The sequence below is a fragment of the Acinetobacter calcoaceticus genome (assembly GCF_016508255.1).
GTDB classification, from domain to species: Bacteria; Pseudomonadota; Gammaproteobacteria; order Pseudomonadales; family Moraxellaceae; genus Acinetobacter; species Acinetobacter calcoaceticus_E.
Genome location: NZ_JADVKT010000001.1, coordinates 749728 through 853778, shown reverse-complemented (window position 1 = coordinate 853778; position 104051 = coordinate 749728). Strand labels below are relative to the sequence as shown.

At 38.0% G+C, this 104051-nt stretch carries 82 protein-coding genes, 4 tRNA genes and 2 pseudogenes (1 of these 88 running past the window's edge); 52 read left to right on the top strand and 36 right to left on the bottom strand.

All coding sequences use genetic code 11. The features are described 5' to 3' along the window. From I5515_RS03960 to I5515_RS03950, 3 genes are all read left to right on the top strand, one after another. A partial coding sequence (locus I5515_RS03960) for a beta strand repeat-containing protein (protein WP_199964842.1) occupies window positions 1-4367 on the top strand: 4367 nt, incomplete at its 5' end. 146 nt (window positions 4368-4513) lie between these two features. Continuing rightward, window positions 4514-6169: a poly alpha-glucosyltransferase gene (locus I5515_RS03955; protein WP_199964841.1), complete on the top strand. Its 1656-nt coding sequence runs from the start codon at window positions 4514-4516 to the stop codon at window positions 6167-6169. Continuing rightward, window positions 6166-7896, top strand: a complete 1731-nt coding sequence (locus I5515_RS03950) for a CapA family protein (RefSeq protein ID WP_199964840.1) — start codon at window positions 6166-6168, stop codon at window positions 7894-7896. The genes I5515_RS03955 and I5515_RS03950 overlap by 4 nt, the downstream gene beginning before the upstream one ends. On the opposite strand, the gene I5515_RS03945 is transcribed toward I5515_RS03950, so the two are convergent. Then, window positions 7893-8609, bottom strand: a complete 717-nt coding sequence (locus I5515_RS03945; protein WP_199964839.1) for a metalloprotease — start codon at window positions 8607-8609, stop codon at window positions 7893-7895. The genes I5515_RS03950 and I5515_RS03945 overlap by 4 nt on opposite strands. Before the next feature lie 92 nt (window positions 8610-8701). On the opposite strand from I5515_RS03945, the gene I5515_RS03940 reads away from it, so the two are divergent. Beyond that, complete coding sequence (locus I5515_RS03940) at window positions 8702-9019, top strand: MGMT family protein (protein WP_199964838.1); 318 nt, start codon at window positions 8702-8704, stop codon at window positions 9017-9019. Between the two features lie 74 nt (window positions 9020-9093). On the opposite strand, the gene I5515_RS03935 is transcribed toward I5515_RS03940, so the two are convergent. The 5 genes from I5515_RS03935 to carA form a co-directional block, all read right to left on the bottom strand. Beyond that, complete coding sequence (locus I5515_RS03935) at window positions 9094-9531, bottom strand: universal stress protein (protein ID WP_199964837.1); 438 nt, start codon at window positions 9529-9531, stop codon at window positions 9094-9096. A 123-nt stretch (window positions 9532-9654) separates the two neighbouring features. After that, on the bottom strand, window positions 9655-10287 hold the full coding sequence (locus I5515_RS03930) for a CatB-related O-acetyltransferase (protein WP_199964836.1): 633 nt from the start codon (window positions 10285-10287) through the stop codon (window positions 9655-9657). A gap of 74 nt (window positions 10288-10361) precedes the next feature. Further along, window positions 10362-10838 (bottom strand): transcription elongation factor GreA, encoded by a 477-nt coding sequence (gene greA / locus I5515_RS03925; RefSeq protein ID WP_005307940.1) that lies wholly within the window; start codon window positions 10836-10838, stop codon window positions 10362-10364. A gap of 88 nt (window positions 10839-10926) precedes the next feature. Next, window positions 10927-14157: a carbamoyl-phosphate synthase large subunit gene (gene carB / locus I5515_RS03920; RefSeq protein WP_199964835.1), complete on the bottom strand. Its 3231-nt coding sequence runs from the start codon at window positions 14155-14157 to the stop codon at window positions 10927-10929. A 14-nt stretch (window positions 14158-14171) separates the two neighbouring features. Further along, window positions 14172-15311, bottom strand: a complete 1140-nt coding sequence (gene carA, locus I5515_RS03915; protein WP_199964834.1) for a glutamine-hydrolyzing carbamoyl-phosphate synthase small subunit — start codon at window positions 15309-15311, stop codon at window positions 14172-14174. Window positions 15312-15434: 123 nt separating this feature from the next. Here carA and I5515_RS03910 point away from each other — a divergent pair. Next, window positions 15435-15592 (top strand): annotated as a pseudogene (locus I5515_RS03910) (hypothetical protein). A 29-nt stretch (window positions 15593-15621) separates the two neighbouring features. Further along, window positions 15622-16209 (top strand): hypothetical protein, encoded by a 588-nt coding sequence (locus I5515_RS03905; RefSeq protein WP_199964833.1) that lies wholly within the window; start codon window positions 15622-15624, stop codon window positions 16207-16209. A gap of 60 nt (window positions 16210-16269) precedes the next feature. On the opposite strand, the gene I5515_RS03900 is transcribed toward I5515_RS03905, so the two are convergent. Beyond that, the gene (locus tag I5515_RS03900; RefSeq protein WP_199964832.1) at window positions 16270-16806 is read right to left on the bottom strand and encodes a DOMON-like domain-containing protein; all 537 of its coding nucleotides are present in this window, start codon (window positions 16804-16806) and stop codon (window positions 16270-16272) included. Window positions 16807-16822: 16 nt separating this feature from the next. After that, window positions 16823-17146, bottom strand: coding sequence for a ribosome assembly RNA-binding protein YhbY (gene yhbY, locus I5515_RS03895; protein ID WP_009392179.1), 324 nt, complete (start codon window positions 17144-17146; stop codon window positions 16823-16825). 199 nt (window positions 17147-17345) lie between these two features. Here yhbY and rlmE point away from each other — a divergent pair, with 199 nt between their 5' ends. The 4 genes from rlmE (at window position 17346) to I5515_RS03875 (ending at window position 21459) form a co-directional block, all read left to right on the top strand. Beyond that, the gene (rlmE, locus tag I5515_RS03890; RefSeq protein ID WP_016137261.1) at window positions 17346-17996 is read left to right on the top strand and encodes a 23S rRNA (uridine(2552)-2'-O)-methyltransferase RlmE; all 651 of its coding nucleotides are present in this window, start codon (window positions 17346-17348) and stop codon (window positions 17994-17996) included. 133 nt (window positions 17997-18129) lie between these two features. Further along, window positions 18130-20025 carry an ATP-dependent zinc metalloprotease FtsH gene (gene ftsH / locus I5515_RS03885; protein WP_199964862.1) on the top strand — a complete coding sequence of 632 codons (1896 nt, stop codon included), beginning with the start codon at window positions 18130-18132 and terminating at the stop codon, window positions 20023-20025. Window positions 20026-20158: 133 nt separating this feature from the next. After that, complete coding sequence (gene folP / locus I5515_RS03880; protein ID WP_199964831.1) at window positions 20159-21010, top strand: dihydropteroate synthase; 852 nt, start codon at window positions 20159-20161, stop codon at window positions 21008-21010. A 134-nt stretch (window positions 21011-21144) separates the two neighbouring features. Then, window positions 21145-21459 (top strand): DUF5713 family protein, encoded by a 315-nt coding sequence (locus tag I5515_RS03875; RefSeq protein WP_199964830.1) that lies wholly within the window; start codon window positions 21145-21147, stop codon window positions 21457-21459. 409 nt (window positions 21460-21868) lie between these two features. Here the strand turns inward: I5515_RS03875 and I5515_RS03870 are convergent. Then, window positions 21869-21954, bottom strand: a tRNA-Leu gene (locus I5515_RS03870). 195 nt (window positions 21955-22149) lie between these two features. Between I5515_RS03870 and I5515_RS03865 the strand changes: the two genes are divergently transcribed. Then, window positions 22150-23913, top strand: a complete 1764-nt coding sequence (locus I5515_RS03865; RefSeq protein ID WP_199964829.1) for an alkaline phosphatase D family protein — start codon at window positions 22150-22152, stop codon at window positions 23911-23913. Between the two features lie 101 nt (window positions 23914-24014). On the opposite strand, the gene I5515_RS03860 is transcribed toward I5515_RS03865, so the two are convergent. Then, a tRNA-Leu gene (locus I5515_RS03860) sits at window positions 24015-24100 on the bottom strand. 11 nt (window positions 24101-24111) lie between these two features. After that, window positions 24112-24185: transfer RNA gene (locus I5515_RS03855), tRNA-Cys, on the bottom strand. Window positions 24186-24337: 152 nt separating this feature from the next. Between I5515_RS03855 and folD the strand changes: the two genes are divergently transcribed. Both folD and I5515_RS03845 read left to right on the top strand, forming a co-directional pair. Beyond that, complete coding sequence (gene folD, locus I5515_RS03850; RefSeq protein WP_199964828.1) at window positions 24338-25186, top strand: bifunctional methylenetetrahydrofolate dehydrogenase/methenyltetrahydrofolate cyclohydrolase FolD; 849 nt, start codon at window positions 24338-24340, stop codon at window positions 25184-25186. 238 nt (window positions 25187-25424) lie between these two features. Then, the gene (locus tag I5515_RS03845) at window positions 25425-26093 is read left to right on the top strand and encodes a class I SAM-dependent methyltransferase (RefSeq protein ID WP_199964827.1); all 669 of its coding nucleotides are present in this window, start codon (window positions 25425-25427) and stop codon (window positions 26091-26093) included. 23 nt (window positions 26094-26116) lie between these two features. Here I5515_RS03845 and I5515_RS03840 read toward each other — a convergent pair whose 3' ends face one another. Together I5515_RS03840 and I5515_RS03835 are read right to left on the bottom strand one after the other, a co-directional pair. Next, window positions 26117-26539, bottom strand: coding sequence for a hypothetical protein (locus tag I5515_RS03840; RefSeq protein WP_199964826.1), 423 nt, complete (start codon window positions 26537-26539; stop codon window positions 26117-26119). A gap of 117 nt (window positions 26540-26656) precedes the next feature. Further along, the gene (locus tag I5515_RS03835) at window positions 26657-27988 is read right to left on the bottom strand and encodes an MFS transporter (RefSeq protein ID WP_199964825.1); all 1332 of its coding nucleotides are present in this window, start codon (window positions 27986-27988) and stop codon (window positions 26657-26659) included. A 370-nt stretch (window positions 27989-28358) separates the two neighbouring features. Here I5515_RS03835 and glpK point away from each other — a divergent pair, with 370 nt between their 5' ends. Continuing rightward, entirely contained in the window at window positions 28359-29867 is a 1509-nt protein-coding gene (gene glpK / locus I5515_RS03830; RefSeq protein WP_199964824.1) for a glycerol kinase GlpK, read from the top strand. A 149-nt stretch (window positions 29868-30016) separates the two neighbouring features. Further along, complete coding sequence (glpD, locus tag I5515_RS03825; RefSeq protein ID WP_199964823.1) at window positions 30017-31534, top strand: glycerol-3-phosphate dehydrogenase; 1518 nt, start codon at window positions 30017-30019, stop codon at window positions 31532-31534. Window positions 31535-31575: 41 nt separating this feature from the next. Here glpD and I5515_RS03820 read toward each other — a convergent pair whose 3' ends face one another. Continuing rightward, window positions 31576-33408, bottom strand: a complete 1833-nt coding sequence (locus I5515_RS03820; RefSeq protein ID WP_199964822.1) for a phosphoenolpyruvate carboxykinase (GTP) — start codon at window positions 33406-33408, stop codon at window positions 31576-31578. A gap of 391 nt (window positions 33409-33799) precedes the next feature. Here I5515_RS03820 and I5515_RS03815 point away from each other — a divergent pair, with 391 nt between their 5' ends. From I5515_RS03815 to groL, 4 genes are all read left to right on the top strand, one after another. Further along, entirely contained in the window at window positions 33800-34738 is a 939-nt protein-coding gene (locus tag I5515_RS03815) for a diacylglycerol/lipid kinase family protein (RefSeq protein WP_199964821.1), read from the top strand. Beyond that, complete coding sequence (locus I5515_RS03810) at window positions 34719-35477, top strand: metallophosphoesterase family protein (RefSeq protein ID WP_199964820.1); 759 nt, start codon at window positions 34719-34721, stop codon at window positions 35475-35477. The genes I5515_RS03815 and I5515_RS03810 overlap by 20 nt, the downstream gene beginning before the upstream one ends. Before the next feature lie 185 nt (window positions 35478-35662). After that, a complete protein-coding gene (groES, locus tag I5515_RS03805; RefSeq protein ID WP_002120604.1) occupies window positions 35663-35953 on the top strand; it encodes a co-chaperone GroES in 291 nt (96 codons plus the stop codon). 58 nt (window positions 35954-36011) lie between these two features. Continuing rightward, on the top strand, window positions 36012-37646 hold the full coding sequence (gene groL, locus I5515_RS03800) for a chaperonin GroEL (protein ID WP_199964819.1): 1635 nt from the start codon (window positions 36012-36014) through the stop codon (window positions 37644-37646). Window positions 37647-37817: 171 nt separating this feature from the next. Here groL and I5515_RS03795 read toward each other — a convergent pair whose 3' ends face one another. Continuing rightward, window positions 37818-38192 carry a diacylglycerol kinase gene (locus tag I5515_RS03795; protein ID WP_199964818.1) on the bottom strand — a complete coding sequence of 125 codons (375 nt, stop codon included), beginning with the start codon at window positions 38190-38192 and terminating at the stop codon, window positions 37818-37820. Between the two features lie 107 nt (window positions 38193-38299). Here I5515_RS03795 and I5515_RS03790 point away from each other — a divergent pair, with 107 nt between their 5' ends. Continuing rightward, a complete protein-coding gene (locus I5515_RS03790) occupies window positions 38300-39262 on the top strand; it encodes an MBL fold metallo-hydrolase (RefSeq protein WP_199964817.1) in 963 nt (320 codons plus the stop codon). A 48-nt stretch (window positions 39263-39310) separates the two neighbouring features. Here I5515_RS03790 and I5515_RS03785 read toward each other — a convergent pair whose 3' ends face one another. Further along, the gene (locus I5515_RS03785; RefSeq protein WP_199964816.1) at window positions 39311-40447 is read right to left on the bottom strand and encodes a glycerophosphodiester phosphodiesterase; all 1137 of its coding nucleotides are present in this window, start codon (window positions 40445-40447) and stop codon (window positions 39311-39313) included. A 263-nt stretch (window positions 40448-40710) separates the two neighbouring features. Here I5515_RS03785 and I5515_RS03780 point away from each other — a divergent pair, with 263 nt between their 5' ends. Together I5515_RS03780 and I5515_RS03775 are read left to right on the top strand one after the other, a co-directional pair. Beyond that, on the top strand, window positions 40711-43806 hold the full coding sequence (locus I5515_RS03780) for a multidrug efflux RND transporter permease subunit (protein ID WP_199964815.1): 3096 nt from the start codon (window positions 40711-40713) through the stop codon (window positions 43804-43806). Between the two features lie 72 nt (window positions 43807-43878). Continuing rightward, complete coding sequence (locus tag I5515_RS03775) at window positions 43879-44454, top strand: DUF4112 domain-containing protein (protein WP_199964814.1); 576 nt, start codon at window positions 43879-43881, stop codon at window positions 44452-44454. A 38-nt stretch (window positions 44455-44492) separates the two neighbouring features. On the opposite strand, the gene htpX is transcribed toward I5515_RS03775, so the two are convergent. Both htpX and I5515_RS03765 read right to left on the bottom strand, forming a co-directional pair. Next, window positions 44493-45398, bottom strand: a complete 906-nt coding sequence (gene htpX / locus I5515_RS03770) for a protease HtpX (protein ID WP_005307880.1) — start codon at window positions 45396-45398, stop codon at window positions 44493-44495. A 247-nt stretch (window positions 45399-45645) separates the two neighbouring features. Then, entirely contained in the window at window positions 45646-46515 is an 870-nt protein-coding gene (locus tag I5515_RS03765; RefSeq protein WP_199964813.1) for a lytic transglycosylase domain-containing protein, read from the bottom strand. A 504-nt stretch (window positions 46516-47019) separates the two neighbouring features. Between I5515_RS03765 and ttcA the strand changes: the two genes are divergently transcribed. Further along, a complete protein-coding gene (gene ttcA, locus I5515_RS03760; protein WP_003650120.1) occupies window positions 47020-47925 on the top strand; it encodes a tRNA 2-thiocytidine(32) synthetase TtcA in 906 nt (301 codons plus the stop codon). Between the two features lie 204 nt (window positions 47926-48129). Beyond that, window positions 48130-48513, top strand: a complete 384-nt coding sequence (locus I5515_RS03755; RefSeq protein ID WP_002118641.1) for an SCP2 sterol-binding domain-containing protein — start codon at window positions 48130-48132, stop codon at window positions 48511-48513. Between the two features lie 91 nt (window positions 48514-48604). On the opposite strand, the gene I5515_RS03750 is transcribed toward I5515_RS03755, so the two are convergent. The 3 genes from I5515_RS03750 to greB all read right to left on the bottom strand — a co-directional run bounded on the left by I5515_RS03750 (window position 48605) and on the right by greB (window position 51924). Beyond that, the gene (locus tag I5515_RS03750) at window positions 48605-49717 is read right to left on the bottom strand and encodes a transglycosylase SLT domain-containing protein (RefSeq protein WP_199964812.1); all 1113 of its coding nucleotides are present in this window, start codon (window positions 49715-49717) and stop codon (window positions 48605-48607) included. A 532-nt stretch (window positions 49718-50249) separates the two neighbouring features. After that, window positions 50250-51224, bottom strand: a complete 975-nt coding sequence (locus I5515_RS03745) for a 3-oxoacyl-[acyl-carrier-protein] synthase III C-terminal domain-containing protein (RefSeq protein ID WP_199964811.1) — start codon at window positions 51222-51224, stop codon at window positions 50250-50252. Window positions 51225-51453: 229 nt separating this feature from the next. Beyond that, entirely contained in the window at window positions 51454-51924 is a 471-nt protein-coding gene (gene greB, locus I5515_RS03740; RefSeq protein WP_199964810.1) for a transcription elongation factor GreB, read from the bottom strand. Window positions 51925-52271: 347 nt separating this feature from the next. On the opposite strand from greB, the gene I5515_RS03735 reads away from it, so the two are divergent. Continuing rightward, window positions 52272-52361, top strand: a tRNA-Ser gene (locus I5515_RS03735). A 78-nt stretch (window positions 52362-52439) separates the two neighbouring features. Here the strand turns inward: I5515_RS03735 and I5515_RS03730 are convergent. Further along, window positions 52440-52883: pseudogene (locus I5515_RS03730) on the bottom strand (SgcJ/EcaC family oxidoreductase); the annotation flags it as partial. Window positions 52884-53167: 284 nt separating this feature from the next. Between I5515_RS03730 and I5515_RS03725 the strand changes: the two are divergent. The 5 genes from I5515_RS03725 to posA all read left to right on the top strand — a co-directional run bounded on the left by I5515_RS03725 (window position 53168) and on the right by posA (window position 66958). Beyond that, window positions 53168-54580, top strand: a complete 1413-nt coding sequence (locus I5515_RS03725; RefSeq protein WP_199964808.1) for an MdtA/MuxA family multidrug efflux RND transporter periplasmic adaptor subunit — start codon at window positions 53168-53170, stop codon at window positions 54578-54580. A 9-nt stretch (window positions 54581-54589) separates the two neighbouring features. Beyond that, on the top strand, window positions 54590-57751 hold the full coding sequence (locus I5515_RS03720; protein WP_199964807.1) for an MdtB/MuxB family multidrug efflux RND transporter permease subunit: 3162 nt from the start codon (window positions 54590-54592) through the stop codon (window positions 57749-57751). Next, window positions 57748-60921 carry an efflux RND transporter permease subunit gene (locus I5515_RS03715; RefSeq protein ID WP_199964806.1) on the top strand — a complete coding sequence of 1058 codons (3174 nt, stop codon included), beginning with the start codon at window positions 57748-57750 and terminating at the stop codon, window positions 60919-60921. The genes I5515_RS03720 and I5515_RS03715 overlap by 4 nt, the downstream gene beginning before the upstream one ends. A gap of 13 nt (window positions 60922-60934) precedes the next feature. Beyond that, window positions 60935-62380 carry an efflux transporter outer membrane subunit gene (locus I5515_RS03710; RefSeq protein WP_199964805.1) on the top strand — a complete coding sequence of 482 codons (1446 nt, stop codon included), beginning with the start codon at window positions 60935-60937 and terminating at the stop codon, window positions 62378-62380. Window positions 62381-62959: 579 nt separating this feature from the next. After that, complete coding sequence (posA, locus tag I5515_RS03705) at window positions 62960-66958, top strand: delta-poly-L-ornithine synthetase PosA (protein WP_199964804.1); 3999 nt, start codon at window positions 62960-62962, stop codon at window positions 66956-66958. Window positions 66959-67018: 60 nt separating this feature from the next. On the opposite strand, the gene I5515_RS03700 is transcribed toward posA, so the two are convergent. Beyond that, window positions 67019-67714: a hypothetical protein gene (locus I5515_RS03700; protein ID WP_199964803.1), complete on the bottom strand. Its 696-nt coding sequence runs from the start codon at window positions 67712-67714 to the stop codon at window positions 67019-67021. A 65-nt stretch (window positions 67715-67779) separates the two neighbouring features. Between I5515_RS03700 and I5515_RS03695 the strand changes: the two genes are divergently transcribed. The 3 genes from I5515_RS03695 to I5515_RS17585 all read left to right on the top strand — a co-directional run bounded on the left by I5515_RS03695 (window position 67780) and on the right by I5515_RS17585 (window position 69917). Further along, complete coding sequence (locus I5515_RS03695; RefSeq protein WP_199964802.1) at window positions 67780-68418, top strand: hypothetical protein; 639 nt, start codon at window positions 67780-67782, stop codon at window positions 68416-68418. A 13-nt stretch (window positions 68419-68431) separates the two neighbouring features. Continuing rightward, on the top strand, window positions 68432-69232 hold the full coding sequence (locus tag I5515_RS03690) for a hypothetical protein (RefSeq protein WP_199964801.1): 801 nt from the start codon (window positions 68432-68434) through the stop codon (window positions 69230-69232). Between the two features lie 559 nt (window positions 69233-69791). Then, the gene (locus I5515_RS17585; protein WP_265092290.1) at window positions 69792-69917 is read left to right on the top strand and encodes a hypothetical protein; all 126 of its coding nucleotides are present in this window, start codon (window positions 69792-69794) and stop codon (window positions 69915-69917) included. A gap of 164 nt (window positions 69918-70081) precedes the next feature. On the opposite strand, the gene I5515_RS03685 is transcribed toward I5515_RS17585, so the two are convergent. Both I5515_RS03685 and I5515_RS03680 read right to left on the bottom strand, forming a co-directional pair. Continuing rightward, window positions 70082-70498, bottom strand: a complete 417-nt coding sequence (locus I5515_RS03685; RefSeq protein ID WP_199964800.1) for a MerR family transcriptional regulator — start codon at window positions 70496-70498, stop codon at window positions 70082-70084. Window positions 70499-70520: 22 nt separating this feature from the next. Beyond that, complete coding sequence (locus tag I5515_RS03680) at window positions 70521-71039, bottom strand: SRPBCC domain-containing protein (protein WP_199964799.1); 519 nt, start codon at window positions 71037-71039, stop codon at window positions 70521-70523. Window positions 71040-71331: 292 nt separating this feature from the next. Here I5515_RS03680 and I5515_RS03675 point away from each other — a divergent pair, with 292 nt between their 5' ends. From I5515_RS03675 to I5515_RS03665, 3 genes are all read left to right on the top strand, one after another. Further along, window positions 71332-71565 carry a hypothetical protein gene (locus tag I5515_RS03675; protein ID WP_199964798.1) on the top strand — a complete coding sequence of 78 codons (234 nt, stop codon included), beginning with the start codon at window positions 71332-71334 and terminating at the stop codon, window positions 71563-71565. Window positions 71566-71572: 7 nt separating this feature from the next. Then, window positions 71573-72049 (top strand): hypothetical protein, encoded by a 477-nt coding sequence (locus I5515_RS03670; protein WP_199964797.1) that lies wholly within the window; start codon window positions 71573-71575, stop codon window positions 72047-72049. A gap of 682 nt (window positions 72050-72731) precedes the next feature. Further along, complete coding sequence (locus I5515_RS03665; RefSeq protein ID WP_199964796.1) at window positions 72732-73286, top strand: TetR/AcrR family transcriptional regulator; 555 nt, start codon at window positions 72732-72734, stop codon at window positions 73284-73286. Window positions 73287-73385: 99 nt separating this feature from the next. Here the strand turns inward: I5515_RS03665 and I5515_RS03660 are convergent, their stop codons facing one another. Continuing rightward, window positions 73386-73991, bottom strand: coding sequence for a nitroreductase family protein (locus I5515_RS03660; protein WP_199964795.1), 606 nt, complete (start codon window positions 73989-73991; stop codon window positions 73386-73388). A 52-nt stretch (window positions 73992-74043) separates the two neighbouring features. After that, window positions 74044-75186 carry a glycerate kinase gene (locus I5515_RS03655; RefSeq protein ID WP_199964794.1) on the bottom strand — a complete coding sequence of 381 codons (1143 nt, stop codon included), beginning with the start codon at window positions 75184-75186 and terminating at the stop codon, window positions 74044-74046. A gap of 396 nt (window positions 75187-75582) precedes the next feature. On the opposite strand from I5515_RS03655, the gene I5515_RS03650 reads away from it, so the two are divergent. From I5515_RS03650 to epmA, 5 genes are all read left to right on the top strand, one after another. Beyond that, a complete protein-coding gene (locus tag I5515_RS03650; protein WP_199964793.1) occupies window positions 75583-77991 on the top strand; it encodes an FdhF/YdeP family oxidoreductase in 2409 nt (802 codons plus the stop codon). Between the two features lie 79 nt (window positions 77992-78070). Next, window positions 78071-78883, top strand: a complete 813-nt coding sequence (gene fdhD / locus I5515_RS03645; protein WP_199964792.1) for a formate dehydrogenase accessory sulfurtransferase FdhD — start codon at window positions 78071-78073, stop codon at window positions 78881-78883. Window positions 78884-79007: 124 nt separating this feature from the next. Then, window positions 79008-79400, top strand: a complete 393-nt coding sequence (locus I5515_RS03640) for a YkvA family protein (RefSeq protein WP_199964791.1) — start codon at window positions 79008-79010, stop codon at window positions 79398-79400. Window positions 79401-79504: 104 nt separating this feature from the next. Then, window positions 79505-80572, top strand: a complete 1068-nt coding sequence (locus I5515_RS03635; RefSeq protein WP_199964790.1) for a 4-phosphoerythronate dehydrogenase — start codon at window positions 79505-79507, stop codon at window positions 80570-80572. Continuing rightward, window positions 80569-81543: an EF-P lysine aminoacylase EpmA gene (epmA, locus tag I5515_RS03630; protein WP_199964789.1), complete on the top strand. Its 975-nt coding sequence runs from the start codon at window positions 80569-80571 to the stop codon at window positions 81541-81543. The genes I5515_RS03635 and epmA overlap by 4 nt, the downstream gene beginning before the upstream one ends. Before the next feature lie 58 nt (window positions 81544-81601). Here the strand turns inward: epmA and I5515_RS03625 are convergent, their stop codons facing one another. After that, window positions 81602-82603 (bottom strand): Tim44 domain-containing protein, encoded by a 1002-nt coding sequence (locus I5515_RS03625; protein ID WP_199964788.1) that lies wholly within the window; start codon window positions 82601-82603, stop codon window positions 81602-81604. Between the two features lie 82 nt (window positions 82604-82685). Next, on the bottom strand, window positions 82686-84074 hold the full coding sequence (radA, locus tag I5515_RS03620) for a DNA repair protein RadA (RefSeq protein WP_199964787.1): 1389 nt from the start codon (window positions 84072-84074) through the stop codon (window positions 82686-82688). Between the two features lie 484 nt (window positions 84075-84558). Between radA and I5515_RS03615 the strand changes: the two genes are divergently transcribed. From I5515_RS03615 to dapF, 4 genes are all read left to right on the top strand, one after another. Next, window positions 84559-85965 carry an amino acid permease gene (locus I5515_RS03615; RefSeq protein WP_199964786.1) on the top strand — a complete coding sequence of 469 codons (1407 nt, stop codon included), beginning with the start codon at window positions 84559-84561 and terminating at the stop codon, window positions 85963-85965. 140 nt (window positions 85966-86105) lie between these two features. Continuing rightward, the gene (gene lptM / locus I5515_RS03610; RefSeq protein WP_199964785.1) at window positions 86106-86330 is read left to right on the top strand and encodes an LPS translocon maturation chaperone LptM; all 225 of its coding nucleotides are present in this window, start codon (window positions 86106-86108) and stop codon (window positions 86328-86330) included. Window positions 86331-86352: 22 nt separating this feature from the next. Then, on the top strand, window positions 86353-87603 hold the full coding sequence (gene lysA, locus I5515_RS03605; RefSeq protein WP_199964784.1) for a diaminopimelate decarboxylase: 1251 nt from the start codon (window positions 86353-86355) through the stop codon (window positions 87601-87603). A 5-nt stretch (window positions 87604-87608) separates the two neighbouring features. After that, complete coding sequence (gene dapF, locus I5515_RS03600; protein WP_199964783.1) at window positions 87609-88454, top strand: diaminopimelate epimerase; 846 nt, start codon at window positions 87609-87611, stop codon at window positions 88452-88454. 83 nt (window positions 88455-88537) lie between these two features. On the opposite strand, the gene I5515_RS03595 is transcribed toward dapF, so the two are convergent. After that, window positions 88538-89161 (bottom strand): LysE family translocator, encoded by a 624-nt coding sequence (locus tag I5515_RS03595; protein ID WP_199964782.1) that lies wholly within the window; start codon window positions 89159-89161, stop codon window positions 88538-88540. A 174-nt stretch (window positions 89162-89335) separates the two neighbouring features. Between I5515_RS03595 and xerA the strand changes: the two genes are divergently transcribed. The 7 genes from xerA to gyrA all read left to right on the top strand — a co-directional run bounded on the left by xerA (window position 89336) and on the right by gyrA (window position 98037). After that, the gene (xerA, locus tag I5515_RS03590; RefSeq protein ID WP_080547634.1) at window positions 89336-90229 is read left to right on the top strand and encodes a site-specific tyrosine recombinase/integron integrase; all 894 of its coding nucleotides are present in this window, start codon (window positions 89336-89338) and stop codon (window positions 90227-90229) included. Beyond that, complete coding sequence (locus tag I5515_RS03585) at window positions 90219-90800, top strand: phosphohydrolase (protein WP_199964781.1); 582 nt, start codon at window positions 90219-90221, stop codon at window positions 90798-90800. Before xerA ends, I5515_RS03585 begins: the two co-directional genes overlap by 11 nt. Window positions 90801-91249: 449 nt before the next feature. Continuing rightward, on the top strand, window positions 91250-91999 hold the full coding sequence (locus I5515_RS03580) for an electron transfer flavoprotein subunit beta/FixA family protein (protein ID WP_199964780.1): 750 nt from the start codon (window positions 91250-91252) through the stop codon (window positions 91997-91999). A 17-nt stretch (window positions 92000-92016) separates the two neighbouring features. Continuing rightward, a complete protein-coding gene (locus I5515_RS03575; protein WP_199964779.1) occupies window positions 92017-92949 on the top strand; it encodes an electron transfer flavoprotein subunit alpha/FixB family protein in 933 nt (310 codons plus the stop codon). A gap of 76 nt (window positions 92950-93025) precedes the next feature. Further along, a complete protein-coding gene (locus I5515_RS03570; protein WP_199964778.1) occupies window positions 93026-93868 on the top strand; it encodes a helix-turn-helix domain-containing protein in 843 nt (280 codons plus the stop codon). Between the two features lie 90 nt (window positions 93869-93958). Beyond that, window positions 93959-94918 (top strand): MBL fold metallo-hydrolase, encoded by a 960-nt coding sequence (locus I5515_RS03565; protein WP_199964777.1) that lies wholly within the window; start codon window positions 93959-93961, stop codon window positions 94916-94918. 404 nt (window positions 94919-95322) lie between these two features. Then, entirely contained in the window at window positions 95323-98037 is a 2715-nt protein-coding gene (gene gyrA / locus I5515_RS03560) for a DNA gyrase subunit A (protein WP_199964776.1), read from the top strand. A 53-nt stretch (window positions 98038-98090) separates the two neighbouring features. Here the strand turns inward: gyrA and I5515_RS03555 are convergent, their stop codons facing one another. From I5515_RS03555 to I5515_RS03530, 6 genes are all read right to left on the bottom strand, one after another. After that, window positions 98091-99737: an ArnT family glycosyltransferase gene (locus I5515_RS03555; RefSeq protein ID WP_199964775.1), complete on the bottom strand. Its 1647-nt coding sequence runs from the start codon at window positions 99735-99737 to the stop codon at window positions 98091-98093. A gap of 9 nt (window positions 99738-99746) precedes the next feature. Further along, window positions 99747-100127, bottom strand: coding sequence for a GtrA family protein (locus I5515_RS03550; protein WP_199964774.1), 381 nt, complete (start codon window positions 100125-100127; stop codon window positions 99747-99749). Between the two features lies 1 nt (window position 100128). Then, window positions 100129-101109 carry a glycosyltransferase family 2 protein gene (locus tag I5515_RS03545; protein WP_199964773.1) on the bottom strand — a complete coding sequence of 327 codons (981 nt, stop codon included), beginning with the start codon at window positions 101107-101109 and terminating at the stop codon, window positions 100129-100131. Further along, window positions 101106-101900 (bottom strand): ChbG/HpnK family deacetylase, encoded by a 795-nt coding sequence (locus tag I5515_RS03540; protein ID WP_199964772.1) that lies wholly within the window; start codon window positions 101898-101900, stop codon window positions 101106-101108. Before I5515_RS03540 ends, I5515_RS03545 begins: the two co-directional genes overlap by 4 nt. A 258-nt stretch (window positions 101901-102158) precedes the next feature. Further along, window positions 102159-103250 (bottom strand): ABC transporter permease, encoded by a 1092-nt coding sequence (locus I5515_RS03535; RefSeq protein ID WP_199964771.1) that lies wholly within the window; start codon window positions 103248-103250, stop codon window positions 102159-102161. Next, a protein-coding gene (locus tag I5515_RS03530; RefSeq protein WP_199964770.1) for an ABC transporter permease crosses the window boundary here: on the bottom strand, window positions 103250-104051 show its 3' portion. 326 nt of this gene lie beyond the right edge of the window; only the last 802 of its 1128 coding nucleotides appear in the window; the start codon falls outside the window, past its right edge — the gene reads right to left on this strand; the stop codon is at window positions 103250-103252. The genes I5515_RS03535 and I5515_RS03530 overlap by 1 nt, the downstream gene beginning before the upstream one ends.

Genomic DNA, 104051 nt, shown 5'->3' with positions numbered 1-104051 from the left:
CGGTGAACCATGGTGATGGTACCTGGACCCTTGCAGACAATACGCTTCCAGTGTTGACAGATGGTCCACATACCGTGACGGTGACAGCGACAGACCCTGCGGGCAATGTCGGTACAGGCGCTGGCGTGTTGACGGTTGATACCACTGCACCATTAGTAGCTCTTAATAATGTATTGACGAATGACAATACACCGCCATTAGCGGGTACCGTGAACGATCCGACTGCGAAAGTGGTGGTGACTGTCGATGGTGTGAGCTATCCAGCGGTGAACCATGGTGATGGTACCTGGACCCTTGCAGACAATACGCTTCCAGTGTTGACAGATGGTCCACATACCGTGACGGTGACAGCGACAGACCCTGCGGGCAATGTCGGTACAGGCACTGGCGTGTTGACGGTCGATACCACTGCACCAGATATTACTACCGCTGCACTTGCGATTGATCCAATCACTGGTGATAACGTTATTAATCCAACGGAGGCTGCTGGAACAGTAAATATTACAGGTAAAGTAACTATTCCTGCGGATGCAGCTGTTACTACAGTTGTAGTTAATGTTAATGGTACGGACTACACCGCTGTAGTAAATCCAGTTACTGGAACATGGACAATAGGTGTGCCAGGTAGTCAACTCGTAGCAGATGTCGATTTAACAGTTGATGCAAAAGCAACCTTTACGGATGCTGCTGGAAATAGTAGTAGTTTACAAGCTACTCAAACTTATACGCTTACAACTTCTTCCATCATTGCATATGATAACTTTGATACGGCTGTGCTTGCTCCACAACCACTACTAATTGCGCATGATGCTGCTCTTGGTAGTAAAACTTACTTGGCGCTTGTATCACTCGCTGGTCTTAACTTACAGCTTGGTTCTGATGCAGTTACTTTCAATGTTGCTACAAACCAAGAAGGTAATGCAAAATTCACCTATAGTGCTTTAATTGGTGTTAATGCTCTATCTGATTACTCATTAGTTGTACAGAAATTTGATACAGCGACTGGGCAATGGACTTCTATATATGGTGGAGGTCAAGCAGATATTCTTCATCTCACTTTGTTGGGTTCTACACCAGGTGTGGTTATTGATGGACTTGAGCAAGGACAATATCGTGCATTCATGACCTATAACGGGTTAGCAGGTATTGGTTTACTCGGTACTTTAAACGCTACGATGGATGTTTATGACACAACTCAAATCGGTAGTTTCTATACAGAAAATGCTCATGGAAATGTGATCGTAGACCTTAACTCAAGTGGACAAGCTGATGTCGTAACTCCAAATACAGTTATAAATGCAGTTAATAATCAACCTGTTCTAGCCAATGGCACAGTCATTAATGGTACATACGGTACTTTGGTGATTAACCTTGATGGTTCATATACCTATACTCCAAATCAAAATGCTTCTGGAATTGGAAAGGTAGATCACTTTGTATATACCTTAAAAGATTCTGTTACAGGTGATATGGCTCAAGCAACTCTTAACATCCAGTTAAGTTCTGTTAAAGCCGCAGATAACTTGGCAGTTGCAGACATTAACCCACAATCTTTACTTGTTGCACATGATGTAGCACTTGGTAGTGCAAGTTATGTGGCAGCAGTATCGTTAGGTGGCTTAGATTTACAACTTCTCGGTAATTCAACAGTTGCATTTAATGTTGATACTGACCGTCAAGGCTCTGCTAAATTTACCTTTAGTGGTCTACTCAACGCGGGTGTGTTGAATGACTATTCGATTGTTGTCCAAAAATATGATACGGCAACAGGAAAATGGGTATCTATTGGCGGAAATAACCCACAAGCGACTTTGGTTAGCCTATCTCTAGTCGGAGGTACTCCAACAGCCGTCATTGATGGATTAGATCCAGGTCAATATCGTGCATTTGTAGGCTACAGTGGTCTATTAGGTGTGGGTATTGGTGGAACATTGACAGGTACAATGGATGTTTATAACCCATATGTTGTATCTGGTTATTCAGTTGATCCAGTCTCTGGTAACGTTATTAAAGATGCTGGTATTAATGGTGCAATAGATGCGGCAAGCAATAGTGCTGTGATCTCAGCAGTGAATGGCAACGTTGTTAATGCAACGGGTACAACTACAATTGTTGGTACTTACGGCACATTAGTCATTGATCAACATGGCAATTATACCTATACACCAAATGCAAACGGTCTCAACCTTGGTAAAGTTGATAAATTCTCATATACATTGTTAGACCCAGCGACAGGTAATACGTCTCAAGCTGTATTGTATGTCCACTTGGATAGTAACAAGGTTGCTATGACTTGGAATGCTGCTGATCCATCACAGCCAGCGGTTATTACAGGTCATGTTCCAGTTGATGCAATGGATAACGTTGCTTCAGCAGCCATTGATATGGTTTACCCAACGACACAACAAGTCTTCAATAATGCGATTAGCTATAACTGGTTACTCGGTGTTGGTGGAGTTGTTGTTGGTTCTAAACAAGGTACAGCAACCTTTAATGTTGCTGCAGGAAATGTGACTGAGGCAATTTTCTCAGTGCACTTTGGTTCAGTTGCAACGATTGTTGATGGCTTACATGTGGTATTAACACGAGTAAATCCAGATGGCACTCGTACAGTAATTGCAGATAGTGCGAATTCGGGTGTGCTTGACCTATTAGGTATCTTTGGCTCTGAAGTAAAATTCAAAGTTGATAATTTAGGTGCAGGTAGCTATGAGCTGTTTATGGAAAGCAATACGCTTCTTACAGCTCTAGGTAATGTGACTGCCGATATTACCTTGAATAACGGTAATATTACGCAAGTGCCTAATTTGGTTGTGAATCCGGTTATAGGCAATGTTCTTTCAGATGACAACTCGGCTATATATGGACCAAACTATACGCCAGACTATATTACAACGACGACAGTGGTGACTTCGGTAACTTCTGAACTTGGTAATACATCTGCTGTAAATGTGGGTACATCAACAGTTATTGTGGGTGCTTATGGTACGTTAACCATTAATGCTGATGGTACCTATAGTTATCAAGCTACAGCGAATACACAAAATATAGGAAAAGTTGATAGCTTTACTTATACCGTGACTGATCCTGTAACTGGTAGAACAGATACAGCAACATTGCATATCCAAATCGGTTCTCCAGATGTGAATGTCACTTGGAATAATGCTAACCCTGGTGCAGATGCGGTAATCCCGGTACCTGTAGCAAATGCAGATACTAATCATGCAACTGTTAGTATGAAACCTGTGACCGATGCAGCTGTTGATGTACCAGTAGCTAATCCATCAGTAACCTTGATCGGTAGTCAAACAGTGAACTCTAACTCATTCACTGTCGCAGCTAATACTGTGGATAATGTGAGTATTAAAGCACTACTTGCTGCTGGGGCAGGATTAGCGCCAACAGTAAGCTACGTTATTCAAAAATCTAATGATGGTGGTGCTACTTGGGTAAATACTGTTTATTCAGGTTCACAAACTGCATTAGCTTCTCTTGGGTTGGGGGGTACAATTGTTGACCAAACAGTATCTCATTTAGATGCAGGTCTGTATCGCGTGTCTTATACATTAACCACTATAGCGATCGGTACTGTAACTATTGATACGCAAGTATCAACTACGGTAACTCACCTAAATCAATACACACCTGACGGCTTAACAGATTGGATTCACGGTAATATCTTGTTAGGTGATACGACTGGTGGAGTTGCAGATACTTCAGCTGCTTCTCAATTGTATGTTGAAGTCACCCCTGGAAATTACCAAATTGCTGCTGGTCAGGCGATCAATACTGGTGAAGGTACTTTGTATCTCTATCATGATGGTTCGTACTACTATAAAGCTCTTGATAGCGCGGCAAATGCTACGATTGACACGATTAACTATAAACTCGTATCAGTGACTGGAGCAGAGTCAACTAGCACATTAACAATCAACTTAAGTCAAGAGTTGAACAGCCTAGCTGTAAGTACAGCGGCAAATGATACATTTACGCTTGGCAATGGCTCGGATACCTTGATTTACAATACGTTAACGGCTGCTGGTGTAAATAATGCAACAGGTGGTAACACAACAGTGGGTGGTGTAGATACATGGACTGATTTCCATGTAGGTAATACAGCAACCGATAGTCAGGCTGATAAGATCGATATTAGTAACTTACTAGTTACTCATCCGAACAGCTTAACTATTGGTCAGTATGTATCAGTAAGCTATGATGCTACGACACAAAATGCCACTATCAGTGTTGACCGTGATGGCTTGGGTTTAACTTATTCAAGTACACAATTGTTGACGATTCATTTAGATCAAGCTAGAACATCATTAACGCTTAATGATCTTCTTAACAATGGTCAAATTATCTATTAATAGATAGTTAACCCATCAAAAAGAGAACCTTAGGGTTCTCTTTTTTTATTTTTAAACAATATGTTAACCTTGCATTTAGAGTGTTCATGTTATGATGTATTGAAAATTTTATAGAACAAGAAATAACAGATAAGGACTTAATTCGAGTGACTGCATTTTTAAACTTCCAAAGACAACTTAACCTTTGGTTAAAAAATATCACTCCGCATGTTTTAGACTTTCAGGATGAGACGATTTTATTTATATCATTTGGCTTTAAAGACCAAAGATGTAGCGTATGGCATAGTGAAAAAACAAGCTTTTCACAAGCAAAAATACAATTATTAGATTTTATTAATGACCAGTTTACCCAAGTAGCACTTGCTGATTATATAAAAATCGATATCGCATATAATTTAGCGAAACAAGCTTGGAAGGAAGTAGAACAGCAGGTTCACCATCAATTTCACAACAACCACTACCGTAAAGGCATTGGATTTGATGAACACTGTTCAGTTGCTTTCCTTGAGCAAGAGATTTACGGAAAAGCAATCATTCGAGGCTTGAGCTACGACAAACCGAACTTTTTTGACGAAACAAACCTAAATTATGCAGTTAAGCAAAAATATAACGCTACAAAACCGCAGATTAAATTACAAGAGCTGCAAGATATTTGGACTTTTGATACCTACGCAGCATTTTATGAAAATGACCAGTTTATTAATTTAGCTAGTCGCTATGATGTGAATGGTATTAGAGGAATTTCAAACAATAGAAAACAGCATTTTCAGCAGTTAATAGAACAAAATTCGGCATTTCTGCACGACCAGATTCAAGAAAATGGCAAATTTATTTATGGTTATTTTTCTGCCTATGATCGTGACATTCGTAACTATAATACGGTACGCCACTGTACTTCGGTCTATGCCTTACTAGAAACATTTGAAGTGCAAAGTAAGCCAGAATATTGGCCTAAAATACATGCTGCTATTCACTATGCACTTAGCAATTTTTATAAAGAAAAAGATTCATCTAGTGCTTATATGATTGATGGTAAAGCAGGGGAGTTTGAAATTAAATTAGGTGCCAATGCGGCTGCTATTTTAATGTTGACAAAATATCAAGAGATCACCCAAAAAAATGATTATCAAAAATATGCAGAAAAACTCGCAAATGGTATTTTAAAACTAGTAGATTCAAATGGATCAACGACACATGTATTAAATTATCCAAATTATAATTTAAAAGAAAAATTCAGGATTATTTATTATGATGGTGAAGCTGCTTTAGCTTTATTAAGGTTATATCAAATTAACCAAGCTTCTAGATTGTTAGAAACTGTTAAATTAATGTTTGAATGTTTTATTGAAAAAAGATATGAAAAATATCATGACCATTGGTTAAGTTATTGTACAAATGAACTCACTAAAATATGTCCAGAAGAAAAATATTTTATTTTTGGTTTAAATAATTATTTAAAACATTTTATTTTTATTAGAAATCGAAAAACGACATATGCAACTTTATTAGAAATGTTAATGGCTGCTTATAAAATGGTGAGTCGCTTGAAAGAGCAGGGGCACACAGCACTTTTTGAACAAGCTTATATGCGAGAGCTTCAAAAGCTAATTGAGTTTAGAGCAGATTTTCAAACCACAGGATTTTTTTATCCGGAAATGGCCATGTATATGGCTCGGCCAGATAAAATTTTACATGCATTTTATATTCGCCATGATCGTTTTCGAGTACGGATTGATGATCAAGAACATAACCTATCGGGATATATCGCTTATGTTAAAGATTACAAGAGTGATGAAGCATGAAATATCAACCTGTTGAAATCAAGTTGTTAGCACATGTCGACACTACAAGTTTTGACGAGGCGTTATGGCAACTCGAATTTGATGAGGATGTTTCAACGCTCTTACTCATTGACTATGCATTAGAACAATTCCAACGAAAAAACATACAGGCTCAAGATGTTTATGTTGTGCCTGACCACCTATCTGAGCAAGTCGGGCAGCAAAATCTAGGCTTAAAGCCTTTTGAACATTACACCTTTACTGAACTATTGCAGTTCTTAATTTTTACTCAGACAGCAGATGTAAAAGATGCTTTAAGTAATATGCTTTTTGGCAAACTTGAACAAGCAAATTTAAATTTGTCTGAAAGGGCTGCCCACTATCATTTAAAGTTAAAAGAAAAAGGTACGCAAAACCAGTTCAAATATTTGTTTTTATTAGTCAAAAATATTTATACTTATCCAACTGAAATCAGAAAACTGTTTTTTGTTAAGGAGCTAAATTTTAAAGGTAAAGTTTATCTTCCTCCAACGCCTTTAATGGCTCAGTCCCTAGTAACAGTTTTATATCTTACTCATTCATTTAGAAAAATTTATCTCACTTACTTTGAAGAAAATCAAACTATTGGATTTTTCTCTTTTTTGGATGATATTCATCGTGCTGAACACTTGATTCCTTACTATCACTGCTTCCAAGAACAGAATGTAAAACCCGGAGTTTGTACTACTCAAAGTGGCATTATCAATATTTTGGGTGATACTTATTTCGGGGAAATTTATACTGAAAAGCGTAAGTCCAAAGGACAGACAGATGCTCTACAACAATATGGATACAGCTATTCATTTGAAAAAATAAAAGCTTTTTTAGGTGAAAATGACTTAAATATTGCTAACTTTGAAGCGGTCTTTGCTTTGGAAACTCAATCACCTTTAGCCTATAAAAAGCCATTTATTCTTAAAGCTGAAGCTGAAAAAACATTAATAGAATTTAAAAACCTTCATCTTAATCATGTCGTATTGGCAAATAATCATCTAAAAGATTATGGCGATAGCGGGTTAGCTTATACACTAGAGCAACTTGATCAGGCCAATATTGCTTATATTGGTGCGGGCTTAAATCAAAAAGATGCTCACAACTACTTTGAACTAACTTTTAATAACAAGCACTATGCTATTTTTAACGGTTATTGGCACAGAGACACTGCCTATTTAGATTATGATTTTTATGCTTTAGGCCACAAGAGTGGAGTTGCGTGTTTAAATGGAGTTTTGCTTGAACAAATTGGTCTCTATAAGCTGACTCACCCTGAGCATAAAGTTATTGTAATTTGTCATTGGGGCATGGATTTTAAAACAATTACAAAAGAGCAAATTAAGCTTGCTACTATTCTCACTCAAGCTGGTGCTGACCTTATTATTGGTCATGGTGCTCATACCATACAACCAATCCAGATCATCAACCAAAAACCAGTAGTCTTTGGTATTGGGAATGCCGTGTTTAATAGTGATGGGGAATATGAGCAGCAAAATGCTCTACCATTCGGCTGTATAGCTAGACTAGATTTAGCAAAGGATTTGCTTCGTCTTTATCCAATTTATACTAATAATCTAAAAACTTTTTGGCAGCCTTATCCGGTAGATACCGAAGACTTCTCAAAGGCTAGTACTTACATGACGTCTTTCCTGACCTCTGAGAATTACATTGCTACCCAAGATGACTTAGGGGCTTATGTTGAAATTAAATTTTAAGAGTATTGGTTATAAGTTGATAAAACCGTTTGAAGCTGTGATGGGGTAAAACCTAAGTTTCTTAAACCGCCACTCCCTAATTTACATTCAGCACTGGCCATAATATTGGTCGGGGTAGTTTTTTTTGCATTAGGTACACACACATGTTTTAAGCCGAAAGCATGCCCCATTTCATGAATACTCCCTGCTTGTATATTATAATTTAATCTATGCCAGTCTAATAAAATAAAGGGTTTTCCATTATTACGGAATGTTCGACTTGTCACGTCATCAAACTCTAAATTTTTTGAATACGCATCGTATATAAAAATAATTACTTCTTTACGTGCCGTACGTTTAGGAAAGCATGCATTGACGCTTGCCGGGATAGCACCTATGGAAATAGGACGAGGCTGGTTTATTTCATTGTCTAGTTCGCAATGCAATTTCGAAAAATCTTGATAAGAAATATAACGGTTTAATTTGAAATTAAATATTTTATTTCCTTGGTCATCTACATAATATTTATTTAAGATGCCGACTTCTTTTCGCATCTGTGTCAGGTTATCAAAGGGTGTAGCAGATGGATGGTTGGTTGTAAAAACAAAAGTTACCGGAACGATAGGTCTGTTATTAGCAGGTTCTTCTGATAACTTAGGTTTTTGTTGAGGAGGATTAGTTGTACAAGAAACACAAAGAAGGGTCCCTGTAATCATCAATAAGGTTTTTTTCATACTCATCGCATTGTCTCTGCATATTATTTTAAAGAGATTTAAAGTAAATTTTTATATGATATGAACGATGTCAATTTTTATGGAGTCCATTTTTGACAACTCAGTATGAACTACATCGACAAATTTTAGAAGTCATCGCTTTAATTCCATACGGAAAAGTGGCAACTTATGGACAAATAGCACGTATGGCGGGTTTACCTAAACATGCCAGATTAGTTGGATATGTGCTTAAACATCTTGAGGTAGATCATCAGGTGCCTTGGTATCGTGTTATTAATTCCCAAGGTAAAATTAGCTTAAGTAAATTTAATGAAAAGGGGGAAAATATTCAGCAGACAAAATTGGAAGCTGAAGGAGTCTATTTATTGAATGGCAAAGTGAACTTAAAACAATTTGCTTGGCAGCCTTAAAGGCACTGAAAAATGTATTTATTTAAAAGTTATTGCCTAAATTATTAAAATCAACAAGATAGGCAATATTGAAATTATCGAACAATTAAAACAGGAATATGACTTTCGCCTAAGACTTTTTGTGCAACGCTGCCAAGTACAAGTTTTCGGACTCCTGTACGGCCATGAGAACCCATGACAATCAGATCTGCATTTAAGTCTTGAGCCGCCTCAATAATTTCTTCATGTACGACAAAACCTTCAAGCAGTTTAGTTTCAACAGTAATGCCTTCATCAGCAAATTCTTGTTTTGCTTGTTTTAAAATATCGAGCAAATAGGTTCTTGTACGTTCAATCAACTCATTAGTCTGACCAATTTTTACATATGCATCAGCAATAAATGGGTCAAGTGCCATAACTTGTACAATCGTAATTTTACTTTTTAGCGCTTTTCCCAGTTTGATTGCCTCTTTCATGGCGATCATAGAAGTTTCTGAACCGTCAATTGGTACAAGAATATGTTGATATAACATGAGTGTTTTCCTTATTGTAATGATGCTTATTTATTCAATACTTTATACTTATTTTTTGACGATTTAAATTCAAGCACGTAATCATTTGTGATTTTATAACAATAAATTTCTCTAGATATATCTTTATAGACTCTGCATATTTTCAATATGCATAGATAAAGCATCTATATCTTCAGTTTGTAAATACTCACGTATTTTCAAAATTTGCTTCTCATCTAAATCATAAAGTTTTAAAGCAAGCAGTTTATCGATTTGTTTTTGAGTAAAGCGATATTTAATAATTTTTGCAGGCACGCCACCTACTATTGCATAGGGTGGAACATCTTTAGTTACTACTGCTCCCGTTGCAACTACTGCACCTTCACCAAGTTTGACTCCTTGCATAATCATTGCACGACTACCAATCCAACAGCCATCGGCAATTACAGTATCACCAGCTGCTAAAAAGCTACGGGTATCAAAAGGAAAAGTCGAAATCCAGTCGGGTCTATGAAGTTGGTTACCACCCATCATAATTACGCATTCAGCGCCAAAGCAAACAAAATTACCAATGTGAAGTTGATCAATTGGTTTGTCAGGTGTCGAGGCTTTGTCATGTAAATAACGTACAACATAACGTTCAAAACCTTGATCCCAATAAGCTGAATAATATGAGTAATTACCTTTAATATGGATATTCGGGTTTTTAACAGTTTTATGGATAAATTCAAATTCACACCAATGACGAACTGGAGTGTTAATTAAAGAGTTATCCATTTCTGATTTCCCGAAAATATATCAATGGTATTGAATAAAAACCCCTCATAAAGAGGGGCTAGTTGTGTATTATCTTAGAGATATTCTACACTTACGATTTCATATTCGACTTCGCCTTGAGGAGTCACGATTTTTACTTCGTCGCCTTCACTCTTACTCAAAAGCCCACGTGCGATTGGTGAGTTCACAGAGATTTTATTAATTTTAAAATCTGCTTCGTCATCGCCAACAATTTTATAAGTTTTGCGTTCTTCAGTATCAAGATTTTCGATTGTTACTGTCACACCAAAAACAACACGGCCATTTTGTTCAAGTGTTTTGACATCAATTTCTTGAGCAGCGCCTAATTTACCTTCGATATCCTGAATACGACCTTCACAGAAACCTTGCTGTTCACGCGCAGCATGATATTCAGCATTTTCCTTTAAGTCACCATGTTCACGTGCTTCTGCAATGGCTTGAATAATACGTGGACGTTCAACAGATTTTAAATGTTGTAATTCTTTCTCTAAGGCAATTTTACCTTCAGGGGTCATTGGATAGCGTTGCATTTTGGTCCCTCTTAAGTTGAGAAAACACAGTTAAAAAAAATGAAAAAATCCCGCCACCGATAAGGTGACGGGACTTATCGGTAACAAATTAACCTACAGTTAAATCTTGCAAGCGGTATACATCCATTGGCAATTTCACAGCAAAGGCTTGGCAAACAGCTTCTGCACCATTGATAGTCGTTGTGTAATACACTTTGCCTTGTAGGGCAGCACGACGAATCATTGCAGAGTCATATTGAGCCTGTTTACCTTCAGTGGTATTGACAATAAGGTGTATTTCACCATTTTTCAAGCGGTCAACAATATGTGGACGACCTTCAGTTACTTTATTCACAGATTCACATTCCAAACCTGCTTCTTTAAGTACTTTATACGTTCCACCTGTTGCCACTAGTTTGAAGCCATATGCCACAAACTTTTTAGCGATATCAGCTATATATTTCTTATCAGATTCACGAACAGATAAGAAAGCAATTTTTTCTTCGCCTTCGGTTGGTAAACCTGGTAAGCGGTCATTTGAGCCTAAGACAGCTTTATAGAATGCTTCACCAAATGTTTTACCTACACCCATTACTTCACCTGTAGATTTCATCTCAGGTCCAAGCATTGGGTCTACACCTTGGAATTTAGCGAATGGGAAAACAGCTTCTTTCACAGCAAAGTGTGTTGGAATGATTTCTTTAGTAAATCCTTGAGATTCAAGCGATTGACCAGCCATACAACGTGCAGCTACTTTTGCTAAAGAATCACCAATACATTTCGATACGAATGGAACTGTACGTGAAGCACGTGGGTTAACCTCAAGAACGTAAACATCATCGCCTTTAACTGCGAATTGAACGTTCATCAAACCAACCACACCAAGTTCTTTTGCCATCGCAACAGTTTGACGACGCATTTCATCCTGAATTTCTTTTGATAAAGAATAAGGAGGAATTGAACATGCAGAGTCACCTGAGTGAATACCAGCTTGTTCAATATGCTGCATGATACCGCCGATCACAACGTCTTTACCGTCAGATACACAGTCAACATCAACTTCGGTTGCATCATCTAGGAAACGGTCAAGAAGGACAGGAGCTTCGTTAGATGCTTGAACCGCTTCACGAAGGTAACGTTTAAGTTCTTCTTCGTTATATACGATTTCCATTGCACGACCACCAAGTACATAAGATGGGCGAACAACTAACGGATAACCTACTTTTGCAGCTTCAGAGATACCTTCTTCAGCAGATTTTACAATGCTGTTGTTTGGTTGACGAAGCTGTAAACGTTGAATCATTTGCTGGAAACGTTCACGGTCTTCTGCACGGTCAATTGCATCTGGTGATGTACCAATGATTGGTGTCCCAGCTTCTTCTAAAGCACGTGCCAATTTAAGAGGAGTTTGACCACCGTACTGTACGATTACACCTTTAGGTTTCTCTGTACGTACAATTTCAAGCACATCTTCAAGTGTTACAGGTTCGAAGTATAGACGGTCAGATGTGTCATAGTCGGTAGAAACAGTTTCAGGGTTACAGTTAACCATGATTGTTTCATAACCGTCTTCACGCATAGCTAATGCAGCGTGTACACAGCAATAGTCAAATTCAATACCTTGACCAATACGGTTTGGACCACCACCAATCACCATGATCTTGTCACGATTTGATGGATTTGCTTCACACTCTTCATCGTAAGTCGAATACATGTATGCAGTACCAGATTCAAACTCGGCAGCACATGTATCTACACGTTTGTAAACTGGGTAAACACCCAAATTCCAACGTTGCTTACGGAATTGCTTTTGTGAAATACCCATAAGATCAGCAATACGCAGGTCAGATAAACCTTTGCGTTTGAAAGCACGGATATTGTCAGCGTTTAAGTCACCAAAACCTAAAGCTTTTACTTCAGCTTCAGTTTTAACGATGTCTTGAATTTGAATGAGGAACCAACGGTCAATTTTAGTTGCTTCAAAAACGTCATCTAAAGAGAAACCATGACGGAAAGCATCTGCTACATACCAGATACGCTCAGGGCCTGGAACTTTAAGCTCTTTTAAAATGGTTTCTTTTGCATTTGTTGCACCAGCTTCGATCTTTTCATCAAAACCGCTTACACCAACTTCAAGACCACGTAATGCTTTTTGTACAGATTCCTGGAAGTTACGGCCAATTGCCATTACTTCACCCACAGATTTCATTTGAGTGGTTAATACAGGTTCTGCTTGTGGGAATTTCTCGAAGTTAAAACGAGGAATCTTTGTTACCACATAGTCAATCGATGGTTCGAAGCTTGCAGGAGTTACTCCACCAGTGATGTCATTTTTCAGTTCATCAAGAGTATAACCAACAGCAAGTTTTGCTGCGATTTTTGCGATTGGGAAACCTGTTGCTTTAGATGCAAGAGCAGATGAACGAGATACACGAGGGTTCATCTCAATAACAACCATACGTCCATCTTTCGGATTAATACCGAACTGAACGTTAGAACCACCTGTTTCAACACCAATTTCACGAAGAACTGCAACTGAAGCATTACGCATCAATTGATATTCTTTGTCTGTTAATGTCTGAGCGGGAGCAACGGTAATTGAGTCACCAGTATGAACGCCCATTGGATCGAAGTTTTCGATAGCACATACGATAATACAGTTGTCGTTTTTGTCACGAACAACTTCCATTTCGTATTCTTTCCAGCCAATTAAAGATTCATCAATCAATAACTGGTGAGTAGGAGAGAGGTCAAAACCACGTTCACAAATTTCTAGAAATTCTTCGCGGTTATATGCAATACCACCGCCCGAACCACCCATTGTAAATGATGGACGGATAATTACCGGAAAACCAAAGCGTGACTGGATTGTTAAAGCTTCTTCCATTGTTTCAGCAATGGCAGCTTTTGGACATTCCAAGCCAATTTTACGCATAGCGATATCGAAGAGTTTACGGTCTTCGGCTTTCTCAATCGCTTCTTTAGATGCACCAATAAGTTCTACGCCGTATTTTGCTAATACGCCATTTTCATCAAGTGCGAGCGCACAGTTCAATGCTGTTTGTCCACCCATGGTTGGCAATACTGCATCTGGACGCTCTTTTTCAATAATCTGAGCAACTGTTTGCCAAGTAATCGGCTCAATATAAGTTGCATCAGCCATTGAAGGATCTGTCATGATGGTTGCTGGATTAGAGTTAACCAAAATAACACGATAGCCTTCTTCACGAAGTGCTTTACACGCTTGAGCACCTGAGTAGTCAAACTCACATGCCTGTCCAATCACAATCGGGCCAGCACCAATAATTAAGATGCTTTTAATATCCGTACGTTTAGGCATTATTCGCTCCGTAATTACTGTTTAGATGCTTCGATAAGTTCGATGAAATAATCGAATAAAGGTGCACAATCATGTGGACCAGGGCTTGCTTCAGGGTGACCTTGGAAGCTGAAAGCCGGTTTGTCTGTACGGCGGATACCTTGTAAGGTGCCGTCGAACAATGATTTATGCGTTGCTTTTAAGTTAGCCGGTAATGTTTCTGCATCTACAGCAAAACCATGGTTTTGTGAAGTAATCATCACTGTACCATCTTCAAGATCTTGTACAGGATGATTCGCGCCGTGGTGACCATGATTCATTTTTACAGTTTTTGCACCAGAAGCGAGAGCCAAGATTTGGTGACCTAAGCAGATACCAAATACAGGTAATGTTGTGGTTTCAACAATAGTTTTTACAGCTTCGATCGCGTAATCACAAGCAGCTGGATCGCCAGGACCATTTGAGAGGAATACGCCATCCGGATTAAGTGCCAATACTTTTTCAGCCGGAGTTTCTGCAGGAACAACGGTTAGTTTGCAACCGCGGTCTGCAAGCATACGCAAGATGTTGGTTTTGACACCGTAATCGTATGCAACTACATGATATTTTAATTCAGGTTGAGAGAAGCCTTGGCCTAAAGTCCATGAACCTTCAGACCATTCAAAACCAGTTGGATCACAACATTCTTTTGCAAGGTCTAAGCCGTTTAAGCCACCAAAAGCACGAGCTTTTGCAATTGCTTCTTCTTCAGTAATATTTTCACCGGCAAGGATGCATCCGTTTTGTGCACCTGTCTGACGTAAAATACGTGTTAATTTACGCGTATCGATATCTGCGATTGCAACAACATTGTGTTCTTGCAGATATTCACTCAATGACTGCTCAGCACGGAAGTTACTGTGTAGTAGAGGAAGGTCACGAATAATTAAACCATTCGCCCATACTTTATGGATACGACCAGATTCAACGTCTTCCGCGTTGCAACCAGTGTTACCAATATGTGGGTAAGTTAATGTCACAATTTGTTGTGCATAACTTGGGTCAGTCAAAATTTCTTGATAGCCTGTCATGGCTGTGTTAAAAACGACTTCTCCAGTCGTACTTCCCGTTGCGCCGATTGACGTTCCTTTAAAGATCGTTCCATCTGCGAGGGCTAAAATGGCGGGGATGCTCAAACCAAAGCTCCTGAATTTCGGCTGTAAAAAAGCGAGTAGACCCAAAAAAGATCGGCGATGTTTGAATAAAACATGCCCTCCCTATCGGTCTGCCCGCTTGTAACTTAACAGCGCATTATACGCATGGAACCCTCCAAAGTCTATTTCTTTTCTGCTAAAAAATATAATTCATTGCTTGCTTTTTACAAAAAAATATCCGCTTATCTGAATTAGATACTTTTGATAAATTGTCTAACAATTTGTATGGGGAATTCTTGGAACTGGATTTATTGTATTGCTAGTTAAAAAATAAACAATACGAGGAAATAGTATGAGCAATAATGAAGTTTCAAAAGATGTGAGTGAAAAAACTCAAGCAGTAGTTGAGTCGGTAAAAGCGGAGGTGACTGAAGTGAAAGAAGCCATAGCTGCGACTACAACTAAGGCGAAAAAAACAGTAACTGCTAAAACTGCACAGGTAAAAGAAACTGTTGCTGAAAAAACTGAGCAAGTTAAAGTAGTTGCTACAGAAGCAAAATCTCAGGTAAAAGAGGCAATTACTGAAACTCAAGAACAAGTCAAAGAAGTTTTAAGCGAAACTCAAGAGAAAATTGAAGCTGAAACTCACGAATTAAATAAGAATATTCAAAATCAATTTGTTCAAATTAAACAAGATATTTTACAACGCCTTGATGTGATTAAAGCTCAGTTTAGCACTTCCCAAGATGGGTTATCTGATCTTAAAAATGCTTTGAAAGCTGAAATCAATGCACTCATTGAAGATTTAACGAAAGTGAGCAAAGAGCTTAAGGGTGATATTAGCCAGATTTCTTTGAAACACAAAGATTCTTTAAGTGAAAGTATTAAGCGTACAAAAAATAATGCAGTCGAAGCTTGGAATAAAGCAAGAGACAATTAATGATCTCTGGCTCGGCCCAGCTATAAAAAAGCGAGAATTAATTTCTCGCTTTTTTATTTTTTAGAACTGATGTAACCAGTCACGTTTATTGTGGAAATCTGCACTTTTTCCACTATGCTGCATTGCATAGTACTGCATACCATCTTTAGTCTTTAAAACTGTAGTTAAACCTAAATAAAGGTTTGACCATTTCAAGCGGTGCTGTTGCATAAATTGCCCGAAATCGAGACTAACATTTAAGCCATAGTGAGTGCGCTTGAGATGATTCAGTTCAATATCGTAAGCAGCAAGGGGAGGTATACTTTCCGGATAGCGATATTCTTCAAACTGATATAACTGCCATGCTTGAGAAGGGGAGAGATTAATTTCCCGGTAATAATCTTCGTCATGCACGCCAACAAAAATTTCGAAACAAGTTTCTTCCCACAAAAAATCTTGACGAGGATGAGCCGCGACTTCTTGGGGCCAAAGAATAAGTTGATTTGGATCACGAATCCAAAAACCGATATTTAAGGTATAGGGTGCTTGCTGTTCAATTGCGCCAACAACGGAAACAGCATGAAAACGATCAAAAGCTGATAGTTCGTAACTTGCCATAGTTTGTCAAATCAAATTAGTTTGCTAGATGAGCGTGACGAACAAGATTAGACAAATGTTGGTTTTGCTTAGCTGCTTTTTTGTAAAGCAAAACAATTTTACCAATTTTTTGCACAGCTTCTGCACCTGTCGCTTCTACAATTGCGTCAATTGTTGCAGTACGTGCTTCACGGTCTTCACCAGCAATCTTAACTTTAATAAGTTCATGATCATTTAAAGCACGAAGCGTTTCTTCGATTACCGCGTCTGTTAAGCCTTGTCCACCAATCATGACAACCGGATTAAGCACATGACCAATTTGACGTAAACGTTTACGTTCATGGATAGATAAAGCGGCCATTAAAAATACCTGATTTTAAAAACGGCTTAGTATAGCAAAAAACTTAAATCCAGATGTACGAAAAACTGTATAAATAATCGATCAACATTATTGGAAAAAAACTGTAAAACTTAGTGAGATTACGCTACATCCGTACTGTAATGAGAGTAATTTTCACGTACAATGAGCGATCAGAAGTTTTTTTGATATTTAGTGAGTTATGGCAACACGCATTACAAACCAGAAATTGTCGAAAAGTAGTCGTGTATGGATGAGGGAACATCTGGACGATCCTTTTGTAAAAAAAGCACAAAAGGAAGGATATCGCGCTCGAGCAGCCTATAAACTTCTTGAAATTCAAGAAAAATATAAGTTGATTAAGCCAGGCATGACTGTAGTAGATTTAGGCGCGGCTCCTGGTAGTTGGTCTCAAATCGCTGGGAAACTTGTTGGTAGCAAAGGTTTAGTCATTGCTTCCGATATTTTACCTATGGATGCTTTGCCTGATGTCACTTTCTTACAAGGAGACTTTAGAGAAGAAGATGTATTTGAAAATTTGTTAAATATTTTAAATGGGCGACAAGTAGACATTGTAATTTCTGATATGGCCCCCAATACATCTGGTAATAGGGCTGTTGATCAACCTAGACAGATTTACTTATGTGAACTGGCTTTAGATTTTGCTCAAAAGGTTCTTGGTCCGAATGGACAGCTTGTGGTTAAAGTGTTCCAAGGCACAGGATTCGATGAGTTTCGTAAACAAGTAGTTGATAGTTTTGATGTGTTAAAAACAGTAAAACCAGCAGCTTCTCGGGCACGATCTAAAGAAGTTTTTTTGGTTGGACAAGGGCGTAAGAAAGCATTGCGATAAAGTTTACTTGCCAAGCTCCTAAAAATTGTGCATTTTGTACTTTTAGGTTATCCGCAAGCAATACAGTTGCTGCTTTTATGACGATCGGCCAAGTTTGGGCATGATCAAATTAGATCGATATGGGAATAAAGCTTTGAGCGATTACTTCAAGAATGCCGTATTGTGGCTAATAATACTTGGTGTTCTGATTTTAATTTTCAGTAATATCAGTGACCGCAACAAGCCTACTGCGATGAAATATTCAGATTTCGTTGCAGCGGTGAATAGTGGCCAAATTAAGCAAGTCACAATTGACGGTTTAAATATTAATGGTGAAAAAACTAACGGATCACAGTTTGAAACTGTTCGTCCGCAAGTTGAAGACACTGAGCTTATGCCAAGCTTAAATAAGCAAAATGTTGTTGTTGAGGGAACTGCTCCACAACGTCAAGGCATTTTGATGCAACTTCTCATTGCTAGTTTCCCTGTACTGTTAATCATTTTGTTATTCATGTTCTTTATGCGTAACATGGGTGGTGGTGCAGGCGGAAAGAATGGACCGATGAGCTTTGGTAAATCGAAGGCAAAAATGCTTTCTGAAGACCAGATCAAAGTCAATTTTTCTGACGTCGCCGGCTGTGATGAGGCAAAACAAGAAGTTGTTGAAATTGTAGATTTCTTAAAAGACCCTGCAAAATTCAAACGTTTGGGCGCGACGATTCCTCGTGGCGTACTTATGGTTGGTCCTCCGGGTACTGGTAAAACGTTATTAGCTAAAGCAATTGCTGGTGAAGCGAAGGTTCCTTTCTTCAGCATTTCAGGTTCTGACTTTGTAGAAATGTTTGTGGGTGTGGGTGCGTCCCGTGTCCGTGATATGTTTGAGCAAGCGAAACGTCATGCGCCATGTATCATCTTTATTGATGAGATTGATGCAGTTGGTCGTCACCGTGGTTCAGGTACAGGTGGTGGTCATGATGAGCGTGAACAAACCTTAAACCAGATGCTTGTGGAAATGGATGGTTTTGAAGGCAATGAAGGCGTAATCGTTATTGCTGCAACTAACCGTTCTGATGTGCTTGATAAAGCATTATTGCGTCCAGGTCGTTTTGACCGTCAAGTAATGGTTGGTTTACCGGATATTCGTGGTCGTGAACAAATTCTGAATGTACATTTGAAAAAATTACCTTCAGTTACAGGTGTGGACATGAAAGTGTTAGCACGTGGTACACCGGGTTTCTCTGGTGCGCAGTTGGCAAACCTTGTTAACGAAGCTGCATTATTTGCCGCACGTCGTAATAAGAATACTGTCGATATGCATGACTTTGAAGATGCAAAAGACAAAATCTACATGGGTCCAGAACGTAAGTCGATGGTTCTACGTGAAGAAGAGCGTCGCGCAACTGCTTATCATGAAGCGGGTCATGCAATTGTTGCAGAGATTTTGCCGGGTACAGATCCTGTTCATAAAGTAACGATCATGCCACGTGGTTGGGCTTTGGGTGTAACTTGGCAGTTACCTGAGCAAGACCAGATTAGCCATTATAAAGACAAGATGCTAAACGAAATTGCGATTTTGTTTGGTGGCCGTATTGCTGAGGAAGTATTTATTCAACAGCAATCTACTGGTGCTTCAAATGACTTTGAGCGAGCTACTAAAATGGCGCGTGCAATGGTTACTAAGTACGGTATGTCTGACAAAATGGGTGTAATGGTTTACGAAGACGAAAACCAAAATGGTTTCTTTGGAAATGTAGGTAGTCGTACGATTTCTGAAGCAACTCAACAAATGGTTGACGAAGAAGTACGCCGTATTCTTGATGAGCAATATAAAGTTGCGCGTAATATCTTGGAAGGTAATAAAGATATTGCACATGCAATGGTAAAAGCTTTGATGGAATGGGAAACCGTTGATCGTGATCAAATTCGTGACATTATGGAAGGTCGTGAACCACAACCGCCTAAGGTATATATTGCTGAAAACCCAGTAGCTGCATTTGAACCACCAAAAGATGGTCCATCTACACCACCGCCATTACCAGCGATGAATTAAAAAACTATAGAAAAAAGCCACAGTCATGTGGCTTTTTTTATGGGAGTTATTTCTGTCAAGCTGAAAACAAATCAACAGCATATAAGGGGGATAATTGCTAAAATACCCGCCTCATTTTAAACCGGAGCTTTTTATGCAGTTAATGCCTTTACCCCAGCAAATTTTACAGTGTGGACAGCTTCAGTTGGATTTATCACAGCCACACGTTATGGGTATTTTAAATGTCACACCAGACTCTTTTAGTGATGGTGGAAAACATAATCAGTTAGACCAAGCTGTGGCGTATGCATTAAATATGATTGAACAAGGCGCCACAATTATAGATATTGGTGGTGAATCTACTCGGCCAGGTGCATCTGAGGTGAGTGTAAAAGAGGAAATTCGCAGAGTTGTGCCTGTGGTTGAAGCTTTGGCTAAATATGATGTGGTTTTATCGATTGATACAAGTCAGCCAGAAGTTATCCGGGCAGCGAAAGAAGTGGGTGCACATATTTGGAATGATGTACGTGCCCTTACTCGTCCAAATGCTTTAAAAACTGCAGTAGAGTTGGATATACCTGTGGTGATCATGCATATGCGTGGTGAGCCCACCACAATGAATCAGCTAGATCAATATAAGGATGTAACGTTAGATGTAATACAAGAGCTTCAGCAGCGCGTGGAAGAGGCTTTAACTGCAGGTGTAAAAAAACAGAATATTATTATTGATCCTGGGTTTGGTTTTGCAAAAAATGCGCAGCAAAATTTGAAGCTTTTAAATGAATTCTGGAAGCTAAGTGAAATGGGGTATCCAATTTTATCGGGTCTTTCTCGTAAACGTTTCATTGGCGAGGCTTTACAGGGGGTAGCTGCAGATCAGCGTGCGGTAGGAAGTGTTACGGGGCATTTGCTGAGTATTCAGCAAGGTGCATCCATTGTTCGTGCACATGACGTAAAAGCGATGCATGATGCAATTCTCGTTTGGAATGCGATGGAACAAGCTTGAAAAAAATAGGCTTTTATAAACAGATCATGATTAATTAATTTAATAGATTGGATAATTGAGTCAGGGAAAATTGTCGTTATTATTTTGAAAATATGTTATAAGCGGCAGGTTTCTGATGCTGTGTAAACTTTTGTATGTTCGAAGACTTACTTCTCCCAATGTTTGATGATGAGTATTATCCAGATATTTTAGTCGCTGAACTCAAGCAGCTAATTGAACAATTTGCTAAAAAAGTTCAAAAGTCTGCTTTAGTTGATCAGGATATCTATCGATATGCTCATCAAACTGTTATAGAAATTAATGAAATGAAACCACAATTCGAAGATCTTGATTCTTCACTGGATGATTGTGCGGCTGACTATATTGCTGAAGCAATGATGATGGTGGCGCAAGGTGCAGGATATTTAGATCTTGAGATGGAAGAGCTGGTTATGAGTCGAGAGTGGTGATTACTCTCGATTCTTAATATTTTTAAATGCATCTAATAAATGACAAGATGCTTTTGAGTGAGTTTTATTTGTTTCTTTAATTTTAAAAACTAGAACATCATATCTCTTGATAGTCGGCATTTGCTAATAAACTGATCCAATAAGTTTTTCCTTTTGTTGTAATGCTTTGAATTTATCTATTCGATTGCTTTAATTAAAAAATCATGTTTGGTTGAGAGCAACGTGAAAAGTACCAATTGTCATTTTTGAAAGAAATAGAGCCAGAAAAAAGACCTGTAGTGTAAACCTTAGTATAGAAGGGGTGTTACACAGAAATATTAATAGTCTTATCGTGAAATTCATTTTAATTAGGCATAAAAAAACCAGCTTACGCTGGATTCTTTGTTGCACCAAATTCAATATTTGAAAATGGTGCCCGGGGCCGGACTCGAACCGGCACGCTTTGTGGGCGGGGGATTTTAAATCCCCTGTGTCTACCTATTTCACCACCCGGGCATGTGCGCAATAATAGATGACAAGAAAGCGATTGGCAAGAGAAAATCGGATAGTTTGCTTTATTTTCAATCAGTTCGTACATCTATTTAAAAATAAGATCTACTTAAGTCATAATTTCTTCATCAAATTGATATCAGTTGTTCATCTTGTAGACCTAAGTTTAAAGCACTCATTGCTTAAAACTTAGGTAGTTGTATGTCAGAGAAAATTTCACGCCGAGAATTAATTCAAAAAAGTCTGTTCGGTTTTGGGGCGTTATCTTTACCTGTAGCTTTTACGGGTTGTAATGATGGTTCAGATGATGAAAGTACAGAAGCACAAGCAGATTTTTTACATGGAGTTGCCAGTGGTGACCCTTTGCAAGATAAAGTGATTTTATGGACGCGATTAACACCAGTAGACCTTAGTGGGCGTCTTAAGGTTACTTGGGAAATAGCTACAGATAATCAGTTTAAGCAGAATTTAAAGACAGGGATGGTTGAAACGAGTAAGACTGACGATTTTACAGTGAAGGTGGATGCAGCAGGACTACAGGCGAATACCATTTATTATTATCGTTTTCGTTTTGGTAATAAAATTTCATCTGTTGGTCAAACTAAAACATTACCAATAAGCACCAATAAAGTTAGTTTTGCAGTGTGTTCTTGCTCTAACTATCCGGCGGGTTACTTTTACGTATATCGTGAGATGGCAAAGCAGGATGTTGATGTCATCATTCATTTGGGTGATTATATTTATGAATATGGGGCAGATGGCTATGCGACGGAAGATGCAGCAAAACTTGGTCGAACCTTACCAGCAGATAATAATAAAGAAATTATTAAACTAGATGATTATCGCAAACGCTATGCACTTTATCGTCAAGATAAAGACTTACAAGCAGCACATCTGCGTCATCCGTTCATTGTAATTTGGGATGATCACGAGTTAGCAAACGATGCTTGGCGCGATGGGGCGGAAAATCACCAAGATAATGAAGGGTCTTTTTCTGATCGTAAATTAGCTGCTCTACAAGCTTATTTCGAGTGGATGCCTATTCGTCCAGTTTCTAGTACAGATCATCTAAATATTTATCGTCAGTTTAATTTTGGCTCATTGGTTGAGCTGACTATGTTGGATACACGTATTATTGCACGAGATAAACAGCTTGAATATGCTGATTATATGACAGCTGCTGGTTTGGATGCTCAAAAGTTTCAAACTGACTTAACGAATCCAAAGCGTACTTTAATGGGATATACACAAAGGGATTGGTTGGTTGATAAATTAAAGCAATCTAAGGCAACATGGAATGTGATTGGTCAGCAAGTTCTGATAAGTAAGATGTGGATTCCTGCTGAGTTATTATTGTCTTTAGGGCAAATTACTTCGGGTGGAGCTTCGGCGGAAACGTTGGCTAAAATGAATGCTCAGATTACAGAATTAGTTACCTTAAAAATGCGGTTAGTTCAAGGAGATCCAACTTTAACTGCTCAAGAAAAGGCGCGAGTCACAACAGTCGTGCCCTATAACCTTGATGCTTGGGATGGTTATTATGCTGAACGCGAAACTGTATATGAAAACTTAGCTAGTTTAAATAAAAAAGTTATTGTTCTGTCAGGTGATACTCATAATGCGTGGGCATCTTATTTGTATAGTCAAAAAGGCCAATATGTTGGGGTTGAGCTGGCGACAAGTTCTGTTTCTTCACCAGGCCTTGAAAAGTATTTAAGTATTCCAATGGCTCAACTACAACAATTTGAATTTGCCTTTACTACACTTATCGATGAGTTGGCTTATTGTAATCTAAATCAGCGTGGCTATTTATTGGTTACATTGGATCAGGCGCAGGTGCGTTCAGACTGGATTTTTGTAGATTCAATTAAAAGTGCAGAATATAAAGTAGATTTAAGCCGACAATATCAATTGGTGTTAGATGTGAACTTAACACCCGGAAAAGATAAGCAAAAAACTGCTTAAATATATGGCGGGAGAGGGGTGCTAATAAGTCCCCTTTTTATAGGCATAAAAAAACCAGCTTACGCTGGATTTTTTATTGCACCGCTTCCTATACTAGAAAGTGGTGCCCGGGGCCGGACTCGAACCGGCACGCTTTGTGGGCGGGGGATTTTAAATCCCCTGTGTCTACCTATTTCACCACCCGGGCTTTACCAAATTTGGAGGCGGAGGTCGGAATCGAACCGGCGTCCACGGAGTTGCAGTCCGCTGCATGACCACTCTGCCACCCCGCCTACATTTGGTGATGCACATATTAGCAACCTTTAGAAAAAAAACAATACTGTTTTGAGATAAGATGAACATAAAAGCAACATCTAGAATAAATTTGTCCAAATAATCATGTATTATTGGCACATTAAATTCATGTCTACCTTGGAGATGTGCTGTGGCATTGGTTTTAGACGGTCGTGCATTAGCAAAGCAAATTGAAGAAAATTTGTCAGTACGTGTTGAAGCTTTAAAAGCTAAAACAGGTCGTACCCCAATTTTAGCGACTATTTTGGTTGGGGATGATGGCGCATCTGCAACTTATGTACGCATGAAAGGAAATGCTTGCCGTCGAGTAGGCATGGATTCTTTAAAAATTGAATTATCACAAGAAACTACAACAGAACAATTATTAGCTGAAATCGACAAGCTTAATGCCAATCCGGATGTTCACGGTATTCTTCTACAACATCCAGTACCTGCACAGATTGATGAACGTGCTTGTTTTGATGCGATTTCTTTAGCTAAAGATGTTGATGGTGTAACTTGCCTTGGTTTTGGCCGTATGGCAATGGGTGAAGCTGCATATGGTTCAGCAACTCCAGCTGGTATTATGACTATTCTAAAAGAAAACAACATTGAAATTGCGGGCAAACATGCAGTTGTGGTTGGTCGTTCAGCAATTTTAGGTAAACCAATGGCAATGATGCTTTTACAAGCAAATGCAACAGTAACGATTTGCCATTCACGTACTCAAAATTTGGCTGAACTTGTTAAACAGGCTGATATTATTGTTGGTGCTGTGGGTAAAGCTGAACTTATTCAAAAAGATTGGATTAAACAAGGTGCAGTGGTTGTCGATGCTGGTTTCCATCCTCGTGATGGCGGTGGTGTAGGCGATATCCAATTACAAGGTATCGAAGAAATTGCATCTGCTTATACACCAGTACCAGGTGGTGTAGGTCCAATGACAATTACAACTTTGATTCGTCAAACTGTAGAAGCTGCTGAAAAAGCTTTAGGTTAATTTAATTTATTCACGACGGCATCCTACCGTTTAACGCAAATGTTAGGAGCTCGTATGTTACTTTTCTTTCGGGATGAGTAGCGAATGCTACGCAAGACCAAAACAGTTGCTGTAATTAAAGCAGTGGAATTGAACTATATTTTTTAGTAGCTAACCACTATCATGCTTTAAGCCACTGTTTTAGTCTTGCTCGCGATACGGATGATCAAATAGTAATTATAAATTGTTGAGCTTATTTATGAGCTGCACCTTTCAATTTACCAAAGCCCCTGAACATTTACTTCAAGCATTAAATGAAGTTATTCCCAATTGTGAGTTAATGGTACAACAGCTACCAGAAACGGCTATTTCTTTATGGTTGATTCCACCTGTTTTTTCAACTGATCGCTTGGATGATGAGGTTATTCGTCGCATTTGGAATGACACGCCATATTGGATTTTTTGCTGGGCATCTGGTTTAGCAATGGCACAATGGTTACTTACAGAGCCTCATCATGTCAAAGATAAAGTTGTTCTCGATTTTGGAGCAGGTTCTGGTGTTGTTGCCATTGCAGCAAAAATGGCTGGTGCTAAAAGAGTAATTTGTTGTGATATTGATCAAGTTAGTCTTGCAGCTTGCCGTGAAAATGCTTTATTGAATGATGTTGAGCTGGAATATCTAGACGATTTATATAAAGCAGAGCAAGTTGATGTTTTATTGGCTGCTGATGTTTTATATGACCAGTGCAACCGTTTCTTTTTAGATGAATTCTTGAAATTTGCGCCAGAGGTTTGGGTCGCAGATAGCCGTGTTAAAAACTTTAGTCACCCTAAATATCAAAAGATTGATGAAAGAAGCGCATCAACTTGGCCAGATCTTGATGAAGCTAAAGAATTTAGAAATGTAAGTTTTTATAAGACGCTGTAAAAGAACAGCGTCTTATATTTAAATTATGAGCAGGTATAACGAACTACTTTTAGCGTACTTGGACGTGCTTCAAGCGCTTGACGAGTCGCATAATCTTCACCATTGTTTAAACTCGGCGTATTAGATAAACCAAATGAGGCGCGAGTTTGACCCAATTGAACACCATAATTTTCTTGTTGGGCTGGGTTTGAAATCTCATTAATGCTTAGAACTGACAATTTATAAACTTTTTGAGCGCCTAATACATTTTGACAAGCACGTTGCAATTTACGTTCATCTAACTGCTGATTGGGGCGGCTAGCCAATGTATAAGCTAAAGTTGCGGAAGTTTTTGTTTGGTTTTCAATTTGATAGCCAGTTGAGCCATTATATTGTCGAGGGGTGGTCTGACAAGCAGTTAAAACAAACATACTGCTTAATGCCAAACATAAAATACTTCTATTCATCAGTATCATCCTTATATTCTTATCTCTAGTATCTCATAAAATACAACGATTGTTGGGGCTTAATCGCACGATTTAAGCTAACATCGGCTGGCGATATTAGCTCTTATTTCTAAAATATTAATGTTCTTTAATTTTTGAATGATGCTTAGTATCTTTCATAAAAATATAAATAATAAGTGAAATGAAGATCATAATACTTACGTAAATAAAGTACCAAGATTCATGTCCAGCCTCTTTAAAACTTAAAGCAAAAAACTCTGCTGTACCGCCAAATAATGTATTGGCAATCGCGTAGGGTAAAGCTACCCCTAAAGCCCGAATATGAGCAGGAAAGAGCTCAGCTTTAACCACGGCATTAATTGATGTATAACCTGTTACCATGACTAGACCCGCCAAGCATAACCAGAAAGCAGTCCAATAATTATGTGTGGTTGCAAGGGCATTAAATAAAATATAAGTAAATAAAACCCCCGTTACACCAAAGGCAATCATAAGTGGCTTACGTCCGATACGGTCTGACAAAGCACCAGCTACAGGTTGTAAACACATGAAAATAAATAGTGCTAAAGTGGTGATTTGAGTGGCTTCGGGTTTTGTAAATCCAGAAGTATTCACTAAATATTTTTGTAGGTAAGTGGTGTAAGTATAAAAAGCTAAAGTTCCGCCAGCTGTTAAAAATAATACTGTAAAAGCCTCTTTAGGATAGTGTTTGAATAAAGCAAACATGCCTGATTCTGGTTGGTCTTTTTCAGCTTGAGCATTTTTAAAAGATTGTGTTTCTAATAAGCCACGACGAATACGGAACACCACAATGGCAAGTAAAGCGCCAATAAAGAATGGAATACGCCATCCCCAATCATGTAACTGCTGTTCGGTTAATACCATTTGTAATATTAAAAGAACACATAGAGCAGTTAATTGTCCTGCAATTAAGGTTACATATTGGAAGCTTGAGAAAAAACCACGTCGGTTTTTTTCAGCCATTTCACTTAAATAAGTGGCACTTGCTCCATATTCACCACCTACGCTTAAACCTTGAATTAAACGAGCGACAACTAATAAAAGAGGGGCAAATACACCAATACTTTCATAGCTTGGTGTCACAGCAATAAGAAGTGAACCTACACACATTAAAGTGACGGAAAGTGTAAGACCTGCTTTACGTCCTTTACGGTCTGAATAAATTCCCATAATCCATGCACCGATTGGGCGCATTAAAAAACCGACAGCAAAAATAGCGGCAGCTTGTAGCAATTGTGCGGTTTGACTACCTTTTGGGAAAAAAGCATGTGCAAAATAGAGGGTAAATGCGGCATATACATACCAGTCGTACCATTCGACAAGGTTACCCGCAGAACCACCCAAAATTGATTTTAGGCGAGTTTTTGTATCTAAATGATGTTGCGGAGTTGTTGCTGTAGAAGGTTGATCAACCATGGGTCGCTCCATGTTTCGCTTGGGTTGAATGCTTAAAAAGAGAGAATTTATTCCGTTTTTACATATTATCCAGAGGAGTATTTCACTTTATTTTTTTTATGTCTGTAAAACAATGTTTATTATTTAAGCAAAGGAATAAGTTGAATATTTATGTGATTTCAAATTATACAACTTGCATGTTCTTATCGCTAAATTTTGACTTACTGCATATTATTTTCCCATAAAGCTAAAAATTTGATAAAGAATCACCAAAGTTTTGTTTAAGAGGCAATATATGCGTTAAAAACAATGATATATTCCAAAGAAAATTTTGAATAATACAGTTCAACATGATGTTTTATCGTCATGAGCTAGTTGTGGAAATAATGAAAGGGATATTCAGATGTCAAATTGCCCGAAAAAATATATTGTCGCTTTCGATCAGGGAACAACAAGCTCACGAGCAATTGTTTTAGATCATGATGCCAACGTTGTAAGTATTGCTCAAAGAGAATTTACCCAAATTTATCCTCAACCAGGCTGGGTTGAGCATGATCCTATGGAAATTTGGGCAACACAAAGTGCGGTGTGGGTAGAGGCATTAGCTCAAGCTAGCATCAAAAGTGAACAAGTGGCGGCGATTGGAATTACAAACCAGCGGGAAACCACAATTGTATGGGATAAGAAAACAGGAAAACCTATTTACAATGCAATTGTTTGGCAAAGCAGACAAACTACAGAGATATGTAATCAATTACAAAAGGCAGGTTGGCAAGATCATGTCCGTAAAGTGACAGGTTTGGTGATTGATCCGTATTTTTCTGCCACCAAAATAAAATGGATTTTGGATCATGTAGAAGGAAGTCGTGAACGAGCTGAGCGAGGGGAGTTATTATTTGGTACAGTTGATACATGGTTAATCTGGAAATTAACTAATGGCACAGCCCATGTCACTGATTTCACCAATGCTTCGCGAACGATGCTTTTTGATATTGAAAAGCTTGAATGGGATGAAGCACTTTTACAAGCTTTGGATATTCCTAAAGCAATGCTACCAGAGGTGCGCAGTTCATCTGAGGTATATGGCTATACACATACAATTAGTGGGCAAGAAGTTGGAATTCCAATTGCAGGTATAGCAGGGGATCAACAAGCTGCACTTTTTGGACAAATGTGTGTAGAGCCCGGACAAGCAAAAAATACTTATGGTACAGGCTGTTTTCTTTTAATGAATACGGGGAAAAAAGCGGTTAGATCTGAACATGGATTACTCACGACGATTGCTTGCGGTGCAAATGGTGAAGTAAATTATGCTTTAGAGGGTGCCGTGTTTAATGGTGGTTCTTGTGTGCAGTGGCTTCGTGATGAGTTAAAAGTAATTAATAATGCTCAAGATTCAGAATATTATGCAACACGCGTAAAGGATAGTAATGGCGTATATGTAGTACCTGCGTTTACAGGATTGGGCGCGCCATATTGGGATCCGACAGCTCGTGGAGCGATTTTTGGACTTACTCGTGGAGCGAGTATAGAGCATATTGTTCGTGCAACTTTAGAGTCAATTGCTTACCAGACAAGAGACGTACTTGATGCGATGCAGCAAGATGCAGAAGAAGAATTACGTACACTTCGAGTCGATGGTGGAGTAACTGCTAATAATTTCTTAATGCAATTTCAGGCTGATATTTTAGCCACTCCAGTTGAAAGACCCATTATGAAAGAAACAACCGCTTTAGGTGCTGCTTTTCTTGCTGGACTAGCAACAGGTTTTTGGCAAGATTTAAATGAATTAAGAAATAAGTCTGCAATAGAAAAAGTTTTCGTGCCACGCGCCAGCCTTGAAGAAACTGAAGTTATGTATAAAGGTTGGTTGAAAGCAGTTCAGCGTAGTCAAAATTGGGCAGAGGATTGATTTTTTCTTAAATTAATTAAATAGCAGAGTAATCAATGAATAGCTAACGTAGTACCTATTTAAAATTGATTATTCTGCTTTTTTGATTGTTGTTTCATCAATTTGATGTTTTAATTTTTAATAACATAAACAATAAAAAGAAATGAGAAATGACAGTACAAACTAATGATTATTCAAAAATATATGATATTGCCGTGATTGGTGGTGGTATTAATGGCGTTGGTATTGCGAATGATGCAGCAGGTCGTGGATTATCGGTATTTTTATGTGAAAAAGACGACTTGGCTAGTCACACGTCCTCTGCGAGCAGTAAATTAATTCACGGCGGTTTGCGCTATTTAGAACATAAAGAATTTCGGCTAGTCAGAGAAGCTTTAGTGGAGCGTGAAGTCTTGTTGGCTAAAGCTCCTCATATTATTAAACCAATGCGTTTTATTATGCCTCATCGACCACATTTACGACCTGCATGGCTAATTCGGGCAGGCTTGTTTTTTTATGATCATTTAGGAAAACGAGAAAAATTATTAGGGTCAAATCTCATTTATTTCAAAGAAGATAGTCCTTTAAAACCAGCCATCACTCGTGGTTTTGAGTATTCTGACTGTACTGTAGATGATGCACGTCTTGTCGTGTTAAATGCACTGCAAGCTAAAGAGAAGGGTGCCAAAGTTGTAACACGGACACAATGTATTAAGGCTTATAGACAACAAGAATTGTGGCATTTGGAACTACAAAGCGGGACTGACTTTTATCAAATACGTGCAAAAGCCTTAGTAAATGCAGCAGGCCCGTGGGTAGAGCAAATTATTAGTGAAAACCTACAATTAAAATCTCCATATCAAGTTCGGCTTATACAAGGAAGTCATATTGTTGTGCCTAAACTGTATGATTGCCACAAGGCCTTTATTATGCAAAATGAAGACCGGCGTATCGTGTTTGCAATTCCTTATTTAGAACAATACACATTAATAGGTACGACTGATCAGGAATATTTGGATGATCCACAAAAGGTAAAAATTACGGAAGTAGAAATTGATTACCTTCTAACGGTGACAAATTCGCATTTTAAAAAACAGCTTACCTGTGCAGATATTGTAAGTCAGTTCTCAGGAGTCCGGGCTTTATGTGATGATGAGTCAGATAATCCTTCGGCAGTTACACGTGACTATACAGTGGCATTGCAAGTGGAAGATAAAATGACTCCCTTATTGTCTGTATTTGGTGGAAAGATTACAACTTATCGGAAATTAGCGGAATCTGCTCTGGAGCAACTTAACCCGTTTTTCACAGAAATGGGAGAGGAGTGGACAGCAAATGAAGTATTACCTGGTGCAGAGAATTGGACCACACTTGAAGATTTAGTTATAAAGATTCAAAACCAAGTGGAAGGGGTAAATGAGCAACTTGCTGCGCGCTGGGCAAATGCGTATGGCTCTCGAGTTTGGGGTATGTTGCATGAACAAAAAGTTCTTGAGCAGTTAGGACAAGATTTTGGTCACGGTTTATTTGAATCTGAAGTTCAATATTTATGTGAAAATGAATGGGCAAATACAGCAGAAGATATATTGTGGCGTAGAACTAAGTTAGGTTTGGCATTTGATGAAAAACAAATAAAAATTTTGGAAAGCTATTTAGCTGGACGTCGACAAAAAGATGATGCCGCATAATAAAAAAGGTCGCACATGGCGACCTTTTTTATATTTAGCAATTAGAAGCCAGTTTTTACAGCTTCAAGTAAAGCTGCTTGACGTTCTTTTAATGCTTTTGGTAAGCGTTCACCAAGTTTATTGAATAACTCAGTATGGCTTTCAATTTCAGTAACCCACTGATCTTTATCTTGAGCTGTGATGAGGTCAAATTCTTCTTTAGAGAAATCAGTACCTTCCCAGTTCAAGTCATCGTAAGTTGGAACAAGGCCAATTGGTGTTTCAACAGCGTTTGCACGACCTTCACAACGGTCAATGATCCACTCAAGAACACGCATGTTTTGACCAAAACCAGGCCATACGAAGTTGCCTTCCGCATCACGACGGAACCAGTTTACATTGAAGATTTTTGGTAATTTATTACCAGCAGCTTCAGCTTTTGAACTTACGTCTTGACCAAGGCTTAACCAGTGATCGAAGTAGTCAGCCATGTTGTAACCCGCAAATGGAAGCATTGCGAATGGGTCACGACGGACAATACCTTGTTGACCAACAGCAGCAGCAGTAGTTTCAGAACCCATAGTTGCAGCTTTATAAACGCCATCAACCCAATCAAATGCTTCAGAAACTAAAGGAACCGTATCTGCACGGCGACCACCGAAGATAAATGCAGAAATCGGAACGCCTGCTGGATTTTCCCAGTCAGCATCGATAGAAGGGCATTGACCAGCAGCAACAGTGAAGCGCGCATTTGGATGAGCAGCTTTTTCACCATTTACGTGAGGTTGACCTTTCCAGTTGGTTAAGTTAGTTGGAATTTCTTTAGAAAGACCTTCCCACCATACTTGACCATCATTAGTTACCGCAACGTTTGTATAGATAACATCTTTGTGAAGAGTTGCCATACAGTTAGGGTTCGTTTTTGTGTTTGTACCAGGAGCAACACCAAAGAAGCCAGCTTCTGGATTGATTGCGTATAGACGACCATCTTCACCTGGTTTAATCCAAGCAATATCGTCACCTACAGTCTCAATTTTCCAGCCTTCATAGCCTGCTGGTGGAATTAACATTGCGAAGTTTGTTTTACCACACGCAGATGGGAATGCTGCAGCGATATAGTGTTTCTCACCTTGTGGGTTAGTCACACCAAGAATAAGCATGTGTTCAGCTAACCAACCTTGTTCGCGTCCCATCACAGAAGCGATACGAAGTGCTAAACATTTTTTACCAAGTAATGCGTTACCGCCATAACCAGAACCGTAAGACCAGATTTCACGAGTTTCTGGATAATGAACGATGTATTTTTCAGGGTTACAAGGCCATGCAACGTCTTTTTGCCCTTCAGCAAGTGGAGCACCTACGGTATGAATACAAGGAATGAATTCGCCGTCTGTACCTAACACGTCATAAACTGCTTTACCCATACGAGCCATTTTACGCATGCTAACAGCAACGTAAGGAGAGTCAGTTAACTCAATACCGATATGAGCAATATGGCTTCCAAGTGGACCCATAGAGAAAGGCACAACGTACATTGTACGGCCTTCCATTGATCCTTCAAACAAACCATTTAGCTTTTCACGCATAACAGCTGGTTCTTCCCAGTTGTTTGTCGCGCCAGCATCTTCTTTCTTTTGAGAACAGATGTAAGTACGATCTTCAACACGCGCAACGTCAGATGGGTCAGAATTTGCAAGATAAGAACCAGGATGTTTTTCTTGGTTTAACTTCTGCATGGTGCCGTTAGCGATCATCAAGTCGATTAGACGTTGATACTCTTCTTCGCTTCCGTCACACCATTCGATTTTTGCTGGTTTGGTTAAGTTTGCAATTTCTTCAACCCATGCGATAAGCTTAGGATGACGAACGAATTCTGGTGCGTTCACTGTGGTCATGGTGAGGCCTATTCAAAATATGTACAACAATGTACAAGTCATTCATTGAGGTACAATGAAAGATCAAATAAAAAAGTGGCTGTATTAAAGCATAAAATCATAAAAAAAATAAGACTAAAGAATAAGAAATAGATATTTTAATTTTTAGATTTTTTTGATTAAAATCATATATTTATTATTTTTTAACCTATTTTATTCTTTACATTTTTATGTTGTATGTGTGTTATTTATATTATTTATTTTTTTTAAAATCAATAACTTGATGTTTAATTTTTTCTTGAGAATTATTATTGATTAAACAAATGATCATCATTCAAAATTTACATAAAGAGACTTTTATTAGGTGATTTTCTATACAAAATACAGATAAATCCTCTTTAAGATAATAAAAATGCGGACTTTAAAACCTCTCTCTATCATCTATAACCAGAAATCGGGTTTTCATGCTTCAAAACATGAAGATATGTATGAACAATTAATGACTGTACTCACCGAATTTGGTTTTGAAATACAAGTTTTTGAATTAGCAGAGGATGTCACCTTTGATGATTTGATGAGCGAAGTAATCCATAGGCATAGTCAAAGTGAAAATTTAGGAGTTGTTGTTGCAGCTGGTGGGGATGGGACATTAAATGCAGTGGCTTCCAAACTTAGACATACCAATATTCCGATGGGAATATTGCCTTTAGGTACTTTTAATTATGTTGCCAAAGTTTTGGATATTCCTCTAGATTTGCTCGAGGCCGCTAAAGTGATCGCTACAGGTACACCTAGATCAGTACACGTGGCAGCAATTAATGATCATATTTATTTAAATAATGCGAGCTTGGGTTTATATCCACTTTTTATCAAAAAGCGCGAACTCTACAATAAATATTTAGGAAGACTACCTTTACATGCATACACCTCAGCTTTGGATGTTTTATTAAGGGACAATAAATCCATGAAACTGTCTGTGACTGTAGATGGAAATAAATATCCCGTTAAAACCCCTTTGATTTTTTTTGGCAATAATCAATTGCAACTATGTGATATGAAATTAAGAATTGCTGAATGTGCTGCACAAGGACGAGTAGCAGGGGTTGTAATTACAAAAAATGATAAGTTAAGTTTACTGCACATGCTATGGGAGTGGATTCAAGGTAAAGTGGAAGATGCACAAGATGTATATAGTTTTTGTGCAAACCATGTTGTTGTCGATTGTGCAAAAAAATCTAAACTTACGGTTGCGTTGGATGGTGAAATAATAGAGATGAAAACACCTTTAAATTTCACTGTAGAAAAAAATGCTTTAAATATTATGGTGCCGAATGTTATTACAGCTGTCTGATTTACACTTTGGGACAGAAAAAAAAGAGTGTTTAGATGCAATTCGGCTTTTTTGTACCCAACATAGGCCTGAAGTGATTGTGGTGAGTGGAGATATTACTCAACGTGCCCGATATGAACAATTTTTTAAATGTCGACAGTTTTTAGACAGCCTCAATATTCCTTATCTTGTTGTGCCAGGTAATCACGATATTCCTTTGTATCATGTCTGGAACCGTTTTTTTTCTCCATTTACCCGATATCGATATTTTTTTGGTGAACTAGAGCCGACTTTAGAAACTGAACATTTTTATATTGTTGGGGTAAACAGCATACGCCGTCGTTATCACACACGTGGACATATTTCGATTGAACAAATTCAAGATACTTATGAACGCTTACAGAAAGGGCCAGAGAATAAAATAAAACTTGTGGTTTTCCATCAACCTTTCTATACATCTCCAGATAATAAACATGGGACAAAGGATTGTCCTGTTTTGGCTAGAATTGCTTTAGAAAAGTGGAGTACAACAGGATTATTTGGAATGCTGCATGGGCATTTGCATAAAACGGCTGTCTATGATTTAACGCAGATTTATCAATTAGAAATAGATCATCCTATTTATGATATTCATGCAGGAACAGCGACTTCTACTCGTCTATATCATCATAATCCGAATAGCTTTAATACGGTTTCAAATACAGGAAAGATTCAGCATTACAGGTTCAATGAACAGTTGGCTGAGTTCACTTCATATTGATTTGGTTTAGATGGGATTAAACACTTGATTGTTTAAAAAATATTCAAAAAAGGTAAGTTTTTTTTCATTTTCCCCTTGAAGCCTTTTTTTTCATCCCCACAAAAGTGACATCTAAATATTTTGTTATTGCTCTAGATAAAAGCAATAACGATTAATCAAAAAGACTTAGTCTGGTGGAGTTAATTATGAGCAACATTCGTCCATTACATGATCGCGTTGTAATTCGTCGCGTAGAAGAAGAAACCAAAACTGCTGGCGGTATTTTACTTCCAGGTTCTGCTGCTGAAAAACCATCTCAAGGTGAAGTAATTGCAGTAGGTAATGGTCAAATCACTGAGAATGGCGTACGTGCTTTGGATGTTAAAGTTGGTGACAAAGTATTGTTTGGTACTTATGCAGGTACAACAGTGAAAGTAAGTGGTGAAGAACTCTTAATCATGAAAGAGTCAGACATTTTAGCTGTGTTGGAAGGCTAATCAATCCATAACTCAATTCATTATCAGATTTAGTATTTAAAAAGATTCGGAGTTTAATATGTCAGCTAAAGACGTAAAATTTGGTGATTCAGCTCGCTCAAAAATGATTGCAGGTGTGAACGTACTTGCAGATGCGGTTAAAGTGACTTTAGGCCCTAAAGGTCGTAACGTAGTTATTGACCGTTCTTTCGGTGCTCCGCACATCACTAAAGATGGTGTAACTGTTGCTAAAGAGATTTCATTAAAAGACAAGTTTGAAAACATGGGTGCTCAACTTGTTCGTGAAGTTTCTAGCAAAACTAACGACATCGCTGGTGACGGTACAACAACTGCAACTGTACTTGCTCAAGCAATTTTAAATGAAGGGATCAAATCTGTAACTGCAGGTATGAACCCAATGGATTTAAAACGTGGTATCGACATTGCAGTAAGAACTGTAGTTGAAAATATCCGTTCAAATGCAAAACCTGCTGATGATTTTAAAGCGATCGAACAAGTTGGTTCTATCTCTGCTAACTCTGATACTACTGTTGGTAAACTTATCGCTCAAGCGATGGAAAAAGTAGGTAAAGAAGGCGTAATTACTGTAGAAGAAGGTTCTGGCTTTGAAGACGCATTAGACGTTGTAGAAGGTATGCAGTTTGACCGTGGTTATATCTCTCCGTATTTTGCAAACAAGCAAGATACTTTAACTGCTGAACTTGAAAACCCGTTCATTCTTCTTGTTGACAAAAAAATCGGCAACATTCGTGAATTGATTTCTGTTTTAGAAGCAGTTGCTAAAACTGGTAAACCACTTCTTATTATCGCTGAAGATGTTGAAGGTGAAGCACTTGCTACACTTGTTGTAAACAACATGCGCGGTATTATCAAAGTATGTGCTGTTAAAGCTCCTGGTTTTGGTGACCGTCGTAAAGCAATGCTTCAAGATATCGCGATCTTGACTGGCGCAACTGTTATTTCTGAAGAAGTTGGTATGTCTTTAGAACAAGCGACTCTTCAAGATTTAGGTACTGCACACAAGATCACTGTTTCTAAAGAAAACACTGTAATTGTTGATGGTTCTGGCGATGCAGCTGCTATTGCTGAACGTGTTCAACAAATCCGTGCTCAAATTGAAGAATCTTCTTCAGAATATGACCGTGAAAAATTACAAGAACGTGTTGCTAAATTAGCAGGCGGTGTTGCTGTAATTAAAATCGGTGCGGCAACTGAAGTTGAAATGAAAGAGAAGAAAGACCGCGTAGACGACGCACTTCATGCAACTCGCGCTGCGGTTGAAGAAGGTGTGGTTGCTGGTGGTGGTGTTGCGCTAGTACGTGCTGTAAATGTATTAGACAACCTAAAAGGCGCTAACGAAGATCAAACAGCGGGTATCAACATTTTACGCCGTGCGATCGAAGCTCCACTTCGTCAAATCGTTGCAAATGCTGGTGATGAGCCATCTGTAGTGATTAATGCAGTTAAAGCTGGTGAAGGTAACTTCGGTTACAACGCTGCAACTGGCGAATATGGCGATATGTTAGAGATGGGTATTCTTGACCCTGCTAAAGTAACTCGTTCTGCACTTGAACACGCTGCTTCTGTAGCTGGTTTAATGTTAACTACAGAATGTATGATTACTGACATTCCAGAAGATAAACCAGCTGTTCCAGATATGGGCGGTATGGGTGGTATGGGCGGTATGATGTAATTAAACATCAACGTCTAAATAAAAAAATCCCTGCATTTGCAGGGATTTTTTTATTTCTTATATAAATTAAGAAAAAGTTAAGTTCATATTCTTAAACTTATAGTCAGGAAAAGTAGCTGTATTTCCTCTATTTTGTTACGCCATGCTTATCCTTTATAAGCATGGTTTTTTTTAGCCTAATAAAATGACAAGCCATGTAACTGCAATAATAGACAGTGCAACAAATTGAGCTGCACTTCCCATATCTTTTGCATTTTTAGAAAGCTGATGTTTTTCAAGAGAAACTCGGTCAACCACTGCTTCAATAGCTGAATTGAACAGTTCAACGATCATTGCAAATAAACATACAATAATCATAAGGGCATGTTCACCACGGGTTACATCAAGAAAAAAACTGACTGGAATTAAAATAAGATTAATCAAAACAATTTGACGGAAAGCTGCCTCATTCTTATAAGCTGCTTTAAATCCGGAAATAGAGTAGCCCGTTGCATTTAATATACGCTTAAGACCAGTTTTGCCCTTATAAGGAGAATAGCTATTCATTTACTTATATTTCTGACACATTTCATGCATTATATAACGCGGCCCTTAAAAAAAATATTAAATATTTTTTAAAGATTTTAACTTTATAACTTGATAGAGAAGAAGAGATGAAAAAACTATTTTTAGCATTAGGACTTGTCATGGGGGGCTTACATGTAAGCTATGCAGAACCAACCTCAGCTCAACAAGTGCCCGGATATTATAAGCATCAATTTGGTAATTATCGCATCACCTCTTTACTTGATGGCACCATTTATTTAGATCCTAAATTGTTCAAAAATTTGAGTCAGGCCGAGAAGACTAAAATTTTAACGAAGTATGCTGCGCTTAATGAAAAGGGAATTCAAACTTCGGTAAATGCCTTTTTAGTAGACGACGGTAAAAGTTTGACCCTTGTTGACAGTGGTGCTTCAAGTTGTTTTGGTCCACAGTTAGGTTCAATTGCTAAAAATCTTGAATTGGCAGGCTATCAACTTGCCAATGTGAAAACGGTTTTGTTGACACACTTACACCCAGATCATGTTTGTGGTATTGCTCAAAATGGAAAAGCTGTATTTCCTAATGCAACCATCTATGCACATGAACGTGAAGCTGATTATTGGTTAAATCCAGCTTCTGAAAAAACAGTACCAGCGAGTCAAAAAGAAAATTATTTAAGCACTGTTAAAAATGTAAAAGCTGCACTTGCACCGTATCAAGCGAAAAAAGCATTCAAAACCTTTAAAGATGGTGATGTTATTCAAGGCTTTGAAGTGATCAATACACAAGGGCATACACCGGGTCACCATAGCTTCCGTTTAAAAAGTAAAGGTCAACAAATTGTCTTTGTTGGAGACATTGTACACTCACACTCTTTACAGTTTGATGCTCCAAAAACCGGGGTGGATTTTGATGTAAATTCAGAGCAGGCAATTAATACTCGTTTAAAAATGTTTGCTGAAATTTCAAATAAGCAGCAATGGGTAGCTGCTCCACATTTACCATTCCCAGGAATCGGGCATGTGTATAAAGTGAATGCAGAGCAATATCAATGGATTCCTTTATATTTTGATAATGTCGTAGAAAAATAAATAAAAAAACAGGGCATTCAATGCCCTGTTTTTTTATTAAGTATTTAACTATTTTGCTGCTTTCTCAAAATTATTAACTGCTTCACGACCGAGAGCAGGGTCATCTGTAAAGACACCATCAACACCTGCTTTGAAATATACTTCAAACTCTTTTAAAGCGCCTGTTGGGCAACGCTCAGCAGGTTTATCGCTACATTTTAGAGGCTGTGGTAAAAAGTTATTCTCTGGGCGGAAAGTATACGGATGTACTTTTAAGCCAGCTGCATGTGCATCAGTAATAAATGAAGTGGTTTGTACTGAACCATCGTTATTGAAATTGAGAATGTAGTTTTTGCTTGGGCCTACACCATTTGCATATTTAGCAACATCTTTTAAGCTTTGTGCTGTGGCTAAATCACCATATGTTTTAGATACGCCAGATTCGACAAAGTCGGCTGGTCGAGATGTTTTTGCATCATATAACTGAATGATTTGTGCATGTTTAAGCGTCTTATGAAGGTCTAATTGATCTTTTAAATATTTTAAGTTGCTGACTTCAAAAGATTGTAAATAGATAGGTGCGATATCACGTGTATATTGATATTTGGCAAGAGTTTTAAGAAGCGTGTCCTCCATAGCCAAATCCTTATTTTTAAAGTAAGTCGGATGTTTGGTTTCGATATATAAACCAATAATTTTTCCGGTTTTCTTATAGTTTGCTTCGGCAAGTTCAATGACTTGTTCTAGGGTTGGAATTGAATAGAGGTCGTTATAAGCTGTATTTGCTGGTCGGAACTCTGGAATACGCTCACGTGCTTTAACTTGTTGTAATTCATTTAAAGTGAGGTCTTCTGTAAACCAACCTGTTAAATCTACACCATCAATATTTTTTGTGACTTTACGGTCCGCAAACTGGGTGAGGGTACTTATATTTGTTGTACCACCAATTTCGTTTTCATGACGGGTAACCAGTACACCATCTTTTGTTGATACCAGATCGGGTTCAATGAAGTCAGCGCCATCATCAATGGCTTTTTGATATGAAGCTAAGGTATGTTCAGGACGCAAAGCGCTAGCACCGCGGTGTCCTATTACTAAAATTTTAGGATATTGATATTCTGGTGTAGTTGTTGAGGTTTCAGTTTTATCATCATTACAACCAACTAGACTCATTAAACTTAAGCATAAAAGTGCTTTTTTAAACATAATTCTACCCATATTGTTTTAGTTAATACGCCTCAAGTCTGGTGTTTTAGTTTGACACGATCATGAAGAATTCATGAATTTTCAGTGACACTATTTAACTGGTTTTTTATCGGTTTGTTGGAAAAGGTATATCACCCTTTGTTTTTGTCTTAATTACATTTATTGTTCTAATTCTACTTGTCTTTTTTATACCGCTCGTTGATGATCACAAGGTCTCAAAGCGGCATTACTTCTGTTAATTAACGACATCATACCGAGCAGCCATGCTATCAAAATTTTTTATTCATCGCCCCATTTTTGCCAATGTATTGGCGATCATTGTTATGGCTTTTGGTATTTTTTCGGTCATGCATTTACCCGTAGAACGGTATCCTGACATTGCTCCTCCAAAAATTACAGTGTCGGCAAGTTATAGTGGGGCAGATGCGCAAACGGTTGAGCAAAGTGTTACTCAAATTTTAGAACAACAAATACAAGGTATTGATCACTTACTCTACTTTAGTTCATCAAGTGATTCATCTGGACGTAGCCGCATTACCATTAGTTTCGATAATGGAACAAACCCAGATACCGCGCAGGTACAAGTACAAAATAGCATTAGTGGGGTAATACGCCGTTTACCTGATGAAGTTCAGCGCCAAGGTGTTACCGTGAGTAAGTCTTTAGGCGATACTTTTATGGTGATTGGCTTATATGACTCGACTGGAAAAACAGGAAATATTGAGTTATCAGACTATTTAACTACACATGTGGTAGATAATTTGAATCGTATTGAAGGGGTCGGTGAAACTGATATATTCGGTTCACAATATGCGATGAGAATTTGGTTAAATCCAGAAAAATTAAAACAATATAACTTAATGCCAAGTGATGTTGCTAATGCAATCACTGCTCAAAATACACAAGTTGCTGCGGGTGCGATTGGTGATTTACCTGTTATCGATGGGCAATATTTAAATACTAAAGTTACAGCAGGTTCGCGACTAAAAACAGTCGAAGACTTTAAAAATATTGTCGTAAAGTCCAATAAAATGGCAGGTTATGTTTATTTAAAAGATATAGCCAGAGTTGAGCTAGGTGCAGAAAACTATCAATCTTTTAATACTATTAATGGTTATCCTGCCGCAGGTGTGAGTATTTCGTTATCTTCGGGTGCGAATGCCATTCAGACCTCTAAACTCATCCATCAGACTCTAGATCAGCTTACAAGCAAGCTACCTGTTGGTTATAAAATTGTTTATCCACGAGATAATACACCATTTGTTCAAGAGTCAATTAAAGAGGTGGTAAAGACTCTTGTGGAAGCCATTATTCTAGTAATTTTGGTGATGTTCCTATTTTTGCAAAGCTGGCGCGCAACTCTTATTCCGAGTATTACCGTTCCAGTCGTTATTTTGGGAACTTTTGGTGTTTTATATGTGCTCGGCTTTAGTATTAACACATTAACTTTGTTTGCACTGGTACTCGCTATTGGTTTGCTGGTTGATGATGCGATTGTGGTCGTGGAAAACGTTGAGCGGCTCATGCATGAACAGCACTTAACACCTAAAGAAGCCGCAATTGAGTCAATGAGTGAAATTAGTGGCGCCTTAATTGGGATTACATTGGTTTTAACTGCTGTTTTTATTCCAATGTCCTTTTTAGGTGGCTCAATTGGGGTGATTTACCGCCAGTTTTCCATTACTTTAGTGGCAGCTATGGCGTTGTCACTCATCGTTGCATTAGTTCTAACACCTGCTTTGTGTGCCTTAATTTTAAAGCCTAACCCTGAGCCTATGCGTTGGGCAGTTTGGTTTAACCAGAAAATTGATCAAGTTAAAAATCAATATATAAAGATCGTACAGACAAGTATTGATTACAGTAAATCGGTTGTTGTTATTTTTGTGGCTCTGATTGCTGTTTTTATGCTGTTCTATAGTGGTTTGAAAAGTGGGTTTATTCCTAAAGAAGATCAAGGCATTTTAAGTGTTCAAATTAAACTCGTCGATAGCGCTCCGATGTCTCAAAGTCAGAAAATCGGTGAGCAAGTCCGTCAATATTTCTTATCTCAAGAAGATAAAAATGTCGATTTGGTTTTAATTCGCTATGGTCGAAATAATTCTGGTACGGGACAGAACCTAGCGCAAGGCTTTGTTGCTTTAAAACCGTGGGATGTACGTACTGGAAAAAGTGATTCGGCAGATGCTATACAAAAGCGTGCGATGAAATATTTTAGCCATTTTAATAATGCTCAAATCAATGTGACTTTACCTCCTTCGGTAAATGGTTTAGGTCAAACAGATGGTTTAGATTTATGGATCCAAGATTTAAATGGACAGGGTCAAGATTTTCTAGATAGGACTTTCCGTCAGTTGCAAACTCAAAGTAAAAGCTACTCGACTTTTGAAAACTTTGATAAGCAGTCAACCAATAGTAAAGCAAACTTAAACATTAAAATTGACCAAAAACAAGCATTAGCAAATGGCTTAGAGTTACCTGCAATTAATAACACTCTCTCAAGTGCGTGGGGTGGAACTTACGTAAATGACTTTATTGACCGTGGCCGTATTAAGCGAGTCATGATTCAAGGTGATGCTGAGTTCAGATCGAAACCTGACGATTTATATAACTGGTCTGTACGTAATAACCAAAATGAAATGGTGCCTTTTAGTTCGTTTGCTAACTTTAGCTGGGGTGGGGCTCCTGAAATTGTAAAACGCTATATGGGTTATAGTGCTTTACAGTTACAAGCAGATGTTGCGAGTGGCAGTAGTTCAGGTCAGGCAATGAAAGATGTTGAGCAACTTGTCAATCAACAAAAGGATGTGGGTTTAGCGTGGACAGGTTTATCTTTTGAAGAGCAGAAGTCAACAAATCAGGCAGTCTGTTTATATCTAATCTCGGCAGGCTTTATTTTCTTATGTTTAGCAGCTTTATATGAAAGTTTGAGCATTCCAGCCGCTGTGATGACATCTATTCCATTAGGCGTAGGGGGAAGTGTTATTTTCTCTTATATTTTTGGACTACCAAATGATGTGTATTTCCAGATCGCACTGTTAACCACGATTGGGTTGTCATGTAAAAATGCAATTTTAATAGTTGAGTTTGCAGCCTTGGCTCAAGAAAAGGGCAAGAATGCCATTCAGGCGTCTTTAGAAGGCGCTAGCTTGCGTCTAAGACCGATTTTAATGACATCTTTAGCTTTTGGTGCTGGTGTTATTCCTCTTGTATTTGCACAGGGTGCTGGTGCTGTAAGTCGTCAAGAAATCGGGATTAGTATTTTGGGCGGCGTTATGTTTGGTACTGTGCTGGTTTTATTCTTTATTCCAGTCATGTATGTGTTATTGCGTTCGCTATTTAAATCGAAAGCTTCGAGTTAAAAGTTAACAATTTAAAAAGAGGCATCAAATCAAGTATATTAAGTTTAACTTTTCTCCATATATTTGATTGAGATGTCCCAACAAAAAAAATTAACAGAGCAACAGGTCATCGCATTAGAACGAGACCTTGCCAAGTTCGCAACCATGATGGATAGTGCGGTCCGTATTCCCTTTACAAAGCAGGGTATTGGAGCAGATGCTGCCTTAAGTACGATTCCAATTGCAGGTGATGTAGCAGGTTTTGTTCTGACTTGCTACGCCATATATAAAGCCAAGCAAATTGGGGTGCCCCAACATAAGTTAACCCCAGTAATAAAATTGGCTGTAGTGGATGCTGTCGTTGGATGTATTCCGATCGCAGGAACTATTTTCGATATTTTTATTCGCCCTAGCAGAAAAGCATTAGAGGTGGTTCATACTCACATACGTGAAGAATATGCAATTCAGAGCGATATCCATGTAATTCATCCCTATTTACACGAGAAACTGGAAAAGAAACAGCAGCATTCAGCCTTTTGGCGTAACCCTGTTGTGAGTTGGCTATGGCTACATATACCTGATTTACTCGGCTTATTTGTACTTATTCTTATTGGTTTTGCGATGTGGTGGGGGATAAGTTTTCTCTGGGGACTCTTCCATTCAATCTAATAAAAAAAGCCTCCCAATGGAGGCTTTTTTTAAGCATATTATGGGCAATCTAACTGATGTAGAGCCGCAACACGCTGTTCAATTGTAGGGTGAGTTTGGAACAAAGCAGCTAAACTAAAACCTTGTTCTTTACCTTCCGCAATTGCGAATGCTTTCATTTCTTTTGGCATTTGATCAGGTAACTCTGTTTCAGCTTGCAAACGTAATAAAGCAGAAATCATTGCTTGTTTACCAGCTAAACGTGCACCTGCTTCATCAGCACGGTATTCACGGTAACGAGAGAACCACATGACAATGGCAGAAGCGAGAATACCGAACACGATATCTAGAACCATCGTAATGAGGAAGTAACCCATACCAGGAGCTTGATCATCTTGACGACCAAAAACATTACGGTCGATAAAATCACCCACTACGCGAGCAAAGAACATAACGAAGGCGTTCACGACACCTTGGATGAGTGCTAGGGTAACCATATCACCATTCGCAACGTGACCAATCTCATGCGCAAGCACAGCACGTAGCTCATCTTTATTCATACGCTCAAGTAGACCAGATGAAACGGCAACTAAGGCATCATTTTTATTCCAGCCTGTTGCAAAGGCATTGGATTGATATGATGGAAAAATACCAACCTCTGGCATATTAATACCAGAACGTTGAGAAAGTTCAGCGACTGTTTGCAATAACCAGCTTTCAGCTTGGTTACGGGGAGCATTCGGGTCGATCAGTTCTGTACCGGTCGTTTTTTTAGCCATCCATTTTGACATGAATAATGAGATTAAAGATCCCACCATACCAAACACAAAACAGATCACTAAAAGGTTGCCTAGATTCAAGCCACCCGCGCCATGGTAACTACCGACACCGAAGAGTGACAAAATAATGCCAGCTACAACCAGTACCGCGAGGTTGGTAAGCAAAAACAAACCAATCCGCATCATTGAGAAAACCCTCTTATAAATAAAATGTTATCTGATTTACAAATTCTAAATCATGCAGCTAATATGCGGGGCTTAGGGGAAAAATTCAAGAAAAAAATAAGGAATTGATACATTCTTTAACATAGCAGAATGTACCTAAATTTAAAGAATTATTGGTTAAATTCGCCTAAATGGTAAAGATCAGGTAATAGATCATTACAATTTAAGGTACATGAACTTGACGGCATGAAACCGTCAGTAAACGTTTTTATTCTATCCGAATATGTGCAATTGCTGTGGCATTGTTCGTGACATAAGTACCCTTAGGCGCATCAGTAAATGTTCCATTCGATAAAGTCACAATTTGACGAGAAGAGGAATATTTAGGTGCTGGTACGGCTATTTGAGCAGTAGTGTTTTCCGCTAAATTTGAAGATTGAGAAGTGACTTGTGCTGAAGTATTAGAAGTCGGGGAAAAAGATGAAAACCCTTCACCAGATGCATATAAGTTTTGATATCGACTTGTTACACGGCGCACGTAATCTTGTGTTTCACGGAAAGGTGGAATACCACCGTATTTATCAACGTTACCTTCACCTGCATTGTAAGCTGCAAGGGCCATTTGTGTATTGCCACGAAAACGCTTGAGTAACCAGCTTAGATATTTTGCACCTGCAAAAATATTTTGCTGAGCGTCATAGGCATTGGTTACGTTAAATCGACGTGCAGTCGCAGGCATAAGTTGCATAAGACCTTGCGCACCCACAGGAGAGCGGGCATTTGCATTAAATCCTGACTCGGTATGCATAACAGCCTTAATTAAGCCTTCAGATACACCATGCTGTAGGGCAGCTTGTTTAATAATATGGTCAAAAGCATTTTTATTCTTGCTATAACTCGGCAGGACAGAGGCTTCTGATGCTCCCCAGTTTGTATAACTATGAATATTACTATCAGGGTAATATGTCACTTTTACTTTTTTAAGTGAGTGATCATAACTTTTTCGGTTAGTTAGTAATGTACTACCGTTTTTATCTTGGTAAATATACATTTGACCAGCTGAACTCGACGTTATGCCGACCGAAAAAGTGGTCATCCCCAATAAACAAGAAAAAAGCAATTGAACCGATTTTTTCATTTTATGTTATTCACATTTTTAAGATATTCAAAACTTGTCGAAGAGTTTATCAAAAAATACTACGGAAAGAAGTTTTGTGTAATTTTTTTTATTTCGACTCTTTCAAAAAATCAAGCTGTTTTGTTCGAATGCTCATCAAAAAAAATTAAAAATTATTTTTAAAATGATTCTATTGACTTGAATAACATGTTGATATTAAAAGGTAAAAAACATTGGTTAAAAAATGATCAATTTAAATAAAACCCTTAACAGAAGGTCAAAACAGTTTGTCAAGCACTAAGAAATCCACAATTTTATCCACAGGTTTTGTGGAAAACTGTGGAAAAGTCCAAAAAGTAAGCGCTTTGCACAAATTTTGAACGCTTCAGTCAAAATAGAGCATGTCTTTTGCATCATGTAGGAGCAATGTGACGGCTTCAAGAATTGAAACTATTCTTTTGATGCGATTTTCGTCCGAATCATATAAAATTGCGCGGTATTTTTATTTATGGGTATATCTCGTCTATGTACGCGCCAGTTGAGTCCAATCAGGGATTTAATTTTAAGCCTGAACTTCCAACAAGCTCGGCCTATTACCGTTTGCTCAAGAAGCTTCGCCGTCAAGTTGGACATGCTATTCGTGACTTCAATATGCTTGAAGAGGGCGATAAGGTCATGGTGTGTGTGTCTGGTGGTAAAGACAGTTATACCTTGCTCGATATCATGTTGCAGTTTAAACGTATTGCACCAATCAATTTTGATGTTGTTGCTGTTAACCTTGACCAAAAGCAACCAGGCTTTCCTGAAGATGTCTTACCTCGTTATATGGAAGAAAATAACATTCCATATTACATTCTAGAAAAAGACACCTATACGATTACCAAACGTTTAACACCGGAAGGTAAAACCTACTGTGCAGTATGTTCGCGTTTACGCCGTGGTTCTTTGTATGGCTTTGCACAAGAAATTGGTGCGACTAAAGTTGCTTTAGGGCATCACCGTGACGACATTCTTGCAACATTCTTCTTAAATCTGTTCCATGGTGGTAGTTTAAAGGCGATGCCTCCAAAGCTTTTATCATCAGATAAGAAGAATATTCTGATTCGTCCATTGGCATATGTTGAAGAAAAAGACATCATTAAATATGCTGAGTTGCGTCAGTTCCCAATCATTCCATGTAACCTTTGTGGTTCGCAGGAAAACTTACAGCGTGCCATGCTTAATGAAATGCTACGTGATTGGGATAAACAATATCCGAAACGCTTACATAGTATTTTTGGTGCGTTACAAAACGTATCTCCGTCTCAGTTAGCGGATCGTGAATTGTTTGATTTCGAAGCTCTAGATTCTCAGCGCGAGCTGGATTTTAAAGATCCGGAAGAGCTTAAAAACCGTTTAGATGTCGTGAACTTAAGTTTTGCTGCTGAGTAAAACTACTTGATAAGTCAATTAAAGGCACTTTATAAACAAGTGCCTTTAATGTATCAAAATACTAAAAAATGAATGTTCCGTACAAAAAGTCATAGCCCAAAATTTAAATTACATGCTATAACAACGCTCAAGCAGAATTGCTTCACATGATGTTGTCTGGATAGGCAACTAGAGAAATTGAACAAATAAATTTGAGGAAGAATCATGCCTGCATTTTTAACTGAAGATTGGTTTGCTACTGTCGAAAAATTAACTGCTGAAGCTGGGGATCTTAATTTGCCACCCGCTCTTGCGAATTTGGCAATTAATTTAGTAGTTACAGATGCTTCTGGAAATACCGAATTAGCTTTAGATGGGGGTAAAATCCAAAAAGGTTTGTCTTCAAATGCCAAAACAACTTTAAATATGGATGCTGAAACTTTACGTAAAGTATTCTTAGAGTTTGATATGGCTGCTGCTATGCAGGCATTCATGACTGGTAAAATTAAAGTTCAAGGTGATATGTCTCAATTAATGGCTTTACAAACAGCTAAGCCAAGCCAAGAACAAAAAGATTTGTTCAAAAAAGTATTAGAGCATACCGCTTAAATTTTAAAGAATTCATATAAAAAGCTTACCCATAGAGGTAAGCTTTTTATTCATACAAACAAAGAGTTTATCAACTTCTAAATAATAAAAATTAGATATTGATTCGTGTTTGCGCCGTTTTGATATGTTCAAGATAAGCACGAATACGAGTGACATATTGAACCGCTTGTTTATATCGACCATTTCGCATTTTATTACTTTGCAAATAATTGTAGAGATTAACCCATTGGTTTGGATCTTTCCCTTGTGCTTGCAAGCGCTTCTGAATCTGGTTTACTGCACCTGGTCCCATATTATAGGCCACAAGCGCATACCAGTTCCGATCAGGGAAAGGAATATCATCATATTCACTTAACATGAGATCGTAATACTTTGCTCCACCTTGGATGCTTTGAGCTGGATCACTACGATTGCTCACACCCATTGCTCGAGCAGTACTATTGGTGAGCATCATTAAGCCACGAACACCTGTGGGAGAAACAGATTCTGGCTTTAAGTATGATTCTTGATAACCAATTGCGGCAAGTAAATGCCAGTCGAGATCATATTTAGCTGCACTTTGTTTAAAGCTCGCTTTATAAATCGGTAAGCGCGTAGTTAAGTCACGTTGAATGGTTGACCAAGCTTCTGGTTTCACCACATTACGATCATAAAAAGAAGCAAGTTGTTGTGTCACACCATTTTGCTTACTTTGGCATACAAAGCCACTAGCCGTCTGGGTGAGGGGGTCATCAGCTTGTTTAAACACCCAGCTTAATTCAGGATTTAAACCATTTTTTTGCAAATTGACTGTGTCACCACAACTTGCATAAAAAGACATTAATCCTTTGTTTTCGATGGTACTTAAACCAGCGGTAGTCATCGCAAAGTTTGCTTTACCTTGCTGAACCCATTTAAGTGCAGTGGCATTGTCTGCCACGATTTTAAAGTCCAGCTTTACATTAAGGCTTTGTGCATAGTTACGAGCTAAGTCGTAACCAAAACCATGTAAAAACTGATCTTCTTTGAAAACGGTTGTCGGGCTTTCTACCGCAACAACAGTTAGAGTGTTTGTATTTACTACAGTATTGTACTGTAGGGTTTTTCCTGCATTAATACTATGAAATGGAACAAGCATAGTACTGAGTGCAAGTGCTTTTAACGGGAGAGAGGAAAATAAAGAGTTAAGGCAAAGCCTCGACCCTGAATTTGAATTACTGTGCATGTTGTCTCCGCTACAGATAATTTATGCCCAAAAAGTCAGACAATAAGCTGCCATAACTTCTAAAAGTTGATAAATTCAATAAGGGGTGGGCAGTCATGACGTCATTCAAAATGACATGAAATGAAAAAAATAAACTGTGTAGAAAATCTACATAGTTTTCAAATGAGTTAAAAAATGCTCAATATTTAATCTGCGCGCATCATAGTATTGAAAAAAAATAATGTCAAATTTTGTACAATTAAATATTCAATATATCATCATAAACACATGAATTTCTTAAGGAAGAAAATTTATACACTTTTGATATGAGAAAATAGGGGATGAAATGCTACATTTTGTAGCCCCCATGTTATTACAACGTGAAATTTGATTTAACTGTTTGGTGAATTGCTATAAGTTAAATAACTGAAAAAATAAAATAATTTAATGATTTTTTGATAGATTTATTTAACCTATATTTGAATTAAAGCTAAAAGATATTTGTGAAAAAGTATCTTTTAGCTAAGATAATATTTTTATAGTTTACGTTTCTTTAAATTTTCCATAACATTACTCCAGTCTGGTAACCCGCTCCTAAAGACCAGAAAACAATAATATCACCTTTATTTATAAGTGATTTTTCTAAGCGGTTTTTATAGGCAATAAAAAAACTACTAACACCTGTATATCCATATTGATCACCAATATATTCAATTTTTTCAGGTGGTATATTAATTTTATCTTGAAGAATATCAATATTTGATTTAGTAAATTGAGATAGTAAAAAACATGATATGTTCTCTATTTTTAAATTATTTTTTTTGAGTAACTTTTCTAGCGCATCCGCAGCAAATTCTACACTTTCTAGGCCAGTAAATGGCGCCCAATGAATTTTTTGATCCTTACCATAATAATTCGTAAATCCCTGAGGAGGAAAAACAATCGTTTTACAAAAACTACTATCTGTTTGATACATCCGATCAATCATGCCTGAATCATCGGTATCCTTCTCAAGTATGATGGCCGCAGCTGCGTCTCCTACAATTGTTGAAGGAATAGGTTGCTTCTCATCTCCAAGCATTGTTAGATGATCAGATCCAATCACTAGCGCGCGTTTATAATTGTCTTTTGATGCTAGTAAAACTGAGGCTTGTTCAAGAGCAACAAACATTCCTAAACAATTAGCATTGATATCAAAGCATATGCAATCGGTTTTAATATCTAGTTCTGAATGAATAAGTAAAGCATTAGTTGGAGAAAGATATTCTAATGTTGTAGAAGAAAATATAATAATATCAATGCTATCATGTGAAATATTATAATCTTTTAATAAGTTTTTTGAAGCATGAATTGCCATTGTGAGAGTATTTTCGTCATGGTCAACAATTACATGTCTTTTATTTCTGCCTACTTTTTCAAAAATTCTATTTAAACTATCTTTGTCTTCAAATTTATTTAAATAATATTCATTATTTCTAATTGTTCTTGGGTGATAAGTAGATATCGCAGCAATTTTTATACCTTTCATAATTAATAATCTCTTTTTTATAAAAATAAAATTTTGTTTTAATTTTGATCGGTAATCGATGGCATTTTATTTATTTTTTAAATTTAATATTTTCTATTTTTACATGAATAATGATAAGCCTGTATTTTTGTAGTTATTAAATATATTAAATTTAAATGATAATATTTTCAAATTCTAAGTTTAATATAATTACATTGTAATAAAAAATGAAGTTAATAGTATCAATGAATTACTGATAACTTATTTTTGTTATATACCAAATCATTTTACCTTTAGGCGTTTGAACTTGTATTTCATCATCTATAGCTTTACCTAAACAAGCTTTTACCATAGGTGATTGCAAAGAAATATAGTCCCTACGGCCGTAAATTTCTTCATCGCCAACGATACGGAATTTTGTAGTTTCGCCTTCATCATTTTCTAATTCGACCCATGCTCCAAAGTAGGCTCGGCCATCTTGCTCTGGTCGGTACTCTACTTTTTGGGCAACTTCAAAAAGTTTGGTGAGGTATCTAATCCTACGATCAATTTCACGTAGCTTTCTTTTGTTGTAATGATAATCTGCGTTTTCTGAGCGATCGCCAAGACTGGCTGCCCATGACACAATTTTAGTAATCTCTGGACGTTCTTTTCTTACAAGATCATTTAGTTCATCTTGTAATCGTTGATAACCTTCAGCAGTTAATAGTTTGCGATTCATCATATAGCTCAAACTTCTTTCATATAGATAGTTTCGCTAGAAACTACATCGGTCATTAAAACCGTATTAGTAATTGCAAAGGGGAGAATACCCTTATTAAAGATTAAAGCTTCTTATCTTTATAAGTATTTTATCAAAAAGATAGACTAGCATCATATAGTTATAGTGATGTGCTGTTAAAGACAACTAAGAACCTCACCATAAAGATATGTTTTAGAGAAAAAGTGGTGATAAGTAGACAAAAACTTAAAATTTAAGGTTTTTTGTTTTTATTTTGAGCATTTAGAAGGAAAGTTAAATAAAAAGATTTGCCAAGTTGTCTTTTTATTTATATTATAGCGCTCGTTGGAAGCGTGGCAGAGCGGTTTAATGCACCGGTCTTGAAAACCGACGAGGGTGTGAGTCCTCCGTGAGTTCGAATCTCACCGCTTCCGCCAAAATTCTTAAAAAGCCCTTGTTAATAGCAAGGGCTTTTTTTATGCCTATAAATTACTTAAAAATTATCTTGCTCTGTTTTATATATTTCTAAGGATAGTCTCTCCCGTTCGTGGGTTCGTTACAGTCACATTTTCTAGCGCCTGAATGTACCAAGAATTATTTTTCTTAATGAGTACAGTAAGAATGAGAGTATCAATCTGGTGAGGGCCTTGAGGATGAGCTACGCCCGCGGTTAGGCGACTCCAGAAATGTGAAATACAGATATCTTGGCTCATAGGTGTGATGTCTATCAGCTCATTCTCTAGTGTTGAATCGCTATAGATGGTTTCATGAATAGGTTGGTGAAGTGCAATTATTTCATCAACACCTTTAACGTAATGACCGAAACGATTAACGAAAGTTGCATCTTTAACAAAAAGAGCTGCAAAGGCCTTCATATCATGATTATTCCAAGCAATTTGAAATGCTAAAGGAATGTCTTGTGAATTTATTATGTGCTGACTCATATCATTTCTACTATTTGCATCTATTTTCTTAAATTTATTCTAGAAAAATTATAAAGCAAATCTTTTATCATAAATTTGCTTAGACTGATATTTTAGTTTATTTGCATTGATAGTTTATAAATACTTTATGTATGACAAGTCTAAAATAAGTTTAATTAAAATATTTAAATTGTTAATTAAATAAAGCTGAATAATTTACTTTAATCAAACAATTGTGTAGTGATTTGTTAACATTTAAGTCTAAATTAAACTTAAAAGCATATTTATATTGTATGAAAAAATAAGCCTATGACGATTCTATGAATGACATATCTGAACCAAACAAGGTCATAAAAAAACCTTCAAAAACCAAGTCATTTTTAAGCTATATAGTATTGTTTTTAATACTATTCCTTGTAGGGTTTGGAATTTGGCATCTAACACATCAACCGCTAAAGTCTTCACAAAGCGCGTCATCAGGTAAACGAGGAAAAAGTGGACATTTGGGAGGAGGGAACTCTTCTACTGTGGTTGGCACGAGTAAGGTAGTGCAACAAGATGTACAGCAAACTATTCAAGCGTTAGGTACAGTCACTTCTACAAATACCATCATTGTACATCCGTTAATTAACGGCACTTTAATGCAGATTTATTTTAAGGAAGGGAGTTTTGTTCACAAAGGACAGCTTCTAGCACTTATAGATGACCGTGCCCCTAAAGCAAGCTTATTACAAGCTCAAGGTCAGCTACTCAAAGATCAAGCATTGTTAAGGAATGCTAAACTTGATATGCAACGCTATGCTCAGCTCTGGAAGCAAGATTCAATCGCTAAGCAACAGTATGACACTCAAGCATCGTTGGTCAAACAATATGAAGGTGTTTTAAAGACGGATCAAGCCGCTGTAGAGAATGCAAAACTACAGTTAAGTTATACGCGTATTGTATCTCCAGTAGATGGGCGTATAGGTCTACGTCAGGTAGATGTTGGCAATATGGTGACAACATCTGATGCAAACGGCATTGCTAATATTACTCAGTTTAAAAATATTTCAGTGGTATTTGCGGTACCTGAGCAATATTTAACGCAATTAATGCAGATTATGGACAACTCTAACCAAAACATTAAGGTAGAGGCTTGGGATCGTCAAAATACTCAAAAACTGGCCGATGGTAAACTAGTTGCTCTAGATAATCAGGTTAATATAAATACTGGCACTATTAATATTAAAGCCAGCTTTGATAATCAGAACCAGCATTTATTTCCAAATCAGTTTGTTAATGTACGGATGAGTTTGGGCAATATTGCCAATGCGATGATTGTTCCAACTGTTGCATTACAACTCGGCGCCAATGGCTCTTTTGTTTATAAAGTTAATTCTGATCAGACTGTGAGTGCGGTGAATGTTCAAACTGGGGCTGTTGTAGGTGACAACACCGTAATTACCAGTGGAGCATTGACGGTCAATGATGCTGTGGTCACTGACGGTGTCGATAAACTTAAAGATGGCGCCAAAATTAGTGTGGGCACAGGTCACCATCAGGGTTCAGGACAGGCTGCTGATACACAAGGTGGTAGTGGTGGACACAGGTATCATCAAAATGCACAAGGCAGCACACCAGAAACAAATAGCAGTCAAAATACCGGACAGCATCAATGGCAACATCATCGTGAACAGGCTAGTGCATCGGGCGCTGTAGCCGCCAGTCAACCTTCTGCTCAAACCGCGCAGTAAGGAGTGCTGATGAATCCTTCCCGTTTATTTATCCAGCGTCCAGTGGCGACTACACTGGTCATGATTGCCATTTTTTTATGTGGGTTGGTGTCATGGAAGTTTTTGCCTGTGGCTTCATTGCCAGAGGTCGATTATCCGACTATGCAGGTTACAACTTTATATCCGGGTGCTAGTCCTGAGGTTATTGCCTCAACGATTACCGCTCCGCTTGAACGTCAGTTTGGGCAAATGCCGGGTTTGAGCCAAATGTCATCGACTAGCTCCAATGGGGCATCAGTCATTACCTTGCAATTTAATTTAAATTTAGGATTGGATGTTGCGGAGCAAGAGGTACAGGCTGCAATTAATGCTTCTAATAATTTGTTACCTAACGATTTGCTGACCCCACCGACTTATAGCAAAGTAAATCCAGCTGATAAGCCAATTATGACCATTGCGATCAGCTCTAAAGAGATGCCCATTACTAAACTGGAAGATCTGGTCGATACCCGTTTAGCACAGCAACTTTCTCAAGTGAGTGGAGTTGGCTTAATTAGTGTAAGTGGCGGGCAGCGTCCTGCGGTACGTTTACAAGTAAACTCGGCAGCTTTGGCCAATATGGGGTTGACTTTAGAAGATGTGCGTACGACTGTCACGGCTGCTAACGTTAATCAAGCAAAAGGTACGATTAGTGGTAGCGTACAGTCTTCTACAATTGATGGTAATGACCAGTTGCATACGGCTGATGATTATAAAAATCTAATCATTGCCTATAAGAATGGCGCACCGATTCGAATGTCGGATATTGCTGCAACCATTGATTCGGCAGAAAACGTGCGTTTAGCAGCATGGGTTGGACATACTAGCAATAATGCTGCAACCCAAACGCCAGCCATTATTATTAATGTGCAACGCCAACCCAATGCAAATGTGATTCAGGTTGCGGATCAAATTAAGCAAATCCTGCCTAAATTACAAAGTAGTTTTCCACAATCTGTGAATGTGGAAATTTTAAATGATAGTACCGCGACCATTCAGGCCTCACTAACAGATGTAGAGTTTGAGCTGGTTTTGGCAATGGTACTGGTCATCATTGTCGTATTTTTATTTTTACGTAGTGTACGAGCAACCTTTATTCCCGCAGTGGCGTTACCACTTTCTTTGGTCGGCACGTTTGCGGTGATGTATCTGATCGGTTTTTCGGTCGATAATTTAAGTTTGATGGCACTTACCATTGCCACGGGTTTTGTCATTGACGATGCCATTGTCATGATCGAAAACATTTCCCGTTATATTGAGCAAGGCGAATCGCCGATGCAGGCCGCCTTAAAAGGTTCAGAGCAAATCGGTTTTACCATTATTTCCCTGACCATTTCGCTGATTGCTGTACTCATTCCTCTGCTATTTATGGGAGATGTGGTTGGGCGATTATTCCGTGAATTTGCTGTAACCCTTGCTGTCTCTATTTTAATTTCAGCTTTCATTTCTTTGACGCTGACCCCGATGCTGTCTTCAAGATTGCTCAAGCATATTCCTGAAGCAGAGCAGGGACGTTTTTACCATGTAATGGGTAGCTTTTTTGATAAAACGATTGGTGTCTATTCCAAAGCATTACGTTGGGTGCTAGCAAGACAAGGGCTATTTTTAGTTGTTACGGTTGCAACTTTTGTCTTTACGGTCATGTTGTATGTTTTTATCCCGAAAGGTTTTTTCCCTGTTCAGGATACGGGACAGATTATTGCTACAACTGAAGCTGACCAAACAATTTCCTTTCAAGCAATGAGCGTTAAGCAGCAAGAAACCGCAAAAATTATTTTGCAAGATCCTGCTGTACAAAGTATTTCATCGTTTATTGGTGTGGATGGAACAAATAGCTCACTAAATACTGGCCGTATTTTAATTAATTTAAAGGATAAATCGGCTCGTCCCGATGTGCAGACGGTTATTAGTGATTTGCAACAACGCTTGAGTAAAGCTCAAGGTGTGACAACATATTTGCAGCCTGCTCAAGATTTAACAATCGACGCAAGACAAAGTAGAACCCAATATCAGTTTACCGTGCAATCTACGCGTTCTGAGGACTTGGCGACATGGATTCCAAAACTCGTTCAAGCTTTGTCTTTGCGCCCTGAAATTACAAATTTAGCAAGTGACTGGCAAGACAAAGGCTTACAGGTCTATGTTGATATTAACCGTGACGCGGCAGCTCAATATGGAGTGACGACAGCGAGTATTGATAACATTCTTTACAATGCATTTGGGCAAAGACTCATCAGTACGATTTTTACGCAGACAAATCAATATCACGTTGTTCTTGGCTTATCCGATCAAGATCAAAATGGTGTACAAGCCTTACAGGATTTATATGTTCCTTCAAGCAGTGGAAAGCCTGTTCGTTTAAGTTCAATCGCTACGATTCAACCTAGAAATACCTTGCTTGAGATTAACCATCTAGGCCAATTCCCAACGGCAACAATTTCATTTGATACCGCTCAAGGTGTGTCATTAGAACAAGCAGTTCAAGCAGTAAAAGAAACCGAGCAAGCGTTAAAGTTACCAAGCAGTTTGATGACTCAATTTCAGGGAGCTGCACTCGCATTTCAAGCTTCTTTAAGTAATACGGTCTGGCTCATTATTGCTGCAATTGTGGTGATGTATATTATTTTGGGTGTGCTGTATGAAAGCTTTATACATCCACTAACCATTTTATCGACATTACCATCGGCAGGGATTGGCGCACTTTTAGCGTTGTCCTTAACTCATAATGATTTAAACATTATTGCGATTATAGGCATTGTGCTTCTGATTGGTATCGTCAAGAAAAATGCAATCATGATGATTGATTTCGCCCTAGATGCTGAACGGCATCAAGGCCTGACACCGATGGAGTCAATTTATCAAGCTTGTTTATTAAGATTTAGACCAATTTTAATGACAACAATGGCGGCATTATTAGGTGCTGTACCTTTGGTTATTGGTAGTGGAATGGGATCGGAATTACGCCATCCACTTGGTATTACCATGATTGGTGGTTTAATTCTGAGTCAGCTTCTTACTTTATTTACCACACCAGTTGTTTATCTTGCTTTTGACCATTTGGCGCAGCGCATAAAAGGAAATCGCCGTCCAGATAAAGATGCCAGCGAGTTGCCACCTTATGAACATTTTAAATCTGGGGTGGATGAAGTATGAGTATTTCAACGCCTTTTATACGCCGTCCTGTAGCAACCACTTTACTGAGCATTGGGTTGGTATTACTGGGTTTATTAGCCTTTAATATTTTACCTGTCGCTTCATTGCCGCGAGTTGATTTCCCTACTATTTCTGTAACGGCAAAGCAGGCGGGGGCAAGTCCGGAGGTGATGGCAGCAACAGTTGCTACGCCGTTAGAGCGAAATTTAGGACGTATTGCTGGGGTAAATGAAATTACCTCTTCAAGTACATTAGGCTCTACTCGTATTACACTTCAGTTTGATTTAAATCGCGATATTAATGGTGCTGCCCGTGACGTGCAGGGTGCAATTAATGCATCGCTTTCTTCATTACCATCGGGACTTCAAAATAACCCAACTTATCGAAAAGCCAATCCTGCCGATGCGCCAGTCATGATTTTGGCGCTGACCTCTAAAACGTTATCTAGAGGACAGATGTATGATGCAGCCGATACGATTTTGGGACAAAAACTCCTCCAGATTGAGGGAGTTGGTGATGTCAGCATTGGTGGAGCAGCACAACCTGCGGTAAGGGTTGAACTTAACCCTAGCCAGTTGGCGCACTATGGTATTGGGCTCGATACTGTACGCTCTGCTATTACCTCAACAAATGCAAATCGACCTAAAGGCTTTATAGAAAAGAAACAAGAACTGTGGGAAGTCAAAGCGAATGACCAAGCCAAACAAGCTGCTGACTATATTCCCTTAATCCTAAGCTATAAAAATGGGGGAGCGGTTAGAATTTCTGATGTCGGAGAGGTAAAAGACTCTGTATTAGATATTCGTAATGCGGGTTATTATGCAGACCAACCTTCTGTTTTGATTATGGTATTTAAACAGCCCAATGCAAATGTAATTGAAACCATTCAACGCATTAATCAGATGTTGCCGACTTTACAACAGGCATTGCCATCACAAATTGAAATTCATACAGCGGTTGATCGTAGTAAGACCATTCAAGCCTCTTTAAGAGAAATTGAGCGGACTTTAATTATTGCGATCATATTGGTCATTATTGTTGTTTTCGTATTTTTGAAAAATGGCAGAGCCACTTTAATTCCTGCGATTACTGTACCTATTTCGCTTGTTGGTACTTTTGCTTTGATGTATGCCTCTGGTTTTTCGTTAAACAATATTAGCTTAATGGCTTTGACAATTGCGACAGGTTTTGTAGTAGACGACACCATTGTTGTACTTGAAACCATTTCAAGGCGAATGGAAGAGGGCTTTGCTCCCATGCAGGCGGCAATTACGGGAGCAAAAGAGGTTAGTTTTACGGTGATCTCAATGAGTATTTCATTGATTGCGGTATTTGTACCTATTTTACTTATGGGCGGAATTGTGGGACGTTTGTTCCATGAGTTTGCCATGACCTTAAGCTATGCCATTTTAATTTCAATGGTGGTTTCACTTACCACCACACCTATGCTGTGCGCATGGTGGTTGAAAAAGAATAAGAAAAATCAGCCAGGCACTGAAAACCTAATAGCTGAACAGACGTCGGAAAATGATGATTACACCGAAGCTCTTTTGGTTGCATCTGACGATGAATATTTGAAAAAACAGGGCTTATTTGGACGAATTACCCTGTTATATAAGCGTAGTTTGGCAGTCGCATTGCAGCATAAAGCCATGACGATGATTATTTTCATCTTCACGATTGGACTGAATGTTTACTTATATATTGCTGTGCCTAAAGGTTTCTTCCCTCAACAAGATACAGGGGTCATGATGGGGTCTTTGGTTGCAGACCAAAATATTTCCTTTGATGCAATGAATACCAAGCTTAAAAAATACATTGCCGTGATTGGAAAAGACCCAGCCGTTGACCATGTGATGGGTACACTTGGAGGTTCCCAACTCAATCGGGCCAATCTATTTTTAGCTTTAAAACCTTTGGGTGAAAGAACAGATACACCAGACCAGATTATGGCTCGTTTACGCAAAGTACTTGGGCATGAAGCGGGAATACGTTTTAGTCTCAGACCTGTGCAGGATATTAATGTGGGAGGCCGCTCAAGCGATGCCAGTTATCAATACACCCTGCAAGGCGATGACTTAACCGCACTAAGAAGCTGGACACCACAGATTCAAGCTGCTTTATCTAAACTACCCGCTTTAACCGATGTGTCTAGTGATCAGGATGTGAAAGGGTTAGAAACCAAGCTCACTTTTGACCATGACAAAATGAAAATGATGGGCATAACACAAGCTCAAGCCGATAGTGCGTTAAACGATGCCTTTGGTCAGCGGCAGGTGTCGACCATTTATAATCCGATGAATCAATATCATGTGGTGATGGAAGTTGCACCTGAGTATGCAAAAAGTGTGGAAGCCCTCAACAGTATTTATATACAAGATGCTCAAGGGCATTCTGTACCTTTATCTACATTTAGTTCATGGAAAGCTGCGAATACTTCATTGTCGGTCAATCATCAAGGGTTATTTGCTGCCAGTACCATTACATTCAATTTAAATGATGGTTATTCACTTTCAGATGCCACCCTTCAAATTAATAATGCAATGAATGAATTAAAAGTCCCAACTTCTATACGAGGGTCATTCCAAGGTTCAGCAAAAGCTTTTCAATCTTCCTTAAGTTCGGAACCATTACTTATTTTGGCCGCAATTGTGGTGATTTATATTGTGCTTGGAATTTTATATGAAAGTTTTGCCCATCCTTTAACTATTCTCTCTACATTGCCGTCTGCGGGATTAGGGGCACTCATTGCTCTCATACTTTTTAAAATGGAATTTACGGTGATTGCTCTCATCGGAATTTTATTGCTGATTGGTATTGTGAAAAAGAATGCCATCATGATGATTGACGTCGCTTTAACTTTGCAGCGAAAGCAAAATTTAAAACCTGAAACAGCGATTTTAGACGCGTCAGTGCTACGTTTTCGTCCCATCATGATGACAACATTTGCAGCTTTGTTTGGAGCCTTACCTTTAGCATTGGGCCGAGGTGACGGTGCCGAATTACATGTACCTTTGGGGGTTTCGATTGTAGGCGGTTTGATCATTAGCCAGATATTAACTTTATATAGTACACCTGTAATGTACTTATATATTGATCAATTGAGCCAATGGGGAAAACGTAAATTCAAAAGCTTATGGTCTATGAAACAAATGGGCTTAAAGAAATAAAGAGGGTATGTTAATGCATCAAAAAAATCATATACGGTTTAAACATATCTCGTTTAATGCCTTGAGTAGTTTAGTTTTAATATTGTCCGGTACATTGTCGGGTTGCCAGTTGGTCAAACCTGAACCGACACCTCATGTGAATATTGGTGCCAATTTTTCTCAGCCTGCACAATATGGTTTAGATATTAAAAAGTGGCAAACGGATGGTTGGAAAATTGCGCTACCAAGTGACCATTTACCAAAAGGTGAATGGTGGCAAATTTTTCAAGATGGACAATTAAATAAACTCGTTGACCAGCTTAACCAAGAAAATGCGTCGATTGCACAATATGAAGCACAGTACCGTCAAGCCACAGCACTGCTTAGTGAAGCGAAAGCAGGGACTAGACCAACAGTTACTGGAAATACGTCAGCTACTCGCTCAAAATCTGGTGAGGCATCAGCGACCACAAGTTATGGTTTGGGCGTAAATGCGAGTTGGGAACCCGACTTTTGGGGCAAAGTTCACCAGAATATTTTAGTGAACCAGAATAAAGCGCAATCGAGCGAAGCTGAGCTTAATTCTATTCGTCTAAGTATGCAGGCACAACTTGCTACGACTTACTTACAATGGGTGGTACAAGGATTTCAGCTACAATCACAGCAGGAAAGTCTGAATAACCTTAAAAAGTCTCTACAGCTAACCCAAAATCAATATAAAGCAGGCATTGTGGCATCGACTACGGTCGATCAGGCTCAAAGCCAGTATCAAACTGCACAAGCCAATTATACCGATATGCAGTTGTCGCAAGTAAAGTTACAGCACGCGATTGCGACGTTAATTGGTCAGCCTCAAGACCAATTTCAATTAACGATGCCGAAAGCTTTGCCTTCATTGCCACAAATACCAGTTGAACTCCCTTCAAGTATTTTAGAGCGCCGTCCAGATGTGGCTGTGGCTGAAAGGAATATGGCGGCAGCAAATGCTCAGGTCGGAGTCGCAAAACTCGCAATTTTCCCAGATTTTAGCTTGGGGGGAAGCTTAGGTTATAAGAGTAATAAATTAAGTGACTTATTTAATGCACCTAATTTTATTTGGTCGGTTGGTCCTACGCTCGCAGCGACATTGTTTGATGGTGGGCTTCGACATGCACAGACTAAGCAGGCGCTTGCAGCTTACGATGCGAGTGCGGCTTCATATAAGCAAACTGTACTTTCAGCTATTCAAGAAGTTGAAGACAACATTGCTTCTCAAGCTTTACTCTCAAAAGAAGTAAATGAGCAGAAACAAAGTCTACAGGCCGCCACGCGTGCTGAAAATACCACGATGAATCAATATAAAGCAGGAATGGTCGGATACTTAAACGTTTTGAGTGCTCAAAATACCCGTTTGTCAGCACAAAACAGTGTGTGGTCACTCATGAGTAAGCAATATCAGACAACTGTTAGCTTGATTAGCTCGATGGGCGGAAGTTTTTAGCAAGTTAAATTTATAAAGGTAGTTGCTTTAGCTTAGACCTCTTCGGAGGTCTAAGCTATGAGGTTATAAAAGTAGCTCCGTTTTTAGAAAAATACAGAATAAAAATATGAGATAAATAGAATTGACTCATCACGACTTTAATATGATGTTATTAATTCAGCATCTTCAAAAAAATTTAAATGAACATCTCCATTTTTTAAACTTTTAATTGGTCAGAGCAAAACAATTAAGTTTAAAATATGAAGAATCGTATATAGGAAGGTATTTGTTAGTTTAATTAAACTTAGAGTTATATAAATCTTGTGAATTTTAGTTTTTTATCGAGCTGGTTTTGTGTGTTTTTCATCCAAATTTCAATCTTAAGATTAAAATATTGAGGCTAATATCTTCATTTTTTTTAGAAAAAAGATAGTAAAGAATCAGGATTTATATATTATTTAACAGACTTTAAAACTAAAACTTTAATCTTGATTTAAGTTCAATTATTTAATTTATGATGCATCTCGATTTCTTTAATGAGTCAGAAAAAAAATCATGACTTCATTTGAGCCAAATCAGAAAATTAAAGAGAGTATAAAAATGAACCAGTTTGTAACGAACACGAACAATATTATTCGTGGAAAGTATCAACCAGAATTTTTGCAGCATGAAGTCTTGGCCGATATTTTTGTCCATACTGCACAAGCTCTTCCTGATAAAACGGCTTTAATTGAAGCAGATAAAACGTTGAGTTATGGTGAGTTATATCAGCAAGCCTTAGTCATGGCTCAACATTTGACAATAAGAGGGGTGAAACCAGGGCACATTGTTGGGCTATGGTTACCTCGTGGCATCGAGCTTTTAAAAGCTCAATTGGCGATTTGTTTAAGTGGTGCGGCTTGGCTTCCTTTTGATATGGATACGCCAGCTGACCGTATTGCGGTTTGTCTTGAAGATGCCGAAGCTGTAGGGATGATTACTACAGATGAATGGTATGCACATTTAGCAGAAGTGCCACAAACAAAATGGACAAATACTGAACTGCAAAAGCCACTCAGTGAAAATATTCCTTTAGCTAAAACCACCCCAGAACAACCTGCGTATATTATTTATACATCAGGTTCAACAGGTAAGCCAAAGGGTATTGTGATTACCCAAAAAAATATTTGTCACTTTTTACGTAGTGAAAATGATATTTTGGGTATTCAAGAGCAAGACAAAGTCTATCAAGGCTTTTCTGTCGCTTTTGACATGTCGTTTGAAGAGATCTGGCTTTCTTACTTAGTTGGTGCAACATTGTGGATTGCACCTAAGTCGCTTGTCAGTGACCCTGAACGTTTATGCCAAACATTAAAACAGGAACAAATTACAGTATTGCATGCTGTTCCGACATTACTTGCTTTATTTCCTGAAGATGTACCTAATTTAAGAATTATTAATTTAGGTGGGGAAATGTGCCCAGATTCACTGGTTGACCGTTGGGCATTACCTCACCATCAAATGTTTAACACTTATGGTCCAACTGAGACCACGGTTACTGCAAGCCTTGAGTTGTTAGAACGCGGCAAACTCGTCACGATTGGTAAGCCTTTGCCGAACTATGGCATGTTGGTGATTAATGCTGAAAGAGAATTACTCGCTCAAGGTGAAACAGGTGAGTTGTGTATTTTTGGTCCAAGTGTCGCAGAAGGATATTTGGGTCGACCTGATTTAACTGCTGATAAATTTATCCAAAACCCTTGGGCAGAAGGTCCGGATGAACAATCGCTCTATCGTACTGGCGATTTGGCTAAAATTGATGAGTTTGGTCAAGTACATTGCTTGGGACGTGCTGACGATCAGGTAAAAATCCGTGGTTTCCGTGTTGAACTCGGCGAAATTGAAGCTGCGCTTTGCGATATTGATGGCATTGGCACAGCGGCGGTAATTTTACGTCAAGAAGACGGAATTGATCAGCTCATTGCTTTTATCGCACCTGAACTTGAAGCGAAACAGCCTATAGAAATTAAGCAACTTCGACATAATCTTGGTCAACGTTTACCGCCTTATATGGTGCCAAACCGTTTTGAGATTATTGAAGAAGTACCGCGTTTACTGTCAGGAAAAATTGACCGTAAGGCTTTAAAAGCAAGACCGCTTACCAGTGTGATTGACCGCAGTGAATCTGACCAACCACAAAACCCAGCCGAAGAAATCTTATTTGGTATTTTGAATCGCTTGTTCCCAAACATGCCGATTAAACTTGATTCAGATTTCTTTGATGATTTAGGTGGACATTCACTTTTAGCAGCTGTTTTAGTTTCAAATCTGCGTGAACATCCAGAATATAGCCATCTTACGATTCAAAGCTTATATCAAGCGAGAAGGGTGGGAGCAATTGCGGCTTTAATGTTAGAGCAGCCTGAGCCAACTCAATTTGATAGCCAGATTGGACAAGACAACCCTCGTAATCAAACTTATAAATGGTTATGTGGTATTGCACAGCTTGCGACCATTCCAGTTTTAATTTCGATTAATATCTTGCAGTGGTTAGCACCATTCTTTACCTACCATTATTTTACTGGTGGAACACGAGATAGTATTCCGTATGCAATCGCGTTGTCTCTATTGGTTTATATCAGCGTTATTATTACCAGTTTTGTCGTTTCAATTACTGTCAAACGACTATTAATGTTAGGCATTGGTGCAGGGCAATATCCATTATGGGGATTAACCTATTTCCGTTGGTGGTTAGCAGATCGTATTAGCAATATTTCACCTGTTTACCTTTTGTCAGGCTCGACTTTACTTAACTTATATTTGAAAGCGCTTGGTGCGAAGATCGGCCATGACGTGACGATTAGTTCAGTCCATATTCGTATGCCATCTTTACTTACTGTTGAAGATGGGGTGAGCATTGGTTCTCAAGTAAACTTAGAGAATGCCAAAGTAGAACATGGTCACTTGGTATTAGGTTCAATTCACTTAAAAGAAGATAGTTATGTGGGTTCTTATGCTGTATTAGAAGAAAATACAGTGTTAGAGAAACAAGCTCACGTAAATGCATTAACTTCAATTGAATATGACACTGTCATTCCAGCCGGTGAAATTTGGGATGGTACACCTGCCAAGAAAATCGGGCATGTGGACGACCAAGATAAAATGCCAGAGCGTCCAAAATTATCGTTTATTCGTAAAATTGCAGAATATGCATATTATGGAATGAGTGCGTTAATTATTGCTTGTCTGTTCTTTATTCCAATTTTCCCAAGCTTCCTGTTGGTCGACTGGTTAGATGCAAACGTATTTAATATTAGTACCAATGACCATTTGCAAATCGCTATTTATTATTTCATTTTAGCGATTCCAGCTAGTGCAATGATGATGATGATTACTGCTGTGATTTCTTCAGCAATACGTAAAATCGCGTTGCCTCGTCTTGAAACCGGAACTTATTCGGTACATGGTAGCACCTATTATCGTAAATGGTTTGCGTCTCAAATTTTAGAAACAAGCTTACAAACGTTACATGGCTTGTTCGCTACGATTTATGCGCCAACATGGTTCCGTATGCTCGGTGCGAAAGTAGGTAAAAATACCGAAATTTCTACTGCAAACGGTGTTATTCCAGAAATGCTGACTTTGGGTGAAGAAAGCTTTATTGCCGATGCTGTAATGTTAGGCGATGAAGAAATCAGAGGCGGCTGGATGACTTTGAAATCGACGACTATCGGTAACCGTAGTTTTGTCGGAAACAGTGCTTATATTGCGGATGGTACTGTGTTACCAGACAACGTCTTGATTGGTGTGCAATCTAAAACACCTGACAACGTTGAAATGTACGATGGTCAAACTTGGTTTGGTTCACCGCCATTATTGTTACCTGCACGTGAAGCTGCTGAGAAATATCCAGATCATTTAACATTTTTGCCAAGTATCAAGCGCCGTTTAATGCGTGGTTTTATTGAAGGCCTTCGTGTTGTATTACCTGCCGCTCTTGCGATTGGTGTGGGTTATATGATCGTGCTTGAGATTATTGATGTTATTAACAAATACAACATTCCAACGGGTTTGTTGGCTTTAACGCTTGCTGGTTTGCTCTATGGTGTTGGCTGCTTCGTTATCGTGGCGTTATTGAAGTGGATTTTGATTGGTCGCTATAAACCATGTTCAGCGCCAATGTGGACTATGTTTGTATGGTTGAGCGAAGGGATCACAAGCTTATATGAATCAGTTGCGATTCCTAACTTCTTAAACTACTTAAGAGGAACGCCAATGTTGCCATTCTTCTTGCGTATTTTAGGTGTTCGTATTGGTAAAGACGTTTATATGGATACGGCTGATATTACAGAGTTCGACTGTGTAAGCATTGGTGACCGCGCTGAGTTTAATAGCTTCTCAGGCCCACAAACGCACTTGTTTGAAGACCGTATTATGAAAATCGGACAAGTGAATATTGGTCATGATGTGGTTGTAAATACACGCAGTATTATTTTGTATAACGCCAATGTCAGCAATCATGCCGTGTTAGGTCCATTAACATTGGTCATGAAAGGTGAAAATATTCCAGCTAAATCTGCTTGGATTGGTTCACCGGCTGTGCCATGGGTTCATAAATAATTAAGTGTTGAATTGAAAAAAGCCTCTGTAGAACAGGGGCTTTTTATATAGTTCATTATATTAAATAGAGTCAAGACTGTTAGAAATTTCATTTAATTCAATTATTGTGCTTTGATCATTTTCAATATGCTTATAAAAGTATTGATCTTTTGTTTGGAAAAAGATATCAAAACTACGACTCATACATGAATCTACGCTACTTTGTTTTATGTAAATTTCTGAAATAGCTGAAATATAGTAATCAATCCAATCTTCTATATGATCAAATGAAGCATGAGGACGTGGATTGGTGTAAAGATTTTTTAAATTTTCAGAAATATTTTGAATATTAGGATTAAATAACCAAATGATGAGATCATTTTCTCTAAATTCTAATGTTTGATAGATATCTGGTTCATCAGTTGGTTCTACAGAAAAAAGCTTTGCTCCATTTTTACTATAACTAGAATACAGAATTTTAGATAATTGAATCTGTTCATGGCATCCTATTTCCATTTCTCTAACTTGTTTTGAAATATTTAAACAAATTGGAAGCTTTTCAATTTCAGAATTAAAATTATTAATAAAAAGATGAACTGCTTTATCAATGACATAATGCTCACCTACGCCAGTGATAAGCCCACTGTGCCATCTATATAATTTAGAGTCCATATATTCATTATATTGATCTAAACTTTTATATTTTAAAATTAAATATTTATTGTCTATTGCAACAACAATACTATCTTTTAGTTGAACAGCAATAAGAAAAGTCATATTTATAAAGATAATTAATTTATGCTAAGATTGATTTTATCTATAAAAATATAAATGGCATAGTCATGGCGGGTGGTTCACAAATTATAATTTCCTCTGATGGTATTACTATAAAAACGCCTAAAGAATTTAAAGTATTTGCAGGACAACATATTTTTTCTGGACCGTCTGTGGCTAGTTTAAAGAGTACTCATATACAGCATTTACTACCATCAGATCAGTTAACTCCTAAAGCTAAAATCACACCAAATATACACTTTCCTATAACGGGAGTTCTTGCTCGGATAGAGAGATTAGATGGAAAAAAAATAAATTCGACAGATAATTTGGTGATTAATGGAACTCCATTAAAGGAACTGTGGATTAGTGAAAACGGAGTGGCTTACTTTATTCCTCCAAAAAATATACCCCAAGTCAAAAGTATTGAAATTAATGGAGAATCATTGAATTTAGAAAAAAATTTAAGACAATTTCATACAAATAAAGAAGGAATAGATTCAATTTCTGAACAAGTTGAAATTCTGAATGAAGCTTTAAGTGAGCATAAAAAACAATTTTCAAGTAAAAATAAATCTGATGTTATTGTTATGCAAGGTGTTTTTAGGTATAGCCTTATTTTAGATTATATTGACCAATTGGATTGGGATTATGAAAGTCAGAAGTATTTATTGAGTAAAAGACTAAATTTAAAAGTAGATTTTTAAATAGGAAATCATGATGCTTAAAGTTGAATATAAAAAAGAAAATGACCTTCATATTATTAAAATTATAGGAAAATCTCGCTTAACTCCTATTGTCCGCGATGGTGAAGAACTTTTTAGTGCAACTGTGCAAAGAGCACAATCAAAAGCAAAATTAACGGTGTGTATAAATAGTTGTTGGTATGGTTTAACAGATTCAGGAAAAGCGGATGCATTTGTTGGACACGACCCAGTTCCAAGTGCTGATACATTAAATGAAGGTTTTGCATTATTAGGTACAGGAGCTTTACATGGACATAGCGCACCTAATATGTTTTATATTGCTCAAAAACTGGATTATACATGGTTTATGGGACAAGGAGATTTAACAAAAAATCGGGGTTATTATACGGGTATTGGTGGATTATGCCCTTTGGTATTCAAAGGGTTAAAATACGGTGATGGTAATTTATATAGTAAAGAATTACCAAATGCTAAGTTAACAGGAGAGCCTCTACCTGCTCATAAACCTTTTTTGACTCAAAGAAATAATAATAGATATGCTGCGCTTTCACGTTTAGACAATAGAACAGGGCGAGGAGGAATAGGATTTACACCTACTGCTGATATTGTGGTGATTGCTCAAGAGCACGGTGTAGGATCGGTTTCTTTTGATACCTTTAGAGATACTTTTATTAAAAATGGTTGTACAAATGCCTGCGCTGTAGATGGTAGCGATTCAGTGTTTTTATGGTATGACGGAGGATTTAAATTTATGTCAGCAGAGAATAAAGATGAAACACAAACTTTTGGTATTGGAATAAGAGCAGAAAACTAATGTTAAAAAAAGCTTTATTTAGCCTAATCATTTCAGTTGTAGTATTGCTCTCAATTTCATTTGTAGATTTGTATTGCACGCATACATCTTTTAAATTATTTAAAGTTTGGTTAGTAGAATTTAACGGAATTAATAATTATTCAATTTTTATTAATAATTTTATAATTAATTTATTAATTATTTTTTTAATCACTTCTCTAATTGTATATTTTATAAAGATTAAGAATAATTTTATTTATATAGCCTTAGTTTTACTATGTATTTCCCTTGGGAACTTCTTTATGAAAACATCTATAAATTTAACTATAGATAGTAGAAAAGAGGTGCTGTCAGGTAATTTGGTTGATAAAAGTTTAGCTTTTTTATTGATGCATAAAAAAATTCAGTGTGAAGACTAAATTATTGTTGCTTTTAGAAATTAGAGCCGATTTAAAGCTAATTGGTGAGCCTATAAAAATACATGTATGCATCCAAAATTCTTTTGAAAGTAGCTGATTACTGTATTTGCATTATCAAAAGCTGTAAAAACTGTCTGTGGCTAAAAAGGCACAATATTATTTTGTATAACGCCAATGTCAGCAATCATGCAGTGTTAGGACCATTAACATTGGTCATGAAAGGTGAAAATATTCCGGCTAAATCTGCTTGGATTGGTTCACCGGCTGTACCTTGTGTTCATAAATAATTAAGTGTTGAATTGAAAAAAAGCCTCTGTAGAACAGGGGCTTTTTTGTATTACGTGTTTTCTATTTCATCGTTATTGCTGAAAATATTTGAAAAGCTGTCAGAGCATACAAAAAATTCACTGACATTTTGACATTCACACATAGGTTTTGTTCTTTCTTAAATCTAATTTTTTGCAAAGTTATACAAGTTCTCAATTATTTTTTTTATTTTTTCCTGATTTTTAACAAAAGAATTATCCTTAATATATTTTTTAACATCATAAAGAGTATCTTTTCCATATTCTAATAATTTAATTTGTTGACTAATTATCTCTATTTTTTTATCAATTAATTGATTGGAAATAATATTACATTGTTCAGAAGGAGGTTTTGTTTCGAGTTCAATTAACTGTTTAATCTCTTCTAACGTAAACCCGATGCTTTTTAAGGATATAATTAACTTAATTTTTTGTTCATGTATATCCTGATAATTTCTATAGCCATTTGTTAATCGATCAGGAATCAATATTTCACATTTTTCATAAAAACGTAAAGTATCTAATGATAGACCATATTTTTTCGAAAATTGACTAATATTCATTTAATAACCTTTATTATTTTAACTAGGATATTTTGCAGCTATCTTTGTTTAAAGTTTGATCTTCACTATATTTTTTCAAGGATTTATTCATTCTATCAAAATTTAGCTTGGTAGGCCGAATAACAAAATAATTTAAAAAAGGTACAAGTAGCCCATTAAAATCTTCAGCTTGAACTAATTGAGTTGTATTAGCGTCAATTTTAGTGAAAATAAACTGGTGTCGACCATTAAATAAACTATTTATGTATAATTTACCTTCCCACTCTAAGTGATATTTATCAAGTCTCTTTATGATTGGCTGCATTGTAAATTGCACTTTTTTGTTTTCATTATATAAAGCTACACTAATTTCTTGACCTACATGCGTGGGAAATCTATCAATACCAAATAAAGTGTTCCATTCTGGATACGATGATGTGCATGTGAAGGTTTGCCAAACATGATCTATTGGCTGATTTATAACAATCTTTGTTTCAATTCTTTTATGGTGAAATAAAAGGATGAACACAGAAAATATAACGATAGCGAAAACTATTTTCATCAAATAATACCTTTAGTGCTAAATACTATAATGATTCTAAGATTGGAGTTCACTCTAAGGTCAAGAAGAATTTTTACCTGCACGTTAAATTAGGTTGTATCTAATAAGAATCTCTTTTGTGAAAGTTAGAAAGAGGAGGGAGCACTTTTTTATTTTTATATTTCATATAAAGGCCATTATATTAATATGTATATATTGTGCACGACAGTTGTTGTCGCTTTGTTTATATTTTTTTCTTGTTTTTAGATGATATATTTTATAAATTTATTATTTAATTCAGGATATTATTAATATGAAGCTCAATATTCCAGATCAACAGATTACTTTAGTTTGTCCTAATTGTGAGAATACTCTTTTTTCTATTGATGAAAACCAAATAGTTACATGTGATACTTGTAATTTAATGCTTCATAAAGATGAGCTAATTGAACAAAATCATATTACAGACAAGATAGATACTAATAAAATAGCTAAAGATTTAGCTAAAGAAATGAAAAAAATATTTAAAGGTAAAGGATGGAAATAAGTAATTCATGGATATAAATTGGGAAATTACAATAGCTGGAATTTCGGCTATTTTTGCAGGTATATCAATAGTATTTTCAATATATAGTTTTTTTTCTTTTAAAAAACTTAACAAGAAGATTCTAGAACAACAGGTTGAAATCAATAGCCTCTTAATTACTAAAGAAAAAGACTACTCTAATGAACAAAATAAGGCTGATATTCGAGCATACAAAATAGGGGCAAAAGGAAATTATCAGGTGATAATAACTAATGCTGGTAAGGCTTCTGCTGAAAACGTTTATTTAGAAGTTTTAATTGATAGCGCTTATATTGGATGTTTTTGGGATATTGATGAAATTTTTCCTATGAATATTGTTTCAGGACATTCAGGAAAGCTCTCCTATTCAAGAGGAATGGACTTTCCAAGTAAGTTTACTGTTAGGATTACATGGGATGATCAATTTAAAAAACAAAACTCAAAGGATATTGAAATAGTTAGTTAATACAGTTATTTGTTTAATTCTCCTAAAATTAATACCACGCACTTACCTATACCTAAAACAGCCTTCCAAGGCTGTTTTTATTTCCCCTGTATAAACCCTCATTTAACAATAACTCACTCATTATTTATTCTTACTTTTTAATGATCTAATTTAAAACAAATGTCATGTTGTGTGCTTGACTGCAAAAGGGCTGGGCACTATCCTTTGCCTGCTGGCCACATTGCCAGTCGGTTTTAGCAGACCGCATCAAACGTGCATTAAAAGTTTCATACTTTTAGTGTTGTGCCCTCGTGCCCCCTCTGCGGCGGAACGGGAGGGGGACACCTTCGGGTGTGCTGGCCACGTTTGACCAGTCTGCTAACCCCTTTTCGTTCTGCCACCATAATTAAAATGTCTGGCAGAACTCCCAATAAAAAGGAGTTGGCTTTGCACATCCATTATTTCTTGGCAGCCTTTGCCAAAAGCTATAACGACACAACTTAAATCAACTTTAAACAGTCTGATGGGCTTTAAGCTTTTCAGACTTTAAGTCATTACGGCTCAAAAAACTTAGCAACAATAAAACTTGAGATGTGCCACGCACAGTCTTTACGGCTTTGCTATGCCTTTTTTCTCCCTAAAAGGCAGCGGATTTTATATCTCATTTATATACAACAAAAATTTAATTTATAACGGTAAAACTATGCCACATTCAGATCTTCCATTTCGTGCTTTAAGCGTGCTTCATACCTCCCGATTTCTTTTTAATACATACGGGTTTCATAAAGTCGGAGTAGACAGAATTATTGAATCGTCAAAAACGCCTAAAGCCACTTTTTATAATTACTTTCACTCAAAAGAACGTCTTATTGAAATGAGTTTAACCTTTCAAAAAGATGGACTTAAACAAGAGGTCATTTCAATCATCTACGTTCAAAAAGACTTAACCCTGCTTGAAAAGCTTCGCAAAATTTACTTTTTACATGCAGATTTAGACGGACTCTATCATTTGCCTTTCAAAGCTATTTTTGAGATTTCAAAAACACATCCCAAGGCGTATCAGGTGGTCGTTGAATATCGAAAGTGGTTCATTAATGAAATCTATAATTTACTTTTAACAACCAATGAAAATGCTTCTAAACAAGATGCGCATATGTTCTTGTTTGTGATTGATGGGGCGATGGTTCAACTTTTAGACCCAAATAAGGCAGGGGAAAGGGAGAAATTATTAGATTATTTTCTGATCCAGTTTAAATAGGACTCAAAATCAGCTTTATCATGATACAAAATTAAAGGCTTCCAACTATTCATAATAAAATTAAGAAATAGTATGGAAGCCTAAAATCTGACTAAAAACTTAGAATGTATTTTTAATAATTACATCATCAAAAGGAAGTTTGCCCACACGTGGGTAAGGTTGAGTCGCTGATTTACCAACTGCAATCATTAAACACACCACATGATCTTCAGGTAAGTTAATGAGCTTCGCCATCGCATCAAAATCAAAACCATCCATTGGGCAACTGTCTAAACCATGCTCTTGAGCAAGAAGCATTAAGGTCTGAGCAAAAATACCCGCACTACGCATCACTTCGTCACGTTGGGTTTGTGGGCGGTCACGGTAATATTGATCAATTGCACCAACCATAATATTTTGAACTTCCGGAGCAGCCCCATCCCACACACGTTTAGCATCAGTTTCCCACGAGCTTACTTTTGCGCATAAAACAATGAGTAAGGATGCTTCAGTCACTTGTGGTTGGTCCCACGCAATAGTACGAATTTTTTGTCTTAGTTCAGCATCTTCAATTACAACAGGGCGCCAGTGCTGCAAATTAAATGCACTTGGTGCATTTGCTAAAACTTCATGTAATAACTGTTGTTTATTTTCTTCAGAGAGTTGAAATGAAGGATCGAAGCGCTTAATAGCACGACGTTTCTGAATAGCATCAATAACGTTCATAAGACATTCCTATTTGTTGGTTTAACCGTTTTAAAGATTACTGGGTAAATTGTTATGGTTGCTTCAGATTAAACTTAATTAATCTAGCAATATCAATTGTTCTATCGAAAATGAGTTCTGATGCATGTTCGCAGGCTTGTTCTAATCTGATTGGACCATTTGTCAGTGAAAAAGCAGCCGTAACGCCATGTTCATAAAGCGCTTGGTAGCCTTCGCCTAAAGTTCCTGCAATCACAATAACAGGTATATTTTGCATTTTCGCGACTCGACTAATCCCAAAAACTGTTTTGCCATTTAACGTCTGTCGGTCAAATTTACCTTCACCCGTAATGACCCAATCTGCATTGGAAATTTTACTGGCCAGTTGGTTGAGTTCAGCCACAACTTCAACGCCAGCCTTAAACTCAGCATTTAAATAGCTTTTGGCTGCAAAGCCTAAACCTCCAGCCGCGCCAGAGCCAGCTTCATCTCTTTTATCGAAACCGAGTAAGTGTGCAGAGACATCGGCAAAGTGGGCAAGAGCTTCATCAAGTAACTGTACTTGAGCAGGGGTAGCACCTTTTTGTGGACCAAAAATATAAGATGCCCCGTTTGGGCCACAGAGTGGATTTGTCACATCGGCAGCCAATAAAAAACGTGTTTGCTGAATACGCGGGTCGAAATGAGTTAAATCAATTTTTGACAGATTTTGTAAGGTTAGGCCACCATTGGGTAAAACGTGTTGGTTTGAGTCTAATAAACGTGCACCTAATGCAGTTAATAAACCAGTGCCGCCATCGTTGGTTGCACTACCACCCACAGTTAAAATAATGTCTTTTGCACCTGCGTCTAAAGCATCTAAAATAAGCTGACCTGTTCCAAATGTTGTGCTTTGGCAGGCATCACGTTCTGAAGGTGGCACTAACTGTATGCCGCTGGCTTGAGCCATTTCAATCATGGCTATTTTTTGTTGTTCTAACCATCCCCATTTTGCTTGAACAGGCTGACCTAATGGCCCCATTACGGTTTTTTCACGCCATTCACCTTTGCAGACTTCTAACACTGCTTCAAGTGTGCCTTCACCCCCATCTGCCATAGGGCATAGAATTGTTTCGGCCTCAGGAAAAACCTCTTGCCATGCTTGAGCAATTGCCTGTGCTACGCCCAAAGCCGACAGGCTGTCTTTAAAAGAATCTGGCGCAATCACAACCTTCATACGTTCTCTAAATCTGTTTTTTCAATTAATTTATACTGCTTAAACCGATAAAAACCTACTTAAAATGACGTAAATTTCAGTTCATCACACCATTTCTATTTGTGAAAAATATAAAGTTAATTATGTTTTTATCTGTAAAAAATAGATCTTTCTGAGGTTAAGGTATTGTTATTATTTAATTTAAATGATTTTTTAGATTTTGCTAAATTATTGTAATTATAAAAAATATGGCACATATTATAAGAACGATTGAGCCAGCTTTTAAAATATTGGGAATAGCATAAAAAGCGGACTCTACCCATAAGCTAGACAGCAGATAGCGTAGATATAACCATAATTAAATTGTGAATTTATTGCATCTGTTGAATGTGTAAAAAGAAATAAGAGGATGACAAAGTGGATAATTCAGAAGAACAAAAGCATATTCAGGAAAATAACGGCTTTGCACGAATTGAACCCTATACTCATCCTGCGGGCGGATGGGGGGCACTACTCAGTGTCGCTCGAAACTTAAAGCGACAAGATATTTTAAAAAAAGGTTCAATTACCTTACTCAATATTAACCAGCCTACCGGTTTTGATTGTCCCGGCTGTGCGTGGCCAGAAAAGAAAGATGCTCATGCTTTTAACTTTTGTGAAAATGGCGCAAAAGCGGTTGCCTTTGAAGCAACCAGTAAAACAGTGACTCCTGAATATTTCGCAGGTCATACCGTCAGTTGGCTATCAGAACAAAGCGATTTTTTTCTGGAAGACTTAGGTCGCTTAACCGATCCAGTTCGCTACGATGCGGCAACCGATAAATATCTACCTATTTCATGGGATGAAGCATTTCAGCTCATTGCCAAACATTTACATGCGCTAGACAACCCTGACCAAGCGGCGTTTTATACGTCGGGCCGCGCCAGTAATGAAGCTGCCTTTTTATATCAATTGTTTGTACGAAGTTTTGGAACGAATAATTTTCCAGACTGCTCGAACATGTGCCATGAAACGACAAGTGTAGGCTTGCTTGACTCAATTGGTTTAGGCAAAGGTACAGTGACTTTAGATGACTTTGATTTAGCCGATGCAATTTTTAGCTTTGGACATAACCCGGGAACCAATCATCCACGTATGTTAGGTACTCTGCGAGAAGTGTCTAAGCGTGGCGGTAACATTATTGCGATTAACCCAATTAAAGAAAGAGGTTTAGAGCGTTTCCAAGACCCGCAAGCACCGCTTGAAATGATGACCAATGGCAGTACCCCCATCAGTCGCTATTATTTCCAACCTAAAATTGGTGGTGACTATGCACTGATGTTAGGTATTTTAAAGCACTTAAATGAATGGGATAAAAAAGCGCTGGCTTCGGGTAAACCAAGTGTTTTTGATCGAAATTTTATTGCGGTCAATACGGTGGGCTTCGATGAAATGATTGCTGAGATTGAAAGAACCGAATGGGCAGATGTCTATAAACATTCGGGTCTATCTGCTGAACATTTAGAAAAACTTGCCAAACTGTTTTTAGACTCTGAGCGCTCTATTTTCTGTTGGGGAATGGGTATTACTCAACATCGTCACGGTACTGCCAATGTTCATATGTTAGCGAACTTATTATTGGCACGTGGACAAATTGGTCGACCAGGTGCAGGGCTTTGTCCTGTTCGTGGGCACAGTAACGTGCAAGGCGACCGAACCATGGGCATTAATGAACTGCCTAGCCCTAAATTACTCGATAACATTGATCGTGTGTTCGGTATTAAATCACCAAGAAAAAATGGGCATGGCGTGGTCGAAACCATTAAAGCCATGGCCGAGGGTGAGGTAAAAGTCTTTATTGGTTTGGGCGGAAACTTTGCAGTTGCAACCCCAGATACACCATATACCCAAGAAGCCCTCAGAAAATGTGATTTAACCGTTCATGTAGCAACTAAGTTAAATCGTAGCCATTTGGTGTGTGGTAAAGATGCGCTCATTTTACCTTGTTTAGGTCGTACCGAAATTGATGAGCAGCTCCATGGGCCGCAGGCGATTACTGTAGAAGACTCGATGAGTAATGTTCACCTGTCGGCAGGGCGTAATACTCCAATTTCTGAAAATATTTTATCTGAACCAGATATTGTGGCAAGAATGGCAGAGGCAGTATTGCCAGACAGTCAGGTTAAATGGAAATGGTACATTGAAAGTTATGACCGTATTCGTGACTCAATTGCCGATGTATTTGATGAATTCCATGATTTTAATTTACGGGTCTATGAACCAGGTGGTTTCCACTTAGAGCATCCAGCCAATCAGCACATCTGGAATACAAAAAGTGGTAAAGCGCAGTTTATGATTACACCACTGAATGAAGTCTATGGCGATAAAGAAAATCAGTATGCTGATGCGTATACAGATAGCAAGGTTTATACCTTAATGACCACTCGTTCTCACGACCAATACAATACAACATTATATGGTCTTGATGATCGTTACCGAGGGGTCTTTGGTCAACGCCGTGTATTGTTCATGAATCAAGCCGATATTGATGAAGCAGGTTTTGAAGCAAATCAGTGGGTCGATATTGAAAGTGTTTTCTCGGATGGGGTTAAACGGATTGTGCACAGTTTCCGTATTGTGCCGTACAACATTCCACGTGGCAGTTTGGCGGCTTACTATCCGGAAACAAATCCATTGGTGGCATTAAGCAGTCATGATAAATATGCCAAGATTCCCGCTTCAAAAAGTGTTCCTGTGATTTTGCATCCCGGAAATGCACCGGAACATTTTAACTTGGCAACAGCAGTTGACCCTGAAGAAGCCGATAAAAAAGTGAGTAGTCTCTAGGCTAAATGTAATCTTAAAACCTGTAATCTAAACACATGGCGCTATAAACAAGCGCCATTTCCAAATAAAGGAAATCATTTTGACACCAAATTCTCATGGGGTTGAAACATTACAAGTACAGCGGTTTAACAAAACTGAATCTGAAAGTGTTTTAGACAATATTGTTCAAGAGCATCCTATTGCTTTGGTCTATAACGGCATTTCTCACGCCGTAATGATGGCAACTCCTACAGATATCGATTTATTTGCTAAAGGTTTTAGTCTGTCAGAAGGGATTCTGAAAAGCTTAAAAGAACTGTACGCCCTCGATATTCATCAAAATGAATTGGGGACTACAGTTGAAATGACCATTTCATCTAGAGCATTTACTGCATTAAAAGAACATCGGCGAATGATGGTTGGTCGTACGGGGTGTGGTTTATGTGGCATCGAGAGTTTAGAGCAGTTTCATCTAGATATTCCTAAAATTACAACGCAAGCCTCTAGAGCATGGCTTGAGCAAATACCTAATGCGATTTCTCAGCTAAAAAATCAACAAGAAATTACGGCTTTAACAGGTGGCGCCCATGCAGCAGCTTGGGTGGTTGATGGCCAAATTTTAGCTTTATTTGAAGATGTAGGTCGTCATAATGCATTAGACAAATTGCTGGGTTACTTAGCTCAACAAAACTATGATACCAGCTTAGGTTTTGTTGTCATGACGAGTCGTGCAAGCTATGAATTAATTCGTAAATGCGCCCAGTTGAATATTGGCTTATTAGCGTCAATTTCAGCACCAACGAGCATGGCAATTCGATTAGCAAAAAAATCAGGTTTAACGTTAGCGAGTTTTTGTCGGGGGGATGGTTTTGTTTTATATACAGAAGTAGAAAATACTAAAAATAATGGTTAAATAAACTTTTATGAAAAGAATTATTAAAAATAATAGAAATACGCATTTCTATTTTCCCTAATTTTAAGCTAGATATGAGATTTATACCTTATTATCAAATTCTGGTAGGTCAGAGTGTGTCCAAATGTCTTGGTTACAATCTCTAAAGGATTGGGCAAAACGTCTAGAAAAACAAATTATTATGCTGTGGTTTGCATCTAAGCATCCTCAAATGCCGTTATTGCCTAAAATTTTGGCCGTGATTGCGGTTGCCTATGTTTTTAGTCCAATTGATTTAATTCCAGATTTTATTCCGATATTAGGGCTTATTGATAATGTTTTAATTTTGCCAATTCTCATTTGGTTAACGCTTCGCTTTACACCCCAACAAGTCATTTTTGATGCAGAGCAACAAGCTGAAGAATGGCTAGAACAGCAAGAAAGACGGCCCCAAAATTATTTGGTTGCTGTACTCATTATTTTAATTTGGTTGACTCTAGCTGTGATGGCTTATTTCTATTTTGGTGGCGGCCTGTAAACAATTTGATGTTGGAAATTGCCTGCTAATTTAAAGGACTTAACATTGTACTTTGCTAAAACTCAAAGGATAATAACGTTTTTATAAGCTATGGGTTGCAGACAATGAAAATCGTCGCAGATGAAAACTTGGCATTTACCGATTACTTTTTTTCAGAGTTTGGCGATATTCAACACCAGGCAGGACGTACTTTAACTCATGCAGATGTAAAAGATGCAGAAGCTTTATTGGTTCGTTCAGTCACCGCAGTGAACCAGAGTTTAATTCAAGATACCGCATTAAAATATGTGGGCAGCGCTACAATTGGCACTGATCATTTAGATATTCAAGCTTTAGAAAAGCAAGGAATTGCATGGGCAAATGCAGCAGGTTGTAATGCACAGGCAGTTGCTGAATATGTCATTACCGCATTACTGCATTTAGATGCTAACCTTTTAGAACAACAAGAAAAATTTACCCTAGGAATTGTTGGTCTTGGAAACGTTGGGAAACGTTTAGCACATATGGCCGCATTGCTTGGCTGGAATGTAATTGGCTTTGACCCTTATGTGCAGTTAAATTCGATTGAAAATGTGAGTTTAGAAACTCTTCTGCAACAAGCAAATGCGATTTCAATTCATGTGCCTTTAACCAAAAATGTTGAGCATGCGACTTATCATCTTTTTGATGAGCATGCTTTTGCAGCGCTTCAGCCTGACACGATTTTAATTAATAGTGCACGTGGGCCAGTCGTTAAAGAAGCGGCTTTAATCGAAGATATTCAACGTACCAAACGTCAAGTTGTGCTTGACGTATTTGAGCATGAACCAGTCATATCAGAAGAGCTAATAGATATGTTGGCTTTAGCTACACCACATATTGCTGGTTATAGCCTCGAAGGGAAGGCTCGCGGTACACAAATGATTTATGAAGCGTTTTGCCAAAAATTTGGATTCGATATAAATAAGCGTTTCGAGACTCAGTTACCTACATGTGAAAACTATTTTTCAGGAAATGATTTAAAGGCTGTGTTAAAGCAGAAACTAACTCAAATTTATGACATTGCTCAAGATGATGCCAACATACGTGCTTGTATTAAAGACGGTCAGGTAGAACAAAAAGCATTTGATTTATTACGTAAGAACTATCCACTGCGCCGAGAATGGGCAGCACATGGAGGACCGCAGGCGTGAGCTTAAGTTATCAACCTACTTGTTCAATTGATGCTTTAAAAGCGCGTGCCAAGCTCTATATCCAAATTCGTCAGTTCTTTGCTGAACGTAATGTAATGGAAGTCGAAACACCTATAGTTTCAAAAGCTGGTGTCACTGATGTACATTTATCTTCGGTACAAACTTTACGTCATATTCATGGCAAATTGCAGACGCAATATTTACAGACTTCTCCAGAGTTTGCCATGAAACGGTTATTGGCGAGTGGGAGTGGGCCGATTTATCAGATTTGTAAGGTTTTTCGGGATGATGAACACGGGCGTAAACATAATAGTGAATTTACAATGCTCGAATGGTACCGTCCGGCCTTTGATTTAAAAGCTTTAATGCATGAAACCGCCGATTTATTGCAAACCTGTTTGCAGCATCGTTTTGGTGAGGTTAGTCCATTTATTCTAAGTTATAAACATGCCTTTCAAGATCGTCTTGATATCAACCCTTTACAAGCAACTTTGAAGCAACTCAAAGATACGGCAAATCGGGTTGGGTTAAACCTCGATTTAGGTGATGACCGTTTAGCCTATATAGATTTGTTATTCTCGCATTTTGTTGAACCAAGTTTAGGATTTGATGCACCTGTCTTTTTAACTGACTTTCCACCAGAAATGGCATCTTTGGCAAAGGTCAAACTAGATGAAGACGGAGAAGAAGTTGCTGCTCGTTTTGAGGTTTATATTGAAGGTTTAGAACTCGCAAATGCCTATGATGAATTGCTTGATGCTGAGGTGTTGCGTTCACGCTTTGAAGCAGATAATGCAGAGCGGGCTAAGCAAGACCTTCATGTCATGCCTTTAGATGAACACCTGCTAGCAGCTTTACCTCATATGCCAGAATGCTCTGGAATTGCTTTAGGTGTAGACCGTCTATTAATGGTTGCAATGGATCAGGTCAAAATTGAAAAGGTCATTACATTTCCAGCAGAAATTGCTTAAAAACTGACAAATAAAAAAGCCACAATATTGTGGCTTTTTTATTTAGAACTTATTCAAATTAAGCTTGTTGAATACCTGCAACAACCCAGTCTTGCTGAGAACCGGCAGGCTTAACAAAGTGCCAAATTTCAGTAAATGGTTCTGGCGAGCTGTTTAAATCTTCACTTACATTACCCGTGAAGCGCACGCTTACGATGTATTGACCATTTTCAGTCGCACTGTCTACAACCATTGCATTAAGATTGCTAAATTCAGCAACGTCTTGATCTTGGTTTTCCATGATGTCGTTATACATAGAACTATAAAGTTCTGGTGTTAAGTAACGGCGAATTTCTTCAATGTTACTTGCTGTATTCATCGATTGGATGTGATTAAAACGTTGACGTGCGATACGCAAGAAAGAAGCCGGTTCGCTACCATCTGGAAGTTGACTACCACTGTTCATTGTTGCACTACCAAAAGGCGCTTGAGTTGCTGTACCGCCAGCCACAGACTGACCAAAGATATTAGTATCTCCACCTGTATTTGTTGGAGCAGCAGAGCGACTAGTCATGTTTTGTCCATTATTGTTTGGAGCATAAGGATTATTCGCTGCTAATTTTTTTTTTGCACCAAATTTGCGGAACACAAAAAAGGCAAGAGCAGCTGCAAGTAATACCCAAATCCAACCAGGGATACCACCTTTTTTCTCTTGTTGATGTTGAGCTTGAACTGCTTGTTGCTGATCATCTGACTGGTTTGCACCTGCCTGAGTTGCATGTTGTTCAGTTGATGTTGGTTTATCATCAGCTAAAGCATGTGCTGCAACAGCACCTACAGCAGCACCAGCTACACCAGCAGCAACCATTGAACCAACACCCGGACCTGATCTTTGAGGTGCTGTAGCAGGTTGTTGTACTGGAGCCACTTGACGAGGTTGTTGATATGACTGGCTTGAAGTGGTAGAGCGTGCCATGCCGTGGCTTTTACCACCACCTGCACGTTTTGCTTCAGCAAGCGGAGAAATTGCCAAAACAGCCATTAAAATACCGGTTATCAAGCCGCGCTGGTGTACTTCCATAGGAAATTCCTGTTTAACATTAATTTGTAATAGTATTTATGCAGTCATTTACACTAAATTTCAACTATAAAAATATGTTTTTTTATGTCAATTCATCACTAAGTTGCATTGCTTCGGTCAATGCTTCATGTAGGCGGGCAACCGCAATGACTTGAACGCCTGGAATTGCTTTTTGCGGTGCATTACCTCTTGGTAAAATGACATATTTAAAGCCATGTTTTGCAGCTTCTTTTAAACGCTCTTGGCCATTAGGGACTGGACGAATTTCGCCAGAAAGACCGACTTCACCAAAAACCGCAAGTTGCTGAGGTAAGGCTTTGGTTCGTAAACTGGAAGCACATGCTAACAAAACCGCTAAATCGGAACCTGTTTCTGTAATTTTTAAACCACCCACAATATTGACATAGACATCTTGTCCTGTGGTTTGGACGCCACCATGACGATGCATTACAGCAAGAAGCATGTTTAGACGGTTTTGTTCAAGACCTAATGCGACACGTCGTGGTTGCCCTTGAGCATCATCTACTAAAGCTTGAACTTCAACTAACAGAGGGCGAGTTCCTTCACGGCTAATCATGACAATTGAACCAGGAATTGCTTCATCGTAACGACTTAAGAAAATGGCAGAAGGATTGGCAACTTCTCGTAAGCCTTTATCGGTCATGGCAAATACACCCAGCTCATTGACTGCGCCAAAACGGTTTTTAACCGCCCGAATCATTCGATAGCGCGAGTCTGACTGACCTTCAAAGTAAAGTACGCAGTCCACCATGTGTTCTAAAACACGTGGGCCTGCGAGTGCACCTTCTTTGGTCACATGACCGACAAGAAATAGCGCCGTGCCACTATTTTTTGCATAACGTGTAAGTAATGCCGCAGATTCACGAATTTGAGAAACACCACCTGGTGCCGACTGAAGTGTTTCGGTGTAAAGCGTTTGAATAGAGTCTAAAATAGCGACCGCAGGCTTTTCTTGTTCTAAAACTTCACAAATTCGTTCAACGCAAGTTTCGGCCATGACTTTTAATTGGTCATTTGGCAAATCAAGTCGTTGAGCGCGAAGAGCAACCTGAGATAACGATTCTTCACCGGTAATATAAAGTGCAGAGCTTTTTGCACTTGCCATATGGGTCGCTGTTTGTAACAGAATGGTCGATTTACCAATACCGGGGTCACCACCAATCAATACGACTGAACCAGTAACTAAGCCTCCGCCAAGTACACGATCAAATTCGCTAATACCTGTCTGTAAGCGGGTTTCATGGGAAACTGAGACTTTATTTAACGTTGTAATATTCGCAGCTTGGCCCGCGTAGCCACCAGTTTTTGGACGTGCGCGGTGAGCAGTAGTCGGTTCAAGTTTGACTTCAGTCAGAGAATTCCATTCACCACATTCTGAACATTGACCTGCCCATTTAAGGTGATCAGCACCACATTGTTCGCATCGGTAAACGGTTTTGACTTTGCTCATATTCGACTTCGGCTAAAAACTTCATAATCAGTAAAAACAGAGTATAGCAAAAAGCGAAATAGAGAAATTGACTGATGTGGAATACATTTTGCTTTATTTAAATAAGTGAAATTATAGAGTAATTGCAATGTATTAAATGAATGGGGGAAGTGAATGAAGAATGCACAAATTTCAAAAAATGGTTGAGAACTCAAATGAAATTGGACATTAAAAAAAACAGTCATTTGATTCATTTTTTTAATGTAAAAATCAAAGTGGTTCAAGTCATATTTTTAGACTGGAAAGTGCGTTGTATTGCTAGGGTCTTGTGCGTATTATCAGATTTAATTGTATGTATCTTGAAATCATCAGCAATACAGACAAAAATTGGTTAGCTGAAAAGTTATCAAAAAATATACATTTAAAAGATACCTGCAAATGGTGCGATATCGTCTTTTTGATCATAGCTAACGGACTAAAAAAATTACTGGAGTGTATTCATAAGATGTCGAATCAAAATCTGAGCGAGCCTCATGAACAAGGTGAGCTCCATCGTAGTCTATCTAATCGGCATTTACAGCTGATCGCGATTGGTGGTGCCATTGGTACCGGATTATTCATGGGGTCGGGCAAAACGATTAGTCTTGCCGGTCCATCTATCTTATTCATTTACCTGATTATTGGTGTAATGGTGTTTTTCGTCATGCGTGCGCTTGGTGAATTGCTCCTTTCAAATTTAGCCTATAAATCATTTATTGATTTCACCACAGATTTAATTGGCCCATGGGCAGGTTACTTTGTCGGGTGGACCTATTGGTTGTGCTGGATCACCATTGGTATTGCCGATCTGTCTGCAATTATCTATTACTTACAATTCTTCAATAACGGTCTACCTTTCTCACCTGTTGAAGGGGCGATGATTAGTGTTGCTGCTATCGTATTCATTATGGGCTTGAACCTGCTCACGGTTCGTCTATTTGGTGAGTTAGAGTTTTGGTTTGCGCTCATTAAGATTCTTGCAATTATCATTTTAATTGCTGTAGGTCTGTGGATGATCTTTACTGGATTCACCTCTACTACAGGTGAAGTTGCTTCATTTACTCATCTTTGGGCGAATGGTGGTTTCTTCCCAACAGGCGTGCATGGTTTCTTGGCAGGATTCCAAATTGCGATTTTTGCTTTCGTTGGTGTGGAGCTTGTCGGAACAACGGCTGCGGAAACTAAAGACCCTGAACGTAATTTGCCTAAAGCAATTAACTCAATTCCAATTCGTATCATTATTTTCTATGTGTTCGCATTAATTATTGTAATGTCAGTAACGCCTTGGAATCGAATTGATCCAGCGATTAGTCCATTTGTAAACTTGTTTAGTCAAGCAGGTGTTGCAGCCGCAGCAATCTTGATGAACTTAGTCGTGTTGTCATCTGTGATGTCATCAATGAACAGTGGTGTATTTTCAACAAGCCGTATGTTGTTTGGTCTATCGCGTGAAGATCAGGGACCAAAAGCTTTTGGTAAATTGAACAGACGTGCAGTACCTGCAAATGCATTGTATTTCTCTGCTGCATGTTTATTGTTAGGTGCAGCTTTACAGTATTTTGTACCAAATACAGTTGAAGCATTTACGCTTGCAACAACACTTTCAACGATTCTGTTCATTTGCGTGTGGTTGTTAATTATTTGGAGTTATATCCGTTACTACACTACGCGTCCTGAGCTACATGCAAAATCAACATTTAAATTGCCAGGTGGTTTATTTACATGTTGGATCACCATAATTTTCTTTGTTGGTATGATTTACGTGTTGTCTTTAGAGCCAGATACGTTTAAAGCCCTTAAAGTCAGCCCAATCTGGTTTGTTATTCTGATCATTGGTTATTTCTTCTTCTATAAACCACGTCATAAAAAATAATTAAATTTATTTGGTTACGACTAAACGCCAGCTTAAAAGCTGGCGTTTTTTATGCATATTGTTTTTCTCTTCAAGTTTACTCTTTAGCCGCTTGCATGATCACGGTATACTGCAGCGAATTGTTTAAATCAGGTGCTCAGATGCGTCGTGTCATTTGCCTCATCAGTTTATTGAGCAGCAGTGTTTTGCTTAGTGCTTGTGGTCAGTCAGGAGTATTACAACTACCTTCTGATCCAAATTATGACAAACGTGCAAAATACTTGCTCTATCGTAATAAAGAACCAAAACAAGCTGTGCAACAAAATGAAGCTGCTGAACAACCAGTAGAATCTTCAGCAGTTCCAACCCAAACAACATCACCTTAAGCTTTGAAATAAGGACACATTCATGAGTTTCACTCGCATTAATGGAGTATTGCATGCAGAGCAATGTTCTCTGGAGCAGCTTGCGCAGCAATTTGGCACACCGTTGTATGTTTATTCAAAAACAGCTTTTGAAAAACATTATCTAGATATGGATCGTGCTTTTGACTTTATTGATCATCAAATCTGTTTTGCGGTGAAATCTAACTCAAATTTAGCTGTTCTTAATGTATTGGCAAAACTTGGTGCGGGTTTTGACATTGTGTCTGGTGGTGAGCTGGCACGTGTTTTAAAAGCGGGCGGAGATGCATCTAAAATTGTTTTTTCTGGTTTGGGTAAAACTGAAGTCGATATTGAAACATCATTAAATGTTGGTATTGCCTGCTTTAATGTAGAGTCTTATGCAGAACTAGACCGTCTTCAAAAAGTAGCGGCTCGTCTGGGTAAAAAAGCTCCGATTTCTTTACGTGTAAATCCAGACGTAGATGCAAAAACTCATCCTTATATTTCAACAGGTCTTAAAGAAAATAAATTTGGTATTCCAAGTGATACCGTTTATGAAACCTATCAATATGCTGCATCTTTACCCAACCTTGAAATTATTGGGATTGATTGCCATATCGGTTCACAATTGACCGAGACTAAGCCATTCGTTGATGCTTTAGATCGTGTCATGGTGATGATCGAAGAATTAAAAAAACTTGGTATCAATCTTAAACACATTGATATCGGTGGTGGTTTAGGTGTTTGTTATAAAGATGAAACACCGCCAAGTGTTGAAGAATATGCCAACTCAATGAAACCTGCTTTAGAAAAGTTAGGTCTCAAAGTTTATATGGAACCGGGTCGTAGCATTAGTGCAAATGCAGGTGTGCTTTTAACAAAAGTTGATTTACTCAAACCAACGAGCCATCGTAATTTTGCCATTATTGATGCAGCAATGAATGATTTGATTCGACCTGCATTGTATGAAGCTTGGATGGATATCCAACCAGTTGTACCAAGTTCAGATACTGAAGAAAAAACTTGGGACTTGGTTGGTGCAATCTGTGAGACAGGTGACTTCATTGGTAAAGATCGCTCATTGGCTTTAAAAGAAAATGACTTGTTAGCTGTTCTCGGTGCTGGCGCTTATGGTTTTGTAATGAGTTCAAATTACAACACACGTGGACGTGCTGCTGAGGTGATGGTATCAGGTGATAAAGCCCATTTGATTCGTGAGCGAGAAACAGTTGAATCGCTTTGGGAAAAAGAAAGTTTATTGCCTGAGGAGTAAATGAAATGTTGTTAGAATTTACTAAAATGCATGGCTTAGGCAATGATTTTATGGTGGTCGATCTGATTAGCCAACGTGCTTATTTAGATACAGAAACGATTCAACGTTTAGCAGACCGCCATTTTGGGATCGGTTTTGACCAGCTTTTAATTGTTGAGCCACCAGATTTGCCAGAAGCAGATTTTAAATATCGTATTTTTAATGCAGATGGTTCTGAAGTTGAACAATGTGGTAATGGGGTACGCTGTTTTGCTCGTTTTGTACATGAGCGTCATTTAACCAGTAAAACCAATATTACCGTTCAAACTAAAGCAGGTATCGTAAAGCCTGAACTTGGGCAAAATGGCTGGGTCCGTGTAAATATGGGTTATCCAAAGTTCCTGCCAAATGAAATTCCATTTGTTGCTGAACATCCAGAAGCTTTATATACACTTGAGTTAGCCAATGACCAAAGTATTACTATTGATGTGGTCAATATGGGTAATCCTCACGCCGTAACGATTGTGCCTGACGTACTCACAGCCGATGTAGCTGGTATTGGTCCACAAGTCGAGTCACATGTTCGTTTTCCTGAGCGTGTTAACGCTGGATTTATGCAAGTGATTGATGAACATCATGTACGCCTTCGTGTGTTTGAACGTGGTGTAGGTGAAACACTTGCATGTGGTACAGGGGCTTGTGCTGCTGCGGTCAGTGGTATGCGCCGTGGATTACTTGCCAACTCAGTTGAAGTTGAACTTGCTGGTGGTAAGTTACAAATCGAATGGCAAGAAGGTGATGTGGTCTGGATGACTGGTCCAACAACTCATGTTTATGATGGGCGTTTGGATTTACGTTATTTTCAAGGCTAATAGCATTACCTAAATAGTAGCCTCTTTTATTAGCTAAACTGATAAAAGAGGCTTTCTTTTATATACAATAATATTTGATTTATTCACCTTTTACTAAAAGCCAATTTCAAAGCAAACAACACAAAAATACTACCTGTAATTCTGTCCATATATTTCACAAATTTAGGCTGCTTTAGATAACGTGACAGTGGTTGCATGGCTAAAATTAATAAAATTGACCATAACATTCCAATCACCACATGAATCATCACAAGCCCTATGACCCAAGTGGCAGCCGATGCATGTGGTGGAATAAATTGGGGAAGAAATGAAATATAAAAAATACCGATTTTCGGATTGAGTAAGTTACCCAAGAAACCTTTAATGAACCAATTTTGTGAAGGAGACAGATTTGCATTATTCGCTTGTATATCTGCAAGTTGACTACGCGGTTTTAAAATCATGTTCAAACCCAGCCATGCAAGATAAGCAGCACCCATCCATTTCAATATATTAAAGGCTAAATCAGAAGCCATGAGCAAAGCACCTAGACCACAAGCAACCACAATTCCCCATGCAATACAGCCAAGGCTAATACCTACTGCTGCTTGGAATGCTTTGGATTTACCTTTAAGTGTAGCAGTACGAATAATTAAACTCGTATCTAGACCAGGGGTAAGCGTAAGTAAGGTAATTGCAAGTAGATAGGGTATGAGTATGGTGGTCATGGCAGCAAGGTTCCGACAAATACTTGAGCTAAAGTGTAATACATATATAAGGTAGAGAGTTGTTATGCTGTACGATCTCAATTTTCCTGATCAACTACTTTTTGGTACACTGAAAAAAATAAAATGAGCAAATAAATGGAGAGCAATTTGGATTTTGCATTACAACTGCTCTCAATGTGGTTAAAAGAAAGAAAAATTCAGAACCAGTCTGAGCACACGATTACGGCTTATGAAAGAGATGTTAAAAGCTTTCTTGAGTTTTGTGATCTCAAACAAATTGATTTAAGAAATGTTGAAGCTTCAGATTTACGTGAATATTTGGCCCAGCGTGTTGAGCAGGACCAGTTAAGTTCAAGCAGTATGCAGCGTCACCTCACTTCCATTCGCCAGTTCATGAAATGGGCAGAACAAGGAAAATATCTAGAAATTAATCCTACTGATGACTTTAAACTAAAACGTCAGCCTAGACCTTTGCCCGGTATGATCGACATAGAAACGGTTAATCAGATTTTAGATCAACCTATGCCTGAAAAACCGGTTGATCAGCAACTGTGGTTACGTGATAAAGCCATGCTCGAGTTACTTTACTCAAGTGGTTTGCGTCTGGCTGAACTGCAAGGTTTAACAATTAAAGATATAGATTTTAACCGTCAACTGGTACGTATTACGGGTAAAGGAAATAAAACCCGTATTGTACCGTTTGGAAAAAAGGCGAAAGAAAGCCTATTGAATTGGCTAAAAATTTACAAAATCTGGAAAGGCCATTTTGATCAAAATGCTTTTGTTTTTATTTCTCAAAGAGGTGGCGTGTTAACCCCACGACAAATTGAAAAACGTGTAAAGCTTCAGGCGCAAAGAGCAGGTGTAAATGTGGATTTACATCCGCATTTATTAAGACATTGTTTTGCTAGCCACATGTTATCAAGTAGTGGTGATTTGCGATCAGTACAAGAAATGTTAGGCCATAGTAATTTATCTACGACACAAATTTATACGCATATCGATTTTGATCATTTGGCACAAGTCTATGATCGAGCTCATCCGAGAGCACAAAAGAATGAACACTAAAGAAGGTTTGATTTTATCACTTGATCAAGATGCATTTAGACAATGTAGTATCTTGATTGAGACAATTTTGCAGGAATATCAAACTATTATTGATAGAGATTATCAAGGATACTTAAATCACTGTAAACGTGTTGCCGCATGTTGTTTAATATTAAGCCAAGATAGTCGTGAGGATACTATACGTAAAATAGCGATTGCTGTTGCCTTTCATGATATTGGGATATGGACAAGTAAAACAATTGATTATTTAGAGCCATCTGTCAAAGTGATGTTAAGTTATCTTACTTTGCATCGGTTATTAGATTGGCAAATAGAAATAACATTAATGATTACAGAACATCATAAACTAACAATGACAAAGTGTTCAGAATATCCATTGGTTGAATATTTTAGACAAGCTGATTATGCAGATTTTTCTTTAGGCTTATTGCGTTCAAATATTCCAAAAAGTGAGTTTAAAAAGTTAACGAGTCAATATCCAAACGCTGGATTCCATAAAACTCTAGTTTATTTAGGACTAAAACGTTTTTTACAAAAGCCTTGGAGTCCATTACCTATGTTTAAATGGTAGTTTAATCTTTTGTTTTTAATAGAAATATATGCTGAAAGATAAGTTGGTAATAGTCGATTACTTTTTATTTTTTTCAACATTTATTTTATGTATGTTCTTACCTAATTGCCAGTTTTTCAGAGTACCTTAAGTACTTTCATTGGGTGAGAAAATGATGTTTTTGTTGTTTTTCTCCTCACTAGAATTAAAGGGTTTTAAGCCGCCATATTTTTTAAAATATCAAGAAATTCAAGGTTTAAAATTTGTTTGGCTTATTTGCTAAATTCATTGAGTGAATAAGCAATTTGAATTAGTGAACTGGGCATTTCATCTTTTTTATAGCAGTAGCGAAAATTGTGACTTGACCGAAATGCCAAACACATTGCAAGATAGGGTACCTAAAAAATTTTAATTGAAGAGTTAATATACTTTTCTCAACATTTACTTTTGCTAGAACAGCCGAGGATTACATGAAGGCTCTTGTTGCTGTAAAACGCGTGGTTGATGCCAACGTCAAAGTTCGTGTTAAGCCGGACAATAGTGGGGTTGACCTTACTAACGTTAAAATGTCAATTAACCCATTTTGTGAAATCGCAGTGGAAGAAGCGGTTCGCTTAAAAGAAAAAGGAACAGTATCAGAAATCGTTGTTGTTTCTGTTGGTCCTAAAGAAGCTCAAGAACAAATCCGTTCTGCAATGGCTTTGGGTGCAGACCGCGGTATTTTGGTTGAAACCACTGATGAAATTGGCGCTTTAGAAGTTGCTAAAATTTTAAAAGGTGTTGTTGATGCTGAAAAACCAGAACTTATCCTTCTTGGTAAACAAGCAATTGATGATGACTCTAACCAAGTAGGTCAAATGCTTGGCGCATTATTAGGTGCGGGTCAAGGTACATTCGCTTCTGAAGTGAAAGTTGATGGCGGCAAAGTACAAGTAACTCGTGAAGTTGACGGTGGTTTACAAACTGTTGAACTATCACTTCCAGCAATCATCACAACTGACTTGCGTTTGAACGAGCCACGTTATGCAGCATTGCCTAACATCATGAAAGCTCGTAAGAAGCCACTTGATACTAAATCTCCTGCTGATTATGGCGTTACCGCTGGTACTAAGCTTAAAACTGTTAAAGTTGAAGCTCCGGCAGAACGTAAAGCTGGCGTACAAGTGAAATCTGTAGATGAGCTTGTTGAAAAATTGAAAAATGAAGCGAAAGTGATCTAATACGGAAGGATAAAATCATGAGTATTTTAGTTATCGCTGATCACAACAACCAAGTACTTAACGGTGCTACTTTAAACGTTGTTGCTGCAGCACAAAAAATCGGTGGTGATATTACTGTATTAGTTGCTGGTTCTGGTGCTCAGGCAGTTGCTGAGGCTGCTGCTAAAGTTGCTGGTGTAAGCAAGGTTTTACTTGCTGACAATGCTGCTTATGCAAACCAGTTAGCTGAAAACGTAGCTGCTTTAGTTGCTGATTTGGCTAAAGGTTACAAATACGTATTAGCTGCTTCTACAACAACGGGTAAGAACATTCTTCCACGTGTTGCTGCACTTCTTGATGTAAGCATGATCACAGATATTATTTCTGTTGAATCTGCTAACACATTCAAGCGTCCGATCTATGCAGGTAATGCGATTGCAACTGTTCAATCTGACGAAGCAATCATTGTTGGTACTGTTCGTGGTACAGCATTTGATCCAGTAGCTGCTGAAGGTGGTTCTGCCTCTGTTGAAGCAGTAAGTGAAGCGAAAGATGCGGGTGTTTCTAACTTCGTATCTGAAGAAATCGTGAAACTTGACCGTCCTGAATTGACAGCTGCTCGCATTGTTGTTTCTGGTGGTCGTGGTGTAGGTTCTGGTGAGAACTATCATAAAGTACTTGATCCATTAGCTGACAAACTTGGTGCAGCACAAGGTGCTTCACGTGCAGCAGTTGATGCAGGCTTTGTACCTAACGATTTCCAAGTTGGTCAAACTGGTAAAATCGTAGCACCTGATCTTTATGTTGCTGTCGGTATTTCTGGTGCGATCCAGCACTTGGCTGGTATGAAAGATTCTAAAGTTATTGTTGCAATCAACAAAGATGAAGAAGCCCCAATCAACAGTGTTGCTGACTACTGGTTAGTTGGTGATTTGAACACTGTAGTTCCTGAGTTAGTAAGCAAGTTGTAATTTACAGCTTGTCACTTATTCAAAAACGCCCTTGTGCTATAAAATAGCCAAGGGCGTTTTTATTTAGATCATCATTATGAATATCAATTATTCTGCTTCCTTAGAAACTCATCAATTGCATCAATCACTTGTGAAATTGGCAAGAGCGGATATGGCGCGAGATTATTTATGTATTCGATCAAAAAACCAGCATGGCCTGTCAAATATTAAAGTGAACCAGTTGCACATGGGCATTATTTTACATGGCCAGCAACAACTAAATATTCAAACAAAACAAATCAATTTAAGTGCTGGTGACATCTACATCGTGAAACCCGATACGATTATTGATGCAGTTAATCAGCCAGATCCAGTGACAGATGAATATCTAACTATTCTTGTACCTATGTGTGAAGAGGTGATCCAAGCTGCTCAAATGATTTGGGCTAAGCCAGTTATAGACAAAACTGAGGCCATATTAAGTTTTTCAATTGATGATTTTGCGACACATCTAGCTGAGTGGCAAAGAGCCTTGTTTGATAATAATTTGGTGAAAGCACGTTTGTGTATTGCTTCTATACTTGTGCAGTTATGCCAACAGAATTATTCAGATGTATTAATTGTACCTCCACCCAAATTGGCAAAATTAATTCATGACTGGGTAAGCGATAATCCGCAGCATCATTGGCAATCTAGTGAGATTGAAATGCGGTTAGGTTTGAGTAGTGCAACCCTTCGCCGCAAACTTAAGCATGAAGAGACATCCTTAAGAGAAACGATTACCCATGCACGCCTTGCTTATGCACTTGAGTTGTTATATTCGAAAAAACTTCCGATGAAGACCATTGCAGCCAAATCGGGATATCAATCGGTTTCTATTTTTCGTGAACGCTTTATGCAGCGTTATGGTATAGATCCTGCTGTTTTAGTAGCTGAATAATCTAATTTGAGCGTTTCTTATAGCTTATTGAGCGATTTAAATAGATAAAAGCAAATAGAGTTAAAGTATTAAAATACGAAGGGCTCTATTATGAAATCATTAAAATCAATTGCTACATTATTGCTCTTGAGCGTGGCTACAGTCATCCATGCAGAACAAACGCCAAATGTGCATCAGGTTGACGGTTATTTTTTGCAATCTGTGGGTAATCTTAAAGTGACAGCTTTATTTGATGGGGAACTGGGATTACCTCGAAGTGATTTGCTCGGTATTTCGGCTGAAAAAGCCAATCAACTATTTGAAGAAAACTTTGTTCCTGTAGATGAGCATAATCATATCGTCACAGATTTTTCTGCCTATCTTGTTCAAACACCCACACAAAATATTTTAATTGATGCTGGAACCGCAAAATGCTTTGGTCCGACCTTGGGCTATGTCCGTGAAAATTTGAAGAAGGCGGGCGTACAACCTGAACAGATTAATACGATCTTGATTACACATGCCCATCCCGATCATTTATGCGGTATTACACTCGATGGCAAAATGGCTTATCCGAATGCGAAAGTTTATTTGGCAAAAGAAGATGTCGACTTTTGGACATCAGCTGCCAATGAAGCAAAAGCCACTGACTTTTTTAAGCCAATTTTTAAAATGACGCGAGATGCGCTACAGCCTTACCAAAAGGCAGGTCGACTGGTTGCTTTTACCAAAACTTCTTTTAACGTACCGAATGTTCAACTCATCGTTACTCATGGTCATACAGAAGGTCATTCATCGTATCTGGTAGATGGACAAAACGGGCAAAAGTTCTTAGGTCTAGGTGATGTGGTGCACTATGGCGCAGTTCAATTTCCTTACCCTGAGGCAAGCTATAAACCCGATACTGATTCTAATCGTGCAATAGCTATCCGTAAAAATATCTTTGAGCAAGCCTATCAAAACCAATGGTGGATAGGTGCGGCGCATGTCGCTTTTCCTGGCATCGGTCATATTAATAAAAATTCAAGGGGATATCAGTGGATTCCTGCTCAATATCGACCTGTAAAATGATATTGCAAACTTATTATTGAAAGAATAATAGAGTTAATAAAACGAACAATGTTCAAATCAAATATTATTGAGTCGAGCTAATAAACCAAGTTTTATTTTTAAGAATAGATGAAAGGTGCTCTAATGTGAGCACTTTTGTGTTGTCTATATTTTGGTCGAACTGTTAAGTTTTAAGAAATACATTTAAAACTAGAATTCTCTAATTTTAACTTGTTAATTCTAATGAAATTTTTATTGTAAAAAAATGCTATTTTCAGATTGCTAAACTCCCAGTTAACGAGCAGTTTGTGCTATACTATACAGCTATATTTTTTTCGATTTTAGTTCAGTTTTCGGAACTAAATTTTTTGCAAGATCAAGACATATAAGCAGATGGAAATTTCTATCTGTAAGAAGGAGTATGCATGAGCGTATCGGAAATCCGACCGATTGCCATTGAGGATGAACTCAAGCATTCATATTTAGATTACGCAATGAGTGTAATCGTATCTCGTGCATTGCCGGATGTGAGAGACGGTCTAAAACCTGTTCACCGTCGTGTGCTATTTGCCATGCACGAATTGGGCAATGACTATAACAAAGCCTACAAGAAATCTGCACGTGTTGTTGGGGACGTAATCGGTAAATATCACCCTCATGGTGACTCAGCTGTTTATGAAACCATTGTACGTATGGCTCAGGACTTTAGCTTACGTTATTTATTGGTAGATGGTCAGGGTAACTTCGGTTCGATTGATGGTGATAGTGCAGCTGCAATGCGTTATACCGAAGTCCGTATGACTAAGCTAGCGCACGAACTTCTTGCAGATCTAGAAAAAGACACTGTTGACTGGGAAGATAACTACGACGGATCTGAGCGAATTCCTCAGGTGGTTCCGACACGTGTTCCAAACTTGTTAATTAATGGTGCTGCTGGTATTGCTGTTGGTATGGCAACAAACATGGCACCACACAACATGACAGAAGTTGTGAATGCATGTTTAGCCTATGCCGACAATCCGAATATCTCGATTGAAGGGTTGATGGAATATATTACTGGTCCTGATTTCCCTACAGGCGGTATTATTTACGGTAAATCAGGCATTGTAGATGCTTACCGTACAGGTAAAGGCCGACTACATATTCGTGGTAAATACCATTTCGAAGAAGATGAAAAGACAGGTCGTATAACCATCGTCTTTACTGAAATTCCATATCAAGTAAACAAGGCAAGAGTAATTGAACGTATTGCCGAGTTGGTTAAAGAGAAAAAACTTGAAGGTATTTCAGAACTTCGTGATGAGTCTGATAAAGACGGTATGCGTATTGCGATTGACTTGAAACGTGGTGAAAACGCAGAAGTCATCGTTAATAACCTGTTCTTAAATACACAGCTTGAAAACTCTTTCAGCATCAACATGGTTTGTCTTGATAATGGACAACCAAAATTGATGAATCTGAAAGATATTATTGCGGCATTTATTCGTCACCGCCAAGAAGTCGTGACACGCCGTACCATGTTCGAATTGCGTAAAGCACGTGAACGTGGTCATATCTTGGAAGGCTTAACTGTAGCCTTAGCCAATATTGATGAAATTATCGAGACCATTAAAACTTCTGCTAACCCAGCTGAAGCGCGTGAGCGTTTACTCGCGGGTGAGTGGGCTGGTGGTGGTGTTGTTTCTTTACTTGAAAATGCTGGCGCCATTTCTGTTCGTCCAGATGAGATCGAAGGTGAAAACCCAGATCGTCCATTTGGTTTAACTGAATCAATTTACCGTTTATCACCAACACAAGTAGGCGCAATTTTAGAATTACGTTTACATCGCTTAACGGGTCTTGAGCAAGACAAATTACATGCAGAATATACTGAAATTTTAGGTCAAATTGCTGAACTTACTGCAATTTTGAATGATTTCAATTTATTGATGGCTGTAATTCGTGAAGAGTTAGCACAAGTACTGCAACAGTATGGTGATGGACGTCGTACAGAAATTATTGAATCACGTATTGATTTCAGTCGTGAAGATTTAATTCCAGAAGAGCAAGTCGTATTAACGGTTTCACAAACAGGTTATGCAAAAACTCAACCACTTTCTGACTATCAGGCTCAGCGCCGTGGTGGACGTGGTAAGTCTGCAACTTCAATGAAGAGTGATGACTTTATTCAACATCTCATTGTGGCTTCAAACCATGCGACTGTGCTGTGCTTTACCAACGTAGGTAAAGTCTATCGTCTTCGCGTGTTTGAAGTGCCTCAAGCATCACGTGGTGCAAAAGGCCGTCCAATTATAAACTTGTTGCCTTTAGATGCGAATGAAACAGTAACAGCTATTCTGCCGTTAACTGAGTTCCCAGAAAACCATTACGTATTTATGGCGACAGCGTCAGGTACGGTTAAACGTGTTGATTTAGAGCAGTTTGCTAACATTCGTTCAAATGGCTTACGCGCAATTGAACTTAATGAAGAAGATACATTAATTGGTGTTGCGATTACTGATGGTAATCAGCAAATCATGTTGTTCTCGAATGAAGGTAAGGCAATTCGTTTTGCTGAAACTGATGTGCGTTCAATGGGGCGTACTGCTAAAGGCGTCCGCGGTATGCGCGTTAGCATTGCAAGCAGCATGTTAACTGAAGAAGATGCGGACGTTGAAAATGATGAATCTGATGATAATGAAGATTCAGCAGATTTAAGTGTAGTAAGCCGCATCGTATCGCTTGTTGTTGTTCCTGAAACGGGCGAAGTGCTGTGTGCGAGTGCCAATGGTTATGGTAAACGTACTCCTGTAAATGACTTCCCAACCAAAAAACGTGGCGGTAAAGGTGTTATTGCAATTAAGACAAGTGAACGTAATGGTGAGCTTGTGGGTGCAGTATCTATCGATGAAAGCAAAGAACTGTTGCTTATTTCTGATGGTGGTACATTAGTTCGTACGCGTGCAGCAGAAGTTGCAATGACAGGCCGTAACGCTCAAGGTGTCCGTCTAATTCGTTTAAGCGAAGAAGAAAAGCTGGTTGGTGTAGTTTCAATTGAAGCCGTAGAAGACGATGAAGAGCTTCTTGAAGGTGAAGTAGATACTACAGAAACAGATAGCGAAGAAGCTGTATCAAATAATGAAGATACTTCTGAAGAGTAAATCGTTTTAAAATAAAAAAAGGAAGCTTCGGCTTCCTTTTTTTATTGAGTTATTTATTTGGTTGAATGGAAGATAAACACATCATAATTTCTATAATGCAAAGTTTTCACTGATGGATCTTTAGTTGCAAAATTATTAGGTTGGCTTACAACAATTAAATCTTGATTTTGGGTTAAAGCATTTTGAAGCTGTTGCTCGCTCCATAAATACTGTTTAAGTTGAGGCTCAAATAACAATCCATCTTTAATTTCTAAAGAGGCACTATCAGAATGAACAGAATCCCATTCATTCACAATATATACAGGCTGATTAAGCTGTAAAAGGAAGGGAACATCATAAAAATAGTAATTGTAGAAAACTATTTTTGTAGATGGGGTTATGTACTGAGCAAAATCTGTTTGGCCCACGTTATTTTTGGTATCTAAAATACGAACAGCAAAAGGAACAGCGCTACAAAGAACAATTAAACTGATAAAAATATAGTTTAAGTAGCTTACTTTTTGCTTTTTATATAACCACAATAAAACCAGTGGGAGCACAATTAACAGCGTGCCAAGGCTATAAATAAAGATAGCTTCATGTTGGAAAAAAGGCTGATTCGCACGAATAAAATGTGGCGTTGCAGCAATGCCAATCCCAAGAATAATAATAAATACAGGAGTACCCCAAACCTGTAATTTGGTTTTGTGGTTGCTTTCAAGCACTTTATTAATAACAAGTGCCAAGAAAATAGTAAGGGGCGGCACAGCAGGTAAAATATAGCCCGCTAGTTTAGAAGGGGGAATAGAGAAGAAAGCTGTGACAGAAATAAACCACCATACAAGCAGGACAAATAAACCAGATTGCTTATAATCCTTAAAGATAGTCTTAATAGACTCAAATCTACTCGCGAAAAACCATGGTAAAAAACTGACAAATAAAATAAGCAGATAGAAGGACCAAGGTTGTTTATTATTAAACTCTTTTGAACTGAATCGGCTAAACTGTTGGTCTATAAAGAAATAGTGTAAAAATTGAGGATATTTACTTTGTACTGCGTACAGCCATGGACTAACAATGAGTAAAAATAACAAGATAGCCAATGGATTAAGAAGTGAAGGTATTTTCTTCCACTGTTTTGTATAGAGTAACCACGGTAACAGGATCATACCCGGAATTAAGACACCAATCAGGCCTTTACTTAGAAAGGCGGCTGCACCAGCGACATAACCTAAAAATAAAATAGATTTACGTCCAGAAATGGTGAAATCAGCAAAACATAAAACGCTAATTGTAATCCAAGATGCTAGTAGTAAATCATGGTTAATATATTGGCTACTACCAAAAAAAAGCAGGTTGGTGGCTAAAATAATAACGGTAAGTTGGGCTACACTTTCTGAAATATGCTTTTTTACAAATAAGAATAGACCCACTAACATGAGGGTACCAGCCAAAACAGGTACTAACCGTAACACCCATACATGTACACCAAAAAGCTCCATAAAAATAGAACTTAACCAATGTAATAAAGGGGGTTTATGCATGAATGGCAAACCATCGATTCTTGGAGTTAACCAATCTCCAGATTCGACCATAGCCCGGCTAATATCTCCGTAGCGTCCTTCATCAGGTACAGATAGAGGTCTTATCCAGGAAAGAAGAAGTAACCAACATGGTAAAAAAAATAATAAAAATTTGGAATTACGAAGCCATTGCTGCATACACAATCCTTAATGTTGAAATGCAAAAAAACGGTTAAGCAAAAAAGTCACAACCGAGGTCAGAACAATTGCAATACACACTAAGGTTGAAACAGGTAAGTTAAAATAGAGGTTTGATAGTAAAAGAAAACTTTCATTAAATAAAAAACCTATGCCTGCAACTAATGTGAATTTTGGTAGAGTCTGACGATGATCAAGATGTTGTGCTTTAAAAGTAAAAATGCGATGCCCGAAATAGCTCACCCAATAGGCGACTAAAAATGCGAGTAAATTGGCATATTGCAGTGCAACATGCTTCTGAAAAAGAAGCATGGCTATACTATAGTGAGTAAGTGCTGCTGCGGCCCCAGTAGTGGAAAACCGCGCAAGTTGAAAAATATGAGCAAACATTTTATAAATTAGAAAAAGTATTTTCCGGCTTTGTGATAGATTTTTCTTGTTTAATACGAGAATGTTCGGATGCAACAATATATTTTGGTCTATTTTTTACTTCAGCATAAATTCGACCTACATATTCACCAACAATACCAAGGAATAACAACTGTATACCACCCAGTAATGTCATACCTGCTACAAGTGTTGCCCAACCCGGAACAGAAACTCCTTCAATCAATGTTTGAAGGATGATCCATATACCGTAGCCCATAGCACCTAAGGCTAGGAAGGCACCAAAATAAATACAGAGGCGTAAAGGTAAATCTGAAAAACCAGTTAAACCAGACATTGCTAAGCTAGAAAGAGATTTGATGTTAAAGCTCGAACGGCCGTGCTGACGTTCTTGTTCAGAAAAATTAACACCTATACTTTTAAAACCTACCCAAGCATATAGACCTTTCATATAGCGGTTTTTTTCTGGTAATTGTTTAATTGCTTCTACAACTTTCGCATCTAGTAGGCGGAAGTCTCCAGCGCTTTCAGGAATATCGATAGGTGAGCTTAAGTTTAATATACGATAGTAACCTTGGGTTAAAACACGTTTGAGCCAAGATTCAGTGGTACGATTACGAATGCCATACACCATGTCATAACCATTTTTCCAAAGGTTAATCATGGTTGGAATTGCTTCAAATGGATGTTGAAAGTCAGCATCAATCAGTAGTGTAACTTCACCTGTCACATGATCCAAACCAGCACTTAAAGCTGCTTCTTTACCAAAGTTCCGTGAAAGTTCAAGCACAACTAAGGGATAATCATTAATCATCGTTTGTAGAATTGGAATGGTATCGTCTTTACTACCATCATCTACCACAATAATTTCATAGCTAAGATTTTGCTGTTTTAGACTATTTGCCAAGGCAGGAATAAATGTTTTTAAATTTTCTGCTTCGTTATAGGCCGGAACAACGCAGGATAAAAAAGGTTTTGTAGTCATTGCATTGCCCCTAGTCTGGTGAGCTGGATGCCATAGTGCTGGCAATCAATTTGGAACTGATCCGAACTGAAGTATTCATATTCTTGTATTCGGGCATACTGAATCGGATCTTGTTCATTCGATTCTGCAAGTGCTGGATGGCACATAATCAGTAAATGGTCTTTTGCATTTGCAAGCCAATATTGATTGAGTTCGCTATAATCAGTTTGCTTAAAATCATAGATACCAGCAAATTGATCATTTTGATTAAAGTGATATGTCTGGCATGCTTTTGCTAAAGAATTAGACCCAAGTGCTGAGAGCACGCGAGTTTTAAAACGATAATGGGGCAGATCTATAGGGTGTTGTAAATTTCGAATCCAACCCTTGAAATTTTTCTCTTTTAGCAATTGCAGCAAAATATCACGTATAAATGGAAATTGATGAATATGTTGATGTCCATCAATAAAGTCTGGTTGTTTTCCCATTACTGAAACAAATAAGTCCCATTGCTCTTCAATACATTGAGTGATTAAGTCACGATTGAGGCTTGAGGACCATGCTCGCAAAATAAGCATAGGTAAGGAAAAGACGGTATTATCTGAAGCGAAAGTGTGAGTAAGATTTAAATGTAAACCAATATCAATTTGATCGCTAAAAGGTTTTAATTTGGCAGCAGCAGTTTCCCATAAATCAGACTGGGTCATACATGAGGTTGCTTGAAGTGCACCTTGTTCAATTAATTGAATAATTGCATCAGATATTTCTGCATTCATTGCAAAGTCATCTGCGCAATAACACACCTTTGCCATATCCAGATTCCATCATAGGGCAGGATTACAGAATACTCTGCGTAGCTGCTGAAAAACTATACTATTTACTATGGAGAAATTTTCTTAATTTCAACTTAAAGTTTTCTTAATGTTTTATGACAATTGATACAAATTAATATATTGAATTTGTTTGTTATTTTTTTAATTTTAGGTCAATTCCTTAAAAAGACAAGTTTTAATTATAAAATTTTATAGTAAATAAAAATATAATTTATACATTTTGGTAAGTACACCACTTTATTTTGTCACTTTTAAGCGTGAATACGCCGTAATTAAAAAAATAGCTCCCATCGTTGCAAGAAAAATTAATTTTGGAGCAACTGTAGTTAATGGGACGCCCATCTGATTAAGTTGTACAAACATTTGCACACCATGTGTAGATGGTAAACACCAGGCAAACCATTGTAACCATTCGGGCATTGCTTGATGAGGCCATGCGGCACCTGTTAATAAAAAAAGAGGAACCGAGCTAAATACAATGATATGTCCAGCACGTTCTGGCATATCTAAAAGTGAGCCAATCAACATGCCTAGTCCAATCACACAACTAATAAAAATTGGAACAGCAACCAGCAGACCTATAAAATTTCCACCATGTGGATAGTCATTGAACCATAAGGTAAAACCAAAAAGATAAAAACATCCTAAGCAACCAATGGTAAATAGGCTTGCAAAAATTCCTACAAAACGAATTGGCGTAATTTTTTCATTTTGTTCACGGTAGCTTGCAATAAGCATTGCCAAACCCAGCACAATAGTTTGATGAATAATTAGTGATGCAACAGCTGGAAAAATATAACTTCCATATCCTGAAAGTGGGTTAAACAAAGGAACTTGATGAATAGAAAGAGCAGGTTGAAAGTGTGTGCGCTCTCCAAATTTTTCAATATATTCTTTTAACGTTGCTTCAATGGATGTGGCGAGACCTAATCCAATTTCTTTAGTTTTTAAAAAGTTGGTTGTACTCAAATATAAGCCTATTCCACCTGTTTCTCCTCGGCGCAGGCTTTGCGTTAGGTTGCTTGGTAAAAGCAAAATACCATCAGCTTTTTGTTCACGAACCATTTGCTCTGCTTGTAAAAAATTGCTTGTAACAGTAACAATATGAACGTGTGGACTATTTGCACTTTGGCCTATTAATTGAGAAGTTAACAAGCTTTGCTCTTCATCAACAATTACGATAGGAATTAATTCTGCACGCTCAGCTTTATAGGCAGTAGGGTAAAAAAAACTATAAAGAATGACTGACAAAATGAGAGTCGTGAAAACCGAACTGTTACGTACAATATCTTTAAAAGTCTGCAAATACGCCTGAAAAAAATCTTTCATTAATTTGCTTCCCGAATTAATTTTTTAAGCAGCAGAGAACTTAAGAAGAAGTAAATAAGGCAGTAACCCAGAAGTATTAAAAATGGGGTGATTGAAATAATAATTGGACTACCAATAACCCATTGTTCAGTTTGCAGTTTGGCATAAGGTGTATAAGGAATAATCAATGACCAAAATTTGGTAAAAATAGGCGCGTTATTCAAAGGTAGCGTAACACCCGCAAAACTTAAAGATGAGCCACCATAGACGGCAATAAAGCCAAAGGTTTTACTTAAATTTTTAGTTGCAAGAATGACGGTACTGCTAATTAAAGCATAGGAAAAATAAAGTAAGAACTGTGCGACTAATAATAAACTTAAGGAACCAGCTACGAACCAGCCACGGATTTCAACTAGCCAAAACATCCACAACCATGTCCATGCACAAAAAATAAGGCTATAGAGTAAATTTTTAGCCAATAAGCCTTGAATAAAATTTTCTCGGTTTACCCATTGAGAGAGGGTGTTACGCTTTAGTTCTTGCCCAATTGCAAAAGCAACACAGCAGCATAGCAACAGATGTAATACAGCAGGAACCATAAACGGTTCTAAATAAAACTCATAGCTCATACTTGGATTGTAAAGCGTTGAAATTTTTACATGAGCTGTAGGCACATCTAAATAGGGAATACTATTTGCAAGATAACTTTGGCCTGCATAGTCTGCTATAGCATTAAGCGTACTGACTAGCATTGCAGAGGAAATCGTATTTCCTACGCTAAAGAAAGACTGGTTAAATGCAATGCTGATTTGAGCATCCTGT

What these genes read in the sequence shown, in the direction of transcription:
- glpK (WP_199964824.1), top strand. Translation starts at nt 28,359, where the DNA reads ATGTCAAATTGCCCGAAAAAATATATTGTCGCTTTCGATCAGGGAACA.
- I5515_RS03615 (WP_199964786.1), top strand. Translation starts at nt 84,559, where the DNA reads ATGTCGAATCAAAATCTGAGCGAGCCTCATGAACAAGGTGAGCTCCAT.
- I5515_RS03565 (WP_199964777.1), top strand. Translation starts at nt 93,959, where the DNA reads ATGAAATCATTAAAATCAATTGCTACATTATTGCTCTTGAGCGTGGCT.
- I5515_RS03815 (WP_199964821.1), top strand. Translation starts at nt 33,800, where the DNA reads ATGCGGACTTTAAAACCTCTCTCTATCATCTATAACCAGAAATCGGGT.
- I5515_RS03585 (WP_199964781.1), top strand. Translation starts at nt 90,219, where the DNA reads ATGAACACTAAAGAAGGTTTGATTTTATCACTTGATCAAGATGCATTT.
- I5515_RS03690 (WP_199964801.1), top strand. Translation starts at nt 68,432, where the DNA reads ATGCTTAAAGTTGAATATAAAAAAGAAAATGACCTTCATATTATTAAA.
- htpX (WP_005307880.1), bottom strand. Translation starts at nt 45,398, where the DNA reads ATGATGCGGATTGGTTTGTTTTTGCTTACCAACCTCGCGGTACTGGTT.
- I5515_RS03935 (WP_199964837.1), bottom strand. Translation starts at nt 9,531, where the DNA reads ATGTTATATCAACATATTCTTGTACCAATTGACGGTTCAGAAACTTCT.
- I5515_RS03950 (WP_199964840.1), top strand. Translation starts at nt 6,166, where the DNA reads ATGAAATATCAACCTGTTGAAATCAAGTTGTTAGCACATGTCGACACT.
- I5515_RS03665 (WP_199964796.1), top strand. Translation starts at nt 72,732, where the DNA reads ATGCCACATTCAGATCTTCCATTTCGTGCTTTAAGCGTGCTTCATACC.
- I5515_RS03670 (WP_199964797.1), top strand. Translation starts at nt 71,573, where the DNA reads ATGGATATAAATTGGGAAATTACAATAGCTGGAATTTCGGCTATTTTT.
- I5515_RS03725 (WP_199964808.1), top strand. Translation starts at nt 53,168, where the DNA reads ATGAATGACATATCTGAACCAAACAAGGTCATAAAAAAACCTTCAAAA.
- lptM (WP_199964785.1), top strand. Translation starts at nt 86,106, where the DNA reads ATGCGTCGTGTCATTTGCCTCATCAGTTTATTGAGCAGCAGTGTTTTG.
- I5515_RS03660 (WP_199964795.1), bottom strand. Translation starts at nt 73,991, where the DNA reads ATGAACGTTATTGATGCTATTCAGAAACGTCGTGCTATTAAGCGCTTC.
- I5515_RS03675 (WP_199964798.1), top strand. Translation starts at nt 71,332, where the DNA reads ATGAAGCTCAATATTCCAGATCAACAGATTACTTTAGTTTGTCCTAAT.
- I5515_RS03555 (WP_199964775.1), bottom strand. Translation starts at nt 99,737, where the DNA reads ATGCAGCAATGGCTTCGTAATTCCAAATTTTTATTATTTTTTTTACCA.
- I5515_RS03845 (WP_199964827.1), top strand. Translation starts at nt 25,425, where the DNA reads ATGAGCTGCACCTTTCAATTTACCAAAGCCCCTGAACATTTACTTCAA.
- I5515_RS03710 (WP_199964805.1), top strand. Translation starts at nt 60,935, where the DNA reads ATGCATCAAAAAAATCATATACGGTTTAAACATATCTCGTTTAATGCC.
- I5515_RS03540 (WP_199964772.1), bottom strand. Translation starts at nt 101,900, where the DNA reads ATGGCAAAGGTGTGTTATTGCGCAGATGACTTTGCAATGAATGCAGAA.
- I5515_RS03785 (WP_199964816.1), bottom strand. Translation starts at nt 40,447, where the DNA reads ATGTTTAAAAAAGCACTTTTATGCTTAAGTTTAATGAGTCTAGTTGGT.
- rlmE (WP_016137261.1), top strand. Translation starts at nt 17,346, where the DNA reads ATGGCAACACGCATTACAAACCAGAAATTGTCGAAAAGTAGTCGTGTA.
- I5515_RS03820 (WP_199964822.1), bottom strand. Translation starts at nt 33,408, where the DNA reads ATGACCACAGTGAACGCACCAGAATTCGTTCGTCATCCTAAGCTTATC.
- glpD (WP_199964823.1), top strand. Translation starts at nt 30,017, where the DNA reads ATGACAGTACAAACTAATGATTATTCAAAAATATATGATATTGCCGTG.
- groL (WP_199964819.1), top strand. Translation starts at nt 36,012, where the DNA reads ATGTCAGCTAAAGACGTAAAATTTGGTGATTCAGCTCGCTCAAAAATG.
- I5515_RS03580 (WP_199964780.1), top strand. Translation starts at nt 91,250, where the DNA reads ATGAAGGCTCTTGTTGCTGTAAAACGCGTGGTTGATGCCAACGTCAAA.
- I5515_RS03535 (WP_199964771.1), bottom strand. Translation starts at nt 103,250, where the DNA reads ATGAAAGATTTTTTTCAGGCGTATTTGCAGACTTTTAAAGATATTGTA.
- lysA (WP_199964784.1), top strand. Translation starts at nt 86,353, where the DNA reads ATGAGTTTCACTCGCATTAATGGAGTATTGCATGCAGAGCAATGTTCT.
- I5515_RS03595 (WP_199964782.1), bottom strand. Translation starts at nt 89,161, where the DNA reads ATGACCACCATACTCATACCCTATCTACTTGCAATTACCTTACTTACG.
- I5515_RS03695 (WP_199964802.1), top strand. Translation starts at nt 67,780, where the DNA reads ATGGCGGGTGGTTCACAAATTATAATTTCCTCTGATGGTATTACTATA.
- I5515_RS03680 (WP_199964799.1), bottom strand. Translation starts at nt 71,039, where the DNA reads ATGAAAATAGTTTTCGCTATCGTTATATTTTCTGTGTTCATCCTTTTA.
- I5515_RS03575 (WP_199964779.1), top strand. Translation starts at nt 92,017, where the DNA reads ATGAGTATTTTAGTTATCGCTGATCACAACAACCAAGTACTTAACGGT.
- I5515_RS03715 (WP_199964806.1), top strand. Translation starts at nt 57,748, where the DNA reads ATGAGTATTTCAACGCCTTTTATACGCCGTCCTGTAGCAACCACTTTA.
- xerA (WP_080547634.1), top strand. Translation starts at nt 89,336, where the DNA reads ATGTGGTTAAAAGAAAGAAAAATTCAGAACCAGTCTGAGCACACGATT.
- I5515_RS03875 (WP_199964830.1), top strand. Translation starts at nt 21,145, where the DNA reads ATGTTCGAAGACTTACTTCTCCCAATGTTTGATGATGAGTATTATCCA.
- ttcA (WP_003650120.1), top strand. Translation starts at nt 47,020, where the DNA reads ATGTACGCGCCAGTTGAGTCCAATCAGGGATTTAATTTTAAGCCTGAA.
- I5515_RS03745 (WP_199964811.1), bottom strand. Translation starts at nt 51,224, where the DNA reads ATGAAAGGTATAAAAATTGCTGCGATATCTACTTATCACCCAAGAACA.
- I5515_RS03840 (WP_199964826.1), bottom strand. Translation starts at nt 26,539, where the DNA reads ATGAATAGAAGTATTTTATGTTTGGCATTAAGCAGTATGTTTGTTTTA.
- posA (WP_199964804.1), top strand. Translation starts at nt 62,960, where the DNA reads ATGAACCAGTTTGTAACGAACACGAACAATATTATTCGTGGAAAGTAT.
- I5515_RS03900 (WP_199964832.1), bottom strand. Translation starts at nt 16,806, where the DNA reads ATGGCAAGTTACGAACTATCAGCTTTTGATCGTTTTCATGCTGTTTCC.
- greB (WP_199964810.1), bottom strand. Translation starts at nt 51,924, where the DNA reads ATGAATCGCAAACTATTAACTGCTGAAGGTTATCAACGATTACAAGAT.
- I5515_RS03550 (WP_199964774.1), bottom strand. Translation starts at nt 100,127, where the DNA reads ATGTTTGCTCATATTTTTCAACTTGCGCGGTTTTCCACTACTGGGGCC.
- I5515_RS03635 (WP_199964790.1), top strand. Translation starts at nt 79,505, where the DNA reads ATGAAAATCGTCGCAGATGAAAACTTGGCATTTACCGATTACTTTTTT.
- I5515_RS03795 (WP_199964818.1), bottom strand. Translation starts at nt 38,192, where the DNA reads ATGAATAGCTATTCTCCTTATAAGGGCAAAACTGGTCTTAAGCGTATA.
- I5515_RS03720 (WP_199964807.1), top strand. Translation starts at nt 54,590, where the DNA reads ATGAATCCTTCCCGTTTATTTATCCAGCGTCCAGTGGCGACTACACTG.
- I5515_RS03835 (WP_199964825.1), bottom strand. Translation starts at nt 27,988, where the DNA reads ATGGAGCGACCCATGGTTGATCAACCTTCTACAGCAACAACTCCGCAA.
- I5515_RS03755 (WP_002118641.1), top strand. Translation starts at nt 48,130, where the DNA reads ATGCCTGCATTTTTAACTGAAGATTGGTTTGCTACTGTCGAAAAATTA.
- I5515_RS03655 (WP_199964794.1), bottom strand. Translation starts at nt 75,186, where the DNA reads ATGAAGGTTGTGATTGCGCCAGATTCTTTTAAAGACAGCCTGTCGGCT.
- greA (WP_005307940.1), bottom strand. Translation starts at nt 10,838, where the DNA reads ATGCAACGCTATCCAATGACCCCTGAAGGTAAAATTGCCTTAGAGAAA.
- I5515_RS03790 (WP_199964817.1), top strand. Translation starts at nt 38,300, where the DNA reads ATGAAAAAACTATTTTTAGCATTAGGACTTGTCATGGGGGGCTTACAT.
- yhbY (WP_009392179.1), bottom strand. Translation starts at nt 17,146, where the DNA reads ATGGCCGCTTTATCTATCCATGAACGTAAACGTTTACGTCAAATTGGT.
- I5515_RS03905 (WP_199964833.1), top strand. Translation starts at nt 15,622, where the DNA reads ATGAGCAATAATGAAGTTTCAAAAGATGTGAGTGAAAAAACTCAAGCA.
- I5515_RS03625 (WP_199964788.1), bottom strand. Translation starts at nt 82,603, where the DNA reads ATGGAAGTACACCAGCGCGGCTTGATAACCGGTATTTTAATGGCTGTT.
- I5515_RS03810 (WP_199964820.1), top strand. Translation starts at nt 34,719, where the DNA reads ATGTTATTACAGCTGTCTGATTTACACTTTGGGACAGAAAAAAAAGAG.
- I5515_RS03700 (WP_199964803.1), bottom strand. Translation starts at nt 67,714, where the DNA reads ATGACTTTTCTTATTGCTGTTCAACTAAAAGATAGTATTGTTGTTGCA.
- I5515_RS03685 (WP_199964800.1), bottom strand. Translation starts at nt 70,498, where the DNA reads ATGAATATTAGTCAATTTTCGAAAAAATATGGTCTATCATTAGATACT.
- radA (WP_199964787.1), bottom strand. Translation starts at nt 84,074, where the DNA reads ATGAGCAAAGTCAAAACCGTTTACCGATGCGAACAATGTGGTGCTGAT.
- I5515_RS03780 (WP_199964815.1), top strand. Translation starts at nt 40,711, where the DNA reads ATGCTATCAAAATTTTTTATTCATCGCCCCATTTTTGCCAATGTATTG.
- I5515_RS03930 (WP_199964836.1), bottom strand. Translation starts at nt 10,287, where the DNA reads ATGGATAACTCTTTAATTAACACTCCAGTTCGTCATTGGTGTGAATTT.
- I5515_RS03765 (WP_199964813.1), bottom strand. Translation starts at nt 46,515, where the DNA reads ATGAAAAAATCGGTTCAATTGCTTTTTTCTTGTTTATTGGGGATGACC.
- dapF (WP_199964783.1), top strand. Translation starts at nt 87,609, where the DNA reads ATGTTGTTAGAATTTACTAAAATGCATGGCTTAGGCAATGATTTTATG.
- groES (WP_002120604.1), top strand. Translation starts at nt 35,663, where the DNA reads ATGAGCAACATTCGTCCATTACATGATCGCGTTGTAATTCGTCGCGTA.
- I5515_RS03640 (WP_199964791.1), top strand. Translation starts at nt 79,008, where the DNA reads ATGTCTTGGTTACAATCTCTAAAGGATTGGGCAAAACGTCTAGAAAAA.
- I5515_RS03945 (WP_199964839.1), bottom strand. Translation starts at nt 8,609, where the DNA reads ATGAAAAAAACCTTATTGATGATTACAGGGACCCTTCTTTGTGTTTCT.
- gyrA (WP_199964776.1), top strand. Translation starts at nt 95,323, where the DNA reads ATGAGCGTATCGGAAATCCGACCGATTGCCATTGAGGATGAACTCAAG.
- I5515_RS03775 (WP_199964814.1), top strand. Translation starts at nt 43,879, where the DNA reads ATGTCCCAACAAAAAAAATTAACAGAGCAACAGGTCATCGCATTAGAA.
- I5515_RS03865 (WP_199964829.1), top strand. Translation starts at nt 22,150, where the DNA reads ATGTCAGAGAAAATTTCACGCCGAGAATTAATTCAAAAAAGTCTGTTC.
- carB (WP_199964835.1), bottom strand. Translation starts at nt 14,157, where the DNA reads ATGCCTAAACGTACGGATATTAAAAGCATCTTAATTATTGGTGCTGGC.
- I5515_RS03570 (WP_199964778.1), top strand. Translation starts at nt 93,026, where the DNA reads ATGAATATCAATTATTCTGCTTCCTTAGAAACTCATCAATTGCATCAA.
- folP (WP_199964831.1), top strand. Translation starts at nt 20,159, where the DNA reads ATGCAGTTAATGCCTTTACCCCAGCAAATTTTACAGTGTGGACAGCTT.
- I5515_RS03545 (WP_199964773.1), bottom strand. Translation starts at nt 101,109, where the DNA reads ATGACTACAAAACCTTTTTTATCCTGCGTTGTTCCGGCCTATAACGAA.
- I5515_RS03750 (WP_199964812.1), bottom strand. Translation starts at nt 49,717, where the DNA reads ATGCACAGTAATTCAAATTCAGGGTCGAGGCTTTGCCTTAACTCTTTA.